The organism is Aurantimonas endophytica, assembly GCF_014196845.1.
Lineage (GTDB): Bacteria > Pseudomonadota > Alphaproteobacteria > Rhizobiales > Rhizobiaceae > Aurantimonas > Aurantimonas endophytica.
Genome location: NZ_JACIEM010000007.1, coordinates 1 through 111780 on the forward strand (window position 1 = coordinate 1; position 111780 = coordinate 111780).

Consider the following 111780-nt stretch of genomic DNA (forward strand, 5'->3'; position numbering starts at 1 on the left):
GACCAGGTACGCTCACGGAAAAGGTGGAGAAGCTCGCCATTCAGGCGAATGTCACGCGTGCGCTTTTCAAGAAGCCGCTCAACCTCCGCCATTAAGACCAGATTCTCCGCGTGGACTTGCATCCGAGCGGACATTCTTGACGGGCGGGCCGAAACTGAATTCTCCTGAAAGATCATCGGTGCAGTGTACCGGATCGCATTCTGCCGAGGCAACTTGCCGCGCCACCGGCAGCCGAGTTACGGTTTACGCGCCGTCTACTTCCCCTTATTGGCTTCGCCTGCCGCCGAGGCCCGCCCTACGGCGACCGGCGGAGGAGACCATGCGGAGAAGGACTTGGCGCGGGCTTCGCCGCCGATGAAGATCGCACCGCGCGGGCGCCGGCGCATCGCGTCCCGGCATAGTCTCTGCGCCCGCCGTGATTCTCTGTGGCGGGGCGATCCCAGCGGCCACTACCGCTCATCCATGTCCGTCAGGCTATGCCGGTACCCGGTGCGCCGCTCGATCTCGAGCATGACGTCGCCCCAGAAGCGGCTGTCACCCTCAGCACCTACCACAGCCATCCGGCGCTTGTCGCGGGCCCTTAGCCACGCCCTCTCAGGCCCGAGAAGAACAATCAGGACTCGCGCTTCCTGCCGAACTTTTGCGGAGGGGCCGAAAATGCGGATGAGCAGGCGACGCATCATTGGTGGACGATGCGCCTTGTCGCGCTCGGCAGCGAGGGGCGAGCGAGGTGCGCGCCCATCCGCAATGGTCTCAAAGCCCCAGCGATGACAGCACCTGCAGCATCTCCCGGCCTCGGGGCGTCAGCCGGTACCAGAAAGTCATCTTCCATCCCGGAACGACCTCAGCGATCTTCGCGCCCGTCAGATGGTCCGCCGCCCGCAGCTCGTGCCCGGTCATTTCGTTCATTTCGAGCCCCACCGAGTCCTCTGCAGGTCCATCGTTCAGGCGGTGCATGAGAGCGACACGGGAAGGGGTGAGCCGCAGATGGCGGATGTTGAGGTTCTTAGGCAACGATACTCGTCGTGCCCGTTCGGCATGTGATCACTCATCTGGGTCACCCGCCAGGCTCCGTGCCTTTCGGTCTTCAAGCCATCGCGCCTGATCGGCTAAACGTTGCCAGTTCTTTCGTGATTCCTCATGCCGCTGTCGCTGGCCGTCCGTCTCGGCATTGGCAGCATCGGCCCCGGCGGCGTCTGCCCTGGATTGGTAGAGGACGCTGCTCGTCTCCCACACTCCCCGCGGACGCCCCATCAGATCGGTCTTCCAATGCGTGTCATGTCCCATCCCGCATCGCCCAAGCAGAGCGAGTTTTACAAGAACCGGCGGGAAATCAAGCAGTGATCGCTCACCGTCTGCTGGCAGGCAATGACTTCGTGCAGGCTCGATCCTTGGCGAGCGTCCGCCCACTCGCTTACGGGCCGTCTGAAGGAACCGGAACGAATAGAGTGTTATCTCGTTGATTGGAAAAGAAGATTACGATTGGACGAAATTTTAGGTGCCGCAATGACCTCCGGAAATCGCTCACTTTTCGAACTACTCCAGAATCCCGAGGCGTGTCGTCATTTGGCGAACCGCGCGGGATTGCGGACTGACCCTGATCTACCCGACCAATTTAAAGAGAAGCTCGCTCGGCTCGATGAAGCGGCTGCACGCCGATCTCTATTCCCGCATTCTTCAACAAAGTAATTCCCAGCTGGTTCGACCCTCATTCACCGTTGGCAGGCCCTCCGTCCTGGCGCGTACCCCGGCTCTCTCCTGACGTTGGCGAAGCTGCTGAGGGTTAAGTGAGTGGCGTTTGTGCATAATCCTGGTTTCACCCTCAGCCTATCTCAGGCGGCCCCTTCACTGGATCCAAGAGGCTTCCAGCCCACCACAGATATCGCTAAGGAGCTATGGTATTGGACATGCGGATTTGGGATAGCCACGACGAGGTTCAAGCGGCAACCGCCGTGAGGCGCAGAAGCGCAAGGAGAGCTATCACTTACTCTTTGCGTCGCCTCGGGAGGCTCTCTGCCAGAGCGCGGAGCTTAGCCTTCTCGGCGTCTCGCACTGTCATCACTTTGCCGTAGGCGCCGATCCCCACCACCTCGTCACGGAGCGATGGCCTTGGCTTGGCGCCGGGCACACTCTCGGTCCGGCACCGCTCGCGCATCGCCTGGATTTCGGCAGGCGTGACGAACTCCTTGTTGGCGATCTTCTCGGTGACCAGATTCCCGCGGTCGCGTTCCCGGCGGAGGGAGGCGGGCGTGAGGTTGCTATTGAGGAGGAGTTCGCACGCGTGCGCAAGCGTGAGCAGGTCGTCCGGCTGAAGCTCCGCCCTCGAGAGAAGCGCGCGCTTCGCCATCAGGTTTTGAGTTTTCTCGCCGCGGCCCTCGCATCGAGCCGCCGTCTGAACTCGTTGGCGCCTGAGACGAGGTGGTATCGTTGGCGCGTCTGTGTCCCCGGGCTCCGCTGGCGAAGCCGCTCCTTCACGAATGCCTCTAAGTCTACTGGCCGGTGTCGCCTCGTTTCTCGATCGGATTGCCCGATGTTGACATAGGCGATGGCGCCGCTCGTCGTGAAATCGCGCAGCTGGCGAATTGATATCGCCAGAAAATCTGCGGCCTGAGCAGGCGTGAGTAAAGGTTTCTCGCAGCTTTCCATGTCGCGTCCTATGTCGCGTGGATTCGCCGAGTGTGAACGGAAACCCTTGGAAATCAAGGGAACCCACGCGCAACACTAACGCAACATGAGGCCGGGCGAGGGCGGCCTAGTGCATTGAAAATATTGGTGATCCCGACTGGATTTGAACCAGTGACCCTCAGATTAGGAATCTGATGCTCTATCCTGCTGAGCTACGGGACCACGCGGGCGCACCATAAGCGAAACCGCCCGCCGCCGCCAAGCCTTGTCGGCGGTCGCATATCCGCGGAGCGTGCCGCCGCGGGCAGGAGGACCAGTGGGGCGAGCGATCCGCGACCGGACCCCGCCCATGCCAGATGTGGGTCCCAATGCCCAGCCTTCACCTGCTTGCCGTCCGCCGCGTGGCTCACCGCACCGACGGGTCGGCCTGGGCGATCAGGATCGCGGCGCCTTCGCGCACGGTGACGGTGATCGGCCCTGCCGCCTCGTTGGACTGGGTGAGGATCGAGTGGAACGGCACCGAAACCTCGTCGAGGGGCCATTTTGCTCCGGCGATGGTCAGGCCGGCAAGGTCGGAGAATTTCAGGATCGAGAACTGCGTCCCTGGCAGGAGGTCGAAGCGGCGGGGTGCCGGTGACAGCGGCCAGGCCTGCTCGAACCCGTCGTAGCATTCGACCGCGACGCCGGCCGCCGCATAGCGCAAAGCGAGGATCAGATGCGCGAAGGCATGGTCGCTGCGCGGCCCGCCGAGCGCGCCGACGAGCATCAGGCTGGTCGCGCCGCGAGCCAGCGCCGCATCGATGGCGAGCTCGCCGTCGGTGCGGTCCTTGTCGGCGGGAAACGTCTCGCGCGGCAGATCGGCGAAGCCGGCGGGCGGTGTGGGCGGGCTGGAATCGAAGTCGCCGACCCAGAGCTCCGGCGTCACGCCGAGCGAGACGGCATGGCGGAGCCCGTCATCGGCGGCGATGATGCGGGAGCCGGAAAGGGCGGCGCGGAGCGCCGGGGTCGGATCGACCCGTCCGGCTAGGAGAATGGCAAAACGCGACATTCGCCAGCCCTACAGCATGACGCGGCGCGCCGGAATCGCTTTCGGGTATGCCGCCAAGTTCCCGTCGACCTAGTGCTGACCATTAGCCGGCCTTCGTATGCGACGCCGGCGAGACCCGGCGCTCATGCGACGCCTGGTTGAAGACGGTGGCTAAGACCCAACCGAGTTGATACTCAGTCGGGTCCAGACCCTCGTGAAGTATCCTTGATGCAATATCGCGCCGAAATCGACGGGCTGCGAGCCGTCGCGGTCGTTCCGGTCATCTTGTTCCATGCCGGGATCGAGGGCTTCGACGGGGGCTTTCTCGGCGTCGATGTGTTTTTCGTCATCAGCGGGTTCTTGATCACCGCGATCATCACGGAGGAGCTCGAGACCGAACGCTTCTCCCTGGCGCGCTTCTACGAGCGCCGCGCCCGCCGGATTCTCCCGGCGCTCACGGTCATGATGCTCGTCTGCCTGCCTTTCGCATGGATGTGGATGCTCCCGAGCGAACTCGTTCGGTTCGGCCGGAGCCTGGCCGCTACCGCCGTGTTCCTGTCCAACGTCCTGTACTGGCGACAAACAGACTATTTTTCGCCCGATGCTGAACTCAACCCCTTGCTCCATACCTGGAGCTTGTCGGTCGAAGAGCAGTTCTACATATTATTCCCGCTGATCCTCATGCTGATGTGGCGCAGGTCGAGGCGGTGGGTGGCGCCCGTGCTCGTCTTGGGCATCCTCGTAAGTCTGGCTTTGGCTGAGTGGGGCGGGCGGAACGCGCCAGCTGCGACCTTCTTTCTTGCGCCCAGCCGTGCGTTCGAGTTGCTCCTGGGGGCACTGGCCGCGCTTTTTGTCCGCCGCTTCGGCGAGACACATTCCGGCGCCGCTAGTGCCGCCGGTCTTTTCATGGTGGTCTCTGCGATTGCCTTCCTAGGTGATCGAGCGGCAACTCCGAGCCTATGGACGCTGATCCCCGTCATAGGGACAGCTTTGATCCTCGTTTTCGGTCGCGAGGGCACGGCTGTCGCCGCGATCCTGCGTATACGACCCTTGGTCGGTATCGGCCTGATCAGCTACAGCCTGTATCTCTGGCATCAGCCGGTGCTCGCCTTTGCCAAGATCCGTCTTGCCGAATCGGCCGGCGGCGTACTTCTGGCAGGCCTCTTCGTCCTGATCTTCCTGGCTGGGGTCGCGAGCTGGGCGTTTGTGGAGCGCCCGTTCCGCCACCGTCGTGGAACGCTCCGCGGGCCCGGGCGGATGTTGGCACTGTCGGCCGCCTCGATCGTCGGCGTGGCTGCGATCGGTGCCCTGCTGAACTCGGGAAACGGCGTCTACTGGCGAACGACTCCGATAGGTGAGCCGTTCGCCGAAATTGCTCTTCTCGAGCAATCCATGGCGCCGAATTACGGGTTGGACAAGTCGTGCAGGAGTACCGAGCCGGAAATTGCTCCGTCGTGCCGCACGGCGCCCAATCCGACAACTGCGTTATGGGGCGACAGTTTTGCCATGCATCTGGCGCAAGCCATTGCGGACAGCCCGACACCCATGCCGTTCGCCCAGCGAACAGTGAGCCAGTGCGGCCCGATACCGGGCCTGGCCGTGATGGGGTCAGTCACGTCCTGGCAATCGTGCCTGGCATTCAACGATGCGGCGCTATCGTGGATCCTGTCGGACGAAGCCGTCAGGACAGTGATCATTAGCTCCCCTTTCGATCAGGCGGCCCGGACGATCTATCGCCGCGACGGCACTGTCATCCGTGACGAGGCCGCGGGACGGGCCGCCGTCATGAAAGCTCTAGTGGCTTTGTCCGGTCAACTGGCTGATGCGGGCAAAAGACTCGTCATCGTCGGTCCCCCTCCCGCATCGAGAGCCAATCTCGGGGTCTGCTATCTGCGGCGCCGCGCCATGAGCCTCGACGATCATGCCTGCGATTTCACCGTGGCTGCGGCCGCTGCCACCAACCTGTCCGCGAAAGCCCTGTTGGCGGAACTGGCTCCGGTCATTCCGGTCGTCCGCCTCGAAGATCTGATCTGCGACGACGAAATATGCCGGGCGTCTGCAGGGCGCGGCAGCGTCTATCGCGATGGCGGGCATCTGTCGATCGATGGATCCGCTTGGCTCGGCCGCCAGAATGACCTGGCAGGGATCATCTTGCGAAAGACAGCTACCCACTAGTGGCTTCTGCAACCATCAGCGCCGCAGATCGTGAGGTGCGCTACTTCCTGACGAACACCTCCATTTTGCCCAGGCTGCAGTAAGGACCTCCCCTGGCCATGGCTGCTGACGTCGGGCCTCCCCTTGCCGGCCCGCCGCCGAGGGCGTAAGCCGGATCAGCTCACACGGGGTGCCTTCGGGCTGAGAGGCGTTCAGCCAACCCGTCGAACCTGATCCGGATTATGCCGGCGGAGGGATGCGGGCGGCGGCGGGTTCTCGCCGCAGCGGCGCGACCGTCCTGCCTCGGGAGGCCGCATGCACACTGTCCTTCGCCGTTCGTGGATCCTGGCCGCCCCGCTCGTTGCCGCCAGTCTCGCCACCCTTGCCCCCGCCGGCACGGCCGTCGCGCAGGCCGAAAAACCGGTGCTTACCGTCTACACCTACGAGAGCTTCACGCCGGAATGGGGTCCGGGGCCGAAGATCGAGGCGGCCTTCGAGGCGGTCTGCGGCTGCGACCTGCAGTTCGTCGGGCTCGACGACGGCGTGGCGATCCTCAACCGGCTGAAGCTCGAGGGCGGATCGAGCGATGCCGACATCGCCCTCGGCCTCACCTCGGACCTGATCCCGGAAGCCAAGGCAACCGGCCTGTTCGCCGAAAGCGGCGTCGATCTCGCGGCGCTGTCGGTGCCGACGGGCTTCGCCGACCCGGTCTTCGTGCCCTTCGACTATTCCTATCTCGCCTTCATCTACGACACCGAGACGATCAGCGATCCGCCGACCAGCCTCGACGAACTGGTCAATGGCGACCCGGAGCAGAAGATCGTCATCGAGGACGCGCGGACCTCGACGCCGGGTCTCGGCCTGCTGTTGTGGATGAAATCGGTCTATGGCGACCGGGCGCAGGAGAAATGGGCGCTTCTGTCGAAGCGCATCCTGACGGTGACACCCGGCTGGAGCGAGGCCTATGGCCTGTTCACCAACGGTGAAGTGCCAATTGTCCTCAGCTACACGACCTCGCCCGCCTATCACATGATCGAGGAGGGCTCAGAGCGCTACCAGGCTGCCGCCTTCTCCGACGGGCACTATCTGCAGATCGAGGTCGCGGCGATGCTGGCCAATGCCGACCAGCCGGAACTCGCGCGCCGCTTCCTCGCCTTCATGCTGACGCCGGAATTCCAGTCGATCATCCCGACCACCAACTGGTCGCTGCCGGTGATCGAGGGGATCGATCTGCCGGCGGAATTCGGCCGGCTCGTCGATGTGACGACCCCGATCTTCGTCGATCCGGAAACGGTGGCGGCGAACCGCCGCGCCTGGACGCAGGAATGGCTGGAAGCGCTCGGTCGCTGAGGCGCAGCGCCATGTGCCGGGCCGTGAGGGGACCATCGTGACCGGCACTGGCGACCGCCGGCTGCGCATCGGCCTGGGTCTCGGTGCGGCGGCGCTGCTGGCTGCCTATCTCGGCGGCGGCTTCGTCGTGCTGTTCGTCGCGACGGATGCCGTACCGGATGCCCGGTCGCTCGTCGGCGATTCCTATCTCCACGGCGTGGTGCTGTTCACGCTGGAGCAGGCCCTGCTGTCGACGCTGCTGGCGGTCGCGGGCGCCGTGCCGCTGGCCGTCGCGCTGCACCGGGCGCGTTTTCCGGGCCGGGCCCTGGTGCTGCGGCTGTTCCTGTTGCCGCAGGCGCTGCCGGTGCTGGTCGGCGGTCTGGCGATCATCACCATCTGGGGCCGCAACGGGGTGCTGTCCGGAGCGCTCGTCTCGCTCGGCCTGCCGCGGCTCGATCTCTACGGCCTGCCGGGCATCCTGATCGCGCATGTGTTCTTCAACCTGCCGCTCGCCGCCCGGTTGATGGTCGCGGCGCTCGACCGCGTGCCGGCGGAGAGCTGGAAGCTTGCAGGGCAGCTGGCGCTGCCGCCGCTGTCGACCTTCCGGCTGATCGAATGGCCGGCGATCCGCACCATGCTCCCGGCGGCGGCGAGCCTGATCTTCATGCTCTGCGTGACCAGCTTCACGCTGGTCCTGGTGCTCGGCGGCGGCCCCGGCGCGACGACGCTGGAGGTCGCGATCTACCAGGCGCTGCGCTACGATTTCGATCCCTCGCGCGCCATCGCCCTGTCGCTGCTGCAGATCGGCCTGACTGCGGCGATCCTGGCGCTGGCGACAAGGCTCGGCGGCGATGTGGCGGCGGGCTTCGGCCTCGGCGGGCAGGCGCGGCGCTACGACCGCCGCAGTCTCCTCGCGACGTTCGGTATCGGCTGCATTCTCGTGCCAGGTATCGCCTTCATCCTGTCGCCCTTCGCGGCGATCCTCGTGCGGGGCCTCGCTGCCGATCTCGGCGCGCTTCTCGCCGATCCCGCCGTACAGCGGGCTGCCGCCACCAGCCTGGTCATCGCCTTCGCCGCCGCCAGCCTGTCGCTGGTCCTCTCCGCCCTCGTGGTCCTGGCGATCGAAGCGCTGGGCGAGACGCGGCAGGGCGCGGCACGGGGACTGGAACTCGCGGCGAGCCTCGTCCTCGTGATCTCGCCCGTCGTCGTCGGGGCGGGCTGGTTCCTGGCGCTGCGCCAGGTGACCGACGTCTTCGCGGCCGCGCCCTATGTCGTCGTCGCGACCAATGCGGCGATGGCGGTGCCGTTCGCGGTGCGGATCCTCGGACCGGCGCTGGCGTCGGCCAACGCCGAGAGCGGGCGCCTGGCCGACAGTCTCGGCCTTGCGGGCCTCGCGCGGCTTCGCTACGTCGACGGTCCGGCGATGCAGGCGCCGCTCGGCCTCGCCTTCGCCTTCGCGCTGGCGATCTCGCTCGGCGACCTCGGCGCCGTGGCCTTGTTCGGCAACCAGGATTTCATCACCCTGCCATATCTCCTCCTGCAGCGCATGGGCAGCTACCGGACCACCGATGCCGCCGGGCTGGCGCTCATCCTCGGCGTGCTCTGTCTCGGGCTCATGCTGCTGGCCGAGCGTGGCCTCGCCGGTTCGCGCGGGGCTTTCCGATGAGCGCGGCCCCTGCACTGGTCCTCGACGGTGTCCGCTTCTCCTACGAGGCGATGCGGATGCGGTTAGACCTCGCCGTCGAGGCCGGCGAGTGGCTGGCACTGATCGGACCGAGCGGCGCCGGCAAGTCGACGCTCCTGGACATTGCCGCGGGCTTCGCCGAGCCCGATGCCGGGCGCGTGCTGATGGCCGGTGCGGACGTCACCCGCCGACCGCCGGCGGAGCGCCCGCTCAGCATCCTCTTCCAGGACAACAATCTGTTTACCCATCTCGACGTCTTCCGCAACGTGGCGCTCGGCATCGCCCCCGGCCTGCGTGTGTCGCGGGCAGACCGCGCCAGGGTCGCCGCCGCGCTCGAGGCCGTGGGGCTGGCCGGCTTCGAGACGCGCCGCCCGGCCGAGATGTCCGGCGGCGAGCGCCAGCGCGTGGCGTTGGCCCGAGCGTTCTTGCGCGACCGGCCGCTGCTGCTGCTCGACGAGCCGTTCGCCGCGCTCGGTCCGGCGCTGCGCCAGGAGATGCTGGCGCTGCTCCAGTCGCTGCGCGCCGAGCGCAAGGGCGGGCCGGCGGCCGTCGTCATGGTCACGCATCACCCCGAAGACGCCGCGGATCATGCCGACCGGGTGGCATTTCTCGAGGCGGGCGAGATCGTCGCCGTCGGACCGACGAGAGATGTCCTGACAGGGCAGGGTGAGCCGCGCGTCGCCGCTTATCTCGGCACTGCAAAGACCGTGCCGTGACGCAATTCCGGCGAAATTCCCTGCCATCCCAATGTGATCCACGAGGGGCTTCGTCGAATCATTTTGCGGTGCGTGTTGCGGATCGTCTCTTCCGCACTGCGAAGCGATTCGGATAAGGCTGGTAACCAGGCAACGGAAGATGATCTTCCGCGACCATTCGGCGGGGGCGGCGTATCGCAGCGATGGAAATGACGTCCAAGGCCTGCGCCATGACACGCTGGGCACGTGCGGCGCTCGCCAGCACGGCCCTTGTCGCGCTTCTGACTGCTGGTGCCTGTACCACGCTGGAAGACGGTCTCGACCTGGCGAGTCCGGTCGACGGCAGCGTGCGCGCGGGCTATGCCGCGACGCGTCAGCCCATCACCTTCGAAAACGTCCAGGCAAGCGATCCGCAGTCGTCCATCGGCCGTTCGCAGCATCCGAAGATCCTGGCAGCCTATGGCGGCGCCTATTCCGATCCGAAGCTCGAGCGGATGCTGGCGACGATCATCGGCCGGTTGCAGGCCGAGACCGCCGATCCCAACCGCGCCTACCGGATCACCATCCTGAATTCGCCCAACATCAACGCCTTCGCGTTGCCGGGCGGCTACGTCTACATCACCCGCGGCCTGCTCGCGCTGGCAAACGATTCCGCCGAGGTGGCGGCGGTGATCGGCCACGAGATGGGCCACGTGACCGCCAACCACGGCATCGAGCGCCAGCAGCGCGAGCAGGCAGCCGAGATCGCCAGCCGCGTCGTCAGCGAAGTCCTGGCCAGCGAGCCGGCGGGCCAGATCGCCCTGGCGCGCGGCAGGCTGAGCCTGGCGCAGTTTTCCCGCCAGCAGGAATTGCAGGCCGATGTGATCGGCATCAAGCACATCGCGCGGGCGGGGTACGACCCGTTCGCCGCGGCGCGCTTCCTGAAGGCGATGGATTCCTTCTCGCAGTTCCGCAACGCCTTCCAGGCCGGCAGTGCCGATCTCGATTTCCTCGCGTCGCATCCCTCGGCGCCGCAGCGGATCGAACTCGCCGAGCGCCACGCGCGCGAGGCGGAGGTAGCGGAAGGCGAAGGGGCGACGGAACGCGACCGCTACCTGAACGGCATCGACGGCATGCTCTTCGGCGACTCCGCCGCCGAAGGCTACGTGCGCGAAAACCGCTTCTACCATCCGGGCCTCAGCATCACCTTCGCCGCGCCGGAAGGGTTCGTCATCGACAACACCGCCGAGGCGGTGCTTGCCACCGGACCGAACGACATGGCGCTGCGTTTCGATGGCGTCGCCCTGCCGACGACCACGAGCCTCGTCGACTACGTCAACAGCGGCTGGATCGGCGGGCTCGACCGCGACAGCATCCGCCAGCGCCGGATCGGCACGCTGGAGGCCGTCTCCGCCCGGGCCAAGGGAGGCGAATACGCCTTCGACGTGACCGTGGTCCGGGTCGGCGGGCAGGTCTACCGGTTCCTGACGGCCGTGCCGGCGCGGGAGTCGGGATCGGTTGGCGCGATCGCCGAACGGGTCGCCAATTCCTTCCGGGTGCTGAGCCCGGCCGAGAAGGCGTCACTCAAGCCGCTGCGGGTGCGCATCGTCACGGCCGGTGCCGGCGACACCGCCACCTCGATGGCGAGCCGCATGGTCGGTGTCGATCGCAAGACCGACATGTTCCGCCTGCTCAACGACCTCGACCGCAACGACGCGGTCCGGCCCGGCGCGCGCTACAAGATCGTCGCCGAATAGGGCGCCGGCGGTCTTCCGGCACTGCGAGCGAATAACGGGGTCCTGACCATTCCAGACAAACAAAAGGCCGCTCATGGCGGCCTTTTGTTTGTCGAATAGCTGGTGAAGAAGCCGTCAGCTGACGTAGGCGGCCTGGTCGGCATTGGTCTCGAGCAAGGCGGCCTTCAGCTTTTCCAGCGCCCGCGTCTCGATCTGCCGGACGCGCTCCTTCGAGATGCCGAGCTTGGTGCCGAGGGCTTCCAGCGTGGCGCCGTCATCCTGCAGCCGACGCTCGCGAATGATCTTCAACTCGCGCTCGGAGAGGACGTCGAGGGCGCTGGTCAGCCAGGTGACGCGGCGCTCCTCGTCGATCGAGGTCGAGACCATCTCGTCGGGCAGCGGATCCTTGGCGACCAGGAAATCCTGGCGGTCGGCGCTGCCGGATTCGTCGTCGATGAGGGGGGCGTTGAGCGAGGAGTCGGGGCCGGAAAGCCGGGAGTCCATCAGCGCGACGTCGCCTTCCGAGACCTTCAGCGCCGTCGCGATCTCCCGGTACATGGCGGTGCCGGATAGGCTGTCGGCGCCCTGGCTGAGGCGGGCGCGGAGGCGGCGGAGGTTGAAGAACAGCGCCTTCTGCGCCGAGGACGTGCCACCGCGGACGATCGACCAGTTGCGCAGGATGTAGTCCTGGATCGAGGCGCGGATCCACCAGGTCGCGTAGGTGGAGAAGCGGACTTCCCGTTCCGGCTCGAAGCGGGCGGCTGCCTCCAGAAGGCCGACGTGACCCTCCTGGATCAGGTCGTTCATGGCCAGACCGAAATGGCGGAACTTCGAGGCCATCGAGATGACGAGGCGCATATGCGCCTGGGTAATCTTGTGAAGCGCTTCCTGGTCGCGGTTTTCCTTCCAGCGAACGGCGAGTTCGTATTCCTCCTCGCGCTGAAGATAGGGAGCTGCCATGGCCGCGCGGATCATGGTGCGGCGAGCGGACTGGGACTTCATAGACTACCCTCCGGTCTAACGTCTCAGGCTAGCGGCCTACATGCGAAGCCGCGTGGCCGCGCAGCCGGTACAGGGGTAATGCGGCGCGCACGCTAACGTTCCCGGAAGGGAAAACTTTTTGGCGGTAGGTAGGGGAGCATCGTGGAATGGCAAGCGGGGTAAGGCCGGGCCCTGACGATGCAACGACCGTAACACCGCCTCGGCGAATTCGGAAGACTGCCATGACGAGAAAGACCGGCCGATCCTTTCGGATGGCCGGTCTTGATGCATCGGCTCAGGCCGCTGGTCCGCGAGGGCGGGCCTGCGTCAGGCCGCCTGTTCCTGCTCGGTCTCGGCCGTCGCGTCGGCCTCGGCCGGCTCGTCCGCCTCGACGACGGTTTCCGCCTCGCCCTCGGCGGTCTTCGGGGTGCGCTTCGGACCCTTGTTGAGATTGAGCTCGATCAGCTGCACCGCTTCGGTATCGGACACCTCGTTGACCGCTGCGAGCTCGCGCGCCATCCGCCCGAGGGCGGCTTCGTAGAGCTGGCGCTCGGAATAGGACTGCTCCGGCTGGCTCTCGGCGCGGTAAAGGTCCCGGACCACTTCGGCGATCTGGATCAGGTCGCCCGAGTTGATCTTGGCATCGTATTCCTGGGCCCGGCGGCTCCACATCGTCTTCTTCACGCGGGCGCGGCCCTGCACGACCTTGAGGGCGCGCTCGACGAAATCGGTCTCGGAGAGCTTGCGCATGCCGACAGCCTCGGCCTTCGCGACCGGCACTTTCAGGCGCATCTTGTCCTTCTCGAAGTCGATGACGAAGAGTTCGAGCGTCATGCCCGCCACTTCCTGTTCCTCGATCGCGACGATCTGGCCTACGCCATGGGCGGGGTAGACGATGCTCTCGCCGGTCCGGAAGCCGTGACGGCTGGATGCCTTCTTCTGACTGCTCATACGCTTTTTCTAACTCCCTGTTGTGCCCGGCCGCGACAGCCGCTAGACACGGGTGGACGACGCAAGGTCGCCGAATTGAAGGGGCCCGCCGGAAGGCGCGCTGCAGCCGACGGTCGAAATCCGTGCAGGTATCCCTCGATCGAGCCGCCGGAAGCGTTCGGTCCTTGCGGGACCGTCTGTCGCCGATGGTGAGGGAGCATCCTTTCGGAAATTAACACGAGCGCCATCCTGTGTGGTTAGCAGACCACGGCGCCCGACTGTCCGACGGATACTACACCCTCCTGACGAAAAATTCAAGTTTTTTGGGCATTTCCGGTCTGCCGGTGCAGTGCGGCATGGCGCAAGGGCCAGCCCGTGGCGGCACCGCCCGATTCGGCGGGCCGCCGCGCCCGAGCCAGGGCGGCCGCACCATGGCGGCGCCGGTTCCGGGTTAGTTTGCCGGCGTCGCCGGCAAACCCATCGCGATGGGCGCGCGCATGTGCAGATAGTTGAGGTCGAAGTCGCCAACCGCCGCGAGTGCGGGCCAGTTCTTGATGGTGAGGCGGAAACGCTCGCGATCGAGCAGCCCCTCCTGCTTGAATTCCTGCAGAACGCGGTTGACGGTGACCACGGTCAATCCGAGCGCGTCCGCGAGCTCGTGCTGCGTCAGCGGGATGTGGAAGACATCCCCGGGGGCCAGCCCGACGGCACGCAGCCGCACCGCAAGCTCGCAAAGCAGGTGCGCCGTACGGCTCTTGCCGGTGCGTCGGCCGAGTCCGACCATCCACTCGCGGAACATGGCGCCGTCGATCAGCGTCTCCAGCCAGAGCGCTGCGGCAATTCGCGGGCGCGCCATGCACAGATCCCAGATCGCGGTGTGCGGCATGAAGCCGATGCGTGAGCGGGTGGTCGACGCAAAGCTGTGGTCCATCCGGTGGATATGCAGGCTGTGTAGGTCGGGAATGTCGCCAGGCACGTGGAACGCGATGATCTGGCGCCTGCCGTCGCGGACGTCGCGATAGCGGCAGGTGAAGCCGTCGATCAGCACGCAGCACTGGTGCACTTCCTCGCCCTCGCGGACGATATCGACGTCGGCCTCGACTTCTTTCGTCGTGATCGGGAGCTTCATGATCCCGGCGCGATCCTCGTCGTCCAGATCCGCCACCAGATCGAGACGCCGCACCAGCGCCCTGCGAGCATCATCCGCCACGAATGTCCCTTCCGATGTCCATCTGCGTGCCTCGCGGGTTGTAAGCAGAATGTCGCAACGTTCGCTCTGCCATTGTATATAGCCGTCGTCGCATTCGGTGCGCCATGCGGCAAGTCCCGGCGCAGGTCGGTGACCGTCCGTCCCGGGACGCCGCGCGTATGCTCAGTCGCGGGTGAGGGCCCGCTCGGCAAGGCGCACCCAGAAGCTGGCCCCGAAAGCGATGGCGTCGTCGGAAAAATCGTAGGTCGGACTGTGCAGCGTGGCGCTGTCGCCGTTGCCGATGAAGACGTAGGCGCCGGGCTTTTCCTCCAGCATGTAGGAGAAGTCCTCGCCCGCCATCATCGGCGCGGCATCGGGATCGACATTGGCGGCCCCGACGATCTCGGCAGCAACTGCCGTGCAGAAATCGGCCTCGGCGGCGTCGTTGATGGTGATGGGGTAGTTCCGGTCGAAATCGATGTCGACGCCGGCCCCGTGCGCCGCGCAGATGCCGGCGGCGATGCCACGCAGCCGCTCCTCGGCGAGGTCGCGCATGGCCGGGTCGAGCGAGCGCACCGTGCCGGAGACGACCGCGGTGTCGGGGATGATGTTGTGGGCAAAGCCCGCATGCACCTGCGTCACCGAGACGACCAGCGACTTCAGCGGATCGGCGTTGCGGCCGGCAATGGTCTGCAGCGCCTGGACCAGGGCCGCCGCCACCGGGATCGGGTCGACCGTGCTGTGGGGCAGGGCCGCGTGACCGCCACGTCCCTGCACGGTGATGATGAATTCGTCGGTCGAAGCCATGATCGGCCCCGCCCGGACCCCGAATTTCCCGACCGCCATGCCGGGAAGATTGTGCATGCCGTAGACCCGGCCGATCGGCCAGCGGGCAAACAGCCCGTCGTCCATCATCGCCTTGGCGCCGGCGCCGCCTTCCTCGGCAGGCTGGAAGATCAGCGCCACCGTGCCGTCGAAGGCGCGGGATTCGGCGAGGCTGCGGGCGGCCCCCAGAAGCATGGCCGTGTGCCCGTCATGGCCGCAGGCATGCATGGCGCCCGGGCGCCCGGAGGCGTAGTCGAGACCCGTCTCCTCGACGACCGGCAGCGCGTCCATGTCGGCGCGAAGGCCGATCGCCGGGCCGCCCGGGCCGCCGCGCCCATGGATCAAGCCGACGACGCCGGTGCGCCCGATCCCCGTCACGACCTCGTCGCAGCCGAATTCCCGCAGCTTGCCGGCGACGAATTCGGCCGTGTCGACGACGTCGTAGAGGATTTCCGGATTGGCGTGGAGGTGTTGGCGCCAGGCGGCGATCTCCGGCTGGCTCTCGGCGATTCGGTTATTGACAGGCATCGATGCTTTCCGGTCTTCCTGTTCAAGGCACAAAAGGCCGTGACTTTCGCGCGCCGCTCCACTTCGCCATGCTCGCGTCACAGCCTTCGGCTAGGCGCCCGCCACATGCAAGGATGGCAAGGCTCGCAGCCTGACCCCAATCAGTGAAGGAATCCAGCGTGAAGACGCGTCCCTCCCGTCGATTACGTTTGCTTACCGGGATTTGCGTCGCCGCCTCCCTCCTCGTCGCCGCGCCGGCTTCCGCGCAGCCGACGCCGGCCCAGCCGGCCGCCGATGCGGACGCGCCGCGCGAGGCCGGCATGGCCTCGATCGTCGTCGACGTCGCCTCCGGGAAGGTCCTGTCGCAGGAGCACGCCACGGAGCGGCGCTATCCCGCCTCCACCACCAAGCTGATGACGGCCTATCTGGCCCTCAAGGCGGTGGAGAGCGGCGAGTTCGGTCTCGACAGCCCGGTGATCATGACACGCGAGGCTGCGGCGGAGGCACCCAGCAAGATGGGCTTCGAGCCCGGATCCGTGATGCGGCTGGATGTCGCCCTGCGGATGATGCTGGTGAAGTCGGCGAACGACGTCGCCCATGCGATCGGCCAGGTTCTCGCCAACGGCTCGCAGGAGGATTTCGTCGCGATGATGAATGCGGAGGCGCTGCGGCTCGGCATGAAGGACACGCGCTTCATCAACGCCAACGGTCTGCCGGGGGACGGTCAGTATTCCAGCGCCAAGGACCTGGCGATGCTCGGCCTGGCGATCCGCCGGGATTTCCCGGCCTTCACCGACTATTTCGGCACCGAGGCGATTGCCGCCGGTAACGCCATCATGAAGAACGGCAACAAGCTGCTCGGCCGCTTCGACGGCGCAGAGGGCATGAAGACCGGCTATATCTGCGCGTCGGGCTTCAACCTCGTCTCCTCGGCCACGCGTGACGGGCGCACGCTGGTCGCGGTGGTCATCGGCGCCAACGGCACGATCCCGCGCGAGCGCCGGTCGGCCGAGATACTCGAGGCCGGCTTCAAGGCGGATCTCGCCGCGATCGACACGACGCTCGACGAGCTGCCGGTCTCGGCCGGCGAGCCCGTCGACATTAGCGACTATATCTGTTCCGCCAAGGGCCGAACCGACCGCGCCAACGAGCGGCAGGCCGACGCGGATCGAGATGAGGTCTACGGCTCTCCCTATCTGCATGAGCTGAATCGCCCCGAGATCGTCGTGCCGGTCAGCCTTGGCGGTGCGGCCGGCAACGACATCGTCGAGGCGGGCGTGTCGGTGATCGACGCCTATGGCATCCCGATCCCGACCTGGCGCCCGGACCCGCCGACCGCCGTCCTCGCCCTCACGCCTGAAGATGTCGGCGTGTCGCAGGGCACCGGTGTGCTGACGGAAGGTGAGGATCCGGTCGAGACAAGCGCCGCCGTGCGGGCGAACGTGCTGGGATCGCTGTCGGATTCGGCGGACGAAGGCTCGGAGAACCCCGCCCGCTCCGGCGACCTCGCAGGGACTGACGGCAAAACCCCGCGGATCGGCAGCAGCTTCGACGATGCGCCGCTGCGCCCCGGAGCCGATGTCCCGATTCCCGGCGAGCGGGCCGCCAATTGACCGCGTCCCGATGAACGGCGACCACGGCGCTGACGGCGCCCCCATCCGTCTCACCGTCCTGACCGGCTTCCTCGGCGCAGGCAAGACCAGCCTGCTCAACCGCCTGCTGAGCCAGACGCTCGTCGCCAATCTCGCCGTCGTGGTCAACGAGTTCGGCGCTGTCGGGCTCGACCAGCTGCTGATCGAGACGGCCTCCAGCGACGGCGTCATCGACGTGTCGGAAGGCTGCGTCTGCTGCACGGTGCGCGGCGCGCTCGTCGACACGCTGGTGATGCTCGCCACGTGGTCGCGGCCAGCGGGTGCGCCGCCGCTCGAGCGGGTCATCGTCGAGACGACCGGCCTTGCCGATCCGACGCCGATCCTCGCCTCGCTGATGACGCATCCGTTTCTCTGCGAGGCCTATGCGCTCGACGGGGTCGTGACGGTGGTCGACCATCTCGCCGGTGCCGCAAACCTTGCCGAGCGCCCGGAGGCGCGGCGCCAGGTGGCGGTGGCCGACCGCATCGTCCTCACCAAGGGCGACGTCGTGACCGATGCCGGGCAGGGTCCGCTGCTCGCGGCGATCGCAGCGCTCAATCCGGGCGTCCGCCACGTCGACGCGCGAGACGGGGAGGGGCTGGCGCAGCGGCTCTTCGGGTGCGGCGTGGTCGATCCCGCCACCGGCAAGGCCGATCCCGCCCGGTGGCTTGGATCAGGCGCGTCGGGCCATGGAGGGCATAACAGTCACGATCATACGCACGATCATGCCGCCCGCGATCACTCCGCCCATGGCGCAATCCGGTCCTTCGCCATCGTCCAGGCCGAGCCCGTCGCATGGGAGGCGGTCGTGGCATTCCTCGATCTCATGACCGCCACCCAGGGCGAGCGCATCCTGCGCATGAAGGCGATCGTGCATGTGCAAGAAAGCCCGACCCGGCCGGTCGTGCTGCACGGTGTCCGCAGCTACCAGCATCCGCCCGCGCAGCTCGCCGGCTGGCCCGCCGGCATGGCGCCCGAAACCCGCATCGTGCTGATCGGCGATCATCTCGACGAGACCTATGCGCGCGACCTCTTCGCGGCCTTCACCGGCGGCCTGCGCAGCGACGCGCCGGATCGCGCGGCAGTCGAAGCGAACCCGCTCGCGGTGCCCGGCCACTCGTTCGGGTGAGCGGGCGCTGCAGCCCTACAAGGCTGCGCGGGGTAACCCTATGTAGCTGCCGCGCGCGGCACGCCAGCCAGCGCCTTGCACAGCCGACGGTATTTCCATGTCAAACTACGCGATAGATCCCCAGACCATCGTCGATTTCTGGCGTGAGGCCGGCCCGGAACGCTGGTTCAGCAAGGACGACGCGTTCGACGAGGAGATCAGCGGCCGGTTCGGCGACATATACGAGCGGGCAGCGCGCGGCGAACTCGAGGCGTGGCGGGAGGATGCGACCGGTGCGCTGGCCCTTGTCATCCTGCTCGACCAGTTCCCGCGCAACATGTTTCGCGACTCGCCGCGGGCCTACGCCACCGACGAGAAGGCGCTGGCGATCGCCCGCGAGGCGCTGGCTCGGGGCGACGCGCATACGGTCGGCGACGATCTGAACCAGTTCCTCGCCGTGCCGCTGATGCATGCCGAGGACCTCGCGGCCCAGGAAGAATGCGTCCGTTGGATGGGCGAGATCGGCGATGAGAACAACCTCGCCTATGCGAAGGATCACCGCGACATCATCGCCCGGTTCGGCCGCTTTCCCCACCGCAATCCCGTCCTCGGCCGGGAGACGACGCCGCAGGAGCAGGCATTCCTGGACGAGGGCGGGTTCGCCGGCTGACGGATAGAGACGATCCGAGCGAAGGTGGCGGCATTTTCTTAAGGCTCTGGCGCTAGTCTGCGCGACGCTTCCGACGAACCTTCGTCCGCGGTGCCGAGATCCGTATCCTTCACGTGAAGAGTTGAGTCATGGCAGCCGAGCCGCTTATCGAGACGGCGCCCCTTCCGCCGAGCGCCGTCATGGCGTCGCTGCAACGACCGGAAGAGAAGAGCCCGCCAGAGATCGACCTCGCCGTCAGCCATCAGGGCGCTGCCCGTCGCTTTTCCGTCTATGCACCGATGGCGGCCTTCGACTTGATCGCCGAGCTGCGGCATCTGTCGCGCCGGGCGATCGAGGGGAACGTCTTCTTCGATCCGCGCTTTCTCGTCCCGGCCATGCCGCGCCTCGACGAGCGGCGGGTCCGCCTGATGGTGATCCGAGACGAGGACGAGGCGCGAAGCCGACTGCGGCTGCTGATGCCGTTCTCGGTCGAGCGGGCCGGCCTGATCGGTGGCCCGGAGACCATCCGCGCCTGGACGCATCCGTTCGGGCCGCTGGGCACGCTGCCGCTCGATGGCGACGACCCGGCGGGCACGCTGACCAGCCTGCTCGAGACGCTCACGCGCCGGGAATTGAAGCTTCCCCGCATCCTGGTCCTGCCGGATTTGCGCATCGACGGGCCGATGGCGAGGACGCTGGTCGCCGTGGCGGATCGGCTCGGGCTGCCGGTCGAGGAAATCAACGCCTTCACCCGGGCTTCGCTGACCAAGGCCGGACCCGCGAGCTTTTTCCGCCAGAAGCCGATCTCGGATCGGCGTCGCCGCGAACTGGCGCGCCAGCGCCGTCTGCTGGAGCGACAGGGGACGGTCCGCTTCGAGGTGGCCCGGGACCCGGAGGGGGTTCGGCTGGCCTTCGAGGACTTCCTGGCGCTGGAAGCCAGCGGCTGGAAGGGGCGCGAGCGCAGCGCCCTGACGATGGACCGCTACCGCTCGGCCTTTGCACGCGAATCCGTCAACGCCCTCGCCGAGGACGGAAGGGCGCGGGTCTTTACGCTGCGGCTCGACGGGCAGGCGATTGCCAGCCTCGTCGCCTTCATCGACCGGGGCGAGGCCTATGCCTGGAAGAGCGCCTATGACGAGGCCTATTCGCAGGCCTCACCCGGCCAGCAGCTGGTCGCCGAGGCGACGCGGTCGTTGGTCGCCGACCCCGCGGTCAAGCGTGCCGATTCCTGCGCCATGCCGGACCATTTCGTGATGAACCGGTTCTGGAAGGACCGCATCGCCATCGCCACGCTGGTGGTCGGTCTCGACAAGGACAGCGGCAAGTCCGTGGCGAAGGTTGCGAAGGGCCTTGTCGCCGCGCGGAAATCCCGCAACGTCCTGCGGCTGATGCGCGAAAGGCTGGGGTCGCTGCTGGCCTTGCGCTGAGCGCATGCCGGCTCAATCCAGCGCGGCCGCCTCTGCTTCGGCGAGGGCCCGGTTGCGGAATTCCCGCCGGATGATCTTGCCGCTGGTGGTCAGCGGCATCTCCGAGACGAAGGCCACCTCGCGCGGATATTCATGCGCCGACAGGCGCTGGCGTACGAATAGCTGGATCGCCGCGGCCAGCTTCTCGTCCGCGACGACGCCGTCGGCCGGCACGACATAGGCCTTGACGATCTCGGTGCGCAGCCTGTCCGGCTTGCCGACAACCGCTGCCAGCTTCACCGCGGGATGGGCGAGCAGGCAGTCCTCCACCTCGCCGGGGCCGATGCGGTAGCCGGCCGAGGTGATCACGTCGTCGTCGCGGCCGACGAAGCGGACATAGCCATCCGCGTCCATCACGCCCTGATCGCCGGTGAGCAGCCAGCCGTCCGGAACCTTGCGCCGCGACGCCTCCGGATCCTGCCAGTAGCCGAGGAACATCACCGGATCGGGTGCTGCCACGGCAATCGTCCCGGTCTCGCCGGGCGCCAGCTCCCGCCCGTCCTCGCCGAGGATCGCGACATGGTGGCCCGGCACCGCCTTGCCGATCGCGCCGGCGCGCGAGACGCCGTAGCGGGCCGAGGATCCGAGAACCATGTTGCACTCGGTCTGGCCGTAGAACTCGTTGACGGTAAGGCCCAGTTCCGTGGCCGCCCAGTGGAACGTGTCGCGTGGCAGCGTCTCGCCGGCCGAGCCGATCGTGCGCAGCGCAAGCCCGGCAATGGCATCCGGCGTCGCCGCGGCCTTCAGCATGCGCAGGGCGGTCGCCGGCAGGAAGGCGTTGCGGACGCGCTGCCGCGCCATCAGCTCGAATGCTTCCCCGGCGTCGAAGCGTCCCCCGGAAAACACCACCGGCACGCCGAAATACAGCGACGGCAGCAGCGCGTTCAGGAGCCCGCCGGCCCAGGCCCAGTCCGACGGGGTCCAGAGGCGATCGCCGGCCACGGGGAAGCCTTCGTGGTGGAAGCGCATGCCCGGCAGGTGGCCGATGAGCACGCGGTGGCCGTGCAGCGCGCCCTTGGGCGGCCCGGTCGTGCCTGAGGTGAAGATGATCATCGCCGGGTCGTCCGGCCGGGTCGCCGCCGGCTCGGCTCCGTCCCCCTCGCGCACCAGCTGCGCGAAGTCGAGGAGCCCCGGCTCGGGCGCCTCGACCCCGACGATCTGGTCGAGTTCCGGCAGATCCGCGGTGACGGCGCGTAGCGTAACGAGGCTGGCTGCGTCGACGACGGCCACGCGGGCGCCCGCCGCCTTGAGGCGGAAACCGAGTGCGTCCGGGCCGAAACGCTGCGACAGCGGCACGGCGATCGCGCCCATCCGGTAGACCGCCAGATGCGCGACGGCGGCTTCGAAGCCCTGTGGCAGCACGATCGCGATGCGGTCGCCGCGCCGGATGCCGTGGCGGGCAAGGCCGGCGGCGAGCCCGCGGGAGCGGCGTGCCAGCTCGCCATAGGTCAGCGTCCGCGGCGGGGCGTCGCCGCGGTCCTCGATCAGGCAGACCCTGTCCGGCTCGCGCGCGGCCCAGTCGTCGGCGCAGGAAGCGGCGAGGTTGAACCGCTCCGGCAGCCGCCAGGCAAAGCCGGCCCGCAGCGCCTCGTAGGAACCGGCGGGCAGCGCCACGTCGTTCCAGGGCGTGGCAGCAAAAGCCCCGCTGGCGAGATGCTGGGTCATCGGATTGTTGCCATGGGTCGTTGTCCGTGCGCCGCACCGCCCGGCCGGGCAGGGCGGTCCTGCCGCCTTCTAGCATTTCCCTAGGCTGCGTCACCGCCGTTATCGCGGTGCACCACCCGCCTCCCCGGCACCACTCCAGCGCCCGTTCCGCCGATCGTGAACGACGGTGCGCTGACCTTCGGCGGCTTCGTGCTAGTTTGCCGGAGCGGCAGACACCAGCGGCAATGGCCCCGCCATGAGCGATACCGGCACACGGCTCCGACCCCAGATCCTCCCCAAGGTGGCGCGGCCGCGTCTCCACAAGGTCATCCTGCTCAACGACGACTTCACGCCGCGCGACTTCGTGGTGATGGTGCTGAAGGCCGAATTCCGGCTCGGCGCCGACCAGGCGCGCCGGGTGATGATCACCGCGCATCAAAAGGGCGCCTGCGTCGTCTCGGTCTATCCGCAAGACGTCGCCGAGACCAAGGCCACCCGCGCCACCGACGCCGGCCGTGCCAAGGGCCATCCGCTGACCTTCACCACGGAACCGGAAGAGTAGGGGGCGCAGCCGCCAGGAATGGAATGGTGCGGGTGGTCGGAATCGAACCGACACTCCTTGCGGAACCGGATTTTGAGAGACCGGATATGCCCTATCCTTTGTGTATCCGGCGGTATCCGTTTTCCCGATAACCGATTGTCAGCACTAGCTTTTTTCGGTTCTCAGATCACACATACCTAGCCGGACGTACGCTACGGTTGGCTTTCTAGGTGCACCTATGTTGCACCTGAAATCCGACCTCAACGGAGGTTAGGAATGCCCAAAATCAAGCTCACAAAGACCGCTGTCGACGCCGCAACCCCGCAGGAGCGCGATTACGAACTCCGGGATACGACGATACCTGGGTTCCTTGTCAAGGTCACCCCGACCGGCCGCAAGATTTTCATGGTCGCCTATGTCGCCCATAACGGGCAGCGCCGAAAGCCCGCTATCGGCCGCTATGGCGAGATCACCGTCGAGCAGGCCCGAGGCATCGCCCAGGACTGGTTGGCCGAAGTTCGCCGCGGTGTCGATCCCAGCGCCGAGCGGGCTACGGCTCGGCAGGCGCCGACGGTGAAAGAACTCTTCGACCGATTCATCACCGACTACTCGGAGAGCCGCAACAAGCCGTCCACCGTCCATTCGAACCGCGGCTACGGCAAGCGCTACATCATCCCGGTGCTCGGCCAACTGAAGGTGCCCGACGTCACCCGCGCCGACATCTCGAACCTGATGAAGAAGATGTCGAAGAAGCCAACGAACGCGAACCGCGTCCTCGCGGCCGTGCGGAAGATGTTCAACATGGCCGAGGTCTGGGGCATGCGCCCCGATGGGTCCAACCCCTGCCGCCACGTCCCGAAGTACCCGGAACGGGGAAAGACCCGCCTGATCACCGACAGCGAGATGAAGAAGCTCTTTGCCTACCTCGCGCGGGCGGAGGCGGAAGGCCTTGAGCATCCCTTCATCCTCCTCGCGGTCCGGCTGCAGTTCGAATTCGCCGCGCGGATGTCCGAGATCCTCCAGCTCGAATGGTCGTGGGTCGATTATGACAACCGGCGCGTGGTCTGGCCCGACAGCAAGACCGGCGGCATGTCCAAACCGATGAGCGCCGAAGCGCAGCGGCTCTTCGAGACCGCACCGCTCCTCGAGGAATCGCCTTTCGTGTGCCCGTCCGTCTTCGATCTCAACCTGCCGATGTCGAAGCACACCTACTACCAGGGATGGCGGCGCATTCTTGAGCGTGCCGGGCTCCCGCATATTGGGACACATGGCATCCGGCATCGCTCGGCGACCGACATCGCCAACTCCGGCATTCCGGTGAAGGTCGGCATGGCGCTCACCGCCCACAAAACGGTGACCATGTTCATGAAGTACGTGCACACCGAGGACGATCCCGTGCGAGCTGCGGCGGAAGCGGTGAACCAGCGGCGGCAAGCGTTGCTTGGTGTTCACCCGGCGGGCCCGCCTCCCGTCGCGACGCCGGCGCCGGTTGTGGACGTGCCTTCGGTGGCGCCTGAAGTCGAGGCGATCGAGCCGGTGCTGACGGCGGCCGGCAAGCCCCTCGGCTACGACGACGGCCAGTATGCCTCGCGCACCAAGCTCGGAAACTATCGGCCGTTCCGTCATCGCTCCGGGGAAAACCGCGCCGTCCCTCCCGGCACCAAACGCGACGAGACAAAGGAGGCGAGCCATGCGTGAGGACGCCAACCAACAGCGCCGGTGGCCTACGGCGGACATCCTACGTCGCGCCAGGTTCGTCGATGACGCTGGGCCGATCCGCTTCGTCGATACCGAGGCGGCAGCCCGCTACCTCGCCCTCGAAGCGCATACGCTGGAGTGCTACCGCTCCCTTGGTGGCGGACCCATTTTCCACAAGTTCGGGAAATGGGTCCGCTACGCGGTCGATGATCTCGATGCATGGGCCGAGAGTTGCCGTCGCGCGACCACCGCATCGCCGGCCGCTCCGCGCGTCCTTCCCATTGACCCAACATAGCCCGGAGGCTATATGGAGTGGGAAGTCCACATCCACCCGGCCTTTGAGGGCGAGATTCTGGCGTTTGAGCGCGGTGTTCGCGAGGCATTGCTCGCGGTCGCCAAGCTGCTGTCGGAGTACGGCCCGCAGCTTGGCCGGCCACATGTCGATACGCTCAAGGGGTCGGGTCACCCCAATATGAAGGAGTTGCGGTTCGAAGCGGCCGATGGCGAATGGCGCGCAGCCTTCGCCTTCGATCCAGAACGAAGAGCTATCTTGCTGGTAGCCGGAGACAAGTCGGGTGGAAGCGAGAAACGCTTCTACAGGAAGCTGATCGCAAAAGCGGATTTCCGGTTTTCCGAGCATCTGGAAAGCCTGAAAGCCGCAAAGAAGGGAAAGTGAGATGGGCCGGAACCTCAACGACTTCATCGCGACGCTGCCTCCGGAAGAGCAAGCCGCGATCGATGTGCGCTATCAGGAGCTCAAGCAGGAGGTCGAAGGCCTGCGCGAGTTGCGCCAGATAGCCGGAAAGGCCCAGGCCGACATCGCCTCCGCGCTCAACATCAAGCAACCTTCGGTCTCCAAGATTGAGAAGCAGACCGACATGTATCTCTCGACGCTTCGCAGCTATGTGGAAGCCTTGGGGGGTAAGCTCGAATTGACCGTCAAACTGCCGGAGCGTCCTGCTCTGCGAATTCACCATCTCGGCGATGACAGTGCCGCGCCGCAGAAATCGGCTCGTCGGCCGCGGGTTCGCGCGCAGATCGGCGGTGCCCGTGGGCGCTAGTTACCCGACGAGAATCATCCTGGCGTTTCGGAGCGGCGGCGTTTGCGCACTGCCGAAATGCGGCAAACATCTGACCTACGACGCGAAAGTGGGCGACGACACCTACGTCGGCGAAGCTGCCCATATTCGCGGCGAGAAGCCTGGCGCCGCGCGCTACGACGCGTCGATGACCGATGAGGAGCGCGATAACGTTCGCAACCTCATCTATCTCTGTACGGACCACCACACGATCATCGACAAGGTCGAGGCTGATTGGCCGACTCCCGCGCTTCAGGAGTTGAAGGAGAACCACGAGAAGCAGGTCCGGCAGGCGATGGAGGAGGCATTCGCCGACGTCGCGTTTCCGGAGCTGCAAAACGCCGTATCGTGGGTCGCAACGCAAGCGCCCGCCGCCAACGGATCGTTCGACCTCATCGCACCGGACGAGAAGATCAAGAAGAACGCCCTTTCGAACGGCGCGCGCCACATCATTGCAGCCGGCCTGATGTCTCGCGTGACGGTCGGAGATTATGTCGAGGCGGAAGCGCAGCTCGACCCAGACTTTCCGGAACGGCTCAAGGCGGGCTTCCTTGAGGAATATTATGCCCGCCGGAAGGCGGGCCATAAGGGGGACGAGCTTTTCGAACTCATGTGCGCCTTCGCCCAGCGGGGCCTGCGCCGGCAGGCGGATAAGACCGCCGGCATCGCGGTGCTGATCTACCTGTTCGAAATCTGCGACGTGTTCGAGAAATGATCCTCCCGACCAAACACATTCCGCAGAATGAAGCCCTGATTGGGGTGGGCGCGACCCTTCTGTCCCACCTGAGCGGTCCCATGACCGTCTCCGGTCTGTGGGAGCGTCTCCGCTCGGAGCCGAACGTCGGCACGTTCGAGCGCTTCGTCCTCGCTTCCAATCTCCTTTATCTCATCGGCGCCATCGACATCAAAGACGGCTTGATCGTCAGGACCGCGTCATGATTCGATCAGTGCGCGCCAACAAGAAAGGCTTCCACGCCGCCAACTTCGAGCCGGGCGTCAACCTCGTTTTGGCCGATCGCTCAAAGACGGCCGGGGACAAGGACACGACAAACGCCCTAGGCAAGTCGACGCTGATCGAGATCATCGACTTCTGCCTGGCCAGCAATACCTCGCCCGGAAAGGGCCTTCGCATCGAGGCCCTGCAAGGATGGGCCTTCACCCTGGAGCTGACCGTCGGCGGCAACGATGTCGCGGTGACCCGATCACCCGACGCGCCGGGTTTCTTTGCAATCGAAGGACCGACCGCGGGATGGCCCGTGCGGCCGACTCCCAACAAGGAGGGGTTACCCGGCCTCGACACCAAGAAGTGGAGAGCGGTGCTTGCCTGGGCGTTGTTCGGGATTAGCGAACTCGCGTCGGAGTCCGGCTACAGGCCGTCCGCCCGGTCGCTACTCTCGTATTTCGTCCGGAACCAGGCCGCTGCATACATCACGCCGTTCAAGCACTTCGACAACCAGAAGGTCTGGGACGTTCAGGTCCACAATGCGTTCCTGCTTGGCCTGAACTGGGAAAAGGCCGCGACTTGGCAACAGCTCAAGGATCAGAAGAACGCGCTCGACGCGCTGAAGCAGGCGATCAAGACTGGCGCGGTCGATGGAGAGCTCGCCTCCCTCGGTGAGCTTGAGGCCGAACGCCTGCGCCTCACCACCCAACTCGAGCGCGAACGTGAAGCGTTGTCGAACTTCCGCGTATTGCCCCAATACAGTGAGATAGAGGAACAGGCGAACATCCTGACAAGCGAGATCCACGGCTTGGTGAACGCCAATATCGTGGATAAGCGCCGGCTTGAGCGCTATCGCGAGTCCCTCGTGAACGAGGATGCGCCTACGGCGGATCGCCTCGAAGCCCTCTACAATGAAGCGGGCATCGCCCTGCCAGGCGCCGTCCGGAAAACGCTTGCAGACGCGCGCGCATTCAACGAGCAAATTATCGTCAACCGCCGCGGGTTCATCGCCGGTGAGATCGCCGCGATCGACGCAGCGGTGACCGATCGCGAAGCCCAGCTCGTCACCCTGACTGATCGTCGTGCCGGCTACCTCAGCGCTCTGGCCGGACAAGGCGCCCTTGAGGAGCTCACGCAATTGCAGGAGCTCCACGCCGCCACCCGCCTAAAGGTGGATGGCCTGACCAATCGGATCACTCAGCTCCGCCAGATGACCACCAAGGCGGACACGATCAAAGTCGAGACCGTGGAGCTCAAGCGGGCCACGACGCTGGATTACGAAGAGCGGCGCGCGCTTTGGTCCCAAGCACTCAACCTGTTCTCGGAGTTCTCGGAGAATCTCTACAAGGCGGCCGGCCGTCTGGTGATCGACATCGATGACACCGGGTACAAGTTCGATGTCGAGATTGCGGGTAGCCCAAGCGAGGGCATCAGCAAGATGAAGATCTTTTGCTACGACCTCATGCTCGTTTCCTTCGCGCGGCAACGCGGCCTAGGCATCGACTTCCTTATTCATGACAGCACAGTCTTCGATGGCGTCGACCCGCGACAGCGAGCCCATGCGCTCGAACTGGCGGCGGCGATGGCTGCGAAATACGGTTTTCAGTATATTTGCACCCTCAACACGGACATGGTCCCGGTCAACGATTTTTCGCAGGGTTTCGACTTCGATTCTTTGGTTCGTCTTCGCCTGACCGACACGGACCCGAGCGGGAGTTTGCTTGGATTCCGATACTAACGACTATGACCGTGGTGAGTGAACGCGATTTGGCATAAGAAAAGAACTTTGACTGACGATCTGCGTCAGCGGCCTGTGATCCTCCCCCATTGAACGGGTCCATCCTGAAGTATGGTTTCGACCATGAATGACGTGCCCCCCGACTTTGGACCGCCCGGCTGGGTAATTTCCGGGGGTGCTGGTCCGCACCCATTCCTTGGACCACTTGAAGCTGGAGTTTTCCGGCTTCTTGGTCCGCACCCATTCCTTGGACCGCCGGAAGCTGGAGTTTTCCGGCTTCGTCACGACGGCGGGCCGGTGGCGCCGTCGCGATTGATGAACGAGATCGGGACCTTGTTCCCGATTGCCCCATGCGGGCGCTCCTCGTTGTAGTATCTGCGCCAATCCTCCAACTTTTCCGCTGCGTCGGCAAGCGTCAGGAACCAGTGCTGGTTGAGGCATTCTACACGGAAGCGCCCGTTGAACGCTTCGATGTAAGCATTGTCGGTCGGCTTGCCCGGCCTGGAGAAGTCGAGCGTCACTCCCCGGGTGTAGGCCCACAGGTCGAGATCCCGGGACACAAATTCGGTGCCTTGATCAACGCGGATGGTCCGAGGATAGCCGATGACGGGACAGATCTGTTCGAGCGTCCGGACGACGTCCTCGGCCCGATAACTGAACCGTGGCTCGAGCGCCGGCACGTAACGGGAGAACGTGTCGACGATCGTCAGCACCCTGATCTTCTTGCCCGTTGCGAGCTGATCGTGGACAAAGTCCATGGCCCAGACCTCGTTCGGACTGACCGCTTCCTGCCGGTCATCGCGCAGCTTCGCCTTCACCCGCCGCTTCGGTGTCTTGTTCCTCAGTTGCAGACCCAGATCCCTGTAAACACGGTAGGTCCGCTTGATGTTGCCGGTCCAGCCCTCGCGCTGGAGCAGCACATGGACCCGTCGGTAGCCATACCGGACGCGGGTCATGCAGATGTCCTTGATCCGAGCTGCCAAGCCGGCCTGGTCGGGGCGACGGGATCTGTAGTGGTAGGTTGAGGTATCGAATTCCAGAACCCGGCAGGCGCGCCGGATCGAGACACCCCATTCCTTGCACGTCTCCGCCACCAGCTCGCGTTTGCGACCAGGCCTCAGAGTTTTCGGCGAATGACGTCCTGGAGCATCTCCTTGTCCAGCGACAGGTCCGCAACCAGCTTGCGCAGCTTGCCGTTCTCGTCCTCAAGCTGCTTCAGCCGCCTCATCTCCGTCGGCAGCAGCCCGTCATACTTCTTCTTCCAGTTGAAGTAGGTCGCCTGGCTGATCCCGGCCCGCCGGCATATCTCGGCCACCGGAACGCCGTCCGCTCCCTGCTTGAGAATGAACGCCTTCTGCGCGTCCGAAAACTTCGATGCCTTCATCGTTCTCCGCTCCACCCCGGCCCGGGGATGCTAGCGCGGAAAACTCCAGTTCAGAACGGTCCAGTTTCTCGGGAGCGGATCAGCCACATGATGCCGCTCCGGCTGGACTGCCAAGGATTATACGACAGAATGGCGGCGCGATCCCGGAAGGCGGCTAAGCGACAGTAATACCGTCCTGCACAATTCCGTATCATGCGGTTGCTTTAAGGTCAGTAAAAATAGGTATCGAACATGTGCTTAGTCCGCGATGTAGAAGGCTATCCACGTGTAAAGCCTAATTGCGCCTCGCCTCAACCAGTGTTGCGTAGTAGGAAGCCCCGAACGGCAGCGCTTCGTCGTTGAAATCGAACCACGCGCTGTGAAGGATGCGACCGTTGTCATCCGGCCCGTTGCCGATCCAGCCATAGCATCCGGTTCGGTCTTCGAGCATGAAGGCAAAGTCCTCGACGATCATCGTCTGCGGCGGGTTTGTCTCGACCTTATTGAAGATCAACGATCCCGCGGCCTCTGCCGATTGGGCCGCAGAGTGTGAATTGATGAGGGTCGGATATTGCTGGGTGTAGGAGACCTTGCACTCAGCGCCGGTCGACAATGCGGTACCGTCCACGATGCGCCGCACCGCAGGCTCCGCCGCCGCGCGCGCGGCGGGAGAGAATGCCCTCACGGTTCCCCGGATGGTGACCTTGTTCGGCAATACATTGTAGGCGTCGCCGCCGTGAATCTGCGTGGCGCTCACAACGATTGCATCCAGTGGATCGGTGTTTCGGGCGGATATCTGCTGGAGGGCGACGAGGATGTGCCCGGCCGTCAGAACGACGTCTGCTCCCTTGTGCGGCTGTGCTGCGTGCATTCCGGTCGACGTGACCTCGATTTCGAAAGCATCGCCCGACGCCATCATCAGCCCCGCCTTCACGGCGAAGCTTCCAACCTCGATGCCCGGCCAATTGTGCAACCCGTAGATCTCGTCGCAGCGGAAATTCTCAAACAGTCCTTCGCGGATCATGCGCGCCGCGCCGCCGTCTTGCCCCCCCATCTCCTCGGCAGGCTGGAAGATGAAGACGACGCGGCCTGAAAAATTCCGGGTCTCGGCAAGATAGCGGGCGGCGCCGAGAAGCATCGTGGTGTGCCCGTCATGACCGCAGGCGTGCATGACGCCCCTGTTCGTCGAGCGATGCGCGAAATCATTGCGTTCCTCGATCGCAAGCGCATCCATGTCAGCCCGCAGCCCGATGGAGCGCTCGCTCTCGTGGTTTCCGTGAAGAACTCCGACAACGCCGGTTCCGCCCACGCCTTCGGTCACCTGGATCCCGTAGGAGCGAAGCTTTTCCGCGACGAACCTGGCGGTTCCGTATTCCTGGTAGGAAAGCTCGGGGTTGGCATGAAGATGATGCCGCCACTGGGTCATTTCATCGTGAAACTCGGCGATCCTGTTTTTGACGGGCATCTTCATTCTTTCCGGTTTCGTATGTCGTGATGGGCAAGCCGCAAATGCTCACCGAGCCTTGCAATCGCGCCGGCCTCGTCGCCATCCCGGCAGGCCTGAAGCAATTTCCGGTGTTCGGCCGCCGACTTTTCGGGGCGGGCGACGATGGAACTCGCGATCACCTCCGCGAGAGCCGATGCCTTGTTGAGCTGTTCGATGGTTCGCAACAACGTTGACCGTTTTGACGGGCTGTACAGGGCATGATGAAAATCCCAGTTCAGTTCCGAAAGGCTCGACGGTTCCTGCTCCACCTCGGCGGCGTCGAGCGCCATCTCGGCTTCGGCAAAGTCAAGCTTGGTGTGGTGTCCAAAGGCGGACTGGAGCGCCAGTGGTTCCAGCAAAAGCCGCATGTCGAATAAATCATCGACCATTCCCCGTTCGAGCTTTGCGACCCTTGCTCCCTTGTAGCCGATCGTTTCGACCAATCCGTCTTCAGCGAGCGCTTGAAGAGCATGCCGTAATGGGGTGCGGCTGACGCTTAGCTGCTCCGACAACGCTTCCTGCCGCAGCGGCTGGCCGGGCCGAAACGTGCCGTTCAGGATCAATGTCCTGATCTTGTCGGCGGTCGATTGCGCTTGCGTCTCTTGTGTATCCGAAATCATAATTGTATCCAATATTGAGTTTGAGACGCATTGTCAACACTGGGATGGTCACCGGCAATCCAGCGGGTCAGAACGTAGCGACGGTAGCGAGGCCGCCCGCCGCACAAAGCCGGCGGCGAGAATTCAACACGGTATCCACGACAGGATTTCCGGTGCCGACGCGCCAGTAGCGAGCGCGGCAGGCCGTGGCCAGCACGGTTAGTAGAACCTTGGGCTCTGCTCCCGCTACGGACCCGGACCTACTTCGGCTGACCGGGATGTCGCCGAAACTGTCGCCAAAGGGCTTGGGCTCCCGGCAGTCTCACTCCCGAAAGAAGAGGCGGAAGCCGATTTCGGCTGGTTCACCATGTTCGCTGCGGCGGCCATCACGGCTTCGAGCACACTGACCCGGCAGAAACTGGGTTGGCTGCCAAAGGGGCCAAGCTTGCTCGACGACTTGAAAAACATGGGCTATTCGGCAACGCAGGTCTGAATTCAGGTGATCCTGACGGTCCCTCCCTGATCCGCGTTCCTTACTTGGAGACACCGGAGCGCCCGCCTGCCCGGGGCCTTTAAGTGGTAGGCGACGCGCTGCCGTCGCTAGCTCTAGCTGCCAGGCCAAGCCGGGTATGTGCCATTTCGTTCTCCCGTTGGGTGAGGGAGGCCGATGCGGCTCGTCGCGCCGCGTACAAATCAGCACGGCAGCTTTGAGCCACTCGTGAGCCTCACCTTTCTTTTGGATCGGACATTTTTGGGAAAATAGCGAGCAGCCCGACTGCGGCGAAACCGGTCAACGCGAGCGCGCTTAATGCTACGGTCCAGCCTATAAAATTTTGTTGTTGAATCAGGTATCCGCCGACGATCGGCCCGATGACGTTGATGAGGGAAGCGAGCGACTGGCTCATCCCCATTGCGGCGCCCTGCGAAGTTGCTGGCACCGTGAGGGTGAGGGCGGCGACGAGTATCGGCCTCGCCAGCCCCAGGCCCGACGCGACCGCAAGAACGCCAACTGCCAGGCCGGGGATCGTATCGCCGAAACCGATGAGGGAGAAACCGACCGCGAGCAACGCGAACGAGGCTGCGGCAAGCGTTCTTTCCTGGAAGGTCGTGCTGATGGCGCGCATCACCACGACCTGAATCAATATGTTTGTTGCGCCGGCGGCGGTAAACAGGAGCCCGATCTGGGCGGGACCAAACGACTCGCCGCCCCACTGGTATCGCGCATGCAGCACGAGCGCGAGTTGCGAACTGAACAGGCTGAACGCCAGGTACAGGATGGCAAGTGCCGTTAGAAGCCCCTTCACGTTCGGCAGGGCGACGAGATCAGCGATCTCACGAAGAAATCTCTTCAATGAAAGAGGCGCCATAGCAGTTGCGCTGCCGTCTATAGCTTGCTCGTCGCCGTGTGATTGATCTTTCGGGCGTTGTCCCTTCCTGAAGCCGCGGCCAAGGGATCGAGTGCCGAACAAGGCCCGATCATCCGAAGGGAGGAGAGTGAAGGTCGCCACGATGCTGGCAAGGGAGAACGCTGCGGCAACCGCGAATGGCACGGCCAAACCGATCGTCGCAAGTGCACCGCCCAGCGCCGGTCCAATCATAGTGCCCAAACCCATTGCCGCGCTCACGAACCCGATCGCCTGTCGACGGGTCCTCGCTTCGCTCCTATCCGCGACGTAGGCGATAGCTATGGCGATGTTACCCGCCGACAGGCCACCGAGGATGCGGGCCACGAAAACAACGAGGAGATTGGGAGCCACGGCGAGCAAAAGGAAACTGGCGCAGGTGCCTATCTGACTGACCAGGAGCAACCGCTTGCGCCCCAACTTGTCGGAGGCGTTTCCCAACACCGGCCCGGCAAACAATTCACAGATGGCAAAGCTCGCGAATAGAAAGCCGATCGTCAGCGGCGTGGCGCCGAAATCCCGTGCGTAAAATGGCAGAAGAGGCAGGATGAGACCTGCGCTGGCGGCGTCCACGACAACGACTGCGAAAATCGGCAAAAGGGACTTTCCATGCGCCGCTTCCGGACGCGACTTGCCAACTTCGTTTGTCATCCCAGGCCAAATCAAACGTGCATTATGCACATATTCGAAAAGGCCGGACCTGTGTCAACCTAAAAAAGTGCATGATGCACATTCTTTGGAAGTGCTTTGCGCTATTTTGATGAACTGAAAGCACCTTCCGGAGTCGCAGCGATGACGGAAGGATCTGACGGTCAGATGAGAGGTCACCATCTTCTGGCGAACGTCAGCGCCACCAGAGAAGTGATCGCCGCAACGAAAACCAAGCTATCCAGCAAGCCATGGATTGCGTCGGGGGATTTGCGATTCTTCAACACAAGGACCGAACTGGCGTACAGTCTTACCGCCGATACCACATGCGCCGCAGCAACCCATCGCAGCGGGCAAACTGATGATAAAGCGCTGCCGCGACATGGACGAAAAGCAGCGCGAGCAGCAGATTTGCGCCAAAGCCATGCGAAACACGCGGCGGATAGAGGTGGAAATCGGGTAGAGCCGCACCGGTTTCGCCGAAGATGATCGGTCCAGCACCGCTCAGCACCAACATGCCGACATCGCTGGCGAACATGCCGAGAATGACGACATAGAACGCCAGGTGAACGCCCCGCGCCAGCCGCTCCTGCCAACCCGGCGCTCCCTGCACTGGGAGCGGCTTCTTGTCAAAGACCCACCACCAGATGATGCGTAACGCGGTCAGCAGCAAGGCGATGATCGCGGCCGGGATATGTATGCGCAGGAAGCCGACCTTAACTGCCGGCTCGGTGGCATTGCCAGCCTGAAACCCGGAGCCGAGCGCCAAAAGAATAAGAATGGCCGTAAGCCAATGGATCGTGATTGGGATCGCGCCATAGCGGTCAGGGCTGCTTTTCAGCATCTATCTCTCCCTCAAGTCTGGCTCGCTGCGCTGCGCTGCGCTGCGCTGCGCTGCGCTGCGCTGCGGGGACGCGGTGCGCCGTCCTGATCTCTTCGACCGAATGGCCATCTGCCGGCCCGTTGATCTACGTCGACGATCGCGAAGGTTGGACGCGAAGTTCTCCTGTTCGTTTCTGTCGGCCGCCAGGCATCAACCCAAAATGTGCATGATACACATTTTGGGTTGGCACATCGGCCGACGGGCCGGTTGATGAGGCGCTAAGTGGGAGATTGACAAGGGACAGGCCCGCCTGTCGCGACGATGGGAATCACCGCGCAACGGGCTGCAATAATTTCAACGGAAAGGCTGGCGTGTCCTTCCACAATGTCCCGGATGTCGTCTGCTCGTAGCCAAATCTGTACGCGGCATGCATGTAATTCTTGTCGAGCGGATTAAGCATTGAATAGGGAATCTGGACCTCGATCGATGCAACATGGAAATTTGCTCCCGTGCGGAGGGCATGGTTGTAAAGCGCAGTCAATTCGCTCTGCGCCTGAGACTTCAGGAAGGTGGAGTATGCTCGGCCCAGGGATGACACCGTCCTGTTCGGCGTGACATCGAACTCGGGGATGAGCGCGTTGTTGACGATCACGTATAGATTGACTTTTTGCTGAGCAGTCCTCTCGGGAAAGAGCGCGTTTTCAACGAGAAGAGGTGGTGTCAGGATCTGAGAAATTGATCCTCCATCCGAGTGCAATTCCTGAAACTGCCGCCCGTTTGACGCCGCCTGGATCTTGACCGGTGGAAAGACGCCCGGGACACTTGCCGAAGCGACGATAACGTCTCGAAACAGCTTCAGGGCATCCGGGTTTCCGCTCGCAGCAATGGCGCCCATGTTCCAGATTACGCCGCGTTGGATATCGAGGTTTGTCGTGAGAACAAACAGCCGTCGACCGTTGCGGTGTTCGGCGGCAATCTGGTTGAGCACATATGGCGTGATGAAGTGTTCGACGTGTCTTTTGAGTGGCTCAGCTTTGAGCAGACTTGAGCCAAACACCCCGAAGGGGCCGTTGATCGCGACAAGTTCCTGGGCGACACCGCTGGTATATTGATGCACCAGTATTTTGTCGTAAGCAGGCCCCAGGAAGGCGTATGGCGCAATCAAGGCGCCCGTGCTGACGCCGGTGACTACATCAAAACGCGGGCGCGTGTTTGTGGCTGTCCACCCTGCGAGTACACCAACACCGAAAGCGCCGCTGCCTCCACCACTGGAGATCATCAGTATATTTTTCTTGGCGGACTTCGTCTTGACCATCCAGTCAGCATGCGTCGCAAGCGCTTCGTTGCGCGGGGAATAGCGGTAGGCGCGGATTTCACCATAACCCGCGATCAAGGCATGGTCGGCCTCACCGGCGCTGGAAGCGCGCTCTGGCGTGTGCATGCATGCGGATAGAACCAGCGTGACGGGCAAGAAGATCATCAATGTCCGCATTGATCGCTTGATCAAGAAGCGAACAGCCAGCGCACTTGGACAGATTTGATGAACCACATCAGCCGCGGTGGAAGCCATCACCATGTCTCTCGCCGTCTGCATGCCGTTTCCGCCTTCCGAGATGTTCTGGCTCGTCATTGAGTGGGTTCTTTAGGGCTCGCCTGGCCTTCTACCTCCGGGTCGGAGGAGGGAAGTCTTGTCCAGGTAATCACTGCTGCAATCGCAACGAAGGCGATGATCAGGCCGGTCCAAAAACCATAGAGTGCCCGGCCGATGAGGAAACCGGCGATTACTGGAGTGACGGCCTCCGTGGCGGCAAGCAGCGATTGCGTCGTTCCCAGCACGATCCCTTGCCGTTCCCGCGGGGCATGCACCGAGAGCGCCGAGAGGAAGGTGGGGCGTGCCAGGGCATCACCGACACCAACGCAAAAGACGGCAAGGACGAGAATCGGAAGCGTGGTCGCAAAACCGACAGTGATGTAGCCGACGGCCACAATGGCACATATGAGAACGATCAGCCGTCGTTCCGTAAAGTACCGTCCGATCCATTGCAGAAGGAACAACTGGACGATGATGTTGATCGCACCGTCCGCAGCCATTATGTAGCCAAGCTCGCGCGGTCCGAACGAATTGCGTTCACTGATAAAAGTCACTTGAAGGTAGTTGGCGATCTGCGAGCTAAACATACCATAGGCAAAGAAGTAACAGAGCAGCACGATCACAAGCACTCGGATCAAGGGAGAGCTAACGAACGACCGGAATGAGACCTTTTCGAGGGAAGCGTCGCTTCGGGTTGACTCATCGACGCCGTTGGATGCTGCGTGGCTGCCCTTGATCCAGATAGTTGTTACGGCGAGGCTGGCCGCGGAGAGCGCCATGGCGGCGTAAATCGGAACGGTCAGCGAGATGTCGGACAGATAGCCTGTCAGCCCCGCTCCGACGATACCTCCAAGCCCGACTGCGGCATTCAGAGTGCCTATGGCCTGCCGCCGGTTGGCTGGAGAACTGTAGTCCGCGGCATAGGCGACGGCGGCGGTGAGCGTCCCGCCAGTCAAGCCGAACAGCATGCGCGCCAGCAGAACGGGAAACACAGCCTTTGCCAGAGCGAGCAAAAGGAAGCTGGTAAACGCGGCAGCCTGCGTTGCTAGCAGGATTTTCTTGCGCCCCAGGCGATCGGAAAGCTGACCGACAAGAGGCGCCGCCACAAACTGGGTGAGCGCTTCCGTGGCGATCACGACACCGAAAATGAGGGGCGTTCCACCCATTTCCTTGAGATAGAATGGCAAAATCGGCAATGCCGCGGCAGCACTTGCTGCATAGAGGCTGACACTGAGAAAGACCGGCAGTATCACGCGCCAGTCAAGCTTGTCACCCCCTGTTGTCGATGCGTCGACGTTCATCTCGCGAGCCCTGCTGTTGACCGCACATGCGTCGCGGATGACCAAATTCGCTGCGCAGGGATCTGCCATCACCCCATCATGTGTAGTATGCACATAGCTGTGATAGGCGAGGCTCGTCAACAGAAAAAGTGTAAAACGCACATTCTATTGGCGTTTGCTCCCATCGTATATGTGCATTTTACACCTATGCGATGGGGCGCTATTAAGGCATTGGCTGTTCAGGAATTCGGGCAGTCCCGTTTTATGTGGACTTTGCCGATCCGATAGCCGGACCGGACTAGGTGCAGATCGCTGTCAAGGTCGCCGTGGGGGGCAACTGGTCAAGAGCAGAAGGGGTTCACCGGATGACGTTCGAATACTGATGGACGCGGGGCCTGAGCGGCCAACTGGAAGCGTGGTTCATTGGCTGGCGGCCTGCTCTTGACGGCAGTATACCCGCTGGCACTTCCACTTCAGCCACCTACTTCTCCGTAGCTGGCTGCCCGCTCATGCCGTCGGCGAGCATCCGCATGAGCCGGATAAGTTCGTCGAAGTCTTCGCGGGGCCAATCCCGGAACAGGTTCAGCGCCATTTTTTCCCGCGCCACATCGACGGCGTCCGTCGCTTCCTTTCCCCGCGGCGTGATGACGGCCTCACGCACCCGCTTGTCGGCCGAGCCCGAGCGGCGCTCGACGAGTTCAAGCGCCTCAAGCCGCGCAACCTGGCGGCTGACGGTCGTGTAGTCGCGCCCGACACCCTCGGCCAGTTCGACGACGCCAATAGGTCCCCGTCGCTCGATCGTGACGAGAAGAGGAAACAGCGCTCGTTCGAGCGTCAGTCCGGCCAACTCCAACATCTGCGCGTCGCGCTCAGGGCGGTTCATAAGTATCGCAATGTCGATGAGCGAACGGTGCAATTCGGGCAGCAGCTTCTTGATGTGTGTACTATGCACTTTTTTTGTTGACATCGCGACGCCTCCTGATGATATGTGCATTATACACATTGGAGGTGACAATGGAAGATGAATACACTCTCGCGGTGCTGATCTGTGGTGCCGGCGCCGCCGGCCTCACACTTGCCATCGACCTTGCACGGCGTGGCGTGCCGTTTCGCCTGATCGAGAAGATGGAGCAGCCATTCTCCGGCTCGCGCGGGAAGGGCATTCTACCGCGGACCCAGGAAGTGCTCGAGGATCTGGGTATTATCGATCGGGTTGTCGCAGCAGGCGGCACCTATCCCCGGCTGCGCGAGTATCGGAGTGATGGAACCTATGTCGAAAGGGGCATGGCCGAGCGGGACGATCCAACGCCGGCGGAGCCTTATCACATCGCGCTGATGATCCCGCAATTCCTGACGGAGCGGCTCATGCGCGAGCGGCTCGCGGAGTTCGGCCATCGGGTTGAATTCGGATACGAACTTGTGGGCTTCGTACAATCTGAGGACGGCGTTGCTGCGCGGCTGGTGGGACCAGCCGGCGAAGAGGTCGTGCACAGCCGGTACCTCATTGGAGCAGACGGCGGCCGCAGTTTCGTGCGGGGGGCGCTCGACGTCGATTTCCCCGGCAAGACGCTGGGCGTGCGGGCAATGGTGGCGGATGTCGCGTTGGCCGGCCTCGATCGCGAGGCCTGGCACCAGTTCAACGATGGAAACATGGAGCGGATGGTCTCGATTTGCCCGCTCGCCGGAACCGATCTCTTCCAGATCCAGGCAGTCACTCCACCGGAAGGCGAAGCTGACCTTTCGGCCGATGGAATAGAGCAAATGATCGCTGAGCGGACCGCGCGCAATGACGTTAAGATCCAATCGGTAGCCTGGGCCTCGGCTTATTCCATGAATGCCCGGCTTGCCGATCGCTACCGGATTGGTCGCGTGCTCCTCGTCGGCGACGCCGCCCACATCCATCCGCCGACCGGCGGCCAGGGCCTGAATACCAGCGTTCAGGACGCCTATAATCTGGGGTGGAAGCTGGCCGCGGTGCTCCGCGGTGCTCCGGATCGTCTGCTCGACAGCTATGAAAGCGAGCGGCGTCCGGTCGCGGAAGCGATGCTCGGGCTTGCAACTGGCCTCCTCGCTGCGGCAAAGCGAGGGGAGATGCGGCGAGGCCGCGAGGTGCGCCAGCTCGACATCGGATATCCCGGCTCGCCGCTCGCCCTGGATTCATTCGGACGCATGGGCGCCGTGCTTGCTGGAGATCGCGCTCCAGATGCGCCGCTTCGTGGTGCGGCGGGATGTTCTCGGCGCCTCTTTGACCTGTTCACCGGCTCTCACTGGACGCTCATCGGTTTCGAGGCAGTGCGTGATATCACCGGCGGGCGAAACGGCCTGCACATTCACCGGGTCGGAGCCGGTTGCGAGCTACAGGACCTGGGTGGCCATTTCCGCGATGCTTACGAACTGGTATCCAGCGAATGGGTGCTCGTTCGACCTGACGGCTATGTCGCCGCGATCGTAACGCCAGATGAGGCCTCCGCGCTCGAAACATTCTTCGCGGAAGTGGGACTGACGGGCGCCGACGGATTGCCGCACTGAGTTGGTCGAAAGGTCATGGCAGCCTCCGATCCCACGGGAGCCTGGCGCCGGTTTCACGAGGGCCGATCCGGTTCCTCGCGGAGACTGATGCTGCCGGCATAGCCTTCGGCATCAGCGCCTGGCTCGCGGTCAAGGACGATCGATCGGCCGTTGGGGAAGATCAGCCGGTTCCAGACGAGAAGCACTCGATTTTGACCGAACTGCACCTTGTTGGCGTATTGGCCGATGACGCGCGTTCCCTGCGGCACGAGCAGGATGCGGCCGGTCGGGCTGTCATAGATGTTTTCGGTAACCTGCGCGGTGATCTGGCCCGGTAGGTCCGACCGGATGCCGGTGATCAGTGCGGCGGATATCACGGCTCCCGCTTGAAGGATGTTCGGCGACGCCGGCGCAGCGACGCGATCGGGCGCAACCGTCCTGCGATCGGCCGCCGCGTTCAGAAATGCATTCTGCCGGTCCTGCGCTGAGGGCGTAGCCGGTGGCGAGGCGAGGCCGAGGCTCGCCAAATCGGGCTGCGGCGGGGGTTCTGGGACAGCTCCCGCCGCAGCCGGCGCCCCGGCTTCCCAATCCGGAGAAGAGACGGCTGGTGCGCGCGGTCTCGATTTCCTGAAGGCGGCGCTGCTCTTCCGGGCTGATGCCCGGATTGGGCGTAGCGATGCCCGGGACCGGAACAGTCTGCCCACGATCCTGGGTGCTGAGGATCGGCCGGCCGAGATCGTCGGGAAGCGGCGGGCCGAGCTGTGGCACCCCGCTGTAATCGCGCGGGAGGCCTGCAAGGCCATCGGCGGTTGGGAGCGACCGCCGTCGCGGGTCTGGAGCGCGTAGATCAGGGCTCCGCCAAGTCCGACGCTGGCGACTAGGCCGAGACCAGCGAGAACCTTTCGAGACAGCCGGGTCACGCGCGGCGGCTCGGCCCGCAGCCGCATCGGAGCTGGTTCGGCCGGCTCGCCGATCAGCGGCTGCGCATCGTCGTCTGGCACTTCCCCATTCCGGGGCGGGTTCTCGCTCACGAGGTCGGCCTCCCGTCTGTGCGGACAATCCTGACGCGCTTCTGCTCGCGGCCGGAGCCGAAGCGAAGCTCGGCCGCGGCGAACAGGCGGTCGACGATCATGTGCTGGCCGCGAACGCGGTAGTTGACCAGCTCGAAGGTGTTGCCCTCAGGGCCGACGACGAATAGCGGCGGCATTTCGCCCTGACCGATACCGCGCGGGAATTCGATGAAAACCTGACGGCCATCGTCAAAGGCGCGTCGTGGCCGCCATGGTGCGCGATCGTCGTCGATAGCGTAGCGGAAATTGACGTTAGCGAGATCGACCCCGCTTGCGACCGGCTGGGCGGCCTGAGCCTCAGCGTTCTGCCGGCGCAGCGCGATCAGCTGGTTCTGCGGGTACTGCCAGGAGACCGACGCCATGTAGGTCCGCTCGGTCGAGCGCAGCTCCATGTGATAGGTGCGCATGTTGGTATTGATGACGAGGTTGGTCGTCAGGTCCGCCCGCGTCGGCTTCACGAGGATATGGATCTGGCGCGTCGCTCCCGATCCACTTTCGGTGTCGCCAATGATCCAGCGGACCGTGTCCCCGGCCGCGACGGGACTCGCGCCCACGAGCTGCTCCCCGGGCTGAAGCGCGATATCGGTGATCTGGCCGACTGCGGTATAGACCTGATAGAGCGCCCCTGGAGTCCAGGGATAGACCTGCATGGAGTTGATGAAGCCGTCACGGACAGGCTGAACCCGCGCCGCCTCATTGGCCTGATTCACTCTAGCCGTCGGGTTGGTGGGTTCGGGCGCTCGGCATGTTTCGGGAAGCCGCAGCGGCGGCATGCGTGCATAGCCTACCCTTCACGGGTTGATGGCGTCAGGCCCTCGGCTGGACCAAGGATCAGCATCGGGAGATGATTTTCGCCATGACCGAGGGCCACGATCGGATCGCCCGTTCCATGCTTTTTTGCCGCACGGCGTTGCCGACGTATGACCACGAGGGGCCGGCACACGCTCAACGACAAGGGCGTAAGGGTGGATTGCTGACTGGCGGCTTTCAGGACAGGTTCGCGTTAAGCAGACATCGACAAAAAGGCGAACTCATTACTGACCAAACGGCAATAGCGGCCCGACGCTTCGCTGATGTCGCGGTAGAAGGGTATCCCGGTAGAACGGAGGGTGGGCCGGGCCTCTTTAAGTTGGTCGGGTAGCAGACTTGGGCTAGTCGAGCTCGGCTTTGCCGCCGAGGGGAATCTCGTCGGATATTGTTTCAGTAGCTGGCGCGGACTTCTTCCATCATCGTAGAAGATGCCGACTGCACGGTTGAGCAAGGCTAGCAAGTTGAGCCAGCACTGTGGCGCTTCGCCGAGGCCCGTTGGCCAACCGTCGATTTTCGCAGGGTCGACAAGAACTGGACGGTAGCACACGGCCCCGTGCCCGAGGTCGAGCGGATTATGAAACGTGATCGGGCGCGGACTTGCGAGATCCGCTGCTGGCTGATCGAACCTGTCCCCGCTTGACTCAGGCAGCTGCCTGCGCTTCGTTTCGGGATTCCCGTTTCCGCGTCGTGCCGAACATGCGGCTGTACTCGCGCGAGAATTGCGACGCGCTTTCATAGCCGACAGTGCCCGCCGCCTGTGTTGCGGTGTAGCCTTTCGCGAGCATCAGACGCCGCGCCTCGATCAGCCTCAGCTGTTTTTGGAATTGAAGGGGCGACAATGACGTGAGTGCCTTGAAGTGCCTGTGAAAGGCCGAAGGGCTTAAGTTCGCTGCGGCCGCCAGGCTCTCGACGGGTATCGGATCGGAAAAGCTGCTGCGCAGAATGTCCACTGCGCGCGCGATGCGCTCGCCGTGGCCGCCGGGAACCGACAGACTGCGCAAGGCTGGTCCATTCTCACTGTTGAGCAACCAATAGTGCAGTTCGCGCATGATGGCGGGCCTCACCACGTCAACCGCCTGCGGGTGGTCGAGCAGTCGCATTAGCCGCATGGCGCAATCGATGATCGTATCGTCCAGAGTTTCGACGAACAGCGGGGCAGCCGGCGGCTCGACTTCGACCGTGCTGCCCATCTCGAGCGCGACCTCCTGCATGATCACGGCGTCGAGCTCGATCGCCACCGCGAGATATGGCTCACGCGCTGCCGCTTCGACAATCTGCCCGATGACCGGAACATCCGCACCAACGATGACCGACTGGCCGGCTGAGAAGATCTGCTCAGTCCGGCCGATCGTCATCTGCTTGCTTCCCTGCAAGACGAGGCAGACCAGCGGTCGATAGATCGACCGGAGCGGCCCGGCGGGGATGTCGACACGCATCATGCGAAGGCCCGCAACGGGCGTCACGGCAAGGCCGTCACCGTTGGCGTGTTGCCCGGCGTAGTCGAATACCGCCTGTCTCAATGCCTGCATGAACTGCACCTCGTTCTTGGAACGTCTCGCTCGAAACTAGCGTGTCTGCAGCCGCGCGTCAGCCCCAAGGAGGATTAGGCAAGCTTTGGAGCGGTTCAGGCAAGACCCGGTGTTCCTGTCCGCCGATAGTCGCACCGAGGCGCCAAGCCAGCGCTTGCAGGATTTATGAAAGACATATCGATGACCAGATTATCGAAAATCGCGTTGATTACCGGAGGGAGCCGAGGGCTCGGCCGCAACTGTGCCATGAGCCTCGCAACCAGCGGCGCCGGCGTGGTCATCACCTACAACACGAACCGACCTGCCGCAGAAGCTGTCGTCCAGGAGATCGTCGATGCAGGAGGCCGCGCGGCACTCCTGCATCTCGACACAGGCAGGGTTGAGTCCTTCGACACCTTCAAGGTGGATCTCGACGAGCTTCTTCGAGCCGTATGGGAACGCGACCATTTCGACTATCTCGTCAACAATGCCGGTTTCGGCCTCTCCGCTCCGTTCGGCTCGACGTCCGAAACCGACTTCGACCGACTGGTGGACGTCCATCTCAAGGGCGTCTTCTTCCTGACGCAGCGCCTGGCTCCGATGATCGAGGATGGCGGGCGCATCATCAACATATCGACGGGGCTTACGCGGTTCAGCATTCCGGGAATGGCTGCCTACGCCATGATGAAGGGCGGCATCGAGGTCTTTACCCGCTATCTCGCCAAGGAACTCGGCCCACGTGGGATCACCGCGAATGTCGTCGCGCCCGGGGCGATCGCGACAGACTTCGGCGGCGGCCTTGTCCGCGACAACGGCGACTACAACCGGCGAGTGGCCGACGCGACCGCGCTCGGTCGTGCAGGCCTGCCCGACGATGTCGGGCCGATGGTCGCATCGTTGCTGTCTGATGCCAATCACTGGGTGAACGGCCAGCGGATCGAAGTTTCCGGGGGAATGAACCTCTGACTCAGCCAACCCATGAAAGGGCGAAGCCATGAAAGACGAGACCCCCAGGCACGATGACGCCGACGCACGGCTCCTCTACAACGCCACCGGCATCAATCGCCGAGATCTGATCAAGGGTGGGATCTCGCTCTCCGCCTTGATCGCCTTGTCCGAGCTTACGCTTCTCTCCGACGCACTCGCAGCGGAATTCAGCGAAGGCGTCCCGGTCAGCTTCGTCATCAACAGCGAGGCCTATGGTCTCACTCTCGATCCGCGTACCTCGCTCCTGGATGTACTTCGGGAATCGTTGTCACTGACGGGCGCCAAGAAGGGGTGCGATCACGGCCAGTGCGGCGCATGCACCGTACATTTGGATGGTCGCCGCGTCGTTTCGTGCCTCACCCTAGCCGTGCAAATCGATGGACGGGAGGTCCTGACCATCGAGGGCCTTTCGCCAGCCGACGGCGATCTGCATCCCATGCAGCAGGCATTCATCGACCATGACGCTCTTCAGTGCGGATACTGCACGCCTGGCCAGATCATGGCTGCCGTCGCCTGTGTGCGGGAGGGGCACGCGACGTCGCCCGACCAAATCCGCGAATACATGAGCGGCAATCTCTGCCGCTGCGGCGCCTATGTCGGGATCGTCGCCGCGATCCAGGATGCCGCATCGAAGATGGAGGATCTCTGACCTTGCGCCCGTTCGCCTACGCCCGTGCCACCACCGCTTCCGAAGCCGTGCAATCCTTTGGACCGAGCTCGTCGACAACGCGCTTTCTCGCCGGAGGCACGACACTCTTCGACTTGATGAAGTTGAATGTGGAGACCCCCACCAGACTGGTCGACATCAACGGCATCAGCGAGCTTGCCGCCTTCGACACCGGCGGCAACGATCTCGTGTTCGGGCCGCTCGCTCGGATGAGCGACGTCGCTTTCGATCCGACCCTGGTCAGCAACTATCCGCTGATCGCTGAAGCCTTGTGGAAGGCGGCGTCCGGCCAGGTGCGCAACATGGCGAGTCTTGGCGGAAATCTCCTTCAACGTACACGCTGTGCCTATTTCCGGCACGGCGAGCCTTTCGCCTGCAACAAACGCCAGCCGGGTTCGGGTTGCGCTGCTATCGGCGGTCGCGATCGGGGACACGCGGTGCTCGGGGGCAGCGAGGCCTGTATCGCGACCTATCCCGGCGACCTCGCGGTGGCGCTCGTCGCCCTGGACGCCGAGATCGACATCCTTTGCCCGAACGGCACACGAACCGAACTGCTGGAGAAGCTCTACCTCGAACCTGGCGACACGCCGGATCGAGAAACCACGCTCGCTCCGGGCGAGTTAATCGTGAGCATCCGTGTCCCGCGCGGGCAGGCTGCGCGCAGCTCGACCTATCACAAGATCCGGGACCGAGAATCCTTCGCGTTCGCCATCGCCTCTGCAGCCGTTGCACTTCAGCTGGACGGGGATGTCGTCCGCGATGCCCGCATTGCGCTCGGTGGCATTGCGACACGCCCTTGGCGGGCGCGCGAAGCCGAAAGAGCCCTGATTGGAGCGACACTCACGGAAGGTGCTGCCAGCGCTGCGGGTGAACTTGCTCTGGGCGGTGCTCGTGCCGGAAGCCACAACGCATTCCGGATTGAACTGGGTGCCCGGACCGTCGCCGACGCACTGATGATCGCCAAGGAAAGGGCCTGATCGATGAGCAACGCTCCCTATGCAGACATTGCCCGCGTCGATGCGCTCGACAAGGTGCGTGGCGTCACGCTTTACGCAGCCGACCGCCAACCCGACAACCTCGTCCACGCCGCGCTCGCTACAGCGACGATCGCCAAGGGCTCGATCATATCGATCGACACCAGCGCAGCGGAGGCAGTCGTCGGCGTGCGATTGATCCTGACCCACGAAAACATTGGCCCCCTGAGATCCGCAGGCTTCCTGCTTGGTGGCGGACTCGCGTTCCAGAGCTTCCAGCCCATGTCGTCTCCCACGATCGCCTATCGTGGGCAGCCGATCGCGGTGGTCGCGGCCGATACGCTGGAAGCAGCCATCGAGGCGGCGGCGCTGATCAAGGCTTCCTACCTTGAGGAGGCCTTCGCATCGACGATTGAAAGTGCAGGGGCCGAGACGATCGTGCAGGCGGAAGCGCCGCTGGGCCATCCAAGTCCTGACGTCGTGTTCGGCGACGCCGATCAGGCCTTTGCCGACGCGGATGTCCAGGTCAACGCCACCTTCACGAGTCCGCCCCAGCACCAGAACCCGATCGAGCTTGTCGCTACTGTCGCGCAATGGTCGGGCGAAAAGCTCCTGATCCATGAGGGGACACAGAACGCCAATGCACTGCGCTTTGGCCTGGCCAAGCAGCTCCGCATTCCTGCCGAGAATATCGAGATCAGGTCGCATCATCTCGGCGGCGGCTTCGGGCAGAAGAACTCATTGCAGATGCAGACGGTCTTCGCCGCGATTGCCGCCCGCCGGATAGGCCGGCCGGTCAAGCTGGTGGTTCCGCGCAGCCAGCTGTTTCATGATGCCAGCTTCCGGCCGCAGAGCGTCCACCGGATGCAACTCGGCGCAGATACTTCAGGAAAGATTGTCGCCGCGCTGCACTCGGTCGATGGGCAGACCTCACGGCACGACCTTTTTCCCGGCGAGTATTGCCAGACCTCCGCGCGGCTCTACGGCATTCCGAACTTTCGCGGTTTTCACCGCATGATCCGCACGGACACCCAGACCCCTGGCTACATGCGCGCTCCCTTTGAGCACACCGCCTGTCTGGCCATGGAATGTGCGGTCGATGAGTTGGCATATCGCCTCGATCAGGACCCCGTGGCATTGCGTCTCGCCAACGACACAGCCCACGATCCGGTGGAAGATCTGCCGCTGTCCTCGCGACATCTCGCGGAATGCTTGAGGCGTGGCTCGGAACGCTTCGGATGGCGAGACCGCCGGATGGAGCCCCTGTCGATGCGCGCTGCGGATGGGTCCTATATCGGCTGGGGGGTGGCCTGTGGCGCCTATCCGGGCAATGCGGCAGCCAATGTCGCAAGGCTGACGATCACGGCCGAGGGAAGCGTCGAGATAAGCGCCGGCGTGCATGAGATGGGCCAGGGCATCCGGACGGTCCTGGCCAATGTCGTCTCGCGTCATCTCAACGTGCCGCTGGAAAGCGTGACCGCGCTGCTGGGTGACACCAGCGGCACATATCCTCATCTGACGGCAGGCTCCTGGGGAACCACGGCGTCCATCCCCGCCACCATCAAGGCATGTGACGCGATGTGGCAAAGACTGCGTGAGATCGCACCCGATGCGCCTTCGGAGGCAAACCCCATCGACCTGATCAGGCGAGCCGGACTGCCAAGCCTTCAGGTCGAAGTTCGAAGCTCGGCGCCCGGGCAGGACATCAGCGCAGCCGACGAGATCGCCACCGGCGGTGCTTCGCCCACGGGGCCGGCCTATCCGGGATTCGTGACGTTCAGCTACATCGCTCATTTCGTCGAGGTGCGGATCGAGCCCAACACGCGTCGGATCCGTGTCCCTCGCGTGGTCAGCGTGGCCGACTGCGGCAGGGTGTTGTCACCGCGCACCGCAAGGAGCCAGGTCTGGGGCGGGGTGGTCTGGGGCATCGGCGCCGCCCTGCGCGAAGAGAGTGAGGTCGACCCGCGCTACGGAGGGTTTCTCAACGCGGACATCGCCGAATACATGATCCCGGTGAATGCCGACATCGGAACGATCGACGTGGACTTCATCGACGAGCCTGATCCGCAGATCAACGAGGCTGGCGTGAAAGGGTTGGGGGAAGTCGTCATGGCCGGCGTGGCACCGGCGATAGCCAACGCCATTTTTCACGCCACGGGCAAGAGGCTGCGAAGCCTGCCATTCCGCGCCGAACACCTGCTGTGAGAGGCGCGTCATGAAACGAGCCTCTTTGCGCCGAAATGCATCCGCCGCGTTCGCCCGGCTCCGGCCAATCCTCGGGGGAGCCGTGCTGGGCCTTGCTGGACTATCCTTCGCCTGGGCACTCGTGCTGGGCTCGGGCGCTGCCTGGGGACATCACGGATTCGGTGGCCGCTACGACCTGTCAGCTCCCGTCTGGATCGAGGGGGAAGTCACCCGCGCTTACTTCGGCCAACCGCATGCCGAACTGGTCATTCGCGTTGCCGATGACCTTGGAGTCCCAGCAGCACCGCCTGATCTGGGATCAGCCGCCACCTTTCTCGATCCGGGACGTTTGCAGGTACGCGCCGATATGCGCGGAGCGTCGGTCGAAGTCGAGCTGCCTCCGACCCAGAAATATTTCAGCCTTGGAGAACGGATCGCGGTGGGTGACCGCATCGCAATCATCGCGGTCCGAAATTGCGACCCTCCGCATCAGCTGAACGGTCAATGGCTGCGCCTGGCAGACGGCGAGATCGTCGCCCGAGCAGGCGCCATGAGCTACATGGTCGGCGGATGCTGACGGGTCTGCTCTCCTATCTCGAAGGGACGCAGATCGTCGCTGCCCTGCGGACCTCTCCGCCGACCTACGCCGTGGTCAGCGCGCTGCACATCGTCGGCTTGGGCACATTGATCGGGTCCATCATGACGCTGGATCTGCGTGTCCTCGGAATTTGGAAACAGCGCGCATGGCGGGAGGCCGTCCCGGTAGTCAGCCCGATCGCGGCCGCCGGGTTGACGGTCGCGATCGCGACCGGAGTGCTTCTCTTTGCCATCCGTCCATTTCACTATCTGAACAACACGCCCTTTCTCGCAAAGCTTACGCTTGTAGTCGTCGGACTGCTGAATGCAGCGGTGTTTCATTACAGGCTCCGACGCGCCGCCGGGACCGGTCCGGACGGATTCAGCCGTGGCGGAGCCGCAATATCATTCGCAACCTGGACTGCCGCCATCTTTGCCGGACGCTTCATCGCCTTCATCGAATGAGCAAGCGGGGCCAACCAAATACGCCATGCTCGGAGGACACTTACAATGGAACCGACACGCCGAACCATATTGAGATCGCTGCTCCTCGCGCCCCCCGTCTTGCTTGGCGCCGGGACCCTGTCGCAATCGCATGCCCAGAGCCAGCAATTGCCATTGACCCCCTCGTGCGGAGAGGATTTCGCGCCAACGATTCGCCAGACGGCCGGTCCGTACTATCGGCCAGATGCTCCGATCAGACGCAATATGGCGGTGGATGCCGTTGACCGGCAGCGCGTCACACTCCTCGGCTACGTGTTGGATCAAGAGTGTCGACCGATCCCAGGTGCGGAGGTCGAAATCTGGCACGCCAACGAGCACGGCGACTATGACAATGACGGCTACGACTGGAGAGCGCGGCAGATCACCGACCGGATGGGACGCTGGGGTTTCGACACGATCGTCACCGAGCATTACTCATTCCGCACCGCGCACTATCATTTTCGCGTCGTGGCTCCCGGCTCGGATCCCCTCATCACGCAGCTCTATTTCCCAGACCACCCGCTAAACGCGGCCGATAGGCTGTTCGACCCGAGGCTGGTGCTCGACCTCGACCCGACGGGCGCGCTGGCGCGATTCGATTTCGTTGTTCAAGTTGGATGACAGGAGGGCGGAGACATGAATCTCCGGCGTGTTCTTGCGCTCTCAGTGCTCGCTTGGACAAGCACTCAATACGCGGCCGAAGCCTCGCCGGAAGCCGTCGTGCGCGAATTGTCGGTGGCTCTTCTGTCGCGCGATGCCGACCGGATCCTTGCCATCTTTGATCGGGAGCACGGTGGGTATGCCTACACCTTGCGTGGCGACCTCACCACCGGGCCAGCATTCGAAGCATGGCTGCGCCGCGACATCATCGCGAGGGGCCGTGTGTTCGTCATCGATCGGCTGCAGGTGGTCGGCAATCGAGTCGAGGTGGAAGCGACATACGGTATCGGCAAGCCTTCAATATTTCGTCGGTACATTTTCGAGGTGGTCGATGGGAAAGTAGCGGGTTGGTTCATTGGCTACTGATATGGCCCAAGGCTTCAGGCGGAGCTACCCCGAAAGAGAGTGGCCTAGTCTCCAAACCCCCGCCGCTCGGCCCTAATTTCTGACCCGCGATTTCAAACCCGTGCGTCACGCGTGACGTGCCTCCCGGAATTCGGACCGTTCTGAGTTGGATTTTTCCATTTATGATCCCGGGATCGGAACGAGGAGAATTCCATGAAGAAGTCGAAGTTCACCGAGGCGCAGATCGCGTTCGTTCTGAAGCAGGCCGATGAGGGCACGGCGGTGGCGGAGGTCTGCCGCAAGGCCGGGATTTCGGATGCCACCTTCTACAATTGGCGCAAGCGCTACGGCGGAATGATGCCGTCGGAGGTGAAGAAGCTGCGCCAGCTCGAGGAGGAGAACGGCAAGCTGAAGCGGCTGGTGGCGGACCTGTCTCTCGACAAGGCGATGTTGCAGGACGTGCTGTCAAAAAAGCTCTGAGGCCTGCTCGTCGGCGCCGGCTGGTGGACGAGGTTCGAGCGTGCTGGAAGGTGTCGGTCAGGCGGGCCTGTTCCGCCCTGAAGATCGATCGCTCGCTCTACACCTACCAATCCCGGCGCGGCGATCAGGCCGCTCTCATGAAGCGCATCCGGGAGATCACCGAGACGCGGGTGCGCTATGGCTATCGCCGCGTCCACGTCCTGCTGCGGCGGGAGGGCTGGCCGGTGAACCCAAAACGAATCTACAGGCTTTACAAGGAGATGGGCCTTCAGTTGCGCAACAAGGTCCCCAAGCGGCGGGTGAAAGCCAGGCTCCGCGACGACCGGACGGTGGCGACCCATGTCAATCAGACCTGGGCCATGGATTTTGTCCATGACCAGCTTGCAACGGGTCGCAAGCTGCGCATTCTGACGGTCGTTGATACCTTCTCCCGCTTCTCGCCGTCGATCGATCCGCGCTTCAGCTACCGCGGCGAGGACGTTGTGCAGGCACTGGAACGCGTCTGCGGCGAAATCGGCTATCCGAAGACGATCCGGGTGGATCAGGGCTCGGAGTTCGTCTCCCGTGATCTTGATCTCTGGGCCTACCAGAGAGATGTGATCCTCGACTTCTCCCGGCCTGGAAAGCCGACGGACACGGATGTAATTGAATAGCCCCTCACGTTGCTATCATCGTGCGTGTTGGCGGTTTGGCTCGCCATCGTGATGTGTAGCGGGCGTAATCGCGCTCAGCTTCTTCCGTCCTCGCCCGCTCCGCAGCCCTCTTCTCGGGGATGTTGTAATCATAGGCGCTACCTCGCCGCGCATGCTCAGATGGCAGGCCGGCGCGAAGCTCCATGCTGCGGAACTTGCGGGCCAGGAGTGCGGGGCGCGCCCAGATGTAGTCCGTCTGCTTCGTCAGCATGTGCCAAGCGATCATCGCGAGCTTCCGCGCCGTCGCGACCGCCGCGATGTGTTTGCCGCGTTTTGCGGCGATCCGCTGGTAGAATGCACGTAGGGGGCCTGGAGACCGTGCTGCGGCCCAGGCGGCTTCCACTAGCATGCCGCGCGCTTGTCCGCAGCCCTGCTTGGTGATCCGGCCGTGATGGGCGGGCCCTTCGCCAGACTGGCGCACGCTCGGGTTCAACCCGAGATAGCCGATCAGCTTGCGCGGATCGGAAAAGCGCTGAATGTTCCCGATCGATGCCGCGACACCGGCGGCAGCAGTCATGTCTACGCCGGGTAACGTCATCAAGCGGCGAATAAGCGGATCGGCCATCGCTTCGCGCGCGATCTCGGCTTCGACGGTCTTCAACGACCCTTCGATCAAGTCGATCTGGGCGAGATGCCGAGCAACCGCGTCCCGCTCGTCGCCAGGCAAGGTCTGCCGGGCGATCCACTTCCGGCCGCTGATGCCGACGAGATTCCCGTGCGGGCACGGCGGCACCAGATGCGTATGAAGCACAGACTGGATAAGGTTCTTCAAGCGGACACGCTGGCGGACAAGCTGAGTGCGACGTGCCACCTGCCGCCGAAGCGCCTGGCAGCGTGGATCTGGCACCCAAACCTCGGGCAGGAAGCCCGTGGCGTAGAGCTTTGCCAGGACCGCCGCATCGATCGCGTCGGTTTTGATCTTCGCGTGCGCGATCATCCGCACCTGCTTTGGATTGGCTATAACGACCCGATCAACATGGGGAGCGAGCACCTCCACCACGGCTGCCGCATTGCTCGTCGCCTCGACCACGACATGGTCATCAGGGGCCAAACGTGCCTTTGCAAAGGCTTCGAGCTCGGTGCGCAGCATGGGCACACGGCCGAGCTTAACCGTCTCCCCGTCTACGAGCGCCACGACCTCAGCCGCGACGCGATGGATATCCATGCCAACAATCCGCATGACGTCCTCCTCTGCTTCGTGACAGTCGAGGGAGCCTGCGGGCGACACGACAGTTACGGATCCGCGCTCGCAGCGCATCCGGGCTAGTCGCAGGGGCGGCCAGATAACGACCTCGAGCTCGCGGCTCATGTCTGTACGACGGCCTGCCCGCACTTGCGTGCTCCCGGTGCCCCGAGGCCCGGATCAGCCCAGCATACCCGCCAGTTGCGATCTCAGGAACGAGGCACCAGCGACATCATGCCCGATAACGCCTTCATCGAGTCCTTCATGTATGGACGGCCCCTGCGTTGCAAGGCTCGTGGTGAGGTTTAGGCAGTGCACGGGTCGGGTGCGTTCATGTATACGGCCTGTTGATGCGGCCCATGCTCATGACCGCTGGCCCTGATGGAGTTCGCGGATCGACGCCTCATCAACGGGTCGCGCTCGTGGCGCCCAAAGCTCTGCGGGCTTAGTCGATCCCCGGTCCGCCCGGTTGTGCCATCACCTCACGTTCGCCCTCGCAACCTATGAACCTCGTTTATTGACCTGCGCCCTACAGCGCCGCCTGAGCTGGCGAGCGGAAGGGCTGCTCGCGCACCATCAGCGCCCAAGCGATCCGCGCCATCTTGTTGGCGAGCGCGATGATGACGACCTTGGGCGGACGGCGCTGCTGCAGTCCGCGGATCCAGTTCTCGCCCGCTGCGGCGCGCGCCTTCGCAAACCGGATCACGTTGCCGGCGCCGACATAAAGCAAGTGACGGATGTAACGGTCGCCGCGCTTCGATATTCGCCCCAGCCTGTCCTTGCCGCCGCTCGAATGGCTCTTGGGTGTAAGGCCAAGCCAGGCGGCGAACTCACGCCCCGAGCGGAACATGGCGGGATCGGGCACAGTACTCGCGATTGCCATAGCCGTGATCGGGCCGACGCCGGGGATGGAGGCGAGCCGCCGGCTGACGGCTTGGGTTCGGTGGATCGCGACAAGCTGCATCTCAATCGCGTCGATCTGCTTCCATGTGCTAGCGAGTTGCTCGACAAGCAGGTTCAGCGCGTCGCGCGCGAGAGGCGGCACGGACGGGTCATGCAGTTGCGCCGCCAGCTTCTCGACGCGATGGATACCTTGGGGTGCAATGATGCCGAACTCGGCGAGATGCGCGCGCAGCGCGGTGGCGAGCATCGTGCGCTGACGCACGAGCAGCTGGCGAGCCCTGTGCAGCATCAGCATGGCCTGTTGGTCGGCTGACTTCACGGGCACGAAGCGCATGGTTGGGCGCGTGAGCGCCTCCGCTATTGCCTGTGCGTCGGCGGCATCGGTCTTGTTGCGTCTGACGTAGGGCTTCACGTAGGCCGGCGGCATGAGCCGCACAGAGTGCCCGAGCGCGCTCAACTCACGGGCCCAGTAATGTGCCGTTGCGCACGCCTCAAGGCCGACAAGGCAGGGCGGCAGGGCTCGGAAATAGTCGAGAACCTGCGCTCGTCGCAGCTTGATCTGAGCAACTGGGCGACCTGCCGCATCGGCGGCATGCACTTGGAAAACCTGCTTTGCGATATCGAGTCCAATGACGCTGATCTGCATGGGAAGGCTCCTGCTGAGTGATATGCACCGGCCGCCATTATGCCACGCCGATGCCGGGGTGCAGGGGCCGTCCATCCCATCAACGGCAAGTTCCGGGCTGAATGCCTGAACACCCACTGGTTCATGAGCCTTGACGAGGCCCGGGCCAAGATGGAGGCTTGGCGTAGAGACTATAACGAGATCCGCCCACACAGCGCGATCGGCCATAAGACGCCGATCGAGCTGATGAAACGCTCAGGAGGCAGTCCGCCAGCCTGAGCAGCACCCCCCGGAAATTCCCCAGCCGGGCTGTCCAAAGTCGGGGGGCACGTCAGCCGCTCATGAACTAAGATTTGCCCTGGACCACCCGGTGGGGGCCGACCAGTCGCCTTGAGCTGGGCGCTCATCCACTTCGCCGCCTGCTCGACTGGCTCGGATCGGGGCAGCTTTTGACCAATTACTATCAAAGGCAGACCGGAAGCTTTCCACCCCGTCCGGTCTCGGGAGACAGAGGAGGCGGATGCCCGGAAGCGGTCCATCGGTTCTCGACCTTCCGCGTTGTAGAGCTCCTATTTTCGAGCACATAAGAGCCGGCGTAACTTTTGGCAGCTCTAGCCAGCCCTGAAAGCATCCTGACGTGCAAACTGAACCCCACGGTCAGAGATAATTTCCTCGGCAACCAGCCGCGCCTGCGTCATTAAAGATCCGTCGCCCGGGGGCCTCGTGATTCCACCGTGTCCGGGACGATCGAGGGCAACGACGTGATGCTGCTCGGCAAGCGGGCCTGCGAGCGCGATAATCATGTCGTCGAGCGACGTTATGGTGCCGTGCAAGAGGACGACATCGGCACCCGTGCCCGTTTCGGCATAGGCAAGCCGATGGTGGCCCACCTCAAGGGTGGCTCGCTCGAAGCTGGCGGATGGCGGCTGCGGGTTCATCAATATGGTACCCCTATTTTGCGGGCAGCGTGTCCCAAGTCCTGCCGAAAGGCGATCGGGGCGGTTAGCTCGGATCTGGAGCTCTTTGCATCCGCAACTCGTCCGCTGACACATCGAGTTGGGTCCGTCCGATCAAAAGGAAGGAGTGTTATGAGCATCGAGAAAACGTTCAGACCGTGAAGGTCTTCTTCGACGCGATCGGCCGCGGCGAAGAGGTCCTTGCTCCAGCCTCGTCTAGCGTTCATTGGAACAACGACATCCATGATAAAAAGTGGGGCCCATGACGTTTGATAGTCGCCTGCTGAATGGGATCGGAGTCCTCTCGGCCGTGGTCGAGGCCGGAAGTTTCGTGCGCGCGGGAGAAGCGCTCGGGCTCACCCAGTCTGCGGTCAGCCGCGCCGTCGCGCGCTTGGAAGAGCGCGTCGGCCTGCGCATCTTCAACCGGAACGCCCGCTCGATTACCCTTACGGATGAGGGCCGCCTCTTCTACGAGCGCGTAGCGCCACACCTGTCCGGCATCGAGGAAGCCGCTACCGACGCCGCCGGATCCGTCGGTCAGGTGCGGGGTCGTCTGCGGCTGAACGTCGATGGCTGCTTCGGCCACTATGTCCTGTTACCCACCATCCAGACCTTTCTGTCACGGCATCCCGATCTGGCGGCCGAAATCCATGTCCGCGACCGCATGGGTGACCTCGTTGCCGAAAACTTCGACGTCGGGATCCATTTCGGCGAACCGCAGATGTCGTCGCTGACCTGCCGGCTGCTGTTGCGGACGCGGGTCCTGACCTGCGCCTCGCCTGCCTACCTCGAACGAAACGGAGCGCCTGACACCCCCTCCGACCTCAGCGGACGCGAATGCATTCTGATGCGCGATCCAGCGACGGGGAAACACTACGACTGGGATTTCATCCGGGGCGGGGAGCACGTCTCGGCCAAGGTATCCGGACGACTGACAGTGACGGATACGGGTGGCCTTTTGGCAGCCTGCCTCTCCGGTCATGGGATTGGCCAGCCGCTGGAAATCTACACGCGCCCTTTCCTTGCCGACGGTCGACTAGTTCAGCTTTTGCCAGACTGGGCAGAAGAGGTGTTCCCCCTCTACGTCTATCATCACTCGCCAAAGTCGATGTCCGCCAAAGTTCGAGCTTTCTTGGATTTTGTGACGGAAATCACTTCTTAAGGTCAATATCAACGGTGCGTGCCCGGCTCGCAGTATCCCGAAGCCATGTTGTAACCAATCCCGGCACCGGAGACGAATGAATAGAAATCATCCTTCGGATGAGCCGAAGGGATCACTTGCACATGGCGGTGCTCCGCCGATGATGGCTTGCGGAGACATACTCTGAATCATCGTTGACTTGATCATTACGCATTCGAAGGAGGGCAGTCGCTCCGGTTAGCCTTTACGCCATCGGACCCAGCCAGGGTCCGCAACGAAAGGAAGTCTACCGTGACCTGCGATAGCGACCCCGCTTTGTTTAACGATAAGATCAACAGACGAACCCTGATTGCCGCCGCGGCGATCGCTCCAGCCCTGATCGCCACCGGCGTCTCAGGGGCGAATGCTCAGGCCGCGACCGGTACCGCGAAGGTGGCACTGGTTACCGGCTCATCGCGCGGAATCGGCGCAGCCGTGGCGAAGCGTCTTGCCCGCGAGGGCTTCAGCGTCACCGTCAACTGCGTCGTGAACCGGGACCTCGCCGCAGCGGTCGTCGCCGAGATCGAGACCGCCGGTGGCAAGGCAGTCTGGGAGCAGGCTGATGTCAGCGACCCCGCGGCCGTAAGGCGGCTGTTCGATGTCACTGAACGCGCCTTCGGCGGCGTCGATGTCGTCGTCAGCAATGCCGGCATCATGCGCCTTGCGCCCTTTGCAACCATGTCTGACGAGGACTTCGACCGGATGATCGCGGTCAACGTGAAGGGCTCGTTCAACGTTCTTCGCGAGGCGGCCCGGCATGTGCGCGATGGTGGGCGGATCATCGCCCTGTCCTCCAGCATCACCCAGCTCAGGTCGCCGACCTATGGTCCTTATGCGGCCTCGAAGGCCGCACAAGAAATGTATGCGAACGTCATGGCCAAAGAGCTTCAGGGCCGGATGATATCGGTCAACGCGGTGGCACCGGGCCTCGTCAATACGACGCTCTTCACAGATGGAAAGACGACGGAGCAGATCGAGGGGTTTGCACAGAGGACGCCACACAAGCGGCTCGCCGAACCCTCCGACATCGCCGACGTGATCTCGACACTTTGCAGTAGCGACGGCGGATGGGTCAACGGACAGACCGTCTTCGCCAATGGCGGCATCGTCTGACCGATGTGTGAGGCCGAGACCAATCGCATAACCGAAATATGCTTGCGGTATCGGCGTCGACGCGGTCACGCTCATCATGAAGCTACACCTTGAACTTCAGCATCGTATCGGAACGTCTGCTTCCGGGATAATACGACGGATGCTAAAGGTCGTAGAATGGTCGAAAGCCGTCAAGCAAGACTCCCCGCCTCGCGCATGCCGCGTACAAATCAGCACGGCAACTTTGAGCCACTCGTGAGCCTCACCTTTCTTTTGGATCGGACCGGCTGCGCAGGCGATGATGGCCGCCGGTGCGACGAGGCGGGTCCCGGCCGGTCACCGCGCGCCCTCGCCGATGTCCGGCAAGAGCGGGCCGCTCATCACCAGCAAGCCGGCCTCCAAGATGCTGTCGTCCTCGTTATGATCGGTCGGCATGATCGTGAAGCTGACCCCCCGCTCAGGGCCGGAATCGTGGCCCGTCTCCGGCTCGTGCCAGCCGGTCACCGTGAGGGGGGAGAATTCCTCCCCCGTATAGCGCTCCGGAATCTTCTCCTTCACGGCGCGCCCGGTGACACGGGCGATAAACCCCTCCGGCCGCACGCCAAGAAGGCGCGGCGCGGGCGGCCCGTCGCCGTCCCGGATCGTTTGGACCATGCAGAACCGTCTGTCGCTGTCGACACCCCAGCTCGCGACATAACGGGCCGAAAGGAGTTCGACTGTGCCGCGGCGGCTGAGCAGCGGGGAGCGCAATTCTTTAACTGCTTCCGGCGACGCCTGGCGGGTGGCAAGTCCTTGGAAGGGCATCCTGTCATGCCGGATATAGCCGAGGCAATCTTCGAAGATGATCCGCATCACCAGCGCCTCGTTCTCCGGGATCGCTCTCGTTTGGATCGCGTTCGTTCGGAGCTCGGCCGCCTGAGCAGGCCGCGCAGAGGCCAGAGGGGCGGCGTCCCAAGCCGAGAAAGCGGTCGTAAGGAGAGCGGTCGTGAGGATCAGGTAGCGATGTCGCATCGATTATCTGGAGCGGGGCCGCTGTTGTCGGCTTGATTGCATAAGAGGAGCTAGATATCGGCCATGACTGTTTCTAGTGAGATGACTGTGGGCCTGACCTGTTTCCACCAGCCAAATGTAACCGTCGTACGGCTCTCGGCAACTACCCGCGAGCCTGTAGCGTAAGCTGCCATTCTCAAGGTGCAGGATTGCCCTTGCGGCTCATGGGATCCAACCTATGCGCTGACGGGAACGGCTCCTATACAGTATTCCAGAACGGGGTCACCAGCCGCGCAACCCCAGCGGCACGAGCGAGATGCCTGCCCACATCACCGCCGACCGCATCCGCTGAGCATTCTCAAATTCGAAGCGCTTGGCGCTCTCCAAGCGGACTGGGCCGCAGGATGCCCGCCCTTCGACAGCCTGCTACCTTTTGAAGGGATTTGTCGATTTGGCCCGCACGAGTCTAAGCAGGTCTCAGCTCGGTCACCTCTAGGAGATGCGATGTTCGACGGACTTGCAGAAGCTGCGGCTGCGCTTGGGAAGGCATTCGACCCGCCGCATCTCGAACAGGTGGTGGGGGCCTTGGTGCCAGCCATTGTTTTCAGGCCTGCCGGACCCGAAGGTCCCGTTGCCGGAGGCAGCCAGATCGGCGGCACTCCCGATGTCCCCGCCGGATTCGTCTGGCCTCGTCCGACTCCGCTTGCCGACGCGCGCGAGTTGGCGGGACGGGCGAACACCGAGATGGGGCAGGAGATGCTCGCGCACATCGAATTGGGTCTGCCCTACGCGTTCGTCGCGCAGGTCGACTTGGGTGAAGCGGCAAAACTCGGCGACGTCGCAGCAAACCTGCCTTCCAACGGGCGCCTACTGTTCTTCTACGACTTCCCGACGGGTCCCTGGGACACCGGTACGCGCAGCGCCCGGGTGATCTGGGACACCTCGCCGACAGGGAACCTCGCGCCGGCCCCCGTTCCCGACGACCTTGCCGCGGCTGTGCGCTCCGAGCTCGATGAGCTGGGCGACCTGCGGCCGGACGGGAAGGGCGGGACGAACTACGGCGCTCCCCGGCGCCCGATGACTTTGTCCGCGACGTGGCGACTGCCCCATCCGGCGGCACTGGAGTCCGAAGAACTTCTTTCATCCGGCACCGCGGACACGGACGGTGAAGCCGAGACTTTCCGCGAGGATTACGGGGAGGCCGTCGAGGCGCATCACGACGGATACACCAGGGAACTTTGGCGAAGGCAACAACTTCTCGGAAGCCCCCAACCCGAGCAGGACGATCCCCGCCTGAACGCGGTCGTCGTCTCGAAATTCGGGGTGCAGCATCTCTCCCGTGAGGTCTGGAAGGAGCGATACCCGGCAATCAAGGCCGAGGCGGCAGAATGGACGCTCCTGCTTCAGCTCGATGTCGGGGACTGGATGCAGGCCAAGTTCGTGGAGGGAACCGTCTACTTCGTGATCCGGCGTGACGACCTGGAAGGACGTCGGTTCGAAAAGGTGGTTGCCGTCTACCAGCAGACCTGAACGTGCTGCACGGGTCAGCCAGAACCAAGCCTGTCACGGATGATCTCGGCTGTCTCGCTGAGCACGCGCTCTGCCGTCACATCTTCGCCCGTCTTGAGGATCGCGAATGTCGGCGAGGATGTCTCGATGAAGTGGAGGCGCACCGCATAGGCGACCTCCTCGACTTCGCCCGCCTCTGGGTGCCTGGCCTCAAACACCAAGTTGTAGTGCCCTGGCGGAACCGCCACTGCATGCTCGTAGCCAACCGTTCCGACTTCGATGCCCGGCCCAACCACTTTGATGGGGGTCTGCACTGCCCAAAGAGTGCCGGCGTCGATCCCGAACGCCACGTCACGCAAGACGCTCACCCGCACATCCCCATCGTGATCCGGAATGCCGAAGCTGACGAAGCCCGGAGACCAGGCAAAGCCTTGCGCCACGTGATCGTCCGTCCACAACAATGCGGGGATAGGCCCTGGCGGGGTCGCAACCGTAATCTGCGTGTAAAGGACGGTCATGAGGAAGTTCGCGAGCATCGGTCATCCCAACGGGTGTGAACGTGGTTCCGGCACCGTACAGCGGAGGGACGTGCTGCCGGAAGCGCGATACAAATACAAAAGTCGACCAAAGCCTCCGGCCATGATGGCGTCGACATGTGCCCAATGGCCATTGAGGTGATCTCCGATGACACGGCGGAATTGACGATGCAGCGATTCGGAGGTCTTCGTCTGGCCGGAAGCTGCTGTCATCTGGTTTTCACCACCATCCCGATAAGGTTATTGGTCATGGGATTGTCGAGACGCTGCTTCGCGACTGTGTGCATCTCAGCGGCTGCCTGGTTCGGGTTCATGGGAGACATGTCGATGGCGGGGGATACTATGTCGGCCAGTGCCGAGATGCTCGCGGGATTGCGGCCGGGAATGTCGGCGCTTCGCGTCGAGGAAGCGATGGGCAGCGAATGGCGGGCACCGGCGTCATACAAGGGAGGCGTCGTCGACGTCCTGGAGAATACCCACGGAATCGTCGTCAGGCTCGACCGGGATGGCCTCGTCGGTTCGATCACCTATGACTGGCGCTTCACTGACGCCTCCGTCGAGGGCGTGAGCATGGGCATGACCTTGCTCGAGGCCGAAGCTAAACTCCCGAACCTCGAGGTCGGCGCGGATATGCCCATGATGCGGGGCGTGCGGATGGGCAAGCTCATGCTTCCGGGCGGCGCTATCATGCGTGTGAAGTTCACGCTCGAGAGGGTGAATGGAATATGGATGGACAACCCCGAAGCCGAGTACACAGAGCCGACGGCGCCGCCTTACCCGGAGCAGACGGGGGAGAAAGGCGCGCCCTTTGCCGACCCCAACTTTAAGCTCGTGGTCCTGTCGTCGCTCCTCGACGCAAAAGCGCTCGACCTCGGGAGGCCCGAAGACCTTGCTGCGCACGTCCTGAAACGGCCCGTCGACCTCGAGGAGGAGGGCTACGAACCATTCGACGAGGTCATCGACTATCTAGCCCGCTACCCATTGCCAGCCAGCCTCTTGGACGAGGCGAAGTCCATCGTTCTTGACGGCGGCAACGTGATCTATCGCTACCCCTATTACTTCTGGGGTGGTGATGACGACATGTTCGACGTCTCCAGCCTCGGTGGGATCGAGCAGTGCCGCAATCTCAGGAGCCTCGAGGCGATTTCGATGATCGACAGGCTGGACATCCAGCAGCTCGCACCGCTCTCGAAGCTCGAGTACCTCTCCATCTCGATCCCTTTCGACAATCTCGGTGCCCTGTCGAACCTGGAAGGCCTGAAGCGGATTCGACTGCTCGGCGACGGGGTGTTTGCGGAGGCGATAACGCCCGAACATCCGACGCGGATACTGTTCGAACGACTCAAGGCGCGCGGCATCGAGGTCTACGTCAGTCCTATGACCTGGCAGGGAGAGCGGCCCACCCCGTACCAGTGAGGCACCTTCAAGGCCTCGGGTCACCGTCCGTCATCCCGCGGACCGCCGTGATCGGCAATGGACACACCGATTGAACCTGGCACTTAGGGCAAACTCAAAAGCCCCACGACTGTATTGAGTTGCGGTTTCCGATTGTTGGAGCAGTAAGACCTGATACGCCATTCCTAGGCGAACAAGGGGATCTCGGTGGCGAAGAAGCGGACAACTCTACCGAAGGACTTCGGGGAGATGCTGGTGAAATCTAGCATCGACGAACTGAAGGCGGTCTTCGATCGATGCGAAGTCGATGCCCGAGGCGGGTACACCGAGCAGGTCGCCCTCGCTTTCGACCTGTGTCCTGAGGAACTTGCGCGCTGGCTCCGCGACAAGGGTGCCGACCTCTCGGCCGAGGATAGATACGGGGACACGCCGCTTCACGCCCACGCGGGCAGCTACAGGGGAAACCTTGCGATGCTCCTCGCGCTCGGCGCGATTGTGGACCACGGTTCGGGTACAAGGAAGGGCACGGCGTTACACCGAGCCGCAACGGCCGCCCATCCTGACAATGTCCGGTTCCTTCTTTCTCACGAGGCGGAAATCGATTCCGTCGACGGTCAAGGCAAGACACCACTCTACAGGGCGCTGCAACACGCCAGCAACGCTTCGCTGGAGCGCGTCGCGGAGGTGGCCCGGCTCCTTGTCGAGGCGGGCGCGCGCGTCACCCCGGCGTTCGCGGAACAGGTGGAGCGGATCGGTGCCGACTTCGAGTTTTACCGCGACGGCTTCAACCCCGAGAGCGTGGACCTTACCAGTGCCGCGCTCGACAGCCTGTACACCTTGTTCGACGTCCCGCCCGTCCCGCGGCGAACCGTTCACAACGGAACGTCGCGGATCGTCGTCTCTAAAGGTTCGTGGCAGGCCGGCTTCGAAGAACTCTGGAATCTCCTCATACCGTCGGCTGGCGCGGCCAGAACCGTCCAGGGCGAGGTGGTCAGGATCGCCGGCAAGATCCGCCACGAGCTAGAAGGGAACGGAGGTGTGAACTGGGACCACCAGTTCCGGCAGATGGCCGATGCGTGGATGGAACACGTCGGGAGCGGGGAACCGCTGACAGCTAGTGAGGCTGCCGAGGCAACCAAGCTCATGGCAGAAATAAAAAGCCGATCCGGCGATACGGATCGCATGTGCGAACTGGCGGTGCGCTGGGTCAGCCGGAACCCGGATCCCGTCGAGCTGACGCCACCGCGGTACGAGCGGTAAACCGGGCGGGAGCACAGCCCCGGCGCACGTGTCATTTGATATGGATCCGCGAGTCCCCGGTGTTAGCTCCGTCTAAGGACACCCTTCTGATACGCTCGTCATCTTGCGAGACGGTGCAGGCGATTACGGTCGGTGGCCCCATGTGATGATTACGCTTGCGGCATGAAATGAGGGTTCCGACCTGCATCGCTCTTAGGGCTGCGAACGTCTCGGAAGGGTGGGATTCAGACCGTCCGCCTGCAAGCGCAAAAAACCGGATAGCCGCCGTTTCCAACCGCCACGCCTGTTCGGATCGAACTGTTTGACGTTGGAGGCCACTTCCTAAGGCGTCACGTCCACACGCTTGAAAAGGCCTTCGTATTCTGCAACCAAGCCGTCCTGATCCACGCGCAATTGGGCCTGAAACCCGCTGGACAGCCCCAGATCACGATAGCGGAAGTGATCGGCATCCAGCCGATCATAAGCCTGCCGAGACCGCGAAACCTTCAATGTATCGCCATTGATATAGACGACGTCGAAGATTGCGGCATCCAGTTCATCGTTCAGCATGCACGATATCGGAAAACTATTACAGAACGGCGTGAGCGAGAGGTCAACGAACTCAGCTCCATCGAGCTCCGGTCGTTCCTTCCCGTTAACGGTCCATCCCTGTCCTCGGCGCTCAATGCGCACCTTGTGCTCCCCTTTGGGATCGTATCGCTGCACATTCAATGCGAGAACCTGCCAGTCGGCAGCAAATTGCCAGCGGTGCCGCACCTCGGCACCATCATTTTCTACATTGATAATGACACCTTTGGCCGCGTCTCGGCTTGGGGAAATGTGGAGGCGCTCTAGGCCGTGAACATCAGTGCGTTTCCAGAAGATGGTCGTCGTTAGCATGTGACCTCCTTTCACGCCAGCATACGCTCAAGTCATTGCTCTCCTGCTCAGTTCCTGGAATCGCGCCCACGACCCAACGTTAAAGAATGGCGTAGCATTCGGGCTGCTTCGGGTGGGATTCAGACCGTCCGCTAACGAGTGGGCAATCTTGCCGTTGACGAGAGGCACCGGACGGGAAGCGATCGCCGCAACCATGGGGAGAAGTGGCGATCACGCCTCAATATGATGCCACCGGGGCCTTGAAGCTTTGCAGCGATTACGATGCAAGAGCTAATCGCGAGCGCGGTACGCCTCGGGGATGACATACACCTCGTCAGCTCGGCCGTAGCCGCCGTCCAGAACCTCCTCGATGAGGACCATCGTGTGGGGGCGCACCGCTTCGCTGAAGTAGTCAACGAAAAGCTCGGTCACACGGTGCACGATCTCCTCCTTCTGGGCAGAGGACAAAGCGGCCTGGGGAACCTTGATGTTGGCGAAGGGCATAGGAGCTTCCTTTTCGGCTAGGCTCTGGATGAAGGGCGCGGGTGGAGGGTCTTGCTTAGGTATGGGCCATCCTCCGCTTCCCTTGCGGAAGCGCCGATGTGGCCGAGTCAGACGAGTGAGACGGTCAGACGATGCCGCCGTTGGCGCGGATGACCTGGCCGCTGATCCAGCGGCCTTCCGGGCTCGCAAGGTAGGCAACAACCTCGGCGATGTCCTCCGGCTGGCCGAGGCGCCCAAAAGGATTGGCCTCCGCGACGGCCCGGACCTGCTCCTCGCTCTTGCCTGCGAGAAAGAACTCCGTCTCGACGGGCCCGGGTGCCACGGCGTTGACGGTGATGCCGCGCCCGCCGAGTTCCTTGGCGAGGACATGGGTCATCGCCTCGACCGCGGCCTTCGTCGCGGCGTAGACGCCGTAAGCGGGCTGGCAGAGGCCGACGACGCTTGAGGAGAAGCTGACGATGCGTCCGCCCTCCTGAAGACGGCGGGCGCCCTCGCGCATGCCCCTGAAGACGCCGCCGAGGTTCAATGCCACCTGGACGTCGAACTCGGCGTCGTCAACCTCAGCTAGCCGCCCTAGCCTCATCATGCCGGCATTGTTGATAAGGATGTTGACGTTACCGAATGTTTGTTCGGCTGCCTCGAAGAGCGTGCGCACCCCGCTCGGCTCGCCGATGTCCGCTTGCACGGCGAGAGCGCGGCCGCCTGCTGCCTCGATTTGGCCGACCATGGTTTCAGCCTCTTCGCGACCGCGACCATAGTTGACGACGACAGCGATGCCGTCCTTTGCCAGTCGCCGTGCGACGGCTGCACCGATGCCCCGGGATGCTCCGGTGACAATGGCCACGCGCTGATCATGTTCGCTCATCGCTTTGTTCTCCTGACTTCGACCCGATATCTAGCGGGTCGAACCTCGGCGATCATGAGCCGCAACCTGCCTAGTGCATTCGGATGGAGCGAACAATCCGGCATGGATCATCTCGACCGTATCCGCCTCTTTGTCCGTGTCGTGGAGCGTGGCAGCTTCACGTCAGCAGCCAGCGATCTCGGCCTGCCGCGGTCTACGGCGACGGAAGCAATGAAGAGCCTGGAGACGCATCTCGGCACACGGCTTCTCGACAGGACGACGCGCCACGTTGCGCCGACGCTTGACGGGGAGAGCTACTATCGTCGCTGCATCACCATCCTCGCCGATCTCGACGAAGCGGAGGGCGCCCTTCGCGGAGCCGAGCCGCGTGGAACCTTGCGTGTCGACGCTCATAGCCGTCTTACGCGAACGTTCTTGCTTCCCGGCCTGCCAGAGTTCCTGAACCGCTATCCGCTTATCGACCTCCACCTTGGTCAGGGCGACCGCCTGGTTGATCTCGTGCGAGAGGGCGTGGACTGCGTCATTCGCGCCGGGCCACCAGAAGACAGCGGGCTGATCCTGCGAAGCCTCGGCACCATCGAGGAGGTCACCGTAGCGAGCCCTATCTATATCGATCACTACGGGATGCCCGCCTCACCGGACAATATGGACGGGCACCAAACGGTTGGGTTCGTCTCGTCGAGAACCGGAGACATTCTCCCGCTGGAGTTCACGATGGACGGCACTGTTCGCAACGTGCGCCTGCCCAGCCGCGTCACTGTCACCAACTCCGACGCCATGGCCGATCTTGCCCGCCTCGGTCTTGGCCTCGTGCAAGCGCCGAGATACCGCTTTGCCGAAGACTTGGCGTCAGGCCGATTGGTGGAGGTGCTGACGGCCTTCCCGCCGCCGCCGACGCCTTTGTCCGCCCTCTACCCGCAGAACCGCCAACTGGCTCTCCGGCTCCGGGTGTTTCTCGACTGGGTATCGTCAAGGTTCAAGAAGGTCCTATGACGTGTCCGCTTTCAAGTGTTCGAAATTTCGGCCTCTACGACTTGAAAGGGTCGGGAGCGGACAGGTGCCGGACGGCCGTCTCGTGGTAAGCGGCTGGTCTGCTTTAGACGGCGACATTTTGGTAGCGGACCTTCCATGCGGCGATCAGAGGTCTCTATACGATCCGGGGCGGACACGATTGCAGCGCAAGCTTGAACAGGAGAAAAGGGCAACATGAGCTTTCCCCGATTCCTCGCTCCCGTTCTCGCCGTTTGCCTCGTCGCATTAGATGCGACGGCTCAGCCATCCCGGGAACGTCTCACGGTTCCGACATCAAACGGCGGGACGCTGATCGAAGGCTTTGGGAGTTGCATGGAGCCGACGTGCCCAGTGGTTCTCATCCTTAGTGGTAGCCGAGGCTTCGGAGCCGCCGTCTATGACGAGTTGGGCCACACCTTCCGGTAGGCAGGTTTGAACGCCTATCTCGTCCATGTCCTCTCGACCGCTGATCTCGATGCCATCGCCTCGGCACCCGGCGCGGAGGGTCGGTTTGCGTACTACGCTCGACGGCTGCCGGACTGGGTTTCAAGCGAAGTATGTTCTACGATCGGAGATAGATGCAAGGTCCGATCTTAAGCCAGATTTGCCATGCAGTGCACGTCCGAAAAGAACCGATATGGCCGCCCGTGCTCGGGGGCGTTCAAACGCCCGACCTCCCTCGTCCAGGAGTGGGCCGAGGTGAAAGGCCAGCGAGGTCCTGACTGGATGCGCAGGCGCGATCAAGGCTACGTTCGTCTAAAGCGTTTTAAGTTCAGCTTTAGGCCGCGGCGCGCCGGGTCCGCCTCGTCCCCAACGCATGTGCGTGTTCGCCAAAGCTGAGGCCGATCACTCCTTCGAGATCTCGGCGATCCAGGCTCCCGTGCTTCTCCCAAACCTCATCGACGGATAGCCCTGTTGCAATGTCGGAGAGGACGTCGTCGAGCGGCACCAAGGTTCCCCGAAACAGCCATCGTCCTTGCCTGATCAGCGGGTTTGAGGTCACGAGGTCGCCGTAGCGAGGGTGGGAGAGGTGCACAGCGTTCTCCGAGAGTCGTTTTATACGACGGCCGGCTAGCACCGCGGTGTGACAACAGCGTCTCGGATTCATGACTCTTGTCGGTCTGTCTTTGCCAGAAGGACGACGAGGGCGAGCCGCCGAAGGCCGCGATTTGATTGTGACAGCAGGATCGCCGATGGCTTTCATGACAACTAGATGACAACGGAGGCCCGATGTCTGAGATCGAGAACCTAGCCGCGACAGTCTGCGCCGTAGCCAGACCCGGCGCTAAACCTAAAGAGATTGTCGCGGCGGTTCGCGAGAAGCATCCCGAGGCATCGAGGAAGGATGTCGTGCGGGCGGCGTTTTATGCCCTCACCGACGGAACGAGCGATGATCCGGAGAGGCACAAGAACCTGCACAGCTTCGCCATTTCCGAACGAGCTTCTGTCGGATCTCCTGACGATGAGCTGGGAAAGGCGAAGAAGCCCCAGAAAGCCGCTCGCTCATCGAAAGCCCCGAAGGCCAAAGCCTGATAAGGCCACTCGATAACCCCGGAAAATGAGCGTTCCTTAAGGCGACTCGGATCGTGGTCATATCGCGCTGAAAGACTCGGCCGGGTCGGGAGCGGACAGGTGCTGGAAGGCCGTATCGCGTCGATACCCGATAGTCCGCATTTTGGATGAGTTTCAAGAAACCCATCGCTCCACAGCGCGACCTACGCGCCGTTCTTAGCTTTTCTGTTTATTAGCACCGCCTGTTGCCATCGGCTTGGCGCCTCATCCGTTCGATGAATGCAGCCTGCCCAGCAGCAGGGCCGCTTCCTTCCCTCGAACAATTCTTCGCAGGTCCGTTGAATGCGCCGTCGGCGCGTCACGAGCTGCTTTGCATCCTCCACCCAGCAGATGAACTCGTTACGCCCGAGCGGCGTAAGGCCCTTCCACAGTTCGAGCAGCTTAGGATCTGATCGTACAGCCGCTTCGAGATCGTGGCCTGCCTCATGAACGGTACCTTGGGGAAAAGCGTCCACATGACCTCCCGGCAAGTCGTCCGGCATACGTTCCGCCATTTTTAATGAACGGCTGCTCTCGCAGTTTGGCCGCCGGATCCCCGAATGTCTAGGATGGGGTCGTGAGCGACACGACAATCTATGCTGGCGCGGCGAGCCGTTTCTCCAGCCCGATCTTCTCCAACTCGGTTTCGAGCACTGTATCGAGTTCGACTTTCCGCCAGACCTCTCGATAGCCAAGGTGCTTGTAAAGTCCGAGGGCTCGGTCGTTCGCAGCGGCCACTTGCATCCGGACGGTTGCGAAACCTGCGGCGCGGATTCGATCTTCAAGAGCTTTGACCAGCCCGGAACCTGCGCTACGACCTTCGAAAGCGAGATCTACCCATACATCGCTGATTTGGTCGGCTCCGGTTTCACAAGCACCAATGCCAGCGGGGCAGCCATCGATTTCGGCTACTAACACGCTCGGACCAAGCGCCTTCAAGAACGGCACGAAGGGGTTTGTCTGGTTTAGCCTTCCTACGACTTCCGCCGGAACATGAGGCGCAATTCCCTTCTGCCATGCCGCCAAACCAATCGCGGACAGGGCCTCTAGCTCGTCCAGTCGAGCGCTGCGGACGATCACCATGCCCTCCATGGCTGCATTTGTCCTTGGCAGCATCGCACTGTCCGCTTTCAAGGTCCATCCGTGGAACGAAGGAATGTCTCGCAAGGGTCGACAGCCGTCTGTCCGCTGCCCTCGGTGCCAGCCCTGGACGCGTTGGAACGGCGGCGATAGGCTTTTCAGTTAGTACCGGGCTAAGCTGCCGTTCCCTTTAAGCGAGCGGAGCAAGCTCAAACTCGTGACAGCGCCTTCCCAGACGTTTCTGAACCTTCCTACGCGGCTCCAGCCGGAGGTCGAGCTCCGAGCCGCGATCTTCGGCGTCGGTCACGGCACGATCTACCCGGGACGGGACAGTGGCGGCCACGCGCTGGCCGCGGATGCCATCCGCGCCGCCAGCCAGGAGGATGCGTCGCTGGTCGAACATTGGGACTTCGACCCTGGCGGTCCCCTGTTTGATGGTGGTCCGGTTTCCTGCATCGATGCAGCGGATGTTGAGACCGTGATGGGTGACAGCGCGGGCAACCGCGCCCCGATCGAGGACAAGACCCGTGAGGTTCTTGCTCAAGGAGCCGTGCCGATCATGATCGGCAGTGACGACTCCGTTCCGATCCCCTTTCTAGCGGCCTTCGCAGACCACGGGTCGATCTGGGTTCTCCAGATCGACGCTCATATCGACTGGCGCGAGGAAGTGGACCGGGAACGGTACGGCTATTCCAGCACCATGCGCCGCGCCAGCGAGATGGCCCATGTCGCTGGTATCGTCCAAGTCGGCATCCGAAGCGTCGGTAGCGCAGCGCGGGCAGAGATCGACGCGGCCAGAGCTTATGGAAGCCAGATCGTCACGGCCCGCGAGGTCCATAGCCAGGGTGTCGAGGCTGCGCTGCGTCACCTTCCGGAGGGTGCGCATGTCGTTGTCACGTTGGACTGCGATGGGCTTGATCCCAGCATCATGCCCGGCGTCGCCGCACGAACGCCAGGAGGTCTCAGCTACACCCAGACGATCGACCTCATCGCAGGCGCTGCACGACGAGGTCGGATTGTCGGGATGGATATGGTCGAGCTGCTGCCGACCGCCGACCTCGCCGGCCTTTCAGCCCTCACCGCCTCGCGCATCCTCGTCAATGCGATCGGAGCGATTGTCCGTCAGCGTTAAGCGACCGGGCGGGAGCGGATATCTGTAAGGCAGGTTTCCGGGATCAGTGCAGGATAGCCGCCATTTACTTAGTGCTTCTCTACGACCACAAAGCTCCAGCGGACATTGGCGCGACCCAGCATGTCCTCGCGGTCTACGCAATGGACGAGGCGCAGGCCAGACGATGACGCCAGCGCGATCGTCTCCTCGGCCGGGACGTCGAACATCCTGCGGCCCCTTGGAACCGGGCCGTGGCGGAGCGACAGGCTGAGCCTTCCGCTGGGCGCCAGAAGGCTCGCCAGCGCCTCCATGCCCGCTTGCCTCTCCTCCTCGAGATGCATCCAGACGGCGGTCAGAAGGATCAGGTCGAAGCGTCCGGCGCGCGGGCCAAGCCCCTCCAAGGCAGGCAACTGAGCATCGACCCACTTGATGGCCTTCCCTTCATGCCGATGCATCCCCTCGGCGCGCAGGCTCTCGGTCGGCTCGACGGCGACGACACGGTGTCCTCGGGTCGCGAGCGCTGCCGCATCGCGTCCCGATCCGGCTCCGACATCGAGAACGCGCGCGGGAGGCTGGGGGAAGAGATGAAGCACGTCCCTATGAACGTCCGCGAACGTGATGCTCTCATACTGATCCGCGAGCGCACTTGCGTTCTCTCCATATCCCTGTGTCCCCGGCATCGGCTTTCCTCAGGTCGTCGCGATCATGACCATTCCTCCTACCACAAGGAGCTTGCAGGCGATCCGCTGCATTCCCAACCGTTTCCGGCCTCAGCGGCATCGAGGAGCAAGGCCGCGAACGCATCTGCGGTGTGTGTCATCGACGGCGATCGGTGAAGCACCAATGCAAGCGTTCCGAGACAGGGAAGTGGGCCGTCACCTGGACGTAGCTCGCGGAGATCGGGAGGGACCATGCCTGCGGTTCGCACCGTGACGCCGAGCCCCGCTCGAACCGCGGCCCAGACCCCGAGGAGGCTCGACGTCGAAAACGCGTGGCGCCAGGGAAGGCCCGCCGCGTCGAGCGCCTCCGTCGCTCGGCGCTGGAAGCCGCAAGGCGCGTCAAAGGCAACAAGCGGGATCGGCTCTTCGTCCACGATGCAGTGGTCCCCGGCTGCGATCCAAGCGAGCGGCCGCTCGCCCACGACTCGCCCGTATGGCCTGCCAAGCGTCCCCCAGGTCAAGGCGAGATCCAACGTGCCTGCGCCGACCGCATCCGCCATCGCCGCGCCCCGATCGACGCGAGCTTCCACGCGCACCTTCGGATGAGCACGTTGGAAGCGGGCGAGCAGCGGGGGCAGCCACGTCTCCGCGAAGTCCTGCGGGACACCTACGCGAACCCAGCCCTCCAGCCCTGTGAGGCTGCCGAGAGCCAGTTTGGCCTCGTCGTTGAGGTCGAGAATGCGTCGGGCATAGCCCATCATGGTTTCACCCGCTTCCGTCAGAACGAGCCCGCGACCTTGCTTGCGCACGAGCGGCTGTCCGATCTGATCCTCCAGTTTGCGAAGGTGGAGGCTGATGGCGGAAGGGGAACGCCCGAGCCGATCGGCCGCCTTGGCGAAGCTGCCGAGATCCATGCCGGCCACGAACGTGCGAAGTACGTCCATGTCGAGGTTAACGAGGTTTGCAACCATTCAGTTTCTCTCGACCGATAGTTTGGAACTACGCAATATTCGCAACGATCGTGGAACGTCATGATCCTCCTGTCAACAAAGCGGGAGTAGCAGTAATGCCCTTCGTTCATATTCGCACCGCTGGTGTCGAACTAAGTTCGGCGCAGGTCGAAACCCTTCAGTCGGAAGCCACGCGTCTCATGGAGAGCGTCATGCGCAAGAAGGCCGGGTTGACCGCCGTCCTGGTCGAAACGCACGACACGGCGCGCTGGAGCATCGGCGGCAAAGCGGTCCCGCTCGCCGCCCATCTCGACGTGAAGGTCACGGCAGGCACCAACAGCGCGAACGAGAAGGCCGAGTTCGTTCGGCAGGCGCATCGCTTGCTCAAGAGCGCGTTCGGCCTTGCTCTGCCGCTCGCAACCTATGTCGTGGTCGATGAGGTGTCAGCCGATGCTTGGGGATACGGAGGATTGACGCAGGACGCGCGACGGCAAGGGGCGGCTTGATCGTTCGCCCGGCCTTAGCGAGCTGATCGCAAACGTCCGGTTAGGGGACGACCGGAATCGCTTGGGAGTGGCTTAGAAGGGTCGGCAGCCGTCCGTCCGCTTCTGAACGTCCGCTCCCCTCGGTGCCAGCGACTGGGCGGGGTGGGTTGCAGACGGTCGGCTTTGAGACGATCATCGCAGAAGGCCGACCTGCGCGAAAAGACCATGGCAGATCAAAACGAACTCACCGCCGCTGTTGAGCAATGGCAGCACCACTGGCATGCGATCCTCGACCGAGAAAAGGTTGAACTTGAGAACAGACCCGACCCGGCGTCTTTACCGCCGTTTGATGAGGACTTTCGTCTCCACTTTGCCCTTTGGACACTAGATGCGGAACGTGGCGCTCGCATCCGTAGGGAGGCATTTGGGCTTTTGCCATGCGGGGAGCTAATCGCCGATCGTGTCGAGCGGCATCTCCGAACGCCTTCTCACTCGATGGATGGCAGGGAAGCCGAAGCAGCTCTACGCGACGGTCTACGGCTCGTTAAGGCGCAGGGCATCGACGCACCTGACGACGCCGACAGTATTCGATTTTTCGACGCCAGCACCGTCTCCTATCTTGAAGCTTTCCAGGAGGCCGACACGCCCTTTGAGGCGCTAAGGGACGGATTGTCAGGCTTGGCCGAGCGCAGGAGTGGCACTCTCGGCCAAAAGGCGTTCTTCTTCCTCTCGGAACCGCTGTATCGCCTGGCATCAAACTACGCCGTCAGCGAATGGGTAAGATGGCCGCTCTGCTCTTGCGATAGTGAACCAGACCTCACCGAGCCCGCCTGGCGCTTGTCCATAGGCGGCTGGGTGCCGGGGTGGGACGCAGATGGGTTGTTTCTCTACCGCTTCCCTTAAGATGCACCGACTGTATCGGCGTTTCGCGCCTTTACGAGGGTAGATGAGTGCAGATGTGGCAACGACCGCTTTCAGGCGCAGCATGCTAAACCTTGGACGGCCGATATGGGGTCGACAGCTACCTTGATGGCCGACCCCTTGGCTTTCGTCGATCGATTGAAAACTCGACGCCCCCCTTACATGTATAGACCGAACCAACGGATTTGAGATCCATCGGCGCTCGTGGCGTAGAAGGGAACGAGCCAACCCGGTATTTGCGGTTGATACGAAGCCATCTCCTCGAAACGGGAAAAGGTGGCTTTGTCGCTGGGCCTGGTGCGCGTCTGGAGATCGGCGAAAGCATCATTTACGCGGTCATGATATTCGGATGCAGCAATTGCCTCGCATCCCTCATCACCCTTCGCCTGAGTTGAGATTAAACCCACTGCTAGGGCGGTTGCTATAAAGGGTTGCATCCCGGTTCCTCCGCCGCGTCTCGTACTGGCAACTTGATCTGTCCGATGCAGCAGCGGAAGAGAGCGGCTTTTGGCTAGCTTTCGCAACATGGGTCGCATCCACAATGGCCCCTTCAAGGTAAGCCGCGATCGAGGCGATGGTGCGTAAAGGGTCGACAGCCGTGCGTCCGCTTCTAAACGTCCGCTCCCCTCGGTGCCAGGGACTGGACGAGGTGAACTGCGGACTGTCGGCTTCGGAGCGCGGGAGGACTGAAGCGCACGCTACCGGGAAGGAAACGTTTTAGGTGCACGTTCACGCATGGCCGAGGCCTTCCGGCCGAAAAGCTGCCTCGTTGGTTCTGACTCGTCGCTCGTTCGAACAGGCAGTTTCGGGGAAGTGAGAAATGATCCAGTCGCGGAAGAGGCGGATCTTCGGCACGTTGCAGCGGGACTCCGGATAGACAAGATAGTAGGCGCGGTTGATCGGGTAGAGATGCGCGAACGGTTGGATCAGCGCGCCGCTCGCTACCTGGTCCCGATAGAAGAAGGGCGTCAGCATCGCGACGCCGTGCCCGGCGACAGCGGCGATCGCCTCGAGGTCCTGACTGCTCAACTTGGAGCGATCGGGGTCCCCCGCGTTGTCCCGGCGCACGCCGACGCTCTCGAACCAGAGATCCCACCATGGATAGCCTGGGTCCACGAGCGGGTAGCGCAGAAGATCGGCCGGCTCCCGAAGAGGATGGCCGATGCGCTCTAGGAGCGCGGGGCTGAGCATCGGAGAGAAGTCGCCGCGAACCAGCATATGGGTGCACAGGCCAGGCCAGTTGCCGTCGCCAGCCCGCAACACGGCGTCCACCGGCTCGCGTGCGAAGTCGACCAGGTCGCGCGAGCAGGCGAGTTGAACCGCCACGGAGGGATGGGCCACCTGGAACTCGCCGAGGTGGCGCGCCAACCACAGGCTGGCGAAGGTCGGAATGGAGTTGATTGACAGGACGCTCGCGGTCGCGCCCCGCGCCTCTCCATAAGCCGCCGCGATCCGGTCGAAGGCGAGCGTTGTCTCGCCCACGAGCGTATGCGCCGCCGCCGTGAGTACGACCTGCCGGCCGGTCCGCACGAACAAGGCGGCGCCGACCCGCTCTTCCAGAACCTTGATCTGGTAGCTGACAGCCGCCTGGGTCATGCCGAGTTCGTCGGCGGCTCGGGTGAAGCTGAGGTGACGTGCGGCGGCTTCGAAGGCCCGCAGCGCCGTGAGTGGGGGAAGCGAACGGACCATGATGCATCAAATCTCCTTATGCATCATGGCGTAGGTTCGATTGGATCGGCAAGGGCTGAGGCGGGAGAACCGAACGGTAAACCCGTTCGCGAGCCGCCGAAGATGACCCAATCCGATTCCAACCCTGTTCCTCTCGATGAGCCGGCCTACGCCGCGCCCCTCGCGCAGGCTGGCGCACGCGCCTCCAACTCTGGTGGAGCCGCCTCGGATGGGATGTGAAGGCCATTCCTGATACGCTACGGGCCGATGTGGAGCCGGGCCATCACTCGGCTCGGCCCCCAATGGGGCGAGCCGAGTGGGAGCGTCGGCTCTAGTTGCTGGAGTTCTTCGAGCCCCTCTGTGGTTTCGGCAAGGCTCGACTGGTGAGCGGGGAACGGCAGCTTCCAAGCGAGATGGATGGTGGCTGGAGGAGCGTGGAAGGGTCGAGAGCTGCCACCGGTTGGTGGCATTTGATAACTTAATGCCACGTCCTTCAGCCCTGCCGGCGCATGATCGACCATTCGAGCGCGCCGGCAAGGGCGGCCGCTTCCGCCAGCGCTTGTCACCTATCGCGTGACGGAACACGAACTGGAAGCGGCGAAGAGCCAAGCGGTCAACACGGACAGGTCGGCCCCGTCGGTCAATGTCACGCCGTTCTGCATGACGAACCGCGGACCCCGGCACGGCCACAGGCGCCGAGGATACTGGACGTGCCCACCGATATCAGGTCCCCGGAGACAGGTGCGACGCACGCGCATCATTGACGCCGGGATACCCGCTCGTCCTCAGCCGTCCTTCAGCCGCTCGATCAGCCAACGCCCGGCAGGACCTGGCGGCATATCGGCCATGTAGGCCGCGGACATGATCATGACGTAGGAGCCGGGTCCGAAGCGGTCGAGCGTCAGCTCGACGAGCTGGCCGTTGGCAAGGTCCGCCTCGACCACGTGGTGGGGCATGGCGCCCCAGCCGAGCCCGGCGCGCAGGAAAGCGTGCTTTGCCCCAAGGTCGGCGAGCCGCCAAGTACGCGCCGAGGCAACGCCGAACTCACGACCAGCGGTCAGCTTCGAACGGTCGGTCAGGACAAGCTGGACGTGCTCTGCGAGAAGCTCCGCACTTGCCTGACCGCTATGGGCCGACAGCGGATGGAGTGGCGAGACGACCACTACCATTTCCACACCGGAGATGCGTTCCGTCGCCATCCCCGTGGGTGCCTCGGGCAACGACCCCATGATTGCGAACGAGCAGCGCCCCTCGAGCACGGGTTCGATTACCGCTCCCAGCGCCTCGACATGGAGCCGAAGCGGTGTGTCCGGGAAACGCTCGGGGAATGCTCCGACCGCGACAGTCAGGTGGTCGATCGGGAACATGACGTCGACCGTGACGCTAAGTTCGGGCTCCAGGCCTTCGGCAAGCCCCCGGGCCTTTGCCTTGAACAGATCCATCGTCGCGGAGACCTTGCGCGCTTCCCCGAGGAGGGCCCGCCCCTCCGCCGTCAGGAGCGGCTTGTGCCCGGTCCGCTCGAACAGGCGGATCCCAAGCTGGCCCTCCAGGTTGGCCAGCGTCTGGCTCACCACCGACTGGGCACGCCCAAGCCGCCGACCGGCGGCGGAGAAACTGCCCTCCTCGACGGCAGCCAGAAACGTGCGGATTTGGTCAAGCGAGACAGGATCGAGCATATCGAGAATTCCGATGGTTTCCATCGAACGATATAGGCTGAGCATGGAGGCCATGGACAGCTATGTTTCGGTTGTCCCATCCATCGGAGCCTCCCGTGACCCTCTCCCCAACGTCCACCATTCGTTCCTCCGCCCCGTCCCGTGGGCGATCCATTTCCTCGTGGACGCTCCGCGGCCTCCTCGCTAGCGTCTTCATTGCGGCCGGCGGCGCAAAGCTTGCGGGCGTACCCATGATGGTCGAGATCTTCGCTCAGATCGGTCTTGGCCAAGGCTTCCGCTACCTCACCGGGATCGTCGAGTTCATCGGCGGGCTTTGGCTGTTCGTACCCGGAATGACCGCGCTTGCCGCACTGTGGCTGGCAGCGACCATGGTAGGCGCCATCCTGGCGCACCTCCTCGTGCTCCCGGAGAGCGGCATGCCGGCGGCTGTACTCCTTGCCCTCAGCCTCGTGCTCGTCTGGCTGCACCGCGACCAGCTCGTCGCCATGAAGGCACGCGTCGGCTAGGCGATACACGCGCCCGGAAACGGGCACAGGCCCTACGCGTCCGAATCCAGGCTTGCCTCACAGCACGGCTACGACCTCGTCGGCGCTCTTCCTTCCAAGCACTCCCACGTATCGGACACTTCCATGTGCCTTACACGGATCCTCGCCTCGATAGCCCTTGGCGGCCTGCTTCTGACCCAAGCCGCGTGCCACACGACCCGCCTCGGCCAAACCGTCGACTTTCCGTCGCCCCAGGAGCGGGCCCGCGGGAACGGGCTCTGATCGGCTATGCTAACGGCAGCAGGCGAGTTGGAAGTGCGGGTGTCCCCTCAGAACGGGACAGTCTTTGAGATCGGCATCGACAGTTTTGCGGCGTCGCTGCCTGACCCCGAGACGGGGCAGGTCGTGCCGGGAGCCGAGCGCATAGCGCAGCTCATGGAGGAGATCGAGACGGCTGATCGGGCCGGGCTCGACGTCTTCGGCATAGGCGAGCATCACCGTGCAGAGTTCCTGGACGCCGCGCCTGCCGTGATCCTGGCGGCGGCCGCAGCGCGCACGACACGGATCCGGCTGACCAGCGCCGTGACGGTGCTGAGCGCCGCCGATCCCGTGCGTGTCTTCCAGGATTTCGCGACGGTCGACCTCATCTCGAAAGGCCGGGCCGAGATCGTAGTCGGACGCGGCTCCTTCGGCGAGGCTTACCCGCTCTTCGGCTTCTCCATGCACGACTACGACGCGCTGTTCGCAGAGAAGCTCGACCTTCTCCTGAAGCTCCGCGACGACACACGCGTCACCTGGCAAGGTCGGTTCCGGGCACCGCTCACGGGACAGGCCGTCTACCCGCGTCCGCACCAATCGCGCCTGCCGATCTGGCTCGGCGTCGGCGGCACGCCGCAGTCGTTCGTGCGCGCCGGAACCCTCGGCCTCCCGCTGATGGTCGCCATCATCGGCGGCAGATTCGATCGCTTCCGCCCGCTTGTCGATCTCTATCGCGAGGCTGGCGTCCGCGCCAGCCACGCACCCGAGATCCTGAAGGTCGGTATCCACGCCATGGGCTTCGTCGCAGAGACGAACCGGGCAGCGCGCGACGCGTTCTTCCCCGGCTGGTTCCGCATGGTCTCGACGATCGGGCGCGAGCGCGGCTGGCGGGGAGCGTCACGCGAGCAGTTCGATGCCATGTGCGACCCCGGGGGTGCCTATCTTGTCGGCGAACCACGGACCGTCGCGGCCAAGGCGATCGCAGCGGCACGTGAGCTCGGCGGCATCTCCCGTCTGACGTTTCAGATGAGCAGCGCCGCGCACGACGTCGATGCCATGCGCCGTTCGATCGAACTCCTCGGGCATGGGGTCGTGCCACTCGTGCGGGCAGCCCGTTAGCCCAGACGGCGCACTTCGGCATCCTCCGAGGCTTCGATGTCCTCCCGCTCCTGTGCAACTATGCGCCGGCGGCCGATCCGCAGGCCATTATAGCGTAGCTCATGCACCATGCGCGGGCTGCCGTAGGTCCCGCTCGACAGGGCAAAGGCCGAGCGGACATGCGCCAGCAGCACCATGTCGTCGTGCTGCCGGCGGCAGGCTGGGCGATCCTTCCTGGCGAAATAGCCGCTCGCACTGACACCGAGGACCTTGCACAAGCGCTGTACGGGGAATTCCTTCTTCGCCGCATCGATGAGACGGAACCTCATCGTTCGGCTGTTCGCTCGGACCAGTGGCGCTTCAGCCTCACTCCCTCCTTGGCGAAAAAAGTCGCTGCCCGCTTCAGGATCTCGCGTTCCTGCCGCAGGATCTCGTTCTCGCGCCGCAACCGCTTCAGCTCCGCCGCCAGATCTTCCTGCCGTTCGGGTGGGGGCGCCTCCAGATCGCGCTCGCGGCGTTTGTCGAGCCAGCGACGCAGCGTCGATAGCCCGATACCGAGATCCTCCGCGATCTCGCGCTGCGTCCGCCCGCTCGTCTCGACCAGTCGCACGGCCTCCGCCTCGAATTCCTTGCCGAAGCGGCGATGTGGCTTGCCATGGAATGCTCCTCCTTCCATCAGAAGAGCTCTCTAGTTTTGCGAGGCAAGTCCAGAAAGGGGGTCGCAAGCGGATGGACCGCTTCCCACGGCCGCTTCCTGGGCGTAGATCGGCTCGGTGGATTGCGGGCTGGCTTTACGGGCGTTGACGAGCGAAAAGCGGACGCATGTTGGGGCGTCTGATCCGTCTCAATTCAAACCTCGGGCGCACCCGCGTCGATCACCGCCACCGAGCGGCGTCCGCGGGCGATGTAGGTGGCGGCGGACAGGCCGGCGAAGCTGCCCCCGACGACGATAGCGTCGTGCCGCATGGGTTTCATCCTTGAAGTCGCAATGGCTGGTGCGTCTCGTCATGCGAGCGTGGAAGTCGGCGCTGAGAGCAGCGAGCGTCACTTCGCCGAAGCGCTCGAGAAGCTGGGCTTCGGCGCGAGCGAACGTCTCGTCCATCGCCGCATTGACCGCCTCTTCGACGAGACAACCCGGAGCCTCGGTGCGGTTCCCCATCGCGAAGATGCCGGGTGACCCGAGCGCCTCGTAGACGTCCCGCAGCGTCACGGTGGCGAGGTCCTTCGCGATGGTCCAGCCGCCCCCGTGCCCCTTCTCGGAACGCACGAGTCCCTGCTCTCGCAGTCCGGCCATGGTGCGGCGGATGACGACCGGGTTGGTCCGCATCGCCTTGGCAAGATGCTCAGAGGTGACCGGCCCGTCAGCCTCGGCCATATGGAGGAGGACGTGCAGGACGCCCAACAATCGGCTGTCTCGTTTCAGGAAACAATAGATGTTACATGTGAACCGGGGTGTCGAGGTTTGAGCCTTGCCGCGCGGGAAGCCGCTCCGAGCTGATTGCAGGGCGCGGCGTTCTTGTAATCAGCAAGGCCGCTATCCTCTTTTACAAGAAGCACGATCTGGGCGAGAGATTGGGGCCTAGGCAGGTGCGAAGAGGGCAGGCACAACGTGACGCGGCGATTCGACCGAACGCGTCAACCCGCCACCTTGTGCAACCCAGCTTGAAATTCCCTTGAGGCCGCCTGAACGTGGTGGACGAACCCGGATTTCGCTTCGTCGGCGCGCCAATTCTGCAGCGCGACCTTAAAAACTGCCGCGCCGATTTCGGCCAAAACGCGCGAGAACGACGGCTGAATGCCCCGCTGCTGCAGCCCTGAATCGATAGCCAAAGCGAGGTTGTGCAGTTTCATCAACTCCCGCTCATGTAGCTCAACATATGCCGAAATCAGTGACTGTCGCAGCTTCACGATGGGGCGGTGACCATCGATAAAGGGAGCAATCGCAGAAAAGCTGCCAGCAACAACGTCCAGTGGATGTAGGCCAACGGGCGCATTCATGATTTCCTTCATGATCGCGGATCGGTGCGCGTCCGCGCGCCAGAACATCACCTCCCTCTTGTCGGAGAAGTAGCGGTAGAAGGTCCGCTCCGTCAGTCCGGCTTTCGCGGCAATCTGCGGGACAGTGGTCTCGGCATAACCGTGATCCTGAAACAGCGCATAGGCTGCACTCTCAAACCGTTCGCGCGCGTTCTCAGCTTTCTTCACCATTCGAAATCTCTCTCTTTTTCGTGAACATAAAGATATTGTCAGCCCCTGACAACGATGATACCCATTGGCAGAGCCTGACAGTGAAGGTTTGGTGAGCGGGAGGACGACATGGCAGATGATGGCAGGCGCCAAGGCCTTTGCACTTTGGAAGTCACACGGCGCATCGTCCTTGCCGCCGGGGCTGGTACGGCGGCCGCAGGATTATTGCCGCTTTCGGACCGAGCCGAAGCCCAACACACAGGCGCACGCGCGGAGACCGGTCGGACGCTCAAGATCTCCGCAAGCGTGAATGGTGAGCCAGTCACGGTTGAGTTTGACTCACGCGCTTCCCTCCTTGACATGCTGCGCGAACGGCTCGGCCTCACCGGCACCAAGAAGGGCTGTGACCACGGTCAATGCGGAGCCTGCACGGTCCACGTCGATGGTAGACCGGTTGTTTCCTGTCTAACGTTCGCGGCGAAAGTCGATGGCCATGAGGTCACGACCATTGAAGGTCTGGCCACGGGTCAGGACCTTCATCCCATGCAGCAAGCGTTCATCGACAATGATGCGCTTCAATGCGGCTATTGCACCCCAGGCCAGATCATGTCTGCCGTTGCCTGCGTCACGGCAGGGCGCGCCACCGATCCAGATGCAATCCGCGAGTTTATGAGCGGCAATATCTGTCGTTGCGGAGCCTATGTCGGGATCGTCGCCGCTATCGAGCAAGCCGCTCAGGTCATGGAGGGCTGACATGCAGGCGCTAAGTTACACCCTTGCCTCCTCTGCGGAGGCAGCTGTCGCCCAGTATGCTCAACACCAAGGATCAGCGCGTTATATCGCCGGCGGCACCAATCTCTACGATCTCATGAAGCTCGGTATCGAGCGGCCAACCCACCTGATCGATGTCAGCCGGATCGTCGGCATGGACACGATTAAAACAGAGGGCGACATCCTGCGTTTCGGCGCTCGAGCGCTGATGACTGATGTCGCCTATGAGCCGATGGTGCGCGAACAATACCCGGTCCTCTCCGAGAGCTTGCTCAAAGCTGCTTCGCAGCAGTTGCGTAACATGGCAACGGTGGGTGGGAACATTCTGCAACGCACTCGCTGCATGTATTTTCGCAATGGTGCGGGTTCGTCATCGACCGTCGGGAGATACCACTGCAACAAGCGAGCGCCAGGTTCCGGCTGCTCCGCTGTTAACGGTCTGGATCGCACGCAGGCTGTGCTTGGCACAAGTGAGGCTTGCACTGCAGTAGCGCCTGGCGACTGGCCCGTCGCACTGATGGCAATGGATGCAAGTGTCGAACTGCTCGGCTCGAGCGGCCAGCGCATCGTCCCGATTGGTGATTTTTATCGTCTTCCTGGCGACACGCCGCAACGGGACTTCAACCTTGAGGAGGGCGAGTTGGTGACAGCGATCACCGTCCCCAAAACGCCTCTCGGACGTGCGTCAACCTACCACAAGATTCGCGATCGTGAGAGTTTCGCCTTCGCGCTTGCTTCCGCTGCTGTGGCCTTGGAGATGGATGGGACAACCATTCGATCGGCGCGCATTGCCTTGGGCGGCGTCGCAACCACGCCTTGGCGATCGCACGCTGCCGAAGCTGTTGTGGCTGGGTCAGCACTAACACCTGAACTTGCTCTCAGGGCCGGCAGATCCGCTTTCCACGACGCCCGCCCGGGTCAGCACAACGCATTCAAAGTGGATCTTGGCGCCAGGGTCATCGCCGATGCTCTGCTCATCGCCGCGCAAAGGAGAGCCTAATGCCTGCAGACGCGTTTTCCGATATCGCACGTGTCGACGCCAGGGGCAAAGTTCTCGGCCAGACTCGATACGGCGCCGACACACAGCTGCCGGCTATGCTCTATGCAATGCTGGTTCCGGCCACAGTAGCCAAAGGTACTGTCAGAAACATCGATGTCTCACCGGCCACCGGAACGAGTGGCGTGGTACAGGTCCTTTCTTTAGGTGATTTTCCAACCCTTTCACGCGAAATAAATTACCTGGGCTACCCCATCGCGATGGTGGTAGCCGAGACACTCGAGGCGGCGATCGAGGGGGCTGAAGCGATACGTGCGACGTATGATGTCACGTCGTTCATTCCTCTGATGGACAGCCCAGGTGCCTCGATCGTTCCCTCTGAGGGCTTTGATACGGGCAACGTCGACACCGAGTTCCAGGATGCCATTGAGGTCGTCGAAGGCACCTTCGAAACGCCGACACAGCATCACAACGCAATGGAGCTGTTCGGCACCGTCGCGCACTGGTCCGGTGGCCGGCTGACGGTTTACGAGGGATGCCAGAACTCCGACCAGGCCAGGAATGCGCTTGCGGAGGCAATGGGAATTTCCCCCGAGCTTGTCACGATCAAATCCGAGCATGTGGGCGGTGGCTTCGGGCAAAAGTCACCGCCCAAATTGCAAACCGCTCTGGTCGCCGAGGCCGCCAGGCTGACGCAGCGCCCGGTCAAGCTGGTCACCCCGCGCGGGCAGCTTTTTCACATCGCCAACTACCGGCCACGCAGCATCCACAACATCCGACTTGCAGCCAATGGGGAAGGACGCCTCACCGCAATCGAATACCACGTCGTGCAGGAGAACTGGCCAGACGGCGGCTTTCGTTCAAGCGGCTACTACCAGGATGTTGCGCGGCTATACGCCATTGACAGTTTTCGCGCCACGGCTGGTGACATTCATATAGACCGCAACATGCCGCGCCATACAAGAGGAACACATCCCTTTCCGGCCGGCTTCGCCCTCGAAAGCGCGATCGACGAAATGGCCTATCGGTTGGGCGCGGATCCTGTCCAGCTGCGTCTCGATCATGAAGCCAAGACCGACATCATTGCAGGCCAGCCGCTCGCGCCGCACTTCCTGAACGACTGCCTGAGGGAGGGCGCCCGCCGTTTCGAATGGAGCCGGCGCATATCCCAACCCGCCTCGATGAGACTCGAGGACGGCACTCTAGTCGGTCTCGGCGTCGCCTGCGGCATCTTCGGGGCATCGGGGTCTGCAGCTGAGACTACACTGAGGGTCCGTGCAGACGGCACCACGCGGATTATCAGCTCCGGTCATGAGATGGGGCAGGGGATCCGCACCGCCGTTGTCAATGCAGTCGTCCAGGGATTGGACGTCAATCCGGACAGGATTGAGGTCTTGCTGGGGGATACGTCGTTGGGGCCGCAACTGGCCACGGTTGGAGAGCGCGGAACGGCGAGCATCATCCCAGCTACCATAAAAGCGGCGGCTGCGCTCCGAGCTCGTTTCAGGGAACTTGCAGGCGCCAACCCGCCGGCCGGCAACCTTCATCAGCAGCTGGCGCGCCTGAAACGCCCTTACATTGAAGTGACCGCATCGGAGCTCGCGCCGGGACAGGACGCATCTGCGCTCGAAGCCTTCCGGGCCGGCCGTCGAGCAGGGGCCGGATCCGAATATGACGGCTTCACCTCCATGAGTTACATCGCGCAATTTGTGGAGATTCACATCGAGCCGAGAACGCGGCGTGTTCGCATGCCGCGCGTGGTCAGCATTGCCGATGTGGGACGGGTCGTGAGCCCCAGGACTGCGATAGGTCAGATGCATGGCGGCGTGGTTTGGGGGTTTAGTACCGCGCTTCGGGAGCAGTCCGAGGTCGATCCACGCTTCGCAGGCTATCTCAATGACGATCTAGCCGACTACGTCATGGCGGTGAATGCCGACATAGGGGAGGTGGATGTCGGCCTAATCGACAAGCCCGATACGCTGGTCAATTCGGCCGGCGTCAAGGGAATGGGCGAGCTGGTCATGCTCGGAACAGCGCCTGCGATCGCCAATGCCATCTATCACGCGACCGGAAAACGCATACGAAAACTGCCGATACGCATCGAAGACGTGCTCTGACGAAACAGAGTCGTCAAATCCATCGGATTTTAACCCACTACAACCGTCTAACCAGTTTGGAGGACAGTATGCCCGCTATGCAGATACCTTACATCGGCAAATATGCCCCTCATCTTCTCAGTGTCTTACGCATTTTTGCGGCAGGGTCATTCTTCACCCATGGGACTATGAAGCTGTTCAGCTGGCCGGGGCCCTTCGAATATCCGCTCAGCCCGTTGCTGTACACGGCTGGCGTTATCGAAGTGGCTGGCGGTCTTCTTTTAGCGATTGGCCTCTTCTCTCGACCGGTTGCCTTCGTGCTTTCGGGGCTTATGGCCTTTGCGTATTTCATCGCGCACAGCTCAAATGGCTTCTTCCCCGTCTTGAATCACGGCGAAGCTGCAATGCTGTACTGCTTCCTCTTTCTCTACATTTCGGCCGCAGGGCCAGGGCTCTGGAGCCTGGATGCGATAACGGAGCAAAGGGCCGGAGCAACTTCATCCCGCTTGGCGAGCACGACATGAACTGATTGTCGCTTGAGCGGATTTCAATGGAGAGCAGACCATGAAGGATCGAGGTATCGATCGAACAGCCAGTGCAGGCAACACTTTGGCCAAGGCGCCGGGAAAAGACGGGTGCGACGTCGCACCGGTGCGAGCGTCGACGACGATCGCTCTTGCGTTCGCCATGCTCGGGCTCTCGATCAGCTCCGGCGCTCACGCCCAATTGTCTCGCTCAGAGGGCTCCCCAATATCGTGTGTAATCCCCGCAGGCGACCCGACAGAGATCGTTTCCGAACTCAACATACCCTGGTCTGCCGTGCGCGTGGGCAGCGAGGTGCTCGTCAGTCAGCGTGGTACGGGAGAAATACTCGCGTTCCTGCCCGGGGAAGGGCTATCATCGGTCGGCACGGTGCCCGACGTCGTGGCCCGAGGCGACGGCGGGATGCTTGGGCTTGCGGTTCTTGAAGAGAACGGAAACGTCTGGCTCTACGGTTACCACAGCGCGACCTCGGGAAACCGTATCGTACGAATGGCGTACAGCGAAGGTGAGCTCGGCGAGGCGCAACTCGTCCTTGACGGTGTGCCCGGGGGGCGCGGTCACAATGGCGGGCGCATCGCGTTTGGTCCTGACGGGATGCTCTATGCAACGGTGGGCGAGACGAGAAATCCGAACCTGTCGCAGGATCCCAGCTCACTTGCGGGCAAGATACTGCGCATGACACCGACCGGCGGCGTTCCCACAGACAACCCCATCGAAGGCTCTCTCGTCTACTCCCTGGGACTTCGAAATTCTCAAGGGCTGGCTTGGGATGACAGGGGACAGCTGTGGGCGACTGACTTCGGGGATGATGCATGGGACGAATTCAACCGCATCGAACCGGGCGGTAATTACGGCTGGCCGGTCGTCGAGGGCGTGGGAGGCAATCCAGCGTACGTCGATCCTGTCATGCAGTGGCGTACGCAGGAAATGGGCCCAAGTGGCCTTGCCTACATAGACGGCACCTTCTTCATCGCGGGTCTGACCGGTCAGCGGTTGTGGTCGCTGACCATTGACGCTGCGGGCAATCCCCACGCGAGCGCACACTACGTCGGGGAGTATGGGCGTGTCCGTGATGTACTCGCGGGAAGCGACGGCAGTCTGTGGTTCCTGACGAACGGGCGACGTGGCGCCCCGGGTGGCGAGATTCTTTCGGTCTCGCTCACTCGTCTGGCCGCGTCAGAATGTTCACGTGCTTCGGCTGCGGACAACAGCGGCGGAGCCCCCACGAGAGGTCGATGAACTTGGCATCTCGCTAGGCTGTGATCCAACCCGGCGGCGCGCGAGAGACTCTTCGTGCCGCCGCCATTGGCGGGAGAAACCGCTCGGGGTAGGCCCGCCGGGCTGCGAAAGACGGCGGCTAGGTGCACAATCGCCGAAACACCCCGAACAGCTCCGACAACGTCGAAGGGTCGAGAATATCGCCAGTCACGCCCGTGGGGCTGCCCCAAGTCCTGTCTGATCTTAAGACGCACTTGGCCTCCGGAAAACTGCGGCCCCCGTGTAATTTTCTCCGGAGGAACTGAGGTGCCGGATATCGCTTTCGACTTGCGCTACCTGCGGTACGCAGTTCTCGCGGCTGAGCATGGCAGCTTTCGGCGGACGGCAGAAATCCTCGACGTATCGCAGTCGACCGTCAGCCGGCGGATACAAATATTAGAGCGACGTCTCGGTATTGCCTTGTTCGAACGACACAGGTCGGGTGCTCGCGCGACATTGGCTGGCGAACGCTTTCTCAAGGAGGCTGCGGTCGGCGCGAAACAGCTCCACGAAGCGGTAAGTACAATCGCTCTGGCCAAACATGGCTCCGTTGGAGTGCTCCGCGCCGGGTTGATGGCTTCCCTGGGCAATGGGTTTCTAGCCGATTTGCTGGCAGCTTACCGTCAGCGCTTTCCGGCGATTGAGATGACGTTTCAAGAGGCGACTTCCCAGATGACCGCGAGCGCTCTACTCAACGGCCGGATCGACATCGCCTTTATGCCGGGAAATCCACAACTGCCTGGATGTCGAACTGAAAGATTGTGGGATGAGAAGATCTATTTCGCCGTTGCTTCATCTCATAGGGCAGCTTCCCTGGATGCTATCAAATGGGATGATGTAAAGTGCGAGACCTTTCTTGCGAAGGCTGACGCTGCGGGACCTGAGATAGAACACTATCTTATGAGGCACCTATCCGGCACCGGATTTCGTCCACGGGTTTCGGTCCAGCACGTTGGCTGCGACAGTTTGCTGAGCATGGTCGCACAGGGGTTCGGAATTACGCTGGCTACGAAGGCGACCGTCGGCACCGCCCATCCTGGCGTTCACTACGTTCCAATGGCCAGCTCGGAGAATACGGTGTCGTTCAGCGCCGTCTGGCCGGACGCCAATCAGAACCCGGCGCTTAAATTCTTACTCGAAATGAGTCTTGAGCGACGCGTGAAGACAAAGGCGGCGATCAACGTGGCCGCTCGGGATTCAAGATCTAGTGTTTGATTGATCGTCACGAAGATTGTCGGCGCGCCTTCGCGAACGCGCGATCGGTCGCAATGAAGCGCTGGACCATCGGTGCGATCAGCTTTGCCGGATCAGTAACGGACTGCCCCGTTTCTCGAGCCAGGACCTCGGCGTAGGCGACCAGATCGCGGTGTAGCGCCGCCGGCAATTCAATTGTGAGCTTGATCGGCTTGTTGTCAACGATCGCGCCGAGCTTGAGCTTGGTCACTTCAGCCTCGGTAAGGTTCGAGCACGAGATCGCGCGTGACAATCACGCGCACCGGGAAGCCCGGCCGGATAGTGAGTCTCGGAGCGATATTGAGCTGGCGCCGGACAATTTGTTGGCCCGCGTCATTGATCGTGTCCTGACCGCCGTTGCTAATCGCTTGGACCAAGCGATCGTCATTGTCTACGGCGAGCTCGGCGCCGACGCTGAGCAGGGTCGAAAGTCCGGCTGCCTTGGCGAGATCCAACCAGTGATAATCGACGCGATCTTCAAGACCGGCATAGCCTTGGGTGTCGGCGCCGGGCTGGCGTTCCAGAACGATGGAGCGACCGTTTGGGAAGATCAGCCGGTTCCAGACGAGCAGGATGCGGCGCTGACCGAAACCGACATCGTTGCTGTACTCGCCGATGATGCGCGTGCCCTGCGGGACGAGCAGCAGCCGGCCGGTCGGACTGTCGTAAATGCTCTCGGTCACCTGAGCCGTGATCTGGCCGGGGAGATCGGAGCGGATGCCAGTGATCAGCGCAGCAGGAATTACCGCACCCGCCTGCAGCACGTAAGGTGAGGCGGGCGCCATTACACGGTCGGGCGCGACCGTGCGGCGGTCGACGCCGGCATTGAGGAAGGCTGCTTGCCGCTCCTGCGCGGTCGGCGCGGGTTGTCCTGGCATTCCGAGGCGGGTCAGCCCGTGAAGCGCGGGAGCACCGTCGCCGGACATTCCCGTCGCGGCCGCAGTTCTCGTCCCGGTCTGGAAGAATACGCGCGAGATGCGCGCCGCTTCCTCCTCCGCCCGCCTGCGTTGTTCCTCCGGGTCCACCGTCGGCGTCCCGACATGCGGCGGAACGACTGGCTGGCTGCGGTTCTGGGCATCGAGAATTGGACGGCCGAGATCACCCGGCAGCGGCGGACCAAGGACGGGGCCGGTGTAGTCGCGGGGCAATCCGGCGAGCCCGTCGGCTGTCGGGCGGTTCTCCGTCGAATAGAGCTCTTCACCTGCCCTGCCGGCGTCGCGCATCTGGAGCGCGTAGATCAGCGAGCCGCCGAGGCCGAGGGAGGCGACCAGCCCCAGACCAGCCAGCACTCTTCGAGAGAGCCGTGTTACGCGCGGCGGCTCTGCGCGGAGCCGCATCGATGACGCTGATGGCGACGGAGATCCCGTCAGCGGGACGTCGCCCTCTGCTTTGGTTTCATTCACGCTCATGATGAGGGCCTCCCATCGGTGCGGACGATCCGGACGGTCTGCTGGCGGTCCTCGCTGCCGAGACGCAGCTCGGCGGCGCCGAAGAGCCGGTCGACGATCAGGATATTCTGGTGGATGCGGCTGTTGACGGTCTGTGCCTCGCCGTCAGCGCCGATGACGAACAGCGGCGGCATCTCTCCCTGCACGATGCCCCGCGGGAATTCGACATAGACATGCCGGCCGTCATCGTAGACCGAGACCGGCCGCCATGGCGGGGTGTCGCCGGTCAGCCCATAACGATAAATGCGCGCCGCTATCGCCGGGATGACCGGCGTTGCAGGAACGGCTTGCCGCTGCGATGCCGGCGGCTGCGGATAGGCCCAGGCGACAGCCGGCATATAGGGGCGCTCGCCCGAGCGCAGCTCGATCATGTAGATGCGTCGGTCGGTCGTGATGACGAGATTGGTCGAGAGATCCGGGCGTGTCGGCTTAACGAGGACATGGACTCGACGCGTGACGCCGCTGCCGCTCTCGGTATCGCCGATGATCCAGCGCGCCGTGTCACCAGCGGCGAGCGGACCGGCGCCGGTCAGGTTCTCGCCAGGCTCGAGCGCGATATTGGTGATCTGCCCGGGCGCCGCGTAGACCTGATAGAGGGCGCCCTCGCTCCAAGGATAGATCTGGATCGAGTTGTAGTAGCCCTCGCGGCTGGGCTCAACCCGCGCGGCTGAATTTGCGCTCTGCACGCGTCCCGTTGGCGTGGTTGCAGGGGTTCCACCTTTCGCCGGTGTCCAGGCCGGCGGAACGTGGAGCGGACGGGGTCGCTCGTCCGTGACGGCGGCTGGGACGTCGGGTAATGGTGGCACATCGGCGTCGTAGCTGATCTGCGGCGGTTTCGGCGCTGTGGCGCAGCCGGCGAGCATCGTTGCGGAAACCAGCATTGCCGCAAATGCGGATTTGCGGAAAAGCGGCTTGCCGGCACTACGGGAATTCTGTCCGTTCATTGGCTCATCTCCCGTGACCAGTTGATGGCGTTGACGTAGATCCCGAGCGGGTTGGCTCTGAGGCGCTCGGCGTTGCGGGGAACCTGCACGACGATTGTCAGGATCGCCGTCCAGCGCTCGGTCGTGGCGAGCTGGCCATTCTCGTAACGGCGCTCGGTCCAGGCGACGCGGAAGCTGTCCGGAGACGCGCGGATGACGCTGGAGACTTCGACGGCGATCTGCTGGCGGCCGACCTTCGTGAACGGGTCGTTCGCCCGCGCATAATCGTTGAGCGCTGCGGCACCGCGATCGGTGGTGAACTCGTAGGCGCGCAGCCAGTTTTGCCGCACGATGATGGCGTCGGAGGGGATCGAGCGGACCTGCTCGATGAAGCGAGCCAGATGGAATGCGATTTGTGGATCCGTCGGCTGATAGGCGGCATCGGCCGGCGCCACGGCCTGCGCCTGGCCGAGCTGGTCGACCTGCACGACCCAGGGCACGACGGTTCCGCGCGCCGATTGCCAGACGAGAGCGGTGGCGAAGCCCGCCGACAGGATCAGCGAGCCGAACGCCATCAGGCGCCAGTTGCGGGCCTGGACCCGGGCTGACCCAATGCGTTCGTCCCATACTTTCGCCGCGCGCTGATAGGGCGTCTCGGGTTCGGGGGCTTTGCCATAGTGGGTGGAGGGTCGTTTGAACATCAGCGGTCGCCTTCGGAGAGATTGACGGAGGAGCCGCCGCCATGGGCGTCACCGGAACGCACGGCGTGGGCGGTCGCCTGGACGGCGTGAGTCATGCGTTGAGAGCGGCGCATGCTCTGCGCCCATGCGGGCGGTCCGCCGGCGGGTGCCGAAGCGGCCGAGGCGCCACCGTCGCTCGCTGTATCGCCGCTGACTGATCCCATCGACGAGGAGCCGCCAGTCGCTCCGAACGCTGCCTCACCGCCGGCGTTGAAGCTGGAGCGCATGCTGTCGGCGGCGCGTGAGGTGGCACGGCGCAGCGGCGAGACGGCAGCGCTGCCACCAGCGCGGGCGACACCGCCAAGGCCCGACGCGACGCCGCTGACACCGGACTGGCCGGCTGCGCCGAGGCTGTAGGCCGTGGATGCGCCACCCGCCATCGCCGCTCCGCTCCGGGCCGCGGCTGCTGCGCCACCGGCGAGTGCTGCGCCGCCGGATGCGACGGCGCCGACCGCGCCGGCTCCGGCGGCGATCATGCCGCCGGCCGCGAGCCCCGTACCAACCGCCGCGCCGGCGCTGAGCTGCGGGCCGCCGGAGACGATGCCGCTGGCGATACCGGGGCCGAAGATGCCGAGGCCGAGGAGGGACAGCGCGGCCAAGACGATTGCCATGGCTTCGTCGATCGAAGGCGTGGCGCCGCCAAAGCCGGCGGTGAACTCGGAGAACAAGGTGGAGCCGATGCCGATGATGACGGCCAGCACCAGCACCTTGATGCCGGACGAGATGACGTTCCCGAGCACCCGTTCGGCCATGAAGGCGGACTTGCCGAACAGGCCGAACGGAATCAGGACGAAACCGGCGAGTGTCGTCAGCTTGAATTCGATCAGTGTGACGAAAAGCTGGATGGCGAGGATGAAGAAGGCGAGCAATACCAGCGCCCAGGCGAGGAACATGCAGGCGATCTGGATGAAGTTCTCGAAGAACGACCAATAGCCCGTCAGGCCGGAGATCGATTCCAGAAGCGGTCGCCCGGCATCGAGGCCGGTCTGGGCCACCTTGCCAGGCCGCAAGAGATCGGCCGTGGTGAAGCTGGTGCCGCTGGCTTTCAGGCCGAGCCCGGCGAAGCTCTCGAAGATGATGCGGGCGAGGTTGTTCCAGTTGCCGATGATGTAGGCGAACACGCCGACGAACAGCGTCTTCTTCACCAGGCGGGCAATGATGTCGTCGTCCGCGCCCCAGCTCCAGAAGAGTGCGGCCAGCGTTACGTCGATGACGATCAGGGTGGTGGCGATGAAGGCGACTTCGCCGCTGAGCAGGCCGAAGCCGCTGTCGATGTAGCGGGTGAAGACCTCGAGGAAGTGGTCGATGACGCCGGTGTTGCCCATGATGCTACCGCGTCCCGGCCGGCGGCGACACCGGTGCCGGTTGAGCCGGGCTAGCCGCATCCGATGGCGGATGCGGAACAGGCGGAGCGTCAGGCAGCCGCTTGGCGGGTCGAGCGCCCGGCGCAAGGAAGCGGTTGCGGTTCTCGGCCCAGGCCCGCAGGCAGGCCGCGTCACGCGGCCCGGCTTCTCCGAGGGCCTGGCAGCGGAACAGCTCGTCGCGCAAGGGGTCGGACGGAGCCGTGTTCGGCCGTGACGTAGTCCAGCTCTCCGTCGGCTCCTCTTTGCGGCTCATCTCGATCGCCGTCGCGGTGATGGCCACCGCGACGAACACCACGGCGCCAAGTCGGGCGAGCATCTTGCCGTCCATAGCCGCGCCCTCAGTTGCCGCTGTTCGGGAACATGCGGGCGTTCCCCGCCTGGTAGCCGGAGCCCGGCGTCAGGAAGCGGCGACGTTGCTCGCGGCCCTGTTCGACGGCCGCAGCGCGCTCTGCCTCTGAGAGAGCCTGCGCCCGACCGTTGGCGGCGACGACGGCCGTGAGATCGGCGAGCTGCTGCGCCTGAAGCGCGAGGAGCTGGTTGCCGGCCTGCGTCGCCTGCAGCGCTCCGGTCGCACCCTGACTGCGGCCGATCAAAGAGGACATCTCAGAGCGGTTGGTGTCGATGTTGCCTACGACGCCGGCCTGCACCCTCATGGCGTCCTGCAGCCCGCCGACCGTGTTTTGCCAGCGCTCGCGCGCGCCCGCCACGAGCGCCTGGTCGGAGGCGGACATCGAGGCGTTGCCGTAGGTTGACGTGAAGGCCTGGTCGATGCGCTGGACGTCGTAGGCAATGCCCTGCGCCTGTTGCAGCAGCTGCTGAGTGCGCTGAACCGACTGCTGAAGCTGCTGGAGAGAGGAGTATGGCAGGCTGGTGAGGTTGCGGGCCTGGTTGATCAGCATCGTTGCTTCGTTCTGAAGCTGGGTGATTTGCTGATTGACCTGCTGAAGGGTGCGGGCCGCCGTCAGGACGTTCTGCGCATAGTTGGTCGGATCGTAGACGATCCATTGCGCGGCAGCCGGGCTGCTGACGATCGGCGACAGCGCCATCGGCGCGGCGAGGAGAACTGCGGCGACGCGCATGGCGCGCGAGCGGGAATGAACGGAACGGGTCATGGGCGTGCCTCCGGATCGGTTTGGGGGGTGACGTTGGTGAGATCGGCGATGAGGTCGGCCGCCCAGCCGAGGCGGCTTTCAGCGAGCCACTCGGCGAGAAAGCCGTCGGTGCCGCTACGGGCATGCACCTCGGCAATGAGGGCCTGATGCTGTTTCGAAGAGGCGGCGCAGAGCGCCAGGGCGACATCCGAAAGGCCCAGCTCGAACAGCCGATTGCCGCGCCGCGACTGGCAGTAGTAGTCGCGCTTCGGCATCGCCCGCGCGAGGATCTCGATCTGCCGATCGTTCAACCCGAAGCGGCGATAGATCGCCGTGATCTGCGGCTCGATCGCGCGCTCGTTCGGCAGCAGGATGCGCGTCTGGCAGCTCTCGATGATGGCGGGCGCGATCGTCGAGCCGTCAATGTCGGATAGTGACTGGGTGGCGAAGATGACGCTGGCGTTCTTCTTACGCAGCGTCTTCAGCCATTCGCGAAGCTGACCCGCGAAGCCCTCGTCATCGAGCGCGAGCCAGCCTTCGTCAACGATCAGCAGCGTCGGCCGCCCGTCGAGACGGTCTTCGATACGGTGGAAGAGATAGGCGAGCACGGCGGCGGCGGCGCCCGTGCCGATCAGTCCTTCGGTCTCGAACGCCTGGACCGATGCCTGGCCAAGATATTCGGCTTCGGCGTCGAGCAGGCGCCCATAGGGGCCGCCGACGCAGTAGGGCCGAAGCGCCTGCTTGAGGTCGTTGGATTGCAGCAGGACCGACAGGCCCGTTAGCGTGCGCTCACCGATCGGCGCGGAGGCGAGCGAAGAAAGCGCTGACCAGAGATGCTCTTTCACCTCGGGCGTGATCGCCACACTTTCGCGTCCCAGCATGGCGGTAAGCCAGTCAGCCGCCCAGGCCCGTTCTGCGACATCGTCGATCCGGGCGAGCGGCTGAAGCGACACACTGTCGTCGGAGCCTTCGGTGAGGCCGCCGCCGAGGTCGTGCCAATCCCCGCGCATGGCGAGTGCCGCCGCCCGGATCGAGCCGCCGAAGTCGAAGGCGAAGACCTGAGACCGCTCGTAGCGGCGGAACTGCAGCGCCATCAGCGCCAGCAGTACAGATTTGCCGGCGCCGGTCGGTCCGACGATCAGCGTGTGACCGACGTCGCCGACGTGGATGGAAAGCCGGAACGGGGTCGAGCCTTCGGTCTTGCCGAACAGCAGTGGGGGTGCTGCGAAGTGCTCGTCCCGTTCCGGTCCCGCCCATACCGCCGACAGCGGAATCATGTGGGCGAGATTGAGCGTGTTGATCGGGGGTTGGCGGACATTGGCGTAGGCGTGTCCGGGCAGGCTGCCGAGCCAGGCGTCCACGGCGTTGATGGTCTCGGGCATGGCGGTGAAATCGCGGCCCTGGATGACCTTCTCGACGAGGCGCAGCTTTTCGGCGGCAATGCGCGGATTATCGTCCCAGACGGTGATCGTCGCCGTCACATAGGCCTGGCCGGCATAGTCGGCGCCGAGCTCCTGCAATGCCATGTCTGCATCGGCCGCCTTGTTGGCCGCATCGGTGTCGACGAGCGCCGAAGCCTCGTTGGTCATCACCTCCTTCAGGATGGCGGCGATGGACTTGCGCTTGGCGAACCATTGCCGCCGGATCTTGTTCAGCAGCTTGGTGGCGTCGGTCTTGTCGAGGAGAACTGCCCTGGTCGACCAGCGATAGGGAAACGCCAGCCGGTTCAGCTCGTCGAGAATGCCGGGCGTGGTCACGGTCGGAAATCCAACGATCGTAAGGATGCGGAGATGCGTGTCGCCAAGGCGCGGCTCGAGACCGCCGGTGAGCGGCTGATCGGCGAGCAGAGCATCGAGATACATCGGCGTCTCGGGCACGCGGACGCGGTGGCGTTTCGTCGAGACCGTCGAGTGCAGGAAGGTCAGCGTCTCGGCGTCATCCAGCCAGCCGCATTCCGGCATGAAGGCGTCGATGAGCTGGAGGATGCGATCGGTGCGATCGGTGAAGCCGTGCAGGACTTCGTGGACATCGACGCCGGCGTGGTCACGGCCCTCATAGAGCCAGGTCTCGGCGCGTGCGGCGTCTTCGGCCGGCGGCAGATAGAGGATGGTCAGGAAGTAGCTCGACTCGAAATGCGCGCCGGCCTCCTCGAAATCGGCCTTGCGCTCGGCGTCGACCAGCGCGGAAGCGCTGTCGGCGAACATGCTGGCGGGATAGGTAGCGGCGCCGTGCCGCTGCGCCTCGACGAAGATCGCCCAGCCGGATCCGAGGCGGCGGAAGGCGTTGTTGAGCCGTCCGGCGACCGCGATCAACTCGGCCGGCACGGCGCTGTCGAGGTCGGGGCCGCGAAATCGGGCGGTGCGCTGCAGACTGCCGTCCTTGTTGAGAACGACCCCTTCTCCAACCAGCGCGACCCAGGGGAGGAAGTCGGCAAGCCGGGTGTTGCGGTTGCGATATTCGGCAAGGTTCATCATGGCCGCGCGCCCTCAAACCGAAAGATGACCGGGGATGCGCAGATGCCGGCGCACGACGTCGACGAACTGCGGATCGCGCTTCGCGGCCCAGACAGCGGCGAAGTGACCGATCGCCCAGAGACCGATGCCGACCAGCCAGAGGCGAAGGCCAAGGCCGAGCGCCGCCGCCAGCGTTCCATTCAGAATGGCGATCGAGCGTGGCGCGCCGCCGAGTAGGATGTGCTCGGTCAGCGCGCGATGGACCGGGACCGAAAAGCCCGGCACTTCGCCTGCCGTCTCGGCCGACGTCGCCATCAGACCAGCGCTCCGCCGCCGAACGAGAAGAACGACAGGAAGAAGCTGGACGCGGCGAAGGCTATCGACAGGCCGAAGACGATCTGAATCAGGCGCCGGAAGCCGCCCGAGGTGTCGCCGAAGGCCAGCGTGAGGCCAGTCACGATGATGATGATCACCGCGACGATCTTGGCGACAGGCCCCTCGATGGATTCGAGGATGGACTGCAGCGGCGTTTCCCACGGCATGGACGAACCGGACGCGAGGGCGGCGGGTGTGCGCGCCAACGTGAGGAAGGTGACCGAGGCCGCCGTCGCGATGTTACGGCGGATACGCATGGCATGCTGGATCATGACGGATCTCCTGTGAGGTGCTGGCTGGCGGGGATGACGCGGTAATCGCCGTCGGGGCCGAGCCCTTCGACGCGAGCGAGTTCGGCGAGGCGGCGCGAGGCGCCGCGGCCGGAGAGCACGGCGACCAGATCGATCGTTTCGGCGATCAGGGCGCGCGGAACGGTGACGACAGCTTCCTGGATGAGTTGCTCGAGGCGGCGGAGCGCGCCGATGGCGGTGCCCGCATGAATGGTGCCGATGCCGCCGGGGTGGCCGGTGCCCCAGGCCTTGAGCAGATCTAGCGCTTCAGCGCCGCGAACCTCGCCGATAGGGATGCGATCAGGGCGCAGGCGCAGCGAGGATCGGACGAGATCGGACAGCGACACGACGCCGTCCTTCGTGCGCATGGCGACAAGGTTCGGCGCGGCGCATTGGAGCTCGCGCGTGTCCTCGATCAGCACCACGCGGTCTGAGGTTTTCGATACCTCGGCGAGCAGCGCGTTGGTGAGCGTGGTCTTGCCGGTCGAGGTGCCGCCGGCGACCAGAATATTGCAGCGCTCTGCGACGGCGGCCCGCAGCGCTTCAGCCTGGTCGTCCGCCATGATGCCGGCCGCGATATAGTCGTCGAGAGTGAACACGGCGACGGCGGGTTTGCGTATCGCGAAGGTGGGCGCGGCGACGACGGGGGGCAGAAGGCCCTCGAACCGCTCCCCTGTTTCCGGCAACTCGGCCGAGACGCGTGGGCTGCCTGGATGAACCTCGGCCCCTACATGGTGCGCGACGAGGCGGACGATGCGTTCGCCGTCGGCCGCCGACAGCCGTTCACCCGTGTCGGAGAGTCCCTCGGAGAGGCGGTCGATCCAGAGCCGCCCGTCGGGGTTGAGCATCACCTCGACGATCGCGGGATCTTCCAGAAATTGGGCGATCGCCGGCCCGAGGGCCGTGCGCAGCATACGAGCGCCGCGAAGGATTGCCTCCGATTTCTGGTGAGTGGCCGCCACGTCGTCCCCGTTCTCGTGCGGGCCCGCGAAGTGCGGCCCTGGATCGGGGACGAGTAGAAGAGGCAGAAATTATGCTCTGACAACATCCATTATGTGGTCGTCGTACTGTAGCGTACAAAGACAGGGAACCGGCGGGACACATGAATACTTCCTCATGTCGCTGTCGCCTTGGAGAAGGGGGCAGGACAAAACGAAGCTGATTTCGTGTTGCGCCAGCCTTTTGACAACGACATCGGGATGGGCCTTTGAATAGCAGCGCGATCATCGAGGATGCGATCAGCACCCTCGCAAACACCATGAGAATGTATGTCGAAGCGCACATGCGCTTTGGCGATTTGTTCAAGATCGATCCCGAGGAGGCGATCGACAATATCGATAGGGCCTTCGAGATGAAGATGGAGGCCTTCCATACGCTCTATGATGTATCGAAGAAGCTCTTTCCCTATTTCGAGCATGGGGACACCGCTCTGATCATCACGGTTCGAAACGCGATCCATCATCGCGATCACCCGCTGTTTCGAAGCCTTAAGCGACGCCTGCACCTTAATGGAGGTGGAGTGGAACACTGGCTCGGCGCCTCCTTTCTGCTGGCGAGCCACCCCACGCTTCGCGGTGCTCGGGTCCTGATGTCCCATCATGTGAGAATGGACGACATAGACGCGCGCATCGATCCTTCACGCGCATCGCCATATCTCGACACCTTCGTGAGTGGCACGAAGGCAGCCGATCGGTTGAAGTTGATCGACCATCGGCTCGGGTTTCCAGAGATTCGCAAATTTCGCTCGCAGCACCGATATCCTGACGACCGGACCTACCTCGACCTCTTGCCAATTTTTGTCTCGGCTGTGTGCAGGTCTTCAAAGCGATGAAGGTCGCGGGCATCAGGTTCAAAGGATTCGATGCCAGGACGTACCTGATCCCCTTCACGTCAGAACTCGAGATTGACCTCGGCAGTCAGAACTTCAAGCAGCTACGCCTGCGTGGCTTGGGGCCGCTCGATCTCATCCCCATTCCCATCGGGTAAGAATTGGGTGCGCTTGCATATACCTTATCGGTATGCGGACAGTGTCTCGAACGCGCGCCTTCCAAAGCGGACCAGTCCGAGTCGCTTGGCAGGAGATAGTGCTAGCTGTTGCGCGACGCTGCCGTTTGCTGTGGAGGTCGCGGACCGCACGAAGGTCTGAATATCTGACGAAGCAATCTATCAATCGACGGCGTCACGCCCTGGACCAATGTCTTCGGAAATCTCCTGCCGCAGCTTCGGCCCGCTCGCGAGTCGACGACCCAGAGCCGCGATGAACGCCTCATATCGTTCGCCGGCCTTGGCACGAGCGGCCTGAGCGGCAGGCTCGGGCAATGCCGGTGTCGTGGTCAGCCAGAAGCGAACGAAGATGGCCAGCGTCTCGACGGAGATACCGACATCGCGCTCCATGCGGGTCATGCGCCGGTCGAGCTGGTCGAGGCGCTTGGTGATCGCCGCCTCCTGACGCTCGGCAGCGTCGGGTGACAAGAACGATGCGATGCCGGCCTCGGCGACCAGCGAGAGTGAGTGACCGCGTCGCGCTGCGTGCGCAGAGAGGGCTTTCATGACATCGGGCTCGAGATAGACGGACAGCCGCTGCTTCTTCGGGGATTTCGTCATGGCGGCCCTCCTAAAGCTCGATGCCGTCGCCGGGGTCGAGGGAAGCCTGGCGCGCGACCTGCCGCATGTTCTGGTTCATGCGGCTGAGGCGCGCGGCCTCATCATCGGCATCGTCCGCCGGGTCGATCTCGAACTCATTCACGATCGGCGCCACCTTAGCGATCGGCTGCACGCGGCTCAGCTCGGGCTGGCAGCGGCGCTCGGAATCCGTTGTGTCCTCCTCATCTGTGCCGGTTCCGGTCGTGGACGCCAGGATCTCTGGCGAAGGTGGCAACGCCAGCTGACTCCAGTCATCGGACGAGACCGCGTCCGGCTTCGTTGTGGTCGGCGGCGGCATCAACCGTTCCTGAAACCGACGGTCTTCGTAATAGCGCGCCTTCTTGGCCCGGATCGGCGGCGTGCCGGCGACCATGACGATTTCGTCGGAAGGCGGAAGCTGCATGATCTCACCGGGCGTGAGCAGCTGCCGGGCCGTTTCCGAGCGCGACACCATCATGTGGCCGAGCCAGGGCGAAAGCCGGTGGCCGGCATAGTTCTTCATCGCCCGCATCTCGGTCGCGGTGCCCAGCGCATCCGACACGCGCTTGGCGGTCCGCTCGTCGTTGGTCGCGAAACTGACGCGGACATGGCAGTTGTCGAGGATCGAATTGTTAGGCCCATAGGCCTTTTCGATCTGGTTGAGTGACTGGGCGATCAGGAAGCTCTTGAGGCCGTAGCCCGCCATGAACGCGAGCGCAGATTCGAAAAAGTCGAGACGCCCGAGCGCCGGGAATTCGTCCAGCATGAGCAGCAGCCGGTGCCGGCCGCCCTTGGCCTGCAGGTCCTCGGTGAGACGCCGGCCGACCTGATTGAGGATCAGGCGGATCAGCGGCTTTGTGCGGTTGATGTCCGAGGGCGGCACCACGAGGTACAGCGTCGAGGGGTGCTTGCCGCCGACGATATCGGCGATGCGCCAGTCGCATCGCCGGGTCACCTCGGCGACGACGGGATCGCGGTAGAGGCCAAGGAACGACATCGCAGTCGAGAGCACGCCCGAGCGCTCGTTGTCCGATTTGTTCAGGAGCTCGCGCGCGGCGCTGGCGATGACGGGGTGCGGGCCGGCTTCGCCGAGATGCGCGGTCTTCATCATTGCCGCCAGCGTCGACTCGATCGGACGCTTCGGATCAGAGAGGAAGGCGGCGACGCCGGCGAGCGTCTTGTCAGCCTCGGCGTAGAGGACATGGAGGATCGCGCCGACCAGCAGCGCATGACTGGTCTTTTCCCAGTGATTGCGCTTCTCGAGCGATCCTTCCGGATCGACCAAAATATCGGCGATGTTCTGCACGTCGCGGACCTCCCACTCGCCACGGCGCACCTCGAGGAGCGGATTGTAGGCGGCCGACTTCGGATTGGTCGGATCGAACAGCAGCACGCGCCCGTGTCTTGATCGGAAGCCTGCCGTCAGCGTCCAGTTCTCGCCCTTGATGTCATGCACGATCGCCGAGCCCGGCCAGGTCAGCAGCGAGGGCACGACGAGCCCCACGCCCTTGCCGGAACGGGTCGGCGCGAAGCACAGCACATGCTCCGGACCGTCATGGCGAAGATAGTCGCGGTCGAGCTTGCCGAGCACCACGCCGTCGGGACCGAGCAGGCCGGCGGCCTTTACTTCGTCATCCCGCGCCCAGCGTGCCGAACCGTAGGTCTCGACATTCTTCGCCTCGCGCGCCCGCCAGACGGACATGCCGATCGCCACCGCGATCGAGATGAAGCCGCCGGACGCCGCGATATAGGCACCTTCGACGAAGATCGGCGGCGCATAGGCGTCATAGAAGTACCACCACCAGAAGAAGGCCGGCGGATAATAGATCGGCCAGCCGGCAAGTTCGAACCAGGGCGGGCCAAGCTGGGGCTGGAAACCGAGCCGATAGGCCGTCCACTCCGTGGCCGCCCAGGTCGTGAAGAGCACGATCATGAAAACGGTGAGGATCTGGCCCCAGAGGATTTTCGTCGCCGACATGGCGGGGTCCTTTCTTGATTACGGGCTACAGGCCGAGGCCGCGTTTGCGGCCAAAACTCCAATCGACCCCGCCATCGCCGCGAGCGACGCCGGAGACTTGCTGGCCAAGGTGCTTTTCGAGAGACGGCGACCAGGGCACGAGCTGGAAGCCGAGGCCGTCGTCGATCATGGCGAAGCGGCCCGACGCGAGAGCGATGCGCTGCCGATAGGCGCCGGCGACATATTCCCCGGTCCCCGCCTTGGCGAACGCGCGGCCGGTCTCGGCCGCGAGCTTCTCAGCCGTCGCTTCGACCTCGCGCTGACGCAGCGTGTCGATGAGGTTGCGGGAGAAGATGACGCTGCGGCCGTGGCGCTCGGCCAGGCGCTGTACGATCAGATGTTCGGCGCGGCGGTCCATCGCGTCGCGCACCTCAGCGCCGAACCCGCCACCGCCAAGCGCCACCGGCTCGCGGGCGATCGCCTGCCGATCGAGCCAGGTCGCGCCGGTCGCGGTGACCTGGGCGGAGATATCGAGGTCCGAGCGGACGGCAAGCGCGACGCGCCGCTGCCCCCGCGCATCGTCGAACCTGCGCAGCTCGACGATCGAACCCGGCGCACTGTCGCCGGCGGCCTCGATGTCTGGCAGCTTGATGTGGTGGGTTCGGCCATCGACCCCGTCGACAACGGCATAGGCCGTGCCCTTGAGTTCGTCGTCGAGGCCTCGCGTCACAAGCCGGCCGACCACGGGGTCGTTCAGGCTTTCGCCGGCGAGCACATAGCTTGCCGCGCCGCGCTCGATGCCGCGGTCGGTCAGCGCGCGGTGCATGCGCTTGATGATATCGCCACGCTCGCCAAGCTCGCGCAGCGTCGCCTCGGCCTTTTCGGAGATCGTCCATTGGCCGGGACCGATCTCGTCGGCGAGGCCAAGGCCTTCGAGCTTGCGCAGTCGCCCGACCTTCAGCGCGTGGAATTCGTCTGGCTGTCGGTCGGGATGCGGGGCGAGATCGACGACGCCGGTCCTGTAGGCGTCGCGCGCGAGTTGGCGATCGAGATTGGTCCAGCGATCGGACTCGACCTGGCGCTCGATGGTCCGACGGATTTCGTGATCGGTGCGTGGTCCCAGCTCCTGCGTGATGAGATCGCGTGCGCGGTCGCGCATGCCCTCCTTGATGTAGTCGCGCGAGATGACGAGGTTCTCGCCGTCGTCGCGCACGCCGCGCATGATCAGATGGACATGGGGATGCTCGGTGTTCCAGTGATCGACGGCGACCCAGTCGAGCCTCGTGCCGAGATCCTTCTCCATCTGGCCAACGAGCTCGCGGGTGAACCCTTTGAGGTCGGCCATCTCCACCGCGTCGTCGGGCGAGACGATGAAACGGAAATGATGCCGGTCGTCCTCGCACCGCTCCGCGAACGCCTTGGGGTCGGCGTCATCCCCGCCGGGACCGAACAGCCGGGCCTTCTCTCCATCCCGGGTCACGCCTTCGCGACGGAGATAATTGAGGTGGGCGCCGAGCGGCGCGTTGCGTCCGCCCTGGCGCACGACGCGGGCCTTGACGACGGCGCCGCGCGAGCGGGCCGTCAGCAGCCGGTTGGCCTGTACCGCCGCGCGCTGGCCGCGACCAAAACGGGAGCGGTTGCCGGGACCAATCCTTCCTTGCCGGGAGACTGCGCCGCCGGCCTTCTGCGCGGCGGCGAGCGCCTGCGCGATGAAGGGCCGCGCCTGTTGCGCGCGCGTCGAACGGATGCGCCCTGGCCGGATGCGGAAATCGTCCTCGGCGCTCATGGGCGTGGTCCCGCACATCGCGCAAAGCCGAGGAAATTGTTGGGAAAGCGCCGCGCGCGCAGGCTACGCCGATCAGGCGCACCTCGCGAAAACGCGCTATAACCCCTTGAAAAACCACAACCGCACGAGGCCGCACATCGCGGCCCTTTATCCTGCCATCGTGCGGTTGTGGTGACTGCTCTTCCCACTTCTGACGCCAGTTCCACGCCAGAGCCCGAAAATGCAGCCGGGAGTGCGAAGCCCATCATCGCGGCCCCGCGCCGTCGGTTCGCGCCACGAACATGCCGTCCGATCGCGGTGCAGGCCGTGTCGGATCGGCCACGGTCTCTGGCACAGATGGTGCAGCGGCATCGCCGTTGGGCTGCGGCCGATCTGCATGCGGCCTGCTATCGACCTGCACGATGAAGAGCGGCGCACGGGTCCAGGCGAGCGGATCGGCGGTCGCTACCGTGACGGGGGCAGCAAGATCGCCGCCGCCGACGACTGGTGCAAGAGCGGCGACATAGGCGCGCGTTTCGGCCGGCAATTGGCGACCGTTGGCGCGATATTCCTCGTAGCGCCCGGGACCGGCATTGTAGGCCGCCAGAAAGCCCGGCGAGCCGTAGCGATCGTGCATCTCGCGCAGATAGGCCGCGCCCGCCATGATGTTGTCGCGTGGATCATAGGGATCGCCGCCGAGCCCATGTCGGGCGCGCAGATCTGCCCAGGTGGCCGGCATGATCTGCATCAAGCCCATCGCGCCTTTGGGCGAGATCGCGCGCACATCACCGCGACTCTCCACGCGCATGACGGCGCGAATCCACCCCTCTGGGATGCCGAACCGGCGCGCTGCGTCGGCGACATGACCGGCATAGGGATCGCTGGGTGATGCGCGCTCCACCGATGCGTCTTGTGCGGCGGCCGGTACGGTCGGCGACAGGCCGGTAAGCAGGCCGGAAAGGAGAATGAAGGCTGTGCGCCGGACGGTACGAAACCGCCCGACGACAGCGCGATGGCGGCGGGCCGACATCGTTCAGTCCCGCTCGCCGCGCTTGGGCGGGCGGTTCCAGTGCAGACCCCAGGCGGACTTGTCGTCGCCCGACTGGAAGAGGTTGGCGCGGATCGGCTGGCTGAACGTCGGATCGTCGAGTTGCAGCGAGACGTATTCACCGGCCTTCTCGCCGGTGCGTTTCCAGCCGGCGCCGACTTCGGGACCGTCTTCCTCCGATCCGAGATGGACGCGATAGTCGGGCGCGTTTTCAGTGTCGGATTGTTCCGCGGGCACGAGCACTAGCTCGGCGTCGAGAGCGAGCGTTTTGACGCGCCCAGCATAGCCTGACTTTGTGCGGCTGAATTGACCGATCAGGGACATGATTGCCTCCGTGAGTGTGCGGTGAGGTTGGGAATGGGCGTGCCGTCACCGCGTCGGCGCGCGCCAGACGAAGCGGCCGTCACCGTCCTCGTCGGTGTAGAGAGGGATCGCCCGGCCGATCACGGCGGAGGCGGGGAGCGGGCCGAAGTAGCGGCCGTCGAGGCTGTCGCGGACTTCCCAGTTCATCAGGAAGAGTTCGCCCTCCGCGACGACGCGGCAGCCCTGCCACGCGGGCAGCGGATTGCCACGACGATCGCGGTCCAGCGCATCGCCCATCGGCGCGGCGTCGACGGTGATCGCGAGGCCGGTCCTGCAAACCCGTTGGCCAGGAAGCGCCACGACGCGCTTCATCAGGGGGACGCCGCGCGGCAGATAACCGCCCTCGGCGAGGAAGCTTGCGAGCGGCTCGGGCGCGCGCACGGCGACCAGGTCCGTGACGTCGGGGGACCGGTCCGGCTCGATGGCGTAGAGTCCGACCGGTGTGCTGGCCGAGGCGTTCCAGATCAGCTTCGGCGCGAAGGAAACGAGCGAGAGGACGCCGAGCAAAGACACAGCGGCCGTGGTCGTGATGGCGTAGCCGAGCCGACTCATGCGCCAATCTCCCGGCGCAGAAGGAAGGCGCGATGGCGCTGCATCGTGTAGGCGCGCGGCGTCTCGCCGGCGGCAAGGCGGTTGTGGACGTGCCGCCAGTGATCTGGCGCCACCTCGACCGGATCGATGCTGGCCGCCTCGATCGCGTCGATGAGCTGGAGCATGCGCTCTACCTTCGGCCAGCCATCGACGCGCAGCAGAATGTCGCCGCCGGGCGTCACGGTCGGTATCGTCTGGCAGGGTTCGCCGGGGCCGACGGCGCGCAGGATGTCGAGCCGGGAGAGCATCGTGCCGTGCTCGTTCGCGGCCCAGCGCACCAGCGCGAACGTCGTTCCGGGAGGGAAGAAGAGGATGCGACGACGGCGGTCGAGGACCTGTTCGCGGACCTCGCGGCCGAAACGGATCCAGTGTTCGACCTGCTTCTCGATCCAGACGAGTTCGACCTGGGTGAGATCTTCCGGCGACGCGAGAAGCGCGCGGCCGGCGCGCGCGGATGCGGCGGTAAGGCCGGTCATTGGGCGTCTCCTTGGGCTGGTGGGAACTCGCGCTCGAACAGCGCGCGCAGCATGTCGGCGACGGTCTGGCCGCGCTGGAAGGCCGCGATTTTGATCCGGCCGCGCATGTCGGCGGTGACGTCGACGGTCAGCCTGGCCGAGAAGTCGTCGGCGGGCGGCGGTCGTTCCGTCTGGCGATCGGGCGCCTTGATCCAGCTTTCCGGATCGCCGGGCCGGGATGCGAAGCCGCGTTTGGGGGATCGTTCGCTCATGCGCCGATCCTCAAGATTTCGGCCGCGAGCGCGGTGATCTCGCGCGCGCCCTGACAATCCTCGTCCTGCTCGGCGGCGATCCGGCCGGTCTGCACGACATCGGCGAAGACGATGCGCTGGCCGATGGTCGCCGTGAGTAACGGCGGGTCGTGGTCGGCGAGCGTTTCGGCGGTTTCGCGCGCGAGTACGGTCCGGGCCGCGCATCGGTTCAGCACGAACCGCGCCTTGAGTTCCGGCCGATAGATCCGCGCTTCGCTGAGCAGCGTCAGCATCTCGGCCGACGCCCAGCCGTCGAGCGGGGACGGCTGCACCGGGATCAGCACGAGGTCGGCGGCCAGCAGAGCCGAGCGCATCAGACCGGCGACACGCGGGGGCCCGTCGATGACGACGTGGTCCGCGTCACGCGCCAGCTCCGGCGCTTCGCGATGCAGGGTGTCCCGCGCCAGGCCGACGACACCGAAGAGCCTTTGCAATCCCTCCCGGCTGCGTTGCTGCGACCAGTCCAGAGCCGAGCCCTGGGGGTCGGCGTCGATCAGCGTGACGCGCTTGCCGTTGCGGGCCCATTCGCCCGCGAGATGCAGCGCCAGCGTCGTCTTGCCGACACCGCCCTTCTGGTTGAGGAGCGCGACGATCATGACGGTCTCCCGGCGATCAGGGACTCGTCCACACGGCGCGAAAAAGCCGGTTGCGTTAGAAAGATTCCGTAGGAATCTAGGTTAGATAAGTTACGGGGCTCGCAAGCTGCTGATTCAGCGCGAGAAATCGACGATTTCGGTCCCCGATAGCACGAGAGTCCGGTCCCCGATGGCACGATAGTGCCGGTCCCTGATAGCACGAGACTATTCACAGCTTATCCCCAGGGCGAGTTGTCGAGCGGCGACGGCGGCGCGGGATGCCGAGCGCGTCGAGATCGGTCGGTGCGAAGGACAGGATTTCTGGACCGCCGAGGCATTGCTCGATGGTGAGCCGGTAGCCGGGCAGCGGCTGGCGGCGGACGATGTCGCGCAGGTCGTAGGCGAAGTGCTTGAGCGGCGAGAGGCTGCCGGACTTGGCGTGGAGATGCGGGAAGTCGAAGCTCCAGCCGAACTCCTGTTTACCCCCGTGCTTGCGCACCAGCCGGTAGAGCCAGCGCTCCAGGCCACCAGTGAGGTCGAAGTATTTGCGGTCTATCGTCAGCACGAGCGCGTCGTCGAGCACGGCGCCGTAGAACCAGTCGGGGAGGATCAGCTCGAGGCCAAGCGGGCGGCCGCGGTGATCGGCGCGCTCCTTCCATTCGTTGATCCAGGAGAAGCGGTGCATCCGCCGCTCGGTCGGCTGGCGGATTGAGGTCGCCACCGTGGTCGATTGCAATCGATCGAGTGCCGTCTTCAGGCGGTCGTAGTCGCGCAGCGATACGCCGCGGCCGATGAAGTTCAGGATTTCGTATGGTGTGGTCGCCATCAGGCGAGAGGGACGCAAGCCCACATCGCGCGCTTCGACGATCTGCGAGGCCGCCCAGATCAGGACGTCCGCGTCCCAGATCGTCGCCATGCCGTGCTCGGGCACGGCTTCCACGCGGATCTTCAACGAGCCCGCTTTGAAGTCGATCGGCGCCAGGCGCTTCGACTTGGCGAGCGAGAAGAACGGATAGGACATGAGGTCCTGCGCGTCGCGGGGCGCGAGATCGCCGGGCAACGCCCGGAACAGATCGAGCTGCGCGCGCTCATCGTGATGGGTGTGGCGGGACAGCATGGCCGGCCGCCTCAGCGCGGGAAGCGGCCGCCGGCGGTGGCGGGCGAGGCGGTCTGGCGTTTGGCCGGCAGCACGGTGCCGCCGCGCGGGTCGGAGGTCGAGGTGACGAGACCGCGATCCGCCCAGGCCTGGAGGTCATCGACGGAATAGACGACACGGCCACCGAGCTTGCGGTAGATCGGACCGGTCCCGTAGGTCCGGTGCTTTTCAAGGGTGCGTTCGGAAAGGCCGAGGAAGCGCGCCGCCTCCTGCGTTCTCAGGTAGCGTGGCGGCAAATTGGCGGCTTTTTCGGCCATGATCGCACCTCCGTGGTCTCGCGGGCGGCCGCTTCGAATAAGCGGCGGGTTGCGAGCACGGTGGCGCGGAGACGGCGCCTCGGGCAGGAACGAAGTTAGGAGATTATTTTTGATACCTACCGCAGATCAGCGGCGGCGCGGGCGCCGGAGCAGCGTGCGGTAGCCGCCGCGCACGTAGGACAGGCCGTCCCGGGCAAGCCGGGCGATCGTTATCCGAACCGGGTTTTCATCCCACGTCGCAGCATCATGTTTGAGGTTGGGAAAGATCTGCTCGGCGATTCTTCGATAACTCGCGCTCGCCAAGCGAGCGTCGAAAACGCGGAGCATCAGACGTGCCCGGTGACGGCGCTGGGGAGTGAGGCGTGGATCAGGCGGCACATGCTTGCCGAACATTGCATGCCAGAGGCGTTCGACCGCTGTCAGCCGGTCGGGCGTCAATTCATCGAACATGACGAATGCACCGAGGGGCGGGCATCATCGACGTCGACCAGGGTCACGTCGTGGGGGTCGCCCCGCAGCGCCAGCCGGATCAGACCAGCATCATGCTCAATGATGGCGTGGGTGCGCAGATCCTCAACATGGAGGTGGAGATCACCCGCCGGTTTCGGTCCGGCGATGAAGGGGAGTGTCGCTGGATCGGTTTGCGGGGTCCAGAAGATCGGCTGGATGAGCGCGGAGTTGCGAGGGTCGGCGACGAAATCGCAACCCCCATTGTTCGGCGAACTCGCGCGCGACATCCTCGGTCAACCGCCCGATGGCTACCAGCTCCTGATATGATTTTCTGTATTCAGGGTTACGACGCAAGAACTCCCAGGCGAGATCGCCGGGGGTCAACTTGTCGATATAGTCATAGGCGGCTTCATACCGCCAACTTTCATCCTCGGACATCCTCCACCGCCTCTGCGAAAAGTTATTCCAACGCGAGTTGTGCAGTTGAGACGATTCCCGGTTAAGTGAAGCGCGGGAAGAACGAAGTGGCCGCAACGTGATGCGGTTTGCGCATCACCTCAGTGCAGGCGGCCCTGGAGAAGCTCACAGAAGCCGCTGGTGGTCATCCATTTCGCGCGGTCGAGATGACTGGTGTAGATGCGCAGAGCGCGCTCCGGTTCGGTCTTGGCGTCGAGCCCGAAGAGGACTTCGACGACCTCACGCCAATCGGCACTTTCCGCGTCTGCATCAAGCAGCCGGACATAGAGCTTCAGATGCGCCTCGTCATAAGCGGTCAATGCCGCCCCGGCCGGCGGCTGATCAAGAAAATCGACTTTGGTCACAACATCCCCCGATCGCGAGATGTATCCAAACTGGAGTAGATTGTTAACGATGATTTCATCGGAAAGATGAGGCAAGGCCCTGATGCGGGAGGTTGAGCCAACGCCGCGACCTGTCGAACGTCAGGTTTCCTTTTTTGCATCGACGAGCAGCACTCCCTTGCCCTGATCGGAGTTCAGGAAGACAATGCCGGCGCGTTCGAAAGCCCGTCTCACCTCATCGCGCGTGCTCTCGAAGACCTCGAGCCCACTGAGGGATTCGAGGCGCTTGAGCGCGGTCAATGAGACCCGGGCCTTGTCAGCGAGCGTCTCCTGTGTCCAACCCAGCAACGCGCGTGCGGCCCGAAATTGACGGGCGGTGATCATACATGATCACCTCCCACACGGACCTACGCGTACGCCAAAACTACGACTTCTCTATTCGGGGTCAGGCCGCTAGCGCGGCCCGGTCCCACCTCCAAGCGTCACTTACATACTATAGTTGATAAACTAAAAGTATGTAAATCACGATCCTCCTGCGCATGGATATGCGCAAATTGGTCGGCCGGAACTTTGCCCGCCTACGTCGGGAGAAGGGCCTGACTCAGGAAGAGGTCGAGGCGCGTTCCGGGTTCAGCCAACAGTACCTTAGCGGTCTCGAGCGCGGCCGGCGCAACCCGACCGTCATCACACTGTACGAACTGGCTCAGTCCCTCGGCGTCAGCCACGTGGATCTGGTACAGCCCAACGACGAAGTCTGATCGGCACTTCCCGCGAGGTTCATGCTTCTCTTCGTGGTCGGCACAAGGCCGCCACAGGATGGGATCAGAAGAGCCAGCGGAACAATCTATAATGCGACGTCGCCCCGGCATACCGCAGCGGTCAAGTCGTATTCGCGAACTCGCTGCCCCTCGTCCTCTCGCGGGGAGGTGCCTCGATCAGGTTTGCGCCCGACCGAACCTTATGTGGAGGTAGCTGCCGCGTCCGGCCTCTGCCCCCAATCGAATTCCGTGCCATCCACCCACATGCGATGGAGGATGACGCCGATACGTCGAGCCAAAGCTACGATCGCCTTCTTGTGCGCTCGACGTCGTGACACCTGCGCCGGCCCAGGCTTTGAGAGCGGACCATCGCTTCACCCGGGTCAGCAACACCTGCGCGGCCTCGTAAAGGGCGCTTCGCATCATCGCATCTCCCCAGCGCGAAATCCGTCCGGTTCGATCGACTTCGCCGGATTGCTCGGCCTCGGCATAGGTTGCCTCCAGTCCGTCCAATTCGGCCTGAAGGGCGTCGCGCGTGGCCTGTTCCTGCTCGGTGAGAGGGGCTGCTCGCCACGAAGGTCGCGCAGGCCGCAGGTGTGGCCGTAGGGGAAGTCCGGCGCGACATCGATCCACTTCCAGCCTTCGGCGGAGATCGCCTCGGACTGCTCACGCAGCTTCTCGGCCGCCAACATGTCGAGAAGGCCGACATCCTGCAGCCAGCCGCCCTCGTCACCCTGGAACAGGTCGTGCATGATGACGCCGCCAGCTTCGGCGTAGGCTTCCAGCCCGACGAACTGTGCGCGCTTGTCAGCGGCGCGAACCGCGCCCTCGGTGAGCATGCGGCGGATGAGATGCGGTTCCTTGCTATAGCCCTGCGTAAGGCGCTCGAAGACCTGCTCCTGCCGCTCATGATCGCCGTTGACCGTGAACGCCATGAGCTGATCGAGCGTCATGCCGTCGGCGGCATAGATGTCCAGGAGCTTGGGCGAAACCGACGCCAGACGCAGGCGCTGCTTCACGACCGAGACCGAGACGAACTGGTTGGCGGCGATTTCCTCTTCGGACATGCCCTTTTCGCGGAAGGTCAGGAAGGCACGGAACTGGTCCAGCGGATGAAGCGGCGCCCGCTGGATGTTTTCGGCCAGCGAATCCTCCTCAGCCATGCCACCCTTACGCACGACGCAATGGACCGGCGCGTCCTTGGCGAGGCGCTTCTGCTTCACCAGCAGTTCGAGCGCCCGATAGCGGCGTCCGCCGGCAGGGATCTCGAACATGCCGGTCTCGTTGCCGTCCGCATCGCGCACCGGCCGAACCGTGATGCTCTGCAGCAGTGTTCGCCGGGCGATGTCCTCGGCCAGCTCTTCGATCGACACGCCGGCCTTGATCCGCCGGACGTTCGCCTGGGAGATGACGAGCTGGTTGAAGGGGATGTCGCGCGACGACGACAGGGTGATTTTCTTCGCAGCAGTAGCCATGGGAATGTACTCCGCGACGGGCGCCGAGAGACTCTCTCTCAGCCCTAAACCCGTCACGGAGCGAGGCGCCGCCCCCTTCCTCTAAAGGGGGCAGCGCCCCGGAACGGAATTGGGGGCACGCGAAAGCGCAAAGCCGGAGACACGGAAAACCGCATCCCCGGCTTCACGGAAATTAGGCCGCTCGATCGAGCAGCTTCTTGGCCTTGGCCTCCATGTCGAGGCGGGCGTCCTGATGGGGCTTGTCGCGCGCGACGGCGGTGATGCCCTGCACGAAATCGAAGATGCTCTCGGGCGGACGTCCTTCCTCGGCCAGCACCGTGTCAATGATCTTTCCGGTTTCCGCCTTGGAGAAGCCGCGACGACGCAGGAAGTCGGTGCGGTCTTCGTCAGTCCTGGCGACGATCCGCTTGCGGGCCGCCTGGATGCCGTTGACGAAAGGGAGCGGCGAGGAATTGGCGAAGTTCGCCGGCGCTGGCGCTGCCTCATGAGCGAAGCGGTTGGCGGCGTATTTGGAATGGCGGATGGTGATTTCCTCGAAATCTTCCGCGCCCCACAGATTCCGGTTCTGGCATACCGCGCGAAGGTAGAAGCTCGCCATACCGAGGGTCTTGGCGCCGACCTCGGAGTTCCAGCAGTAGAAGCCCCGGAAGTAGAGATCCGGCGAGCCGTCCGGCAGGCGGCCGGCTTCGATCGGATTTAGGTCGTCGACCAGGAACAGGAAGGCGTCGCGATCGGAGGCATAAAGCGTCGTCGTGTTCTTGGTGATGTCGACGCGCGGATTGTAGATGCCGGTCGACCAATCGAGAACGCCCGGGACCTTCCAACGGGTGTCGCCGGTGCCGTTGCCGGCGATGCGCTGTACGGCCTCGACCAGCTCATGGTCGAAGATTCGGCCATAATCCGGGCCAGTGACGGCGCGCAGTTCGACGCGGCCGTTGTCGGTTTCCAGCGTCTTGATCTGCTCCGCCCGATTGGACGTCGGGCCATATTGCAGGTTGATCGCGGCGAGCGGCGCGGGAAGTTGGCGCAGATAGGCTGCCGGCGCGCCGACCAGGCTCGCGAGTTGACCGAAACTCCAATGGGTTGGGGCAATAGGTCCCGTTCGACAGAGCAAAGGCCGAGCGGACATGCGCCAGCAGCACCATGTCGTCGCACTGTCGGCGGCAGGCCGGACGCTCTTTCCAGGCGAAATAGCCGCTCGCACTGACACCAAGGAGCTTGCACAAACGCTGTACGGGAAATTCCTTCTTCGCCGCATCGATGAGACGGAATCTCATCGTTCGGCTGTTCGCTCGGACCAGTGGCGCTTCAGCCTCACTCCCTCC

107 protein-coding genes, 1 tRNA gene, 10 pseudogenes and 1 riboswitch (1 of these 119 only partly in view) are annotated in these 111780 nt (G+C 63.7%); of the genes and pseudogenes, 48 read left to right on the forward strand and 70 right to left on the reverse strand.

The genetic code is table 11. From position 1 onward, the window contains the following. Positions 1-753 precede the first annotated feature (753 nt). The 4 genes from GGR03_RS22655 to GGR03_RS22675 all read right to left on the reverse strand — a co-directional run bounded on the left by GGR03_RS22655 (position 754) and on the right by GGR03_RS22675 (position 3673). A complete protein-coding gene (locus GGR03_RS22655; protein ID WP_183211122.1) occupies positions 754-909 on the reverse strand; it encodes a hypothetical protein in 156 nt (51 codons plus the stop codon). Positions 910-1984: 1075 nt separating this feature from the next. After that, positions 1985-2347 carry a hypothetical protein gene (locus GGR03_RS22660; RefSeq protein ID WP_183211124.1) on the reverse strand — a complete coding sequence of 121 codons (363 nt, stop codon included), beginning with the start codon at positions 2345-2347 and terminating at the stop codon, positions 1985-1987. Positions 2348-2770: 423 nt separating this feature from the next. Next, positions 2771-2847, reverse strand: a tRNA-Arg gene (locus GGR03_RS22670). A 184-nt stretch (positions 2848-3031) separates the two neighbouring features. Further along, positions 3032-3673 carry a thiamine diphosphokinase gene (locus GGR03_RS22675; RefSeq protein WP_183211127.1) on the reverse strand — a complete coding sequence of 214 codons (642 nt, stop codon included), beginning with the start codon at positions 3671-3673 and terminating at the stop codon, positions 3032-3034. 207 nt (positions 3674-3880) lie between these two features. Here GGR03_RS22675 and GGR03_RS22680 point away from each other — a divergent pair, with 207 nt between their 5' ends. The 5 genes from GGR03_RS22680 to GGR03_RS22700 all read left to right on the forward strand — a co-directional run bounded on the left by GGR03_RS22680 (position 3881) and on the right by GGR03_RS22700 (position 11250). Beyond that, entirely contained in the window at positions 3881-5827 is a 1947-nt protein-coding gene (locus tag GGR03_RS22680) for an acyltransferase family protein (RefSeq protein ID WP_183211128.1), read from the forward strand. Between the two features lie 155 nt (positions 5828-5982). After that, a riboswitch (TPP riboswitch) is annotated at positions 5983-6080 on the forward strand. A 41-nt stretch (positions 6081-6121) separates the two neighbouring features. Beyond that, the gene (thiB, locus tag GGR03_RS22685; RefSeq protein WP_183211129.1) at positions 6122-7156 is read left to right on the forward strand and encodes a thiamine ABC transporter substrate binding subunit; all 1035 of its coding nucleotides are present in this window, start codon (positions 6122-6124) and stop codon (positions 7154-7156) included. Between the two features lie 37 nt (positions 7157-7193). Beyond that, positions 7194-8801: a thiamine/thiamine pyrophosphate ABC transporter permease gene (gene thiP, locus GGR03_RS22690; RefSeq protein WP_183211130.1), complete on the forward strand. Its 1608-nt coding sequence runs from the start codon at positions 7194-7196 to the stop codon at positions 8799-8801. After that, on the forward strand, positions 8798-9535 hold the full coding sequence (thiQ, locus tag GGR03_RS22695) for a thiamine ABC transporter ATP-binding protein (protein WP_183211131.1): 738 nt from the start codon (positions 8798-8800) through the stop codon (positions 9533-9535). Before thiP ends, thiQ begins: the two co-directional genes overlap by 4 nt. A gap of 209 nt (positions 9536-9744) precedes the next feature. Continuing rightward, entirely contained in the window at positions 9745-11250 is a 1506-nt protein-coding gene (locus tag GGR03_RS22700) for a M48 family metalloprotease (RefSeq protein ID WP_183211132.1), read from the forward strand. A gap of 114 nt (positions 11251-11364) precedes the next feature. Here the strand turns inward: GGR03_RS22700 and GGR03_RS22705 are convergent, their stop codons facing one another. From GGR03_RS22705 to GGR03_RS22720, 4 genes are all read right to left on the reverse strand, one after another. Continuing rightward, positions 11365-12231, reverse strand: coding sequence for an RNA polymerase factor sigma-32 (locus GGR03_RS22705; RefSeq protein ID WP_183211133.1), 867 nt, complete (start codon positions 12229-12231; stop codon positions 11365-11367). A gap of 306 nt (positions 12232-12537) precedes the next feature. Further along, the gene (locus tag GGR03_RS22710; RefSeq protein WP_183211134.1) at positions 12538-13161 is read right to left on the reverse strand and encodes a CarD family transcriptional regulator; all 624 of its coding nucleotides are present in this window, start codon (positions 13159-13161) and stop codon (positions 12538-12540) included. A gap of 430 nt (positions 13162-13591) precedes the next feature. Then, positions 13592-14350, reverse strand: coding sequence for a Crp/Fnr family transcriptional regulator (locus GGR03_RS22715; protein WP_252920360.1), 759 nt, complete (start codon positions 14348-14350; stop codon positions 13592-13594). Positions 14351-14512: 162 nt separating this feature from the next. Next, positions 14513-15682: a M20 aminoacylase family protein gene (locus tag GGR03_RS22720; RefSeq protein WP_183211135.1), complete on the reverse strand. Its 1170-nt coding sequence runs from the start codon at positions 15680-15682 to the stop codon at positions 14513-14515. Positions 15683-15840: 158 nt separating this feature from the next. On the opposite strand from GGR03_RS22720, the gene GGR03_RS22725 reads away from it, so the two are divergent. From GGR03_RS22725 to GGR03_RS22740, 4 genes are all read left to right on the forward strand, one after another. Further along, positions 15841-17274, forward strand: a complete 1434-nt coding sequence (locus tag GGR03_RS22725; RefSeq protein WP_252920359.1) for a D-alanyl-D-alanine carboxypeptidase family protein — start codon at positions 15841-15843, stop codon at positions 17272-17274. Beyond that, positions 17240-18421 (forward strand): CobW family GTP-binding protein, encoded by a 1182-nt coding sequence (locus GGR03_RS22730; protein WP_246368435.1) that lies wholly within the window; start codon positions 17240-17242, stop codon positions 18419-18421. The genes GGR03_RS22725 and GGR03_RS22730 overlap by 35 nt, the downstream gene beginning before the upstream one ends. 97 nt (positions 18422-18518) lie before the next feature. Beyond that, positions 18519-19070, forward strand: a complete 552-nt coding sequence (locus GGR03_RS22735) for a DUF924 family protein (protein WP_183211136.1) — start codon at positions 18519-18521, stop codon at positions 19068-19070. Between the two features lie 128 nt (positions 19071-19198). Then, positions 19199-20476, forward strand: coding sequence for a GNAT family N-acetyltransferase (locus GGR03_RS22740; protein WP_246368437.1), 1278 nt, complete (start codon positions 19199-19201; stop codon positions 20474-20476). A 12-nt stretch (positions 20477-20488) separates the two neighbouring features. Here GGR03_RS22740 and GGR03_RS22745 read toward each other — a convergent pair whose 3' ends face one another. After that, complete coding sequence (locus GGR03_RS22745) at positions 20489-22180, reverse strand: AMP-binding protein (protein ID WP_183211137.1); 1692 nt, start codon at positions 22178-22180, stop codon at positions 20489-20491. A gap of 235 nt (positions 22181-22415) precedes the next feature. On the opposite strand from GGR03_RS22745, the gene clpS reads away from it, so the two are divergent. The 8 genes from clpS (at position 22416) to GGR03_RS22785 (ending at position 28158) form a co-directional block, all read left to right on the forward strand. After that, on the forward strand, positions 22416-22721 hold the full coding sequence (clpS, locus tag GGR03_RS22750) for an ATP-dependent Clp protease adapter ClpS (RefSeq protein ID WP_183211138.1): 306 nt from the start codon (positions 22416-22418) through the stop codon (positions 22719-22721). A gap of 255 nt (positions 22722-22976) precedes the next feature. Then, positions 22977-24398 (forward strand): tyrosine-type recombinase/integrase, encoded by a 1422-nt coding sequence (locus GGR03_RS22755; RefSeq protein ID WP_183211139.1) that lies wholly within the window; start codon positions 22977-22979, stop codon positions 24396-24398. Then, positions 24391-24693: a helix-turn-helix domain-containing protein gene (locus GGR03_RS22760; RefSeq protein ID WP_183211140.1), complete on the forward strand. Its 303-nt coding sequence runs from the start codon at positions 24391-24393 to the stop codon at positions 24691-24693. The genes GGR03_RS22755 and GGR03_RS22760 overlap by 8 nt, the downstream gene beginning before the upstream one ends. 12 nt (positions 24694-24705) lie before the next feature. Continuing rightward, positions 24706-25074, forward strand: a complete 369-nt coding sequence (locus GGR03_RS22765) for a type II toxin-antitoxin system RelE/ParE family toxin (RefSeq protein ID WP_183211141.1) — start codon at positions 24706-24708, stop codon at positions 25072-25074. A gap of 1 nt (position 25075) precedes the next feature. Beyond that, positions 25076-25459 carry an XRE family transcriptional regulator gene (locus GGR03_RS22770; RefSeq protein ID WP_183211142.1) on the forward strand — a complete coding sequence of 128 codons (384 nt, stop codon included), beginning with the start codon at positions 25076-25078 and terminating at the stop codon, positions 25457-25459. Positions 25460-25547: 88 nt separating this feature from the next. Then, positions 25548-26192 carry an HNH endonuclease gene (locus tag GGR03_RS22775; protein ID WP_252920358.1) on the forward strand — a complete coding sequence of 215 codons (645 nt, stop codon included), beginning with the start codon at positions 25548-25550 and terminating at the stop codon, positions 26190-26192. Continuing rightward, the gene (locus tag GGR03_RS22780; protein ID WP_114440476.1) at positions 26189-26416 is read left to right on the forward strand and encodes an ABC-three component system middle component 6; all 228 of its coding nucleotides are present in this window, start codon (positions 26189-26191) and stop codon (positions 26414-26416) included. The genes GGR03_RS22775 and GGR03_RS22780 overlap by 4 nt, the downstream gene beginning before the upstream one ends. After that, on the forward strand, positions 26413-28158 hold the full coding sequence (locus GGR03_RS22785) for a DUF2326 domain-containing protein (protein WP_183211143.1): 1746 nt from the start codon (positions 26413-26415) through the stop codon (positions 28156-28158). The genes GGR03_RS22780 and GGR03_RS22785 overlap by 4 nt, the downstream gene beginning before the upstream one ends. A gap of 281 nt (positions 28159-28439) precedes the next feature. Here GGR03_RS22785 and GGR03_RS22790 read toward each other — a convergent pair. From GGR03_RS22790 to GGR03_RS22825, 8 genes are all read right to left on the reverse strand, one after another. Beyond that, positions 28440-29542, reverse strand: a protein-coding gene (locus GGR03_RS22790; RefSeq protein WP_183211144.1) for an IS3 family transposase whose coding sequence is annotated in 2 segments (ribosomal slippage) — positions 28440-29281 and positions 29281-29542 — 1104 coding nt in all. Because the reading frame shifts where the segments join, the coding sequence is not laid out codon by codon here. Between the two features lie 274 nt (positions 29543-29816). After that, positions 29817-30992: an amidohydrolase gene (locus GGR03_RS22795; protein WP_343058966.1), complete on the reverse strand. Its 1176-nt coding sequence runs from the start codon at positions 30990-30992 to the stop codon at positions 29817-29819. Next, positions 30989-31627, reverse strand: coding sequence for a GntR family transcriptional regulator (locus GGR03_RS22800; RefSeq protein ID WP_183211145.1), 639 nt, complete (start codon positions 31625-31627; stop codon positions 30989-30991). The genes GGR03_RS22795 and GGR03_RS22800 overlap by 4 nt, the downstream gene beginning before the upstream one ends. Positions 31628-32331: 704 nt before the next feature. Then, positions 32332-33660 carry an MFS transporter gene (locus GGR03_RS22805; RefSeq protein ID WP_183211146.1) on the reverse strand — a complete coding sequence of 443 codons (1329 nt, stop codon included), beginning with the start codon at positions 33658-33660 and terminating at the stop codon, positions 32332-32334. Between the two features lie 307 nt (positions 33661-33967). Beyond that, positions 33968-34501: a cytochrome b gene (locus GGR03_RS22810; protein ID WP_183211147.1), complete on the reverse strand. Its 534-nt coding sequence runs from the start codon at positions 34499-34501 to the stop codon at positions 33968-33970. A 307-nt stretch (positions 34502-34808) separates the two neighbouring features. Then, positions 34809-36110, reverse strand: a complete 1302-nt coding sequence (locus tag GGR03_RS22815) for a patatin-like phospholipase family protein (protein ID WP_246368438.1) — start codon at positions 36108-36110, stop codon at positions 34809-34811. Beyond that, positions 36107-37372 (reverse strand): MFS transporter, encoded by a 1266-nt coding sequence (locus tag GGR03_RS22820; protein WP_183211148.1) that lies wholly within the window; start codon positions 37370-37372, stop codon positions 36107-36109. Before GGR03_RS22820 ends, GGR03_RS22815 begins: the two co-directional genes overlap by 4 nt. 460 nt (positions 37373-37832) lie before the next feature. After that, positions 37833-38318: a MarR family winged helix-turn-helix transcriptional regulator gene (locus GGR03_RS22825; RefSeq protein ID WP_183211149.1), complete on the reverse strand. Its 486-nt coding sequence runs from the start codon at positions 38316-38318 to the stop codon at positions 37833-37835. 47 nt (positions 38319-38365) lie between these two features. On the opposite strand from GGR03_RS22825, the gene GGR03_RS22830 reads away from it, so the two are divergent. After that, positions 38366-39880, forward strand: a complete 1515-nt coding sequence (locus GGR03_RS22830) for an FAD-dependent oxidoreductase (RefSeq protein ID WP_183211150.1) — start codon at positions 38366-38368, stop codon at positions 39878-39880. Positions 39881-39972: 92 nt separating this feature from the next. Here the strand turns inward: GGR03_RS22830 and GGR03_RS22835 are convergent. From GGR03_RS22835 to GGR03_RS22845, 3 genes and pseudogenes are all read right to left on the reverse strand, one after another. After that, positions 39973-40890 (reverse strand): annotated as a pseudogene (locus tag GGR03_RS22835) (TraB/TrbI/VirB10 family type IV secretion system protein); the annotation flags it as partial. After that, positions 40887-41666 (reverse strand): annotated as a pseudogene (gene trbG / locus GGR03_RS22840) (P-type conjugative transfer protein TrbG); the annotation flags it as partial. The pseudogenes trbG (GGR03_RS22840) and GGR03_RS22835, both read right to left, overlap by 4 nt. Positions 41667-42380: 714 nt before the next feature. Then, a complete protein-coding gene (locus GGR03_RS22845; protein ID WP_183211151.1) occupies positions 42381-43268 on the reverse strand; it encodes an AraC family transcriptional regulator in 888 nt (295 codons plus the stop codon). A 180-nt stretch (positions 43269-43448) separates the two neighbouring features. Between GGR03_RS22845 and GGR03_RS22850 the strand changes: the two genes are divergently transcribed. The 9 genes and pseudogenes from GGR03_RS22850 to GGR03_RS22890 form a co-directional block, all read left to right on the forward strand. Continuing rightward, positions 43449-44213: an SDR family NAD(P)-dependent oxidoreductase gene (locus tag GGR03_RS22850; protein ID WP_425486735.1), complete on the forward strand. Its 765-nt coding sequence runs from the start codon at positions 43449-43451 to the stop codon at positions 44211-44213. Positions 44214-44241: 28 nt separating this feature from the next. Continuing rightward, positions 44242-44883, forward strand: a complete 642-nt coding sequence (locus GGR03_RS22855) for a (2Fe-2S)-binding protein (RefSeq protein ID WP_183211153.1) — start codon at positions 44242-44244, stop codon at positions 44881-44883. 2 nt (positions 44884-44885) lie between these two features. Next, the gene (locus GGR03_RS22860) at positions 44886-45878 is read left to right on the forward strand and encodes an FAD binding domain-containing protein (RefSeq protein WP_183211154.1); all 993 of its coding nucleotides are present in this window, start codon (positions 44886-44888) and stop codon (positions 45876-45878) included. Between the two features lie 3 nt (positions 45879-45881). After that, positions 45882-48080: a xanthine dehydrogenase family protein molybdopterin-binding subunit gene (locus GGR03_RS22865; protein WP_183211155.1), complete on the forward strand. Its 2199-nt coding sequence runs from the start codon at positions 45882-45884 to the stop codon at positions 48078-48080. Positions 48081-48090: 10 nt separating this feature from the next. Next, entirely contained in the window at positions 48091-48636 is a 546-nt protein-coding gene (locus GGR03_RS22870) for a DUF6152 family protein (protein ID WP_183211156.1), read from the forward strand. Next, positions 48630-49100 (forward strand): DUF2214 domain-containing protein, encoded by a 471-nt coding sequence (locus GGR03_RS22875; protein WP_183211157.1) that lies wholly within the window; start codon positions 48630-48632, stop codon positions 49098-49100. The genes GGR03_RS22870 and GGR03_RS22875 overlap by 7 nt, the downstream gene beginning before the upstream one ends. Positions 49101-49145: 45 nt before the next feature. Then, a complete protein-coding gene (locus tag GGR03_RS22880; RefSeq protein ID WP_183211158.1) occupies positions 49146-49739 on the forward strand; it encodes a dioxygenase family protein in 594 nt (197 codons plus the stop codon). 15 nt (positions 49740-49754) lie between these two features. Next, a complete protein-coding gene (locus GGR03_RS22885; protein WP_183211159.1) occupies positions 49755-50144 on the forward strand; it encodes a hypothetical protein in 390 nt (129 codons plus the stop codon). Positions 50145-50336: 192 nt separating this feature from the next. After that, positions 50337-51253: pseudogene (locus GGR03_RS22890) on the forward strand (IS3 family transposase); the annotation flags it as partial. 7 nt (positions 51254-51260) lie between these two features. On the opposite strand, the gene GGR03_RS22895 reads toward GGR03_RS22890, so the two are convergent. Together GGR03_RS22895 and GGR03_RS22900 are read right to left on the reverse strand one after the other, a co-directional pair. After that, a complete protein-coding gene (locus tag GGR03_RS22895) occupies positions 51261-52475 on the reverse strand; it encodes an IS110 family RNA-guided transposase (protein WP_246368439.1) in 1215 nt (404 codons plus the stop codon). A gap of 532 nt (positions 52476-53007) precedes the next feature. Further along, entirely contained in the window at positions 53008-54027 is a 1020-nt protein-coding gene (locus tag GGR03_RS22900) for an IS110 family RNA-guided transposase (RefSeq protein ID WP_183211161.1), read from the reverse strand. A gap of 36 nt (positions 54028-54063) precedes the next feature. Between GGR03_RS22900 and GGR03_RS22905 the strand changes: the two genes are divergently transcribed. Next, positions 54064-54285, forward strand: coding sequence for an integrase core domain-containing protein (locus GGR03_RS22905; protein WP_343058999.1), 222 nt, complete (start codon positions 54064-54066; stop codon positions 54283-54285). Positions 54286-54617: 332 nt separating this feature from the next. Here GGR03_RS22905 and GGR03_RS22910 read toward each other — a convergent pair whose 3' ends face one another. Next, positions 54618-54944, reverse strand: a complete 327-nt coding sequence (locus GGR03_RS22910; RefSeq protein WP_183211162.1) for an alpha/beta fold hydrolase — start codon at positions 54942-54944, stop codon at positions 54618-54620. Positions 54945-55224: 280 nt separating this feature from the next. On the opposite strand from GGR03_RS22910, the gene GGR03_RS22915 reads away from it, so the two are divergent. Together GGR03_RS22915 and GGR03_RS22920 are read left to right on the forward strand one after the other, a co-directional pair. Then, positions 55225-56124 (forward strand): LysR family transcriptional regulator, encoded by a 900-nt coding sequence (locus tag GGR03_RS22915; protein ID WP_183211163.1) that lies wholly within the window; start codon positions 55225-55227, stop codon positions 56122-56124. Positions 56125-56394: 270 nt separating this feature from the next. Beyond that, positions 56395-57255 carry an SDR family oxidoreductase gene (locus GGR03_RS22920; protein ID WP_252920357.1) on the forward strand — a complete coding sequence of 287 codons (861 nt, stop codon included), beginning with the start codon at positions 56395-56397 and terminating at the stop codon, positions 57253-57255. A 315-nt stretch (positions 57256-57570) separates the two neighbouring features. Here GGR03_RS22920 and GGR03_RS22925 read toward each other — a convergent pair whose 3' ends face one another. Continuing rightward, positions 57571-58245, reverse strand: a complete 675-nt coding sequence (locus GGR03_RS22925) for a hypothetical protein (protein ID WP_183211164.1) — start codon at positions 58243-58245, stop codon at positions 57571-57573. A 483-nt stretch (positions 58246-58728) separates the two neighbouring features. On the opposite strand from GGR03_RS22925, the gene GGR03_RS22930 reads away from it, so the two are divergent. Further along, positions 58729-59754: a DUF1963 domain-containing protein gene (locus tag GGR03_RS22930; protein ID WP_183211165.1), complete on the forward strand. Its 1026-nt coding sequence runs from the start codon at positions 58729-58731 to the stop codon at positions 59752-59754. A gap of 14 nt (positions 59755-59768) precedes the next feature. On the opposite strand, the gene comJ is transcribed toward GGR03_RS22930, so the two are convergent. Next, entirely contained in the window at positions 59769-60269 is a 501-nt protein-coding gene (gene comJ / locus GGR03_RS22935) for a competence protein ComJ (RefSeq protein ID WP_183211166.1), read from the reverse strand. A 126-nt stretch (positions 60270-60395) separates the two neighbouring features. Here comJ and GGR03_RS22940 point away from each other — a divergent pair, with 126 nt between their 5' ends. Further along, on the forward strand, positions 60396-61685 hold the full coding sequence (locus GGR03_RS22940) for a DUF7256 domain-containing protein (protein WP_246368440.1): 1290 nt from the start codon (positions 60396-60398) through the stop codon (positions 61683-61685). Between the two features lie 186 nt (positions 61686-61871). Beyond that, complete coding sequence (locus GGR03_RS22945) at positions 61872-62924, forward strand: ankyrin repeat domain-containing protein (RefSeq protein ID WP_210292266.1); 1053 nt, start codon at positions 61872-61874, stop codon at positions 62922-62924. A gap of 321 nt (positions 62925-63245) precedes the next feature. Here GGR03_RS22945 and GGR03_RS22950 read toward each other — a convergent pair whose 3' ends face one another. From GGR03_RS22950 to GGR03_RS22960, 3 genes are all read right to left on the reverse strand, one after another. Further along, positions 63246-63803 (reverse strand): putative glycolipid-binding domain-containing protein, encoded by a 558-nt coding sequence (locus tag GGR03_RS22950; protein WP_183211167.1) that lies wholly within the window; start codon positions 63801-63803, stop codon positions 63246-63248. 270 nt (positions 63804-64073) lie between these two features. Next, positions 64074-64286, reverse strand: a complete 213-nt coding sequence (locus GGR03_RS22955; protein WP_183211168.1) for a tautomerase family protein — start codon at positions 64284-64286, stop codon at positions 64074-64076. 124 nt (positions 64287-64410) lie between these two features. After that, entirely contained in the window at positions 64411-65151 is a 741-nt protein-coding gene (locus GGR03_RS22960; protein WP_183211169.1) for an SDR family oxidoreductase, read from the reverse strand. Positions 65152-65253: 102 nt separating this feature from the next. On the opposite strand from GGR03_RS22960, the gene GGR03_RS22965 reads away from it, so the two are divergent. After that, the gene (locus GGR03_RS22965; protein ID WP_183211170.1) at positions 65254-66144 is read left to right on the forward strand and encodes a LysR family transcriptional regulator; all 891 of its coding nucleotides are present in this window, start codon (positions 65254-65256) and stop codon (positions 66142-66144) included. A gap of 796 nt (positions 66145-66940) precedes the next feature. Here the strand turns inward: GGR03_RS22965 and GGR03_RS24955 are convergent. Next, positions 66941-67366: a DUF433 domain-containing protein gene (locus GGR03_RS24955; RefSeq protein WP_425486736.1), complete on the reverse strand. Its 426-nt coding sequence runs from the start codon at positions 67364-67366 to the stop codon at positions 66941-66943. Positions 67367-67392: 26 nt separating this feature from the next. Between GGR03_RS24955 and GGR03_RS22975 the strand changes: the two genes are divergently transcribed. Further along, on the forward strand, positions 67393-67695 hold the full coding sequence (locus GGR03_RS22975; RefSeq protein WP_183211172.1) for a hypothetical protein: 303 nt from the start codon (positions 67393-67395) through the stop codon (positions 67693-67695). 182 nt (positions 67696-67877) lie between these two features. Here the strand turns inward: GGR03_RS22975 and GGR03_RS22980 are convergent, their stop codons facing one another. Together GGR03_RS22980 and GGR03_RS22985 are read right to left on the reverse strand one after the other, a co-directional pair. Then, positions 67878-68228, reverse strand: a complete 351-nt coding sequence (locus GGR03_RS22980; protein WP_343058969.1) for a YdeI/OmpD-associated family protein — start codon at positions 68226-68228, stop codon at positions 67878-67880. Between the two features lie 79 nt (positions 68229-68307). Then, the gene (locus tag GGR03_RS22985; protein ID WP_343058970.1) at positions 68308-68847 is read right to left on the reverse strand and encodes a GNAT family N-acetyltransferase; all 540 of its coding nucleotides are present in this window, start codon (positions 68845-68847) and stop codon (positions 68308-68310) included. A 187-nt stretch (positions 68848-69034) separates the two neighbouring features. Between GGR03_RS22985 and GGR03_RS22990 the strand changes: the two genes are divergently transcribed. Next, on the forward strand, positions 69035-69925 hold the full coding sequence (locus tag GGR03_RS22990; protein ID WP_246368469.1) for an arginase family protein: 891 nt from the start codon (positions 69035-69037) through the stop codon (positions 69923-69925). Positions 69926-69993: 68 nt separating this feature from the next. Here the strand turns inward: GGR03_RS22990 and GGR03_RS22995 are convergent, their stop codons facing one another. Together GGR03_RS22995 and GGR03_RS23000 are read right to left on the reverse strand one after the other, a co-directional pair. Continuing rightward, positions 69994-70584: a class I SAM-dependent methyltransferase gene (locus GGR03_RS22995; RefSeq protein WP_183211175.1), complete on the reverse strand. Its 591-nt coding sequence runs from the start codon at positions 70582-70584 to the stop codon at positions 69994-69996. A 38-nt stretch (positions 70585-70622) separates the two neighbouring features. Further along, positions 70623-71534 (reverse strand): LysR substrate-binding domain-containing protein, encoded by a 912-nt coding sequence (locus GGR03_RS23000; protein WP_246368441.1) that lies wholly within the window; start codon positions 71532-71534, stop codon positions 70623-70625. A gap of 95 nt (positions 71535-71629) precedes the next feature. On the opposite strand from GGR03_RS23000, the gene GGR03_RS23005 reads away from it, so the two are divergent. Next, entirely contained in the window at positions 71630-72019 is a 390-nt protein-coding gene (locus GGR03_RS23005) for a tautomerase family protein (RefSeq protein ID WP_183211176.1), read from the forward strand. A 204-nt stretch (positions 72020-72223) separates the two neighbouring features. Continuing rightward, positions 72224-72901 carry a hypothetical protein gene (locus tag GGR03_RS23010; RefSeq protein WP_183211177.1) on the forward strand — a complete coding sequence of 226 codons (678 nt, stop codon included), beginning with the start codon at positions 72224-72226 and terminating at the stop codon, positions 72899-72901. A gap of 747 nt (positions 72902-73648) precedes the next feature. On the opposite strand, the gene GGR03_RS23015 is transcribed toward GGR03_RS23010, so the two are convergent. Both GGR03_RS23015 and GGR03_RS23020 read right to left on the reverse strand, forming a co-directional pair. Beyond that, positions 73649-74608 carry a LysR substrate-binding domain-containing protein gene (locus GGR03_RS23015; protein ID WP_183211178.1) on the reverse strand — a complete coding sequence of 320 codons (960 nt, stop codon included), beginning with the start codon at positions 74606-74608 and terminating at the stop codon, positions 73649-73651. Positions 74609-75372: 764 nt separating this feature from the next. Then, positions 75373-76263 carry a LysR family transcriptional regulator gene (locus tag GGR03_RS23020; protein WP_183211179.1) on the reverse strand — a complete coding sequence of 297 codons (891 nt, stop codon included), beginning with the start codon at positions 76261-76263 and terminating at the stop codon, positions 75373-75375. A 62-nt stretch (positions 76264-76325) separates the two neighbouring features. On the opposite strand from GGR03_RS23020, the gene GGR03_RS23025 reads away from it, so the two are divergent. Continuing rightward, positions 76326-76769 carry a DoxX family protein gene (locus tag GGR03_RS23025; RefSeq protein ID WP_183211180.1) on the forward strand — a complete coding sequence of 148 codons (444 nt, stop codon included), beginning with the start codon at positions 76326-76328 and terminating at the stop codon, positions 76767-76769. Positions 76770-77069: 300 nt separating this feature from the next. Continuing rightward, complete coding sequence (locus GGR03_RS23030) at positions 77070-78125, forward strand: Atu2307/SP_0267 family LLM class monooxygenase (RefSeq protein WP_252920354.1); 1056 nt, start codon at positions 77070-77072, stop codon at positions 78123-78125. Between the two features lie 20 nt (positions 78126-78145). Here GGR03_RS23030 and GGR03_RS23035 read toward each other — a convergent pair. The 4 genes and pseudogenes from GGR03_RS23035 to GGR03_RS23045 all read right to left on the reverse strand — a co-directional run. Further along, positions 78146-78780 (reverse strand): annotated as a pseudogene (locus GGR03_RS23035) (transposase); the annotation flags it as partial. Positions 78781-78962: 182 nt separating this feature from the next. Further along, a pseudogene (locus GGR03_RS24515) lies at positions 78963-79070 on the reverse strand (NAD(P)-binding protein); the annotation flags it as partial. Between the two features lie 22 nt (positions 79071-79092). Continuing rightward, positions 79093-79527: pseudogene (locus GGR03_RS23040) on the reverse strand (Rrf2 family transcriptional regulator); the annotation flags it as partial. 212 nt (positions 79528-79739) lie between these two features. Beyond that, the gene (locus GGR03_RS23045) at positions 79740-80312 is read right to left on the reverse strand and encodes a TetR/AcrR family transcriptional regulator (RefSeq protein WP_183211182.1); all 573 of its coding nucleotides are present in this window, start codon (positions 80310-80312) and stop codon (positions 79740-79742) included. A gap of 108 nt (positions 80313-80420) precedes the next feature. On the opposite strand from GGR03_RS23045, the gene GGR03_RS23050 reads away from it, so the two are divergent. From GGR03_RS23050 to GGR03_RS23075, 6 genes are all read left to right on the forward strand, one after another. After that, the gene (locus GGR03_RS23050) at positions 80421-81044 is read left to right on the forward strand and encodes a (2Fe-2S)-binding protein (RefSeq protein ID WP_183211183.1); all 624 of its coding nucleotides are present in this window, start codon (positions 80421-80423) and stop codon (positions 81042-81044) included. Position 81045: 1 nt separating this feature from the next. Beyond that, positions 81046-82062: an FAD binding domain-containing protein gene (locus tag GGR03_RS23055; protein ID WP_183211184.1), complete on the forward strand. Its 1017-nt coding sequence runs from the start codon at positions 81046-81048 to the stop codon at positions 82060-82062. Continuing rightward, positions 82062-84176 carry a xanthine dehydrogenase family protein molybdopterin-binding subunit gene (locus tag GGR03_RS23060; RefSeq protein WP_183211185.1) on the forward strand — a complete coding sequence of 705 codons (2115 nt, stop codon included), beginning with the start codon at positions 82062-82064 and terminating at the stop codon, positions 84174-84176. The genes GGR03_RS23055 and GGR03_RS23060 overlap by 1 nt, the downstream gene beginning before the upstream one ends. A 68-nt stretch (positions 84177-84244) precedes the next feature. Then, on the forward strand, positions 84245-84679 hold the full coding sequence (locus GGR03_RS23065) for a DoxX family protein (protein WP_183211186.1): 435 nt from the start codon (positions 84245-84247) through the stop codon (positions 84677-84679). Between the two features lie 40 nt (positions 84680-84719). Then, positions 84720-85937 carry a PQQ-dependent sugar dehydrogenase gene (locus tag GGR03_RS23070; protein ID WP_183211187.1) on the forward strand — a complete coding sequence of 406 codons (1218 nt, stop codon included), beginning with the start codon at positions 84720-84722 and terminating at the stop codon, positions 85935-85937. A 285-nt stretch (positions 85938-86222) separates the two neighbouring features. Beyond that, the gene (locus GGR03_RS23075; RefSeq protein ID WP_183211188.1) at positions 86223-87170 is read left to right on the forward strand and encodes a LysR substrate-binding domain-containing protein; all 948 of its coding nucleotides are present in this window, start codon (positions 86223-86225) and stop codon (positions 87168-87170) included. A gap of 7 nt (positions 87171-87177) precedes the next feature. Here GGR03_RS23075 and GGR03_RS24695 read toward each other — a convergent pair whose 3' ends face one another. The 11 genes from GGR03_RS24695 to trbB are packed head-to-tail and all read right to left on the reverse strand — an operon-like array spanning position 87178 to position 96786. After that, a complete protein-coding gene (locus GGR03_RS24695) occupies positions 87178-87399 on the reverse strand; it encodes a DUF2274 domain-containing protein (RefSeq protein WP_183211189.1) in 222 nt (73 codons plus the stop codon). 1 nt (position 87400) lies between these two features. After that, on the reverse strand, positions 87401-88597 hold the full coding sequence (locus GGR03_RS23085; RefSeq protein WP_183211190.1) for a TraB/TrbI/VirB10 family type IV secretion system protein: 1197 nt from the start codon (positions 88595-88597) through the stop codon (positions 87401-87403). Beyond that, positions 88594-89580: a P-type conjugative transfer protein TrbG gene (trbG, locus tag GGR03_RS23090; protein WP_183211191.1), complete on the reverse strand. Its 987-nt coding sequence runs from the start codon at positions 89578-89580 to the stop codon at positions 88594-88596. Before trbG (GGR03_RS23090) ends, GGR03_RS23085 begins: the two co-directional genes overlap by 4 nt. Continuing rightward, positions 89577-90260 (reverse strand): conjugal transfer protein TrbF, encoded by a 684-nt coding sequence (trbF, locus tag GGR03_RS23095; protein ID WP_183211192.1) that lies wholly within the window; start codon positions 90258-90260, stop codon positions 89577-89579. Before trbF ends, trbG (GGR03_RS23090) begins: the two co-directional genes overlap by 4 nt. After that, a complete protein-coding gene (trbL, locus tag GGR03_RS23100) occupies positions 90260-91624 on the reverse strand; it encodes a P-type conjugative transfer protein TrbL (protein ID WP_183211193.1) in 1365 nt (454 codons plus the stop codon). The genes trbF and trbL overlap by 1 nt, the downstream gene beginning before the upstream one ends. A gap of 4 nt (positions 91625-91628) precedes the next feature. Next, positions 91629-91979 (reverse strand): putative entry exclusion protein TrbK-alt, encoded by a 351-nt coding sequence (gene trbK-alt / locus GGR03_RS23105; RefSeq protein ID WP_246368442.1) that lies wholly within the window; start codon positions 91977-91979, stop codon positions 91629-91631. Between the two features lie 22 nt (positions 91980-92001). Then, positions 92002-92775: a P-type conjugative transfer protein TrbJ gene (gene trbJ, locus GGR03_RS23110; protein ID WP_183211195.1), complete on the reverse strand. Its 774-nt coding sequence runs from the start codon at positions 92773-92775 to the stop codon at positions 92002-92004. Next, complete coding sequence (gene trbE / locus GGR03_RS23115) at positions 92772-95228, reverse strand: conjugal transfer protein TrbE (RefSeq protein WP_183211196.1); 2457 nt, start codon at positions 95226-95228, stop codon at positions 92772-92774. Before trbE ends, trbJ begins: the two co-directional genes overlap by 4 nt. Before the next feature lie 12 nt (positions 95229-95240). Then, a complete protein-coding gene (locus GGR03_RS23120) occupies positions 95241-95522 on the reverse strand; it encodes a VirB3 family type IV secretion system protein (RefSeq protein ID WP_183211197.1) in 282 nt (93 codons plus the stop codon). Next, on the reverse strand, positions 95522-95854 hold the full coding sequence (locus GGR03_RS23125; protein ID WP_183211198.1) for a TrbC/VirB2 family type IV secretion system protein: 333 nt from the start codon (positions 95852-95854) through the stop codon (positions 95522-95524). Before GGR03_RS23125 ends, GGR03_RS23120 begins: the two co-directional genes overlap by 1 nt. Next, the gene (trbB, locus tag GGR03_RS23130; protein ID WP_210292269.1) at positions 95851-96786 is read right to left on the reverse strand and encodes a P-type conjugative transfer ATPase TrbB; all 936 of its coding nucleotides are present in this window, start codon (positions 96784-96786) and stop codon (positions 95851-95853) included. The genes GGR03_RS23125 and trbB overlap by 4 nt, the downstream gene beginning before the upstream one ends. 293 nt (positions 96787-97079) lie before the next feature. Here trbB and GGR03_RS23135 point away from each other — a divergent pair, with 293 nt between their 5' ends. Continuing rightward, on the forward strand, positions 97080-97703 hold the full coding sequence (locus GGR03_RS23135) for a hypothetical protein (protein ID WP_246368443.1): 624 nt from the start codon (positions 97080-97082) through the stop codon (positions 97701-97703). Between the two features lie 335 nt (positions 97704-98038). On the opposite strand, the gene GGR03_RS23140 is transcribed toward GGR03_RS23135, so the two are convergent. From GGR03_RS23140 to GGR03_RS23205, 16 genes and pseudogenes are all read right to left on the reverse strand, one after another. Then, positions 98039-98476: a CopG family transcriptional regulator gene (locus tag GGR03_RS23140; RefSeq protein WP_183211200.1), complete on the reverse strand. Its 438-nt coding sequence runs from the start codon at positions 98474-98476 to the stop codon at positions 98039-98041. Positions 98477-98486: 10 nt separating this feature from the next. Then, on the reverse strand, positions 98487-100472 hold the full coding sequence (locus GGR03_RS23145; RefSeq protein WP_183211201.1) for a conjugal transfer protein TraG: 1986 nt from the start codon (positions 100470-100472) through the stop codon (positions 98487-98489). A 25-nt stretch (positions 100473-100497) separates the two neighbouring features. After that, positions 100498-102237, reverse strand: coding sequence for a relaxase/mobilization nuclease domain-containing protein (locus GGR03_RS23150; RefSeq protein ID WP_183211202.1), 1740 nt, complete (start codon positions 102235-102237; stop codon positions 100498-100500). Between the two features lie 244 nt (positions 102238-102481). After that, the gene (locus GGR03_RS23155; protein WP_183211203.1) at positions 102482-103246 is read right to left on the reverse strand and encodes a lytic transglycosylase domain-containing protein; all 765 of its coding nucleotides are present in this window, start codon (positions 103244-103246) and stop codon (positions 102482-102484) included. A gap of 3 nt (positions 103247-103249) precedes the next feature. Beyond that, positions 103250-103588, reverse strand: a complete 339-nt coding sequence (locus tag GGR03_RS23160) for a DUF736 domain-containing protein (protein ID WP_183211204.1) — start codon at positions 103586-103588, stop codon at positions 103250-103252. A 45-nt stretch (positions 103589-103633) separates the two neighbouring features. Beyond that, complete coding sequence (locus GGR03_RS23165; protein WP_183211205.1) at positions 103634-104179, reverse strand: S26 family signal peptidase; 546 nt, start codon at positions 104177-104179, stop codon at positions 103634-103636. Continuing rightward, positions 104176-104694 (reverse strand): DUF2840 domain-containing protein, encoded by a 519-nt coding sequence (locus GGR03_RS23170; RefSeq protein ID WP_183211206.1) that lies wholly within the window; start codon positions 104692-104694, stop codon positions 104176-104178. The genes GGR03_RS23165 and GGR03_RS23170 overlap by 4 nt, the downstream gene beginning before the upstream one ends. After that, entirely contained in the window at positions 104691-104945 is a 255-nt protein-coding gene (locus GGR03_RS23175; protein ID WP_183211207.1) for a hypothetical protein, read from the reverse strand. Before GGR03_RS23175 ends, GGR03_RS23170 begins: the two co-directional genes overlap by 4 nt. Beyond that, entirely contained in the window at positions 104942-105580 is a 639-nt protein-coding gene (gene parA, locus GGR03_RS23180; RefSeq protein WP_183211208.1) for a ParA family partition ATPase, read from the reverse strand. Before parA ends, GGR03_RS23175 begins: the two co-directional genes overlap by 4 nt. Before the next feature lie 208 nt (positions 105581-105788). Next, positions 105789-106676: a replication initiator protein A gene (locus GGR03_RS23185; RefSeq protein ID WP_183211209.1), complete on the reverse strand. Its 888-nt coding sequence runs from the start codon at positions 106674-106676 to the stop codon at positions 105789-105791. Positions 106677-106687: 11 nt separating this feature from the next. Continuing rightward, positions 106688-106972: a helix-turn-helix transcriptional regulator gene (locus GGR03_RS23190; RefSeq protein WP_183211210.1), complete on the reverse strand. Its 285-nt coding sequence runs from the start codon at positions 106970-106972 to the stop codon at positions 106688-106690. A gap of 126 nt (positions 106973-107098) precedes the next feature. Next, on the reverse strand, positions 107099-107422 hold the full coding sequence (locus GGR03_RS24525; protein WP_246368444.1) for a DUF2285 domain-containing protein: 324 nt from the start codon (positions 107420-107422) through the stop codon (positions 107099-107101). Continuing rightward, positions 107407-107709, reverse strand: a complete 303-nt coding sequence (locus tag GGR03_RS24530; protein WP_246368445.1) for a hypothetical protein — start codon at positions 107707-107709, stop codon at positions 107407-107409. The genes GGR03_RS24525 and GGR03_RS24530 overlap by 16 nt, the downstream gene beginning before the upstream one ends. 16 nt (positions 107710-107725) lie before the next feature. Continuing rightward, positions 107726-107860: pseudogene (locus GGR03_RS24960) on the reverse strand (transcriptional regulator domain-containing protein); the annotation flags it as partial. 119 nt (positions 107861-107979) lie between these two features. Then, positions 107980-108243, reverse strand: coding sequence for a DUF2285 domain-containing protein (locus GGR03_RS23200; protein ID WP_183211211.1), 264 nt, complete (start codon positions 108241-108243; stop codon positions 107980-107982). A gap of 120 nt (positions 108244-108363) precedes the next feature. Then, positions 108364-108606, reverse strand: coding sequence for a helix-turn-helix domain-containing protein (locus GGR03_RS23205; protein ID WP_183211212.1), 243 nt, complete (start codon positions 108604-108606; stop codon positions 108364-108366). 155 nt (positions 108607-108761) lie between these two features. Between GGR03_RS23205 and GGR03_RS23210 the strand changes: the two genes are divergently transcribed. Continuing rightward, on the forward strand, positions 108762-108980 hold the full coding sequence (locus tag GGR03_RS23210; protein ID WP_183211213.1) for a helix-turn-helix domain-containing protein: 219 nt from the start codon (positions 108762-108764) through the stop codon (positions 108978-108980). 200 nt (positions 108981-109180) lie between these two features. Here GGR03_RS23210 and GGR03_RS24535 read toward each other — a convergent pair. From GGR03_RS24535 to GGR03_RS23230, 4 genes and pseudogenes are all read right to left on the reverse strand, one after another. Then, positions 109181-109457: pseudogene (locus tag GGR03_RS24535) on the reverse strand (transposase); the annotation flags it as partial. Beyond that, positions 109403-110455: a ParB/RepB/Spo0J family partition protein gene (locus tag GGR03_RS23220; protein WP_425486740.1), complete on the reverse strand. Its 1053-nt coding sequence runs from the start codon at positions 110453-110455 to the stop codon at positions 109403-109405. The pseudogene GGR03_RS24535 and the gene GGR03_RS23220, both read right to left, overlap by 55 nt. A 172-nt stretch (positions 110456-110627) precedes the next feature. Next, a pseudogene (locus tag GGR03_RS23225) lies at positions 110628-111551 on the reverse strand (DUF932 domain-containing protein); the annotation flags it as partial. Further along, positions 111547-111780: pseudogene (locus GGR03_RS23230) on the reverse strand (transposase) (its annotated part continues 281 nt past the right edge of the window); the annotation flags it as partial. The pseudogenes GGR03_RS23225 and GGR03_RS23230, both read right to left, overlap by 5 nt.

Coding starts and splice junctions, on each gene's coding strand:
- GGR03_RS22655 (WP_183211122.1), bottom strand. CDS start 909: ATGAACGAAATGACCGGGCACGAGCTGCGGGCGGCGGACCATCTGACG.
- GGR03_RS22660 (WP_183211124.1), bottom strand. CDS start 2,347: ATGGCGAAGCGCGCGCTTCTCTCGAGGGCGGAGCTTCAGCCGGACGAC.
- GGR03_RS22675 (WP_183211127.1), bottom strand. CDS start 3,673: ATGTCGCGTTTTGCCATTCTCCTAGCCGGACGGGTCGATCCGACCCCG.
- GGR03_RS22680 (WP_183211128.1), top strand. CDS start 3,881: ATGCAATATCGCGCCGAAATCGACGGGCTGCGAGCCGTCGCGGTCGTT.
- thiB (WP_183211129.1), top strand. CDS start 6,122: ATGCACACTGTCCTTCGCCGTTCGTGGATCCTGGCCGCCCCGCTCGTT.
- thiQ (WP_183211131.1), top strand. CDS start 8,798: ATGAGCGCGGCCCCTGCACTGGTCCTCGACGGTGTCCGCTTCTCCTAC.
- GGR03_RS22700 (WP_183211132.1), top strand. CDS start 9,745: ATGACACGCTGGGCACGTGCGGCGCTCGCCAGCACGGCCCTTGTCGCG.
- GGR03_RS22705 (WP_183211133.1), bottom strand. CDS start 12,231: ATGAAGTCCCAGTCCGCTCGCCGCACCATGATCCGCGCGGCCATGGCA.
- GGR03_RS22710 (WP_183211134.1), bottom strand. CDS start 13,161: ATGAGCAGTCAGAAGAAGGCATCCAGCCGTCACGGCTTCCGGACCGGC.
- GGR03_RS22720 (WP_183211135.1), bottom strand. CDS start 15,682: ATGCCTGTCAATAACCGAATCGCCGAGAGCCAGCCGGAGATCGCCGCC.
- GGR03_RS22730 (WP_246368435.1), top strand. CDS start 17,240: ATGTCCCGATTCCCGGCGAGCGGGCCGCCAATTGACCGCGTCCCGATG.
- GGR03_RS22735 (WP_183211136.1), top strand. CDS start 18,519: ATGTCAAACTACGCGATAGATCCCCAGACCATCGTCGATTTCTGGCGT.
- GGR03_RS22740 (WP_246368437.1), top strand. CDS start 19,199: ATGGCAGCCGAGCCGCTTATCGAGACGGCGCCCCTTCCGCCGAGCGCC.
- GGR03_RS22745 (WP_183211137.1), bottom strand. CDS start 22,180: ATGACCCAGCATCTCGCCAGCGGGGCTTTTGCTGCCACGCCCTGGAAC.
- clpS (WP_183211138.1), top strand. CDS start 22,416: ATGAGCGATACCGGCACACGGCTCCGACCCCAGATCCTCCCCAAGGTG.
- GGR03_RS22755 (WP_183211139.1), top strand. CDS start 22,977: ATGCCCAAAATCAAGCTCACAAAGACCGCTGTCGACGCCGCAACCCCG.
- GGR03_RS22760 (WP_183211140.1), top strand. CDS start 24,391: ATGCGTGAGGACGCCAACCAACAGCGCCGGTGGCCTACGGCGGACATC.
- GGR03_RS22765 (WP_183211141.1), top strand. CDS start 24,706: ATGGAGTGGGAAGTCCACATCCACCCGGCCTTTGAGGGCGAGATTCTG.
- GGR03_RS22770 (WP_183211142.1), top strand. CDS start 25,076: ATGGGCCGGAACCTCAACGACTTCATCGCGACGCTGCCTCCGGAAGAG.
- GGR03_RS22780 (WP_114440476.1), top strand. CDS start 26,189: ATGATCCTCCCGACCAAACACATTCCGCAGAATGAAGCCCTGATTGGG.
- GGR03_RS22785 (WP_183211143.1), top strand. CDS start 26,413: ATGATTCGATCAGTGCGCGCCAACAAGAAAGGCTTCCACGCCGCCAAC.
- GGR03_RS22795 (WP_343058966.1), bottom strand. CDS start 30,992: ATGAAGATGCCCGTCAAAAACAGGATCGCCGAGTTTCACGATGAAATG.
- GGR03_RS22800 (WP_183211145.1), bottom strand. CDS start 31,627: ATGATTTCGGATACACAAGAGACGCAAGCGCAATCGACCGCCGACAAG.
- GGR03_RS22805 (WP_183211146.1), bottom strand. CDS start 33,660: ATGACAAACGAAGTTGGCAAGTCGCGTCCGGAAGCGGCGCATGGAAAG.
- GGR03_RS22810 (WP_183211147.1), bottom strand. CDS start 34,501: ATGCTGAAAAGCAGCCCTGACCGCTATGGCGCGATCCCAATCACGATC.
- GGR03_RS22815 (WP_246368438.1), bottom strand. CDS start 36,110: ATGACGAGCCAGAACATCTCGGAAGGCGGAAACGGCATGCAGACGGCG.
- GGR03_RS22820 (WP_183211148.1), bottom strand. CDS start 37,372: ATGAACGTCGACGCATCGACAACAGGGGGTGACAAGCTTGACTGGCGC.
- GGR03_RS22825 (WP_183211149.1), bottom strand. CDS start 38,318: ATGTCAACAAAAAAAGTGCATAGTACACACATCAAGAAGCTGCTGCCC.
- GGR03_RS22830 (WP_183211150.1), top strand. CDS start 38,366: ATGGAAGATGAATACACTCTCGCGGTGCTGATCTGTGGTGCCGGCGCC.
- GGR03_RS22845 (WP_183211151.1), bottom strand. CDS start 43,268: ATGCAGGCATTGAGACAGGCGGTATTCGACTACGCCGGGCAACACGCC.
- GGR03_RS22850 (WP_425486735.1), top strand. CDS start 43,449: ATGACCAGATTATCGAAAATCGCGTTGATTACCGGAGGGAGCCGAGGG.
- GGR03_RS22855 (WP_183211153.1), top strand. CDS start 44,242: ATGAAAGACGAGACCCCCAGGCACGATGACGCCGACGCACGGCTCCTC.
- GGR03_RS22865 (WP_183211155.1), top strand. CDS start 45,882: ATGAGCAACGCTCCCTATGCAGACATTGCCCGCGTCGATGCGCTCGAC.
- GGR03_RS22870 (WP_183211156.1), top strand. CDS start 48,091: ATGAAACGAGCCTCTTTGCGCCGAAATGCATCCGCCGCGTTCGCCCGG.
- GGR03_RS22875 (WP_183211157.1), top strand. CDS start 48,630: ATGCTGACGGGTCTGCTCTCCTATCTCGAAGGGACGCAGATCGTCGCT.
- GGR03_RS22880 (WP_183211158.1), top strand. CDS start 49,146: ATGGAACCGACACGCCGAACCATATTGAGATCGCTGCTCCTCGCGCCC.
- GGR03_RS22885 (WP_183211159.1), top strand. CDS start 49,755: ATGAATCTCCGGCGTGTTCTTGCGCTCTCAGTGCTCGCTTGGACAAGC.
- GGR03_RS22895 (WP_246368439.1), bottom strand. CDS start 52,475: ATGCGGATTGTTGGCATGGATATCCATCGCGTCGCGGCTGAGGTCGTG.
- GGR03_RS22900 (WP_183211161.1), bottom strand. CDS start 54,027: ATGCAGATCAGCGTCATTGGACTCGATATCGCAAAGCAGGTTTTCCAA.
- GGR03_RS22910 (WP_183211162.1), bottom strand. CDS start 54,944: ATGAACCCGCAGCCGCCATCCGCCAGCTTCGAGCGAGCCACCCTTGAG.
- GGR03_RS22915 (WP_183211163.1), top strand. CDS start 55,225: ATGACGTTTGATAGTCGCCTGCTGAATGGGATCGGAGTCCTCTCGGCC.
- GGR03_RS22925 (WP_183211164.1), bottom strand. CDS start 58,245: ATGCGACATCGCTACCTGATCCTCACGACCGCTCTCCTTACGACCGCT.
- GGR03_RS22930 (WP_183211165.1), top strand. CDS start 58,729: ATGTTCGACGGACTTGCAGAAGCTGCGGCTGCGCTTGGGAAGGCATTC.
- comJ (WP_183211166.1), bottom strand. CDS start 60,269: ATGCTCGCGAACTTCCTCATGACCGTCCTTTACACGCAGATTACGGTT.
- GGR03_RS22940 (WP_246368440.1), top strand. CDS start 60,396: ATGGCCATTGAGGTGATCTCCGATGACACGGCGGAATTGACGATGCAG.
- GGR03_RS22950 (WP_183211167.1), bottom strand. CDS start 63,803: ATGCTAACGACGACCATCTTCTGGAAACGCACTGATGTTCACGGCCTA.
- GGR03_RS22955 (WP_183211168.1), bottom strand. CDS start 64,286: ATGCCCTTCGCCAACATCAAGGTTCCCCAGGCCGCTTTGTCCTCTGCC.
- GGR03_RS22960 (WP_183211169.1), bottom strand. CDS start 65,151: ATGAGCGAACATGATCAGCGCGTGGCCATTGTCACCGGAGCATCCCGG.
- GGR03_RS22965 (WP_183211170.1), top strand. CDS start 65,254: ATGGATCATCTCGACCGTATCCGCCTCTTTGTCCGTGTCGTGGAGCGT.
- GGR03_RS24955 (WP_425486736.1), bottom strand. CDS start 67,366: ATGAAAGCCATCGGCGATCCTGCTGTCACAATCAAATCGCGGCCTTCG.
- GGR03_RS22975 (WP_183211172.1), top strand. CDS start 67,393: ATGTCTGAGATCGAGAACCTAGCCGCGACAGTCTGCGCCGTAGCCAGA.
- GGR03_RS22980 (WP_343058969.1), bottom strand. CDS start 68,228: ATGGCGGAACGTATGCCGGACGACTTGCCGGGAGGTCATGTGGACGCT.
- GGR03_RS22995 (WP_183211175.1), bottom strand. CDS start 70,584: ATGCCGGGGACACAGGGATATGGAGAGAACGCAAGTGCGCTCGCGGAT.
- GGR03_RS23000 (WP_246368441.1), bottom strand. CDS start 71,534: ATGGTTGCAAACCTCGTTAACCTCGACATGGACGTACTTCGCACGTTC.
- GGR03_RS23005 (WP_183211176.1), top strand. CDS start 71,630: ATGCCCTTCGTTCATATTCGCACCGCTGGTGTCGAACTAAGTTCGGCG.
- GGR03_RS23010 (WP_183211177.1), top strand. CDS start 72,224: ATGGCAGATCAAAACGAACTCACCGCCGCTGTTGAGCAATGGCAGCAC.
- GGR03_RS23015 (WP_183211178.1), bottom strand. CDS start 74,608: ATGGTCCGTTCGCTTCCCCCACTCACGGCGCTGCGGGCCTTCGAAGCC.
- GGR03_RS23020 (WP_183211179.1), bottom strand. CDS start 76,263: ATGCTCGATCCTGTCTCGCTTGACCAAATCCGCACGTTTCTGGCTGCC.
- GGR03_RS23025 (WP_183211180.1), top strand. CDS start 76,326: ATGTTTCGGTTGTCCCATCCATCGGAGCCTCCCGTGACCCTCTCCCCA.
- GGR03_RS23045 (WP_183211182.1), bottom strand. CDS start 80,312: ATGGTGAAGAAAGCTGAGAACGCGCGCGAACGGTTTGAGAGTGCAGCC.
- GGR03_RS23050 (WP_183211183.1), top strand. CDS start 80,421: ATGGCAGATGATGGCAGGCGCCAAGGCCTTTGCACTTTGGAAGTCACA.
- GGR03_RS23055 (WP_183211184.1), top strand. CDS start 81,046: ATGCAGGCGCTAAGTTACACCCTTGCCTCCTCTGCGGAGGCAGCTGTC.
- GGR03_RS23060 (WP_183211185.1), top strand. CDS start 82,062: ATGCCTGCAGACGCGTTTTCCGATATCGCACGTGTCGACGCCAGGGGC.
- GGR03_RS23065 (WP_183211186.1), top strand. CDS start 84,245: ATGCCCGCTATGCAGATACCTTACATCGGCAAATATGCCCCTCATCTT.
- GGR03_RS23070 (WP_183211187.1), top strand. CDS start 84,720: ATGAAGGATCGAGGTATCGATCGAACAGCCAGTGCAGGCAACACTTTG.
- GGR03_RS23085 (WP_183211190.1), bottom strand. CDS start 88,597: ATGAGCGTGAATGAAACCAAAGCAGAGGGCGACGTCCCGCTGACGGGA.
- trbG (WP_183211191.1), bottom strand. CDS start 89,580: ATGAACGGACAGAATTCCCGTAGTGCCGGCAAGCCGCTTTTCCGCAAA.
- trbF (WP_183211192.1), bottom strand. CDS start 90,260: ATGTTCAAACGACCCTCCACCCACTATGGCAAAGCCCCCGAACCCGAG.
- trbL (WP_183211193.1), bottom strand. CDS start 91,624: ATGGGCAACACCGGCGTCATCGACCACTTCCTCGAGGTCTTCACCCGC.
- trbK-alt (WP_246368442.1), bottom strand. CDS start 91,979: ATGCTCGCCCGACTTGGCGCCGTGGTGTTCGTCGCGGTGGCCATCACC.
- trbJ (WP_183211195.1), bottom strand. CDS start 92,775: ATGACCCGTTCCGTTCATTCCCGCTCGCGCGCCATGCGCGTCGCCGCA.
- trbE (WP_183211196.1), bottom strand. CDS start 95,228: ATGATGAACCTTGCCGAATATCGCAACCGCAACACCCGGCTTGCCGAC.
- GGR03_RS23120 (WP_183211197.1), bottom strand. CDS start 95,522: ATGGCGACGTCGGCCGAGACGGCAGGCGAAGTGCCGGGCTTTTCGGTC.
- GGR03_RS23125 (WP_183211198.1), bottom strand. CDS start 95,854: ATGATCCAGCATGCCATGCGTATCCGCCGTAACATCGCGACGGCGGCC.
- trbB (WP_210292269.1), bottom strand. CDS start 96,786: ATGCTGCGCACGGCCCTCGGGCCGGCGATCGCCCAATTTCTGGAAGAT.
- GGR03_RS23140 (WP_183211200.1), bottom strand. CDS start 98,476: ATGACGAAATCCCCGAAGAAGCAGCGGCTGTCCGTCTATCTCGAGCCC.
- GGR03_RS23145 (WP_183211201.1), bottom strand. CDS start 100,472: ATGTCGGCGACGAAAATCCTCTGGGGCCAGATCCTCACCGTTTTCATG.
- GGR03_RS23150 (WP_183211202.1), bottom strand. CDS start 102,237: ATGAGCGCCGAGGACGATTTCCGCATCCGGCCAGGGCGCATCCGTTCG.
- GGR03_RS23155 (WP_183211203.1), bottom strand. CDS start 103,246: ATGTCGGCCCGCCGCCATCGCGCTGTCGTCGGGCGGTTTCGTACCGTC.
- GGR03_RS23160 (WP_183211204.1), bottom strand. CDS start 103,588: ATGTCCCTGATCGGTCAATTCAGCCGCACAAAGTCAGGCTATGCTGGG.
- GGR03_RS23165 (WP_183211205.1), bottom strand. CDS start 104,179: ATGAGTCGGCTCGGCTACGCCATCACGACCACGGCCGCTGTGTCTTTG.
- GGR03_RS23170 (WP_183211206.1), bottom strand. CDS start 104,694: ATGACCGGCCTTACCGCCGCATCCGCGCGCGCCGGCCGCGCGCTTCTC.
- GGR03_RS23175 (WP_183211207.1), bottom strand. CDS start 104,945: ATGAGCGAACGATCCCCCAAACGCGGCTTCGCATCCCGGCCCGGCGAT.
- parA (WP_183211208.1), bottom strand. CDS start 105,580: ATGATCGTCGCGCTCCTCAACCAGAAGGGCGGTGTCGGCAAGACGACG.
- GGR03_RS23185 (WP_183211209.1), bottom strand. CDS start 106,676: ATGCTGTCCCGCCACACCCATCACGATGAGCGCGCGCAGCTCGATCTG.
- GGR03_RS23190 (WP_183211210.1), bottom strand. CDS start 106,972: ATGGCCGAAAAAGCCGCCAATTTGCCGCCACGCTACCTGAGAACGCAG.
- GGR03_RS24525 (WP_246368444.1), bottom strand. CDS start 107,422: ATGTTCGATGAATTGACGCCCGACCGGCTGACAGCGGTCGAACGCCTC.
- GGR03_RS24530 (WP_246368445.1), bottom strand. CDS start 107,709: ATGTCGCGCGCGAGTTCGCCGAACAATGGGGGTTGCGATTTCGTCGCC.
- GGR03_RS23205 (WP_183211212.1), bottom strand. CDS start 108,606: ATGATCACCGCCCGTCAATTTCGGGCCGCACGCGCGTTGCTGGGTTGG.
- GGR03_RS23210 (WP_183211213.1), top strand. CDS start 108,762: ATGGATATGCGCAAATTGGTCGGCCGGAACTTTGCCCGCCTACGTCGG.
- GGR03_RS23220 (WP_425486740.1), bottom strand. CDS start 110,455: ATGGCTACTGCTGCGAAGAAAATCACCCTGTCGTCGTCGCGCGACATC.